We start from the raw sequence: 115,343 nt of genomic DNA on the forward strand, positions 1-115,343 counted from the left end.
TTTAAGAAGTTGCTGACGTTGTATCTGAGAGGCGTCTTGTCCGAGGACGCGGTGCTAGCGAAGTAGAGTCGGCCAGCGTCTACTGAGGAGTTCGCTACCGATCCAGGATGTCTGCTGGTACCAACAAGGCGAGTCGCTACTCAGGAGTTCACGTTGACCTGTCGGTGTAACCGGCCAACTTCCGGATAGCCGGTTTCACGTCCAGGTGGATCGGATTTGTAAACACTCGCCGACATCCCGGCACTAATCTGGGTCAGTGAGCGCATCGGTGATAATGTGTAAATCCAGGAACATTCCAGTCGATGCGAGGTTTCGCAATTTCGATTTCATAATCGTTGGGCCGCAACGAAAGCAGGTACCGTCGCGGAACTTTCGAAATGCTTCGCTGATACGCTGATACGCGTGCGCAATTCGATGATCGGGAAGTCGTCTATTCGGAAAATGGTGCATTCGCGACGACATCGGCAAAGTTGGGGGATGTGTACCCCTTGACATATCGAACGCCGAAATCCCGAACGATGTTGTCAAAGGTGGACTCCGGCTTCCGACGAGCGATGTTGCAAAGGCACTCTTTGAGTCCGTTCTTAAGTGCCAGGCGCGGAAATTCGGCTAGGATCGCGCCTTGTTTGTCCTGCGGAATTCGATCAAGGCCTGCCCCGCAGAACATCCGCCGTTATTCCCGAATGGGTCATAGCCACTTCGGGCTCTTTGTGAAGAGCGATAGATCGTGTGGTATGAAGCGCGATGGCATCCCAAACAACTTGCATTTGCTGCGTCGAGATGCCTCGCCCTTTCAGAAACGAGCGCGCAGCATTGGCGCCATCCACCTCGAAACGATCTTCCGCCGTATAGCGGTCAGTCAAGCCCAGATCGTGCAGAATCGTGGCAACTGCCAACAACTCGGCATCCGGAGCACGTTCAGCGTTTTCTGAAAGCAATACGCCGAATAGCCAGGAGCGCATCGCATGGTTGAAGAGAAATGGCTCTGACGCGCTCCGTGACAGAGCAATCGCATCGCGAACCAGAACTGTGTCGGGTACTTTGATTCCTGCTAAAACCATTCCCTGCCTCTCTCGCTTTCATATAGTCCGTGGCCGGCGATTGGCTTAATCCGCCGTTCAGTTCGTGCACAGATCAGTTATCGCGCCGACCGATGATGAAGACGTATGCTCCTTCCGCTACGAAGCGTTTCGCGGTAGCAAGACCAAACCGCTTGTCCCACCAGTGACGAGTGCGATCTTTCCTTCCAGCTTGCAGCCATTTTCTCGTCGGTCGTCATTCTTTGCCTCTTTCAACCATGTCGTCACCGCCAATCCGTTCGAGCTTTCTCTTCTTGCCGCTCCCTAGACAGGCCGAGTGCACCAAACCAAAGTGGGAAGCGTATCGATGACCTGCCTGAGATTATCCTCCGACTTTTGGGAATCGACCGAGAGCATACGTCCTGCCTCTCACCGAATTAGAATTTGCCGTTGCTATTCTTCCATTGATCGCGAGGTGGGATCGCTTCGAGTGTGTCCCAGTGTTCAGCGATCTTGCCGCTTTCAATGCGGAATAGATCGTAGATGGCGGTGGGCACGCCACCAAACGTAGCCTCAGCAACGACAAGGACGAAATTACCTTCGCCAAGCACCATATGCAGACGGTTGTAGACGACTGCCTGCCCCTTGGCGGCAAGAGACTGTAGACCGGCAATCAGTCCCGGGATGGTGTCGGCGACCCATGGGTTGTGCTGAATGTATGCGATTCCGTTGAAGTAGCTCGGAAAGGTCTCGCGACGGCCTGCGAGAAGGTCGTCCATGTAGCGTTGCATGAGCGCCTTATTCGCCTGTGTCCGGTCGAGATCGGACACCGCGGTGGGGCCATCGATCATCGTGTGGCCACTGGGGCTGAGTTCGGTCGCGGTCTCCTGCAAATTGTCCCAATGCTCGACGATCAGGCCATCTTCGAAGCGAAAGATGTCGAAGCCAATCTTCGGCCCGAAGAAGTTGTACTCGGTATGAGCGAAGACATAATCGCCGTCTTCAAAGACACGGATGGTGTTGACCGATGCATCGGGCGGCAGGTTCTGAATCAGGGCGGCTACACCTTCAGGGCCAGGTCCCACCTGCAGGTTGTGCTGGATGTACTTGTTCGGGTTGACATACGCGAACGGGACTGGATTTTTAGTCTCAAGCGACTTCAAGAGATCTACGACCTGCTGTTTACGGGTAGGGGGCATGGGTCCTCCAAGGACAAGTTCGCTCTCTGAAATAGTGGACCATTTGGTCCTTTATATGCAAGCCCTCAAGTGAACTGACCGATAATATTGCAATGGGACGACGAAAACTGTTCACCCGAGAAGATGTCCTCGACAAAGCGATCGCCATCTTCTGGAAGCACGGCTTCGCTGAGACGAGTGTTCAGGACCTTGAACGGGCCACCGGTGTGCGCAAATCGGGCTTGTATGCGGAATTCAAGGACAAAGAAGATCTGTTTGTGCAGAGTATGCGCAGGTATTTCGACGTTCTGATGGCACGCGGACACCTGACGAAACAGCCTCTGGGTTGGACCAACGTTGAGAGTTTTCTCAAGGTCTGCTATGGGAGTTGGGGACAGAAGGGCTGCTTCTCGGTGAACTCTATGCGCGAGTTCGCAGACCTTCCCCCAAAAGCCCGCCAGATCATGGTCGCGAGCGTAATGAAAGCCCATCAGCTGCTCATCGACAATCTAGCTGCAGCGCGTGGAGTTTGTGATGATAATGATTCTCTCGCTGGCTTGATCATCACGTTCTTTAGCGGAATTTGCCTAGAGCAGAATTTCGGTCCCGACCAGGCGAGAATTACGAACAAGATCGACGCCTTCATGCGGTTGATTCGCGGGATGTGATTGATCGTACCGAGTGGCGTTCCGCTCGTGCTTACTTCGGAAACGAGTCGCCGAACTGATCGCCAATCCGCGCCTTGCAACTACGGGCTGATGTCCGCCGCTACGTCACTCCGTCTCAAAATCGGTGGAGACACTGAGTTCCTTCCATATTCGTGCTTCCTCTAATCGCGCAAGATCGTTCTTCTCTACCACAGCGTACGCATCGCTGCCGAGCAACAGCCGCAACGGAGGGTTTCGCTCCCGCGTCAGCTGGATGATCGCCTGAGCCGCCTTTTTCGGATCACCAGGCTGCTTCCCGTTGTAATTGCGCTGAAATCTTGCGGTAGCTCCAACAGTCGAGTCGTATGCGGGATGACCTTCGCTCAGTTCGGAGGAACTCCCCGCGAAGTCCGTACGGAACCCACCGGGTTCAACAATTGTGACCTTGATGCCGAGTGGTGCTACTTCGCGCGACAGCACTTCAGAGAAGCCTTCGACACCCCATTTCGCCGCCGAATAAGGCCCACGTCCCGGAGGGCCGATCCTTCCGCCCACCGACGAAAACTGAATGAAGTGGCCTGTTTTCTTTTCGCGAAAATACGTAAGAGCTGCCTTGGTCACAATAATCGTTCCGAAGAGATTTGTTTCGATCTGTGCCCGGAATTCCGATAGAGGCGTGTCTTCGATGGACGAAAGATTGCCGTATCCCGCATTGTTGATGACCACATCCAGCGAGCCAAATAGATCGATCGCCGACATTACCGCGTTTGCTGCTGCTGCTTCGTCGGTAACATCCAACGCGAAGAGCTTGACCTGATCACCATATCGTTCCGACAGATCAGCCAGCGACTCAATGCCCCGAGCTGTCGCCAACACCTTATTGCCCGCAGCAAGTCCCGCTTCAACAATTGCGCGACCCAGACCGCGAGAGCTGCCGGTGACTAACCATACCTGCGCCATTCATCCTCCTTTATCGAAGCCAACCACCCGGATATTCTGGAGAAGCTTCTCAAACTCAGGATTGGATGCGCGATGGGTATACGAACGGACTTGTTAGTTACGGAGGAAATCGCCGAATCTTCAGATCTCAGGGCGACTCCCTTCGAGTTCGAGAGAGCCAAGAGGGTTGAGGCGGCGCTCTCCATTCTCGAAGGCAAATGGAAGATCGTGATTCTGAACCGGCTCTTCGCGCGCCCGGTCTGGCGATTCTCTGAGCTTGAACGCGCCGTCCCCGGCATTTCACAACGTATGCTGTCGCAACAGCTGCGTCTCCTTGAGAAGTGCGAGTTGGTGAAGCGAACCGTTCATCCTCAATTTCCACCAAAGGTGGAATATGAACTCACCGAGTTTGGGAAAACGCTCTGTCCGGCGATGAAGACGCTCGTCGATTGGGCGATGACCTTCCCCAAGACCCGCGAAACGTCCCGGTATTAACCGAGAAAGGCTCGAAAAGCCTTTTAGTGTTTTGAGCTCGTGATTAGGGGAAGGTGCAGGAGGAGGCACTTGACACCTGCCGAGCCACCGGCGAGCGAGAGATGAACTTTATTGAAGAGGACCTTTCTATCGCTCTCTCCCCTACCGTTCACTTTCGGTAAGCGGAAATAATCTAGGACAAACTGGAAACCCCGGTTTCTTTCCAATCGGTTCTCCGCTGCGACGGCGTGGTTCCCTCCCAGTTGCGAAAGGCACGATAGAAGGAGTTTGTATCTTCGTAACCCAACTGGAAAGCCACTTCATTGATTTGTACTCCAGGCTGGGCCAAGTATTTTCTCACGAGTTCCTGGCGTATCCCCAGTAGAAGATCCCGGAACGTTGTCCCTTCCTCGACAATGCGGCGCTGTAGGGTCCGAACGCTCAATCCGAGTTCGCGCGCAACATCCGTGATGTCAGGCCGGCCGCCGGCGAGCATTTGCCTCAACAGCCATTTCACCTGCTCGCTCGCGGATGTTTCCGCGCGACATCCTCTCGTCTTCTTCTCAAGGGCACTTTGTACCATCTCCAGGAGTTCGGCATTGTAGGTTACAAACGGGCGATCCAAATCCTGTCTGTCAAACACGATCGCATTGCGCGATGCACGGAAATTGATCGGGCAATTGAAGTACTCCTCGTGTGCACTTCCGCGCTCTCGCTGCTGTGTCAAATCGATCCGTTTGGGCCTTATAGAAAATTGGGCTCCCCTGCGTCCCAATTCGACAAGAAGAGCCAAGCCCGCATCGACCAACAGTCGTGGCTCTTCCTCAATGGCGTACGGCCATTTTTTCAAAATCACGCATTCGTCTCTTCGCTCCTGAATACGCATATCCGCCGGCGCGCAGAGTTGATGGAATCGTGCCTGCCGGGTAAGCGCGTCTCGATAATCGCGAGCATGGTACGACGCCAGGTTCGCCAGCGGGAGTGCCGCAAAATCAACCTGTGCGGCAAAATTTAAGCCAAAAGCAGGATCCGGACACATTTCACCGATGCTTCGCCAGAGAGCAAAGAACTGCGCCGTAGTAAGAAGGTATGTCTCGTCTTCGTAAGCGACGAGGGGAAGATGCGCGTGGCGCAACGCCGCCGCGGGTACAAGATCGTATTTCTGAAGCCATGTCCAGAACTGTCGGGGCACTTTGATGCGATCGGGTGTCGAACAGGCCATTTCAAACTCGCACAATGCAAAGCATTTATGGCGTAGCCCGAACTCAATTGAGAGCTCAGTCCGCAGACCTCATTGTTGCCCTCCAGGGTGCCTTTGTCACTAGCAAAGTGTGCCAAACTTCTTGCCAATTATGCCATCGGTCCCGCAACAAACACCACGTTAGTTTGGCAGCTTTGGCAAGAGTTTCGGCGTGGATCGCTAGTTACGAGTGCAGACGATTTCGGCACAATCAATCTCACCCGACGAATCCCTGACCGCGCAACAGTTAGGCGTCGTGAGGACCATCCACCGGTGAAAGCACCACGCTCTCACAGAATCGAAGGCTGGATTTCGAACTACTCAAAGCAAGTATTGAAAGGAGATTCAAATGCACAGTTCAAGCAACCTGCTTGTGTTGGGTGCAACGGGCCAAGTAGGAAAACTTGTCGCCAAAAACTTAAAACGCCGTGGAGCAAGCTTTTCGGTTGGGTCGCGAAAGAGAGGGAATCTGGAAGAGCTTGCAGATCAATTTGGGACCTCGCGGTTCATCGATCTCGATGATCCTCGAACTTTCGACGAGGCTTTGGAGAACATCACAGGCATTTTTCTAATAACTGGTTATACCGTCGACATGCTAGTGCAGAGCAAATCACTTATCGATGCGGCAAAACGCAACGGTGTAAAACATGTCGTGCACCTGGGCGCATTCACGCGAGACCATGACGCCTATGCTACGGTTTTCGCCTGGCATCAGATGATTGAAACCTATCTTCGCGAGAGCGGCGTTGCGTGGACGAATTTACATCCAAACATGTTCATGCAGAATTTGCTGACATATCACGCCGTCACAGGCGCTTTGTTCAACGCATACACCTCCAAAGCTCTTGGCTACACCGCGTTGGAAGATGTGGCAGAGTCTGCTGCCGTAATTCTCCTGGAAGGGCCGGAGAGACACAGCGAAAAGGATTATTGGTTTTCAGCGGACTCACTTACTCCGGAGCAAGTGGCTGAAACTCTAACTGTGGCGACCGGTCGTACATTCACGTCAGCAGTTCGTGGTGATGGAAGCTTCCAAAGGGATGCGGCACAGTCCGGTTCAGTATTCGAAAACGCGTATGCAAAGGGAGGGCTCGAATTCTTCCGCTACGTCGAGGACGGAAGAATGGCTTACGCTGGAAGCGTAAAAGACGATACAAAGCAAATTCTAGGTCGCGAGCCATTTTTGCTGAAGGAATGGGCAAAACTACACGCCAACGAGTTACTGGAGATTGCGGGTAGCTGACGCAGTGGGCTGTCTCGCTTTACTTGAAACGGACCGTGGAATCGCGTTAGGAGGCCTCCGGTCAAACAACGTCAGTACCCAGCACTATTCCTCCGATCTTGCTCACCGCGGGTCCAAGACTGTCGAAAGAGAGCCAAAGAACACAAGAAGGTTGGAATATGACTCAAAATGAACTTTACGGCGTCCGACCATCATCCCCACATCTCGCCCCCCCTTGCCTCGGGGGAGCGAGATGCCGAGTCACGCCTCCTCATCGCTAGCATTGGCCCCAGCGTCACTGACAACACCTTCGACACGCTGATACGTCATCCCGACCTCCTCCGCCAATGGATGCCCTTCACTGTCGCTCTGGCAGTCACCGGGGGTGATCTCGCCCCATCTTCGGGAGATTGCCATCCTCCGCACGGACTGGCTGTGCCGAGCCGAGTACGAGCGGAGATAGACGGCTAACCGGAACTTATCCACTTGGCCGAATAGTCGGCTTTCCGGACAAGTGATCCTCTCGTTCAACTGTTACTAACAGATCAATGCGTCCATCGAGGAACCATCGATTCGTGTTCGGGTTTGATGGTCAGCTAACGCACCTTACTCCCCTGAGTTCGAACCGGACATCGTCCTGAGCGAACCGCAAAAACCTGTGGGTTCTGCAATACAAATCATCGTTGAATCACTGTCAAACTTACGTCGTCGCAAAGCGAACTACCGTTCGCGAAGTCCTGTAGGGTGGCGAGGAGCATCATGAGTGTGGCCTGAGCGGATGACGAATCAGCGTGTCGTAATGCCGCAAGTATCCGATCCAACCCGAACTCTTCCTCTGAAGTGTTGCGGCATTCAAGAACACCATCGGAGTATGCGACAAGCGTGTCTCCGGGTTCGAGATTCAGTTCGCCCAACTCGAACTCCGCACCTTCGATAGCGCCCAGCAATGGGCCGCCTCTCTCGAGCAGATCTGCCCGACCATCCGCGCGGAGCAATATTGGCGGGCAATGTCCGGCATTACAGTAGCTAAGTTCTCCAAGATGGCAGTTAATCTGCGCGAGAAATACCGTGGCGAACGGCGCAACCGGCCGTAGACAGCAGAGGTGGCGGTTGATTTCCGAGGCGATCCTCGCCGGGTCAGAATAAGGACGGCCGTAACGTTGCAAGAGGCCTGCTAGATTGGTGAACCACATGCCAGCCGCAATACCCTTTCCGGCAATGTCACCGTGGGCCATAAGAACCTTGGAACCGTTTTTCAGGAACGTCGTGAAATCCCCGGAGAGAAAGCGCGCCGCGAAGACCTCGCTTGCGAACTGTAAACTGCCGTGGCGAAACTCACGCGGGCCGCTTAGTTTGCGCTGGATCTGTGCGGCCTCAAACAGTTCTGAATGGAAATCAAGTTTCTCTCGCAGAAGGGAGTCAACCTCGTCCCGCAATGGCACACTCGATGGCCGCGGCGGCATCGACGCCACGATCGAGGATCGGCCCGCGCCGTTAGTCCGGAATTTGCCTTCGGCTCTTGGTAGTACTCCCCTGTCGCTCATCATTCACCCTCTTAGATTCCCATCGTTGCTCTAGCCGACGAACCGATAACCTGTTCCATGCACTGTCAGGAAATACTGTGGTTGTTCGGGATCAGGCTCGAGTTTTTGGCGCAGACGTACCAGGTGTGTATCCACCGTCCGGGTAGTCGGAAAATGCTCGTATCCCCAAACCTCTTCCAGAAGGCGATCGCGACTAAGCGTTTCGCCGGAATGACAGATGAAATACTTCAACAGCTCGAATTCTTTGGACGAAACCTCGAGAGCTTTGCCTGATCTGAGCACTCGCTGACGGCGCAGATCGACTTCCACGTCACCGAAGGAATGTTGATCCAGGTGCTTGGGAACGACGGCTGTGCGTCGCAGCACGGCCTTCACTCGCGCTAGCAACTCGCGGATTGAGAACGGCTTGGTCACATAGTCGTCGGCGCCGAGTTCGAGGCCCACCACTTTGTCCAGTTCCTGGCCGCGGGCAGTCAGCATGATGATCGGGATGGAACCGCGTTGAGCGCGTAACTGCTTGCATACTTCCAGTCCGCTCATCCGAGGCATCATGACATCCAGGACCACAAGGTCGGGAGACTCCTCAAGAGCTCGTCTAAGACCTTCGATCCCATCGCCCGCTGTAATCACTTCGTAGCCGTCGAACTCGAAATTGTCTCGAAGTCCCGCCACCATATTGGGCTCGTCCTCCACGACAAGAATTTTCGCTGGCCTCGGTGCTTCAGTTATCTTCGCCTTCTCTCGCTGTCTCATGCCGATGTCCCTTTCGCCTGCTGAACCTTTGGAGTCTGCACCGGCAGAGTAATGATGAACTTGCTGCCGTGACCGGGCTCGCTTTCAACCGCAACTTCACCTCCATGCGCCTGCACGATGTGGCGCACGAGAGAGAGCCCCAGTCCGCTTCCCTTGGTGTTATGCACCAGCGGATCGCACACTCGATAGAACTTCTCGAAGACTTTGGGCTGTTCCTTTGCGGGAATGCCGATTCCATGATCGACCACCTCAAGGTTGACGCCGCCATTGTGCCGGTAGAGGTTTACCCCAAGGTATTTCTCAGTCGTCGAGTACTTCACCGCGTTGTTCACCAGATTCAGGAGCGAACGCGCAATCGCTTCGCGATCCACCCACACTTGTGGTAGATCGCTATCGATCTTCTGCTCGAACTGGAACCCGTTTTGCTCGATTTCGAAACGATAAGATTCCAGCGTGCCCCGCACCAGATCGGCTACATCGGTTTCGCGGAAGCTGTATTCTTTCTTGCCCGACTCGATACGCGAGAAGTCCAGAATATTGTTGATCAGCGAAGTCAACCGTTCACTCTCTTTGCGAATGATCTCGTAATATTCTTGACGCTTTCCTGGGTTGGATATGCGTCCCAGTTCAAGCGTCTCTGCGTAAAGGCGGATGAGCGCCAGAGGCGTTCTCAGCTCGTGCGAGACATTAGAGACAAAATCTGACTTCAGCTTCGCCAGTGCAAGCTCGCGGGCAATGTTTCGGTAGGCAAGTAGCATTCCCCCACCCATCAGCAGCGAAAGCGCTCCGAGAATAATGTAGGCGGTCCTCGCAAACTGGTTGCTGATGTTCGCAATCGTGGTCCCGCGCAGCTTAATTCCCAGAATCAGTCCCGGGAACACACTTTCAAAACTACGCTCTACTTCAGGCGAACCTCCATCCCAACAGATAGAAGCAGCCAAAGGTGTGTGATCCTTTGCAGTCCGTACCATGATCACTGGTTGAGAATGGGATGTATCATTTGCGTTCTGATTTGGCAGCACTTCGCTCAGCGCTTGCGGAAAGAACTTGCTGCCAAGATAGTCGGTATCGTAGACAAACCCTGCCAGAGCGGGATGCGCTGCGGTCGAACCGCGAGGCATGAATAGCACCAAAGACTGATAATGCCATTTGTCACCGCTTTCTACCCAATTGGAGGTGAAGTAGACGCGCCGCCCTTCTGTTGCCTTGATCTTCTTCAGCTTGGCAATCCAGTCGTCAGTGTCCAAATCAAACCAATGTCCGGCCATAGATGAGATATCCCTACCTTCTTCCACAAATTGAGGATCGCTCATCCGATCAGGCTGAGATTGAGTCTTTAGGCGGCCCTTCCCGGTCCAGAGGAACGCATGTGCAATGTCTGAGTGTGCCGCTAGGAAAGTCGAGAGTTCGTCACCTTGCTCCGCATCGGGAAATTGCGTGCTGGCTTCCTCGGCGATCTCATAAGCGCGCGCATCAATCCGCTTTTCGGCGATAGCTAAGACTTGTTGAAACTCCCGTTGAACGACGGCCTCGATCGCTCTGTCACGCTGTATAGTCCTGAGATGCCACACGCCGGCCACGATGAGCGCGGTCGCAGGCAGCATAACTCCAAGCATGAATACCAGCATGCGTGGACGCTCGGACCAACGTCGAACAAGAAACTTCAACATATGTACGCTTTCGGAGGGAAGCGCCACTTCCATCGGATTGAAGAATAAGCCAGGAAAGTCGGCAGCATGTCACAACAATGCAACAAATTGCAAAAAGTTGTGAACTTACAAGATCATCGGAAACGGATGCCCCCGGGTAGGATGTTCCACTCAAACCTCTTTGCAAGATTAGAGAGCCCGTATCGGAGAATTTAAAAGGAATAGTGAGCCGAGTGAGGCGCAAATCACTCACCTCAACACAACTTGAAAGGTGCCCACTCGTGCACAACCAAGCGGTAAAGAAAGAGTTGGGGTCAGCCGTCCAGAATTCGATTTCTGGCTTGGTGAGTGACTCGGCGATTTACCACTCGTCGAGGAAATCGTAGCGGGTCAAATGGCAAAGATCACTTGTCCGATATGCCGGTTATACATCCACCTGAACTAGAGTCAATCCGTAAATAGAAGCCGACATTCGGGGAGCAATCATAAGGAGAACCTGTAACGAGCAGAAAATACTAGCGTTATTCAGATTCTAGTTTTACTGCATGCATTGGCTGCACGATTCTGGCTGGAATCAATTCTGCCTCCCAGTAGGGTGAATTGCTCCTTCCAAGACTGTCGTTGCACCCAGCACGGCTACCGTACCGGAGACGTGTTGGGTAGTTCACAAGTGCTAACTGCCGAACAGCCAGCCATACGAACGGAACTCGAACATTTGGGCATGCTCTGCCTGCTGTCGCCAATGAGTGGCTTCGCGAGGATGCACCGCGTATCTTCAGACAGTGCGTCAATTGGCTATGGCGAAAAGTTCTGACTCGTCGCAGCCAACGCCTGGATACGCCTTTGGAGTGATTCCGTTGATTCCGAAGGCCCATTGATCGGAGGTCCCCACCCATCATTTAGCAGTGGGGTTGCAGCGAACTACCGTTGACGCTTTCCGGTTGTGCGTGGATGAGCGTTGACTTGGCCTTCATCTACGGAAGTAGCGCCGACGGTATCGAAGGTTGCACCAGCCGGAATCAGAACCGCGGTTACCATCTTTTCATCCTGAGAGCCGGTGTAGACGGCAATTCGCGATGAATCGATGCCCTTCTCGCCGACGAGGTAGGCCTTGGTGTTGACTGCGCGCTCGGCACTAAGCTTCTTGTCGCGACTCTCCCCGCTGGACACATTTCCGATGAGGGCAAGTTTCGCATCGGAGGTCCTTTGCAGATTGAGCGCGATATCGTCGAGGCACGCCTTCGCTTCGTTATCCACGCGAGATGGGCGACGGACGTCGCGCTCAAAATGAATGGAGCACAGCGAGCTGGTCACAGGCTGGGGGGCGATGGCCGGAGCCTGCACTGTTACCGAAGTTGGGGCGGAAGCAGTCTGACCCTTGTCATCTACGACATTGCAGGTCACGGTGACGATCCCCGGCGCTACGCCTGCCGCAGAAAACATGGCGGTCGAGCCGGTTCCGCTCACCGAACCGGAAGTCGAGCTATAGCTGTAAGTCAAAGGACGGTTCTGTGGGCTTACGCCGATGGCTGTGATCGTGGCGGAGCCGTCGGTGAGCATAGAAGGGGGGTTGGCAGAACAACTAACCGTCGGCGGTTCAAACGCCTTCACCGAATACGGAGTTGTGCAATCCCCGGTCTCGCCCGGCTTGTCTCCCTCTGAGACATGGCCCTTGAGCGTATAGGAGCCGGCAGCAAGATTTGCCGTGTCGATCTTGGCGGTGTTCGAAACTCCAGCTACCGTTCCGCCATCCACAGACCACGTATAGACCGGCGTCCTCGCGGGATTAAGATTCTGAGCCGTGCCGGACACCGCAATCGTCTCTCCAGGGAATACAGCAGATGGGTTGACCGAGCAAGAATAAGCCACCGGCAGCGTTGGAAGTGGAGGCGGGCCTCCGCCGAACCGAAAGACAATTCCCGAAGAGAGTCGGATGTCATTCTGTGTCGCCGTTGCTCCAATGGTGTGATTTTCGAACCTCGTCCCAAGGTATTCGGCTTGAATGATCCGGAGAGCAAAATGCCGGTGTATTTTGATGTCCAGTCCGCCACCAGCGGCCATCGAGAACGTATCTTCGGCAGGTAGCAGCGTGCAGGCAGCGCCGGAGCAACTGGAGAGCGTCACCTCGCTTGCGTGCACGCCTCCAAATAGAACCTGAACAAAGGGGGTAATTCTGTCGTACTTCCTGAAAGAGAACCGCGGACCAAAGAGATAAGTGAAGACAGTCCCGCTGGAGTCTGGCGTGGTGGACGGATTCGCGCCGAGAAGATTGAGTTCCGTGTCATTGAAACCGCCAAAGTCCCCAACGATTCCCAGGTACCGGTTCAGGTTGAAAGCGATGGATGTGCTGCCGCCATTGAGCCAAGCCAGCCGGTTCCCGGAACTCGGCGACGGCACCGCTCTTAGATACGAGTACCCCAGAAACAGTTCAATCTTGGGAGGACCATATTGCATACCTCCCGAAGGGGGCATCGGGGCTTCAAACAAAGCCGCAGTTACGGGAGCAGAGGTCACAGGCCCAGCCGGGTCGGCGCTGGACGCGACAGTCTTGTCCTCATTGGCAACTGCCGACGGTTGCGACGTCGCGCCCATTAAGAACGTGGGCATGAGAAGAAAAGTAAATGCCGCTGTAGCAATCATCCTTGCACTCGATCTCATTATTGCCTCCCGAACTGCTCGCCGCGATTGTGATTCACTCTCATCGCTGGATAAACTAACCGCGGATACAACCTATCGAACACCGCTTAGGCCGAAGCTTGCTGTGACCACCCGAGAGCGGCCGCAGCAAGGCCTTACGGTACGTTGATAACGGTGTTTACGATTGTGACCGACGCATCCAAGTCCAGCAGTCTGCCGTTGATCGTCGTTATCGCGGCAACACCAGCGGTTGAAACCGAGATCCCAGCCTTTGAGATGATGGTTCCCTGCATCGTCCCGCCGCCCAGAACCCCGTTGATCGCCGTAGCGCTTCCGACCTGCCAGAAGACATTTTTGGCCTGGGCTCCGTTGACCAGCAGGACACTGCGATGCGCCGACGGCGTGCCCACAGTGAGCGAGGTTCCCATCTGAAAGACCCAGGAAGCATTGGGATCTCCCTTAGCGTCGAGAGTAAGATCGCCAAGTGTTATTCCATAGCTGTCGGCTGCGGACTTATAAACGCCGGGAGCCAGGGTTCGATTGCCCAACTCTCCGGCGGTTCCCCCCCCGCATCCGGGGCAGACCGACACATCCAGCCCGTTCGGGATAGCAGCAAGGGTGTTGTAAGCTGTCAGAGCTTCCAATGCTGCTTCAGTTGCGATGGCGAATGTCACAGCGGTCCCTTCGTTGGGACACCCGACAGTAGGAGGTGGCGGAGCTGTATCGATCGTTCCATTTACCAACGCAATATTGAGCGGCGTCTCGGTGTACGTGCATTCCGCCACGCTGCCGACCATGACGCTGGTATCGTGGAATCCGGTGATAAGCGTAGAAACACCGGTTGTTCCGATATCTCCATTGATGACTGACTGGGTTCCCTGGTTGGTCAACCCGGCACCACCGCCAAAGCCGCCAAACAACGAAATCGTTGGTCCTAACACGACTGGCGGTACAACCACCGCAGTACCTGTTGTAAAGGTCCAAGGATTCGGAGCGCCCGTGGTCCCGAGCGCAACTCCTGCCAGGTTTGTTACTCCGTTGCTCACCGTTGCCGTATAGATTGTGCTCGCGATCAGCGGAGCCGTCGGCGTGAAAGTGGCAATGAAATTGATAGCGTCATAGGACACTGTTCCAGCGATAGCAGTTCCACCCGGTCCCGTAAGCGTGAATGTCCCTGTAGTGATAGTCAGCGGATTCATCGCCTCGCTGAAGATCGCGCTTACCGCCTGATTCAGCGGTACGTCGGCAGCGGTGTTCACTGGGACCGTCGAGACCAGTTGAGGTGGGGTCGTGTCCACGGTTGTGCCCGTTGTAAAGGTCCAGACGTAGTTGGTAGCCAGCGGATTTCCGGTGAGATTCGTCGCCCCGGTTGTAATCGTTGCTGTAAACAGGGTGCTCGGCGCCAGATTCGCAGTAGGCGTGAAAGTCAGCGTATTCCCAATCGCCGCGTAAGCAACCAGGCCGGCCACGGCAGTGGTGCCCGGTCCCATCAACGTAAAGGTTGTCGAGTTGATCGTGGCAGGGTTCATCGCCTCACTGAAGGTGGCGCTGACAATTTGATTGAGCGGCACCGACGTTGCTCCATCTGCGGGGACCGTCGAATTCACCGCTGGCGGCGTGCCAATGACTGCGGCAGCAGTGGTGAAGATCCAGACATAGTTATTCGCGAGCGCTGTACCTTGCAGGTCCGTAGCTCCAGTGGTGATCGTAGCTGTATATACCGTGCTTGATGCCAGGTTGGCAGCGGGTGTAAACGTCGCCACCGAACCGGCTGCGACATAAGTAACGGCACCTGTCACGCTGGCTCCGCCCGGTCCTCTCAAAGTAAAGGTTGCAGTGTCGATCGTGGACGGAGTCATTGCCACACTGAAGGTCGCACTGAGAGCCTGGTTGATCGGAACAGCAGTTGCCAGATTGACGGGTACGGTGGAGATAACGATTGGAGGAGTAGGAGCAGGAACCGTTCTGAAGGTCCATACAAAATTGGCGGCGAGGGGAGTGCCTGCCAGATCCTGGGCCCCGGTGGTAATCGTAGCGGTGTAAACGGTGTTCACTGCAAGGTTGGCTGTCGGCGTGAAAGTTGCGACAGCGCCCGAGCAGCTTACTGTGCCTGCCACCGTTGTCGCGCCAGGACCGGTGACTGTAAAGGCTGCCGCAGGAGACGCGAGCGTCGCGCAGCTCATTGCTTCATTGAAGGTCGCACTGAGCACCTGATTGATAGGTACGCCAGTCGCTCCATTCACTGGAACGGTGGCCGTCACCACTGGCGGCGGGGTAATCGTAGTAAAGGTCCATACATAACTGGCAAGCAAGGGAGTGCCGCCCACATCTTTGGCACCGGTAGTAATCGTTCCCGTATAGACCGTTCCGTTTGCGAGAACAGCCGCAGGCGTAAATGTCGCAGTGACTCCGCTGTAAGTCACAGCTCCAGCGACCGCTCCGCCTGGTCCCGTCACAGTAAAAGTTGTAGTAGTAAGCGAAGCTGCATTCATCGCCATGCTGAAGGTTGCGCTGATCGGGGTACTGACTGAGACATTTGTAGCGCCATTGGCGGGGATTGTAGATACTACGGCTGGAACTGTCACCACTTCCTGGCCGCATCCAGTTACAAAGACGACGAATAGAGCCGCCAGCCAATACGTGATTCCAAACCTGTATTTGCGCATTTTATCCCTCTTGTTTAACCGTGGTGGCATAGTGCCTGACAATCATCTGCCAGGTAGCTCAGTTTGAAATGACACTGAGTAACCGCCCAAAGGTAACAAGTCCGCGTTTTGCAGGTCTGAGCGAAATAGCTCGTTTTTCCAGAGGTCTAACAATGAGTTATTTTGAGCCCCGAAATGACATTGAGCATTTTTCAAGGATTAGGGGCGTAAATGCACCAGGTTCGGATGTTTGCAGTCCAGTTGAATAGCCGGCAAGTCGTCAGTTATATTTACGCTAATAACGCATGAACAAATAGATACATTGAAGAACAGGGGCACTCTTTCACGCGCCACGACGGCCATGGGGAGAGCGTTATCGCCCGATGGGCCAAAATCTAGCAATGTTCAGCCGGCTTCGCAGAATCGGTACCGGAAAACACCGTTGTCGTCATTAGCACGGCTCCTCACGTCATTCAGTTTTTGTAGAGGTTGCGTTCTCCTGCCATACTGGTGTTATGGCACGGATTGCAATTGTCGGAGTCGGCGCTATCGGAGCTGTCATCGCGGCGTTACTACAGTCCATCGAACAGCACGAACTTCTATTATGCACCCGACGTCCTTTGCCGCACCTCAATGTTGAGACTCCTGAAGGTAATGTCCACATCAACTACACGAACATTACCGCCCCTTCACAGGTGGAGTCAGTAGATTGGGTCATAGTTGCCACCAAGACGTACGATGCTCCTGGCGCCGGTGCATGGGTCGAACATCTCTGCAAACAAGGTGCTCCCGTCGCGGTAATTCAGAATGGGGTTGAGCATCGCGAACGCTTTGCCCCCTATGTGTCAGTAGAGCAGATCGTCCCTGTCATTATCGATTGCCCGGCTGAGCGACGAGCACCTGAGAGCGTACATCAGCGCGGGCCCGCTGAGCTTTTCATACAGTCAGACGTACTCGGCCGTTCTTTCGCTGCCCTGTTTCATAGTTCAGCCGTGCAGATCACCCTGACCGCTGACTTTCTCTCCGCAGCTTGGCGCAAACTTTGTATCAACTCCGCCGGTTCGATCTCTGCGCTTTTGGGCAAACCTGCTGGTGTCTTTCAGAATGAGGCGATCGGTCGGGCAACACTCGATGTCGTGCGTGAGTGTGCTGCCGTCGGCCGCGCTATGGGAGCAATCCTCGATGAGGATCTTCCGCAGAAAGTGCTCGCTCAATACCGCAATTACCCTGCCGACTCGGTGAACTCGCTTTTGGCCGACCGCCTTGCTGGTCGCCCGATGGAAACCGACGCTCGCATCGGCGCGATCGTTCGCTTTGGACAGCAGCACAACATAGCGACACCACTAAATGGCCTATTGCTCTCTCTTCTTGAAGCTATATAGAAGGAACCGAGAGTCCGCGAAGTTTCAGAACCTAAAGATTGCTCCTCATAAACGGCCTAGGTTCGAGATTGAGGCTTGGATCATGCTATTTGCCACGGCTGTTGGAGGCCGTTTCAATGGCAAAGAGCAAGATGAAGCGTAAGCGAGCACCAAAATCCATTCTTAAGCTTCCCGATCTTGAACACTCGAAGAGTGCCGTCCTGAACAGCCTGACTTCACCCAGTTCTCAGCGGACCTACGATCATGCAATCAGAGAATTCATCGAGTGGTACTGTTCGGAACCAAGGCTAGCCTTCAACAAGACCGTGGTTAGCCGGTACCGGATCTCACTCGAACAGCAGCATTATGCATCTACCACAATCAATCTGCGGCTCGCGGCAGTGCGAAGACTCGCGTACGAGGCAGCTGATTGCGGGCTTCTTAGCGCCGACCTGGCTGCTGGAATTCGACGCGTGAAGGGCGCCAAACGACTGGGTATGCCGGTTGGCAATTGGCTTTCCGCGGAGCAGGGAAAGCGTCTTCTGCGGACGGTAGACGTTGGCAGTCTCCGTGGCAAGCGAGACTACGCCACGCTCCCATTCTCTTGGGATGCGGTTTGCGGCGCGCCGAACTGACGGCGTTGAGAGTTGAAGATATCCAGCAAAGAGAGGAGCACTGGGTCATAGCCGATCTTATTGGCAAGGGCGGCCATATACGCACCATCCCGGTTCCGAACTGGGTTAAAGCGGGAATTGAGGCGTGGACGGCGGCCTCCGGAATCGCGGGTGGCATTCTGCTTCGGTCAATCAACAAAGCTGGCCGAGTCTGGGGTTGCGGCTTCAGTCCCAAGGTCATCTGGGGCGTGGTGAAGGAGAAAGCAAACGTCTGTGAGATTCCTGCTCTGGCGCCCCACGACCTCCGCCGGACCTGCGCCCGTCTCTGTCATCAGGCAGGCGGTGAGTTGGAGCAAATCCAGTTCCTATTGAGACATGTCTCTGTGCAAACAACCGAGCGATACCTCGGATGCAAACAACGCTTCCACAACGCGGTCAATGATCGGATCGGGATCGAACCGGACCCGCCGGGATAGTCATCGAATTCGCCTCACTCGCCGACATTGCTGTACCGACAGCCCATGAAGAAGACGCTCACTATGTGCCCCGAAGCTGCAGCGCGCGACGGACGCAGGCATTCTCTCTACACAGGTGCTATAGTTTCTTCCATAGCTCCACGATGGGGTCATGCATACGATGAATCGGAGGATGTTTCTCATGGGAGGGGCTGCTGCTTCGGCTCTTCTGTCCGGCACGCGATATCTATTCGCTAATCCGCTTGGTCTGCCGATCGGCTGTCAGACCTATCCTGTGCGCAAGTCGATCCGTACCGACTTCGCGGGTACCATGAAGGGATTACGTGCAGCCGGGTTCACTCAGATTGAGCTGTGCTCGCCATACGGTTACGATGAGTTTTCCAGCCTCCAGAAATACAAGCCACAGGAATTGCGGCGCATGCTGGAAGACTGGGGACTCGGCTGTATCTCCGCGCACTGGTCGGCAAATGAGCTCTTTCAAAGGGCGGATCAGAGCATCGCCTATGCGAAGGAGTTCGGTATGACGCAGATGGCGATTGCCGCGCTCGGGCCTTGGAGCCCGAGGACGACGGAGACAGTCAACGATGTGAAGCGCTACGTCGAGCCTTTCAACGCCTTCGCCGAAAAGGCTCACGCCGCAGACATCATCGCATTGCTGCACAATGAAGGCTTCGTCTCCGAACACATTGATGGCAAGCCGGTCTACGACATGATGATCACCGACCTCAATCCCGCCACCACCAAGTTGCAGTTTCAGGTCTCTACCTTGCAGCAGGGCTACGATCCAGTGACCTACTTCGAGAAGTACCCCGGCCGCTTTCTCTCCATGCATTGTCAGGACTGGGTGAAGGACCCCTCCACCAAGTCCGGCTTCCGCCAAGTTCCGTTGGGCAAGGGCGTCGTGGATTGGAAGGGAGTATTTGCGGCCGCAAAAACAGGTGGCGTAAAGAACTACTTCGTTGAACTTGAAGAGGATCCATCGCTGATGCCGCTGAGTGTGCCTTACCTGAAGTCTCTGAACGTGTGAGGCGAGCGGGATCTCTCGATCGGAAACCGAAGTTCACGAAAGGAAATGCGAGAATTCAACAATTTGAGCGACAATAAGCCGACTTTTCATTAGTAATCCGGCGTCGTTGAGCGCACAACATAGAGATGACGCGCGCCCGAATGACGTTCAACCTCTCGCTTTCAGAAACATTTCAGATCCCAGATGAGCGTCTTCGCGAACTGATTTGCGGAGATCGCCACGGCGCATGAAGCCGCAGCACCGCCCGGAATGCCCGCCGTAACGGTCCAAGTGCCTGGCGCCATATTTCCGAACAGGTGAGTGGCGATGCAGCCGGATGTCTGCTGTCCCGACACGGTTACCGGGCTCGCGAGTCCAGAAAACGAGAGTTGACTCTGCAACGCCGTCGTTCCGACATTGCCGGAGACATGTTGCGGCTGGACGGCGACCCCTACCGGTCCTCCCTGACATGTTTCGCCCTGTCCCGCAGTAAAGCCGAAGCTAACCGTCAAGGCTCCCACTTGCGGGGTAGGAGGAGGCGGCTGCGTTGTCAAAACGAATGGTGTTGTTTCGCCGCAGACGCTGTTCACTTGTGAAACGTTAAAAGTGCCACTCACCAACGCTGTCGCGGTAAGCAAGGTAGGGCTCACCGAAGTCCATTCTGCTGGAGACAGGATGGGGTCCGCGTCCGGCCCCCCTCCCCTGTCAGTTGAATACTGCCCCACACGGGTGACCCAGACGAGATTCGTTCCCGTGAGGGTAACCTTGGTATCCACTGGACCGGACGTCGGGGAGATCGAGGTGATGGTGCAATGAGGGATCGCGTCCAAACCCGCGAATCCTGGGTGCTGTTGGTCCGCATAGCCGTTCGCATAGATGGCGAGGATCTTCCACCAGTTAAAGACGTTGGGGTTGAGACCCGTCACATCAATCGACCATCCGAGTGTCCCTTGGTGCAACGCCGGGTCCATGGGGCTCGCAATCGACGAGTAGCCGTTCTGGGGGGTATAGGTTCCCACTGTAAAGGTTTCGCCCACGTTTGGAAGACCTGAGCCCCATACGACATAGGCGATCACTGCGGTCGCTGGAGCCCAGCTTACGGTTGCGCTCGTTGGGTCATTGCCGCGCGTTGCCTGGCCCGAAGGGTTCGCCAGGGTGAACGGGCCCAGCAGGTAGCTGGTCGTTCCATGACAGCCGATAGCTTTTCCGTTAGCGGGCGGTTGCATCGCAGTCACGCTGTACTTGTACGCCACACTCGGATCCGGCGGCACATCCCAGACACCCACCCCCGAAGCATCCAGCGTCAGTCGGACCGGCGTCTGGTTAGGGGCGGCTCGATCTATTATGTACGAGACGGCGCCTGGGACCGGATCCCACCAGAAGTGAACCTCATTCCCGTGCGATGAGAACGTGGTCGAGGGCCATGGCCCGGTATTGCAACTCGGCGTGGGTCGCCCCACAGGTTTTTTAATCGGAAGTGGCGTCTTGGGTACGGTGTGCGGCGGTCCAGTCTGTGCAACACCCGGGTTGCACAATGAGAATGCAATCGCCAGGAACAGTAAATGTTTGATTTGAGACATGGTTGTTACTCCTAAAGACCAGGGATCCGGCTATTTGCTGCACCCAAACATGCGCCTCTCTTGCCTACGGTTCAGCGCGTTGAATCGGTCCAAAACGAAGTGAGGTTCCCAGAAGCGATGCCACTTCAAAAAGTTCGTTTGCGGAGTAGCTTTCCCGACTGGAAATGAGACAAAGTCGCGCGTCCAGGAGCCGAGCAAATCGATGCATCGGACGATCCAGGGCTCTCATGTTCTTGTTTCCAAGCTGCTCACCTCGCCAGACAAAGAACTTAATTGGCCCGAAAGTTCGTCGACTTGGCCCTGAAGTTCGCCGAGCCCCGCATTCAATTGCGCGCTGACGCCAGTAATGTCTGCGCTAAGTGCACCAGAGTTCGCGGTAAGCGCTTGAATTTGAGCCTCGAGAGCGTCAATTCGCTGTTGCAACTGGTCAATGGTAGGGCTCTGAATCGTCCCGGCTGAAAGCAGGCCATCGGCCCGGACACTGAACCTGACCAGCCCATTTGGCGGTGCAGCTCCTATGTCGCTCGCGATGATGAAGTAACTTTGGCTCAGGTTAGCCGGCACTGCGAAGCTGGCGGCATTTACTGTCAGAACATTGAATGGCTGCGGAGAATTCGGGCCGGTAATCTTGATTATCCCCTCAGCCTCGATTGATTTGCTGCTGACGAGGCCATCGGACGCCCGCACGCTGAAAATGCCGATGGGAGGCGGCGGAGGTGTCTGGGGACCACCAACTACCGGCCGATGAAAAGCCGTTTCCCGAATGGCAATATAGTTACTTTGTTCGAGGGCTCCCGATGGAATGATTCCGGCCCTGACGTTGATCGTGAGCGCGTCAAATGCTGTCGGTGGGGTTGAAGTTTCGATGTCCAGTGTTCCTTGAATGACTTGATTAGGCATATCACCTCCGCTTGGTTGACGAAGTTATGACGGTGGCTCGTTCAGTGGCTTTGAACAGGTCCGCTGTCGACGTGCTGCTAGATCCGTAGGAAAAAGTCCGGAGCGGGCAGCTGATTGCGGTCGAAACCGAGGATGAGCTGTCCGAAGCGGCTAACCACTCCGTTCATTTCAGGCAAGGTAGCTGATGCGGGCATTCACGTCAATGAATCGGCCACGAGGCTCCATGAGGCTTCAATGAGGGTCTTATGAGGGAAGCTAAAGCGAGATATTGTGCGGGTTATTCGACTTCAGATATACTCGTGCCTCCCAGCCTCATGCGCGAGGTTCCCCCGTGGCGACCCAGTCAAATACTCCTCCAGACCGCCTCAGTTTCAAGGAGTTTGATTTCGACTGCAGCACCCGCGAGCTAAAGAAGGATGGCCAGAAGGTCCGGCTCGAGCCTCAGCCAGCAAAGGTGCTGACGGTGCTACTTCGCAACGCCGGAGAGATCGTCACACGCCAGGAATTGATCCGGGAGGTCTGGGGATTTGAAACTTTCGTCGATTTCGACCAAGGGCTGAACTACGCGATTCGACGCATTCGCGCCGCACTGGACGATGATGCTGACCTCCCTCGTTTTCTGGAGATGGTTCCAAAACGAGGGTATCGTTTTGTTGCAGCAGTCAGCAGGGTTCCCGGGCATAACCCACCAGAGATGCCCTTGCCCTACGAAAAGAAACCAGGGCGGCGTATCGCAGTCGCGATCAGCGCAATCATCGCGTTAGCGCTGATAGCGGCAGCTGTAGCCGTGATCTACAATCGGCGGGTGCCGGCGACCCAAAATAAGATCAACTCCCTAGCGGTCCTTCCTCTCCGCAACCTCTCTAAAGATTCCGACCAGGAATACTTCAGCGACGGAATGACTGAGGAGCTGATTACTGATCTGTCGAAAGTGACCGGGGTGCGTGTGATTTCCCATACCTCAGTGGAACGGTATAAGAATACAAAGCGTCCGCTGGCCGAGATTGCGCGGGAGTTGGGGGTCGATGCCATCGTCGAAGGCGCGGTTATGCGCTCGGGGGAGCACGTCCGAATCACAGCTCAGCTCATTGACGCACAACACGATCAGCACGTCTGGGCCGAAAGTTATGAAGGCGATCTTCGAAATGTCCTCGGGCTTCAGGATGAGGTGGCTAGGAAAATCGCGAATGAGATCGGAATCAAATTGAGCGATGCCGGCGCGATCGGAACCGGCGTGCCGAAGCCCACGGTTGATCCTGTCGCCTATGAATCGTACTTAAAAGGGCGCTCTTACTTCGACCACATGAGCTGCCATGATTTTGAAGACGCTCTCGCCTATTTTCAATTAGCAGTTCATAAAGATCCGAAGTTCGCGGCGGCATACTCCGGTATGGCTGACGCGTACTTTACGCTTGGCGACTGGCGTTGCGTTCATGAGGAACATTTTGACGAGGCAGAAATTGCAGCTACGAGGGCAATCGAGCTTGAGCCGGGCAACGCTCACGGTTATGCAGTACTCGCAGAGGTCGGCTTTTCTCGCGACTGGAACTGGATTGGACCGGTGAAGCAGTTTACAACCGCGATCGATCTGGATCCCAATGACCCCAACATCCACGCTTACTATGGGATGTTCCTGGTTGCTATGGGAAAGGCGGAGGAAGGTATAGCCGAGGAGCGGAAGGCTCAGGAGTTAGATCCATTCTCCGACCGGACAAATCTTATGTACACGTGGACCTTGTATTTGGCACATCGTTTCGACGACGCGATTGCGCAGGCAAATCATGCCCTGTCCATTTCCCAGTCCTATGGCGAATATTATTGGCTGGGACAGTGCTATGAGAATAAAGGTATGCCTGATCAAGCGATTGCGTTTTATCTGAAGACCATGTCCGGAGTGCCGGAAGAGAATTCGATTCGACTCGCCGCATACCGAAAAGGCGGCCTTGCAGAATACTGGAGAGAGGACGAGCTGATCCGGAACAGGAATAACCAAAAGGTCGATCCTATTCGCCAAGCCATGTACTACGCCCATACGGGAGAGAGAGGAAAGGCCATTGAACAACTCCAACTGGCCTACCGCCAACACACCAATGGGCTACAGTTTCTGAAAACCGAGCCCGTCTATGACGGCCTCCGCGACGATCCTCGGTTCAAAGAACTCCTCGTGAAGTTGGGGTTATAAGAATGCCGAGAACATGGCGGAGGATATTGCTATCGATTGTCTCGTTTCCTACTACAGTGATCGCGCTCATATCCTCGATGCGTTTGGCCGGCGTTTCGCACTCTCGGCGAAGAATTCGGAGCCCGCAATCTCCTGGAGGAAGTACCCGGGAGCCAATCGAAAACGGCGCATCGAGGTGTAGCTCCTTGAATTCCGAACCGCTGGGAACAAAGAACTTTGACAAATGAGCAATTCCACAAAAATGAGCAATTCCACATTTGGCATCACGAGATGTGTAGGCGTCAACTGGCCATGTGGTGTCGGCGATAATCCAAAAGTTCGGCCTTAAGGGGCGAAAGACAGCTTAACAGTTAACCTAAGATCAGTTGGGATTGCGTCCCGAGATAGGTAATGGAAAACGCGCTTCCCGTCACTTGGACGTGTAGTCGCTAATCGGACAAATGGCCTGACCTGTTTCGAGTTTGCCACCCCAAGTGGCGAATAATAAAGGACGTTATCATTAGGGAAATCGGCTTGCCGGGATCTTATAACCATTAGATCCGGAAAATCAGACCTTGCGGCGATAGAAGCTATTTTCCGGTCTGTGAGAGGCCAGCGTACCCAGGAATCAGGAACAGAGCAATGCCAATGACTCGCGGAATAGGGGAGATGCATTGAATGTATACTTTTGGTTCTGCTCTGTTGGCCAGTAACCACGATGCCGATACACGTACCAGAAGCCGGCACCGGCAGTCTCAGGCACAAGGCATGAGCTGAAGGCGGAAGATGGCGAGTAATGTTCAGCAATACATTGATGCGGTCGCGCAACTGGACGCCTGTGGCGAGAATTCGCTGGTCAGCGTGATTCTCTTCGGTAGCGCAGCGAGCGGCTTCTTCTCGGAGTCATCCGATGTGGATCTCATCCTTGTGCTGCCCAACGAAGCGGCTCTGGATGATCGACGTCGCCTTCGCGAGGCGGTATCGGACCTCGAAATCACGCACGGCCTTCGATTGCCTGCGAGCCGACGAAAAAACCTGCTCGAAATGTTCGCTGAACACGCCGGGGGAGAGGCACACTCCTGCTTTCTTTGCACCCGAGACGACCTGATGTCGGGAGACGCAGCGAGAGTCTTCGGCTTGCGAGCAGTCGAAAAACTGCTCGTCGACCGTATCGTTCTTGCCAGCGTGATCGTTTCGGCTAAGACTGCCTGGGGCGAGGAGTTACTGTCCCTCATACCCCTGCCTCCCCTTCGGCGCCTTGACGTTTTCAAAGCACTTTGGGGATTGGCTGGCCTGACCCTATTAAGCGTCGTCGCCTTTCCGGTGCTCTACGACGCGACGAGGTACGGGATGAGTGCACTCAAGCACTCGCTACACAGCTGCTATTTCTGCTATCACCTGAAGACGGCTCCCCTCAACGAAGAAGTTGAGTTCTTCAACTCTCGTCTGGGTCGAAGCAAGACACTGCAGGACTTGTTGAACCAGCGGCGAAAGTATCATCGATCATTCCGTTTCGTGCTGCGCTGTGTACCGGTTCTCTTCCGACTCCACCTGCAGACCGCGTTGGATAACCGGTTCCCACGCGAGGTGGCCAGGAGAGATATACCAGGTTATGGATCTCATCCCCCAGCTCTGACTTAGTCGGCAGTTGGATCTTTCTCTCACTGCTTCGAAATCTATGGAATCGTAGCTTGATCAGATACGGCAACGATTTCGCGACTCCCGGGGATAGGCTACGAATGCGAAGAGTTTCCGCGCGATCCAGCAGTGTCGAAGGCTTCGGAGTCCTAGACGCGCGAAGAGTGCGGTATGCCCAGAAGATAGGTAAGGTGCGCGGCCGTTCCCTGAATTCCAACGCGATCCGCTTTCCAGTCATAATCAACGAAACCTTGCGTCATGGCCAACATCTCCGTGACCGTATACGCGCGGCATGCGGATATGAGGCCGTCCCACCAGCAAGCGAGTGGGACCAAAGGAATTAGATAAGTCCACACCAGGCGTTGCAATCGAAATGGCCTTATGAAAGGCGTGGCCAATGCAACAAAAATAGGCGTGAAGAAGAACGGAACCATCATGAGCAAGCTGCGTTCCGGAATTTCAAATATGCCAATTGGTTGCCGCGCTTGAACTGCGCTTTCGAGCACCAGCCGGGCCAACCTCGGCGCAAAGTGATGGAACGCGTTGAACATGGTACGCAGCCCGATCAGGTCCTTTGGCACGTTTGTGGCATCGACCGGACCAGCAATGTATTGAATGTCTGACGGGTACAGTGAGGAAAGACGTTGAAACGCAGTAACATTTGGGAATTTGTCCGTCAATTTGAAATGAACATAGATTTCGTTCGCTGCTAGAGCTTCGTAAATGGCCAGCACGGGGCCGCCTCCGCCCGAGCATAGATCCACTACGCATGACGTTCTCGAATTCTCGAGCATCCCCCACAGAAGGGGAACTACTGGCTTGTGCAGAGCGAAGCGGGTCTCCATAAAGTGGAGATAATCTGTCGCAAGATCCCGGATCGTATGCGGAAACCACGTCAGATCTTCAAGCTCGAATAGTTGTAACCTCGGTAGGGGCATGCCTTTCTCTGGTCCTCGAAGCTTTGATACCGCATTGGCGCCGCATAACGAAAGTGTCACCTACTCGCTACCGTAATGACGTCCGCGCCGACGATCAAGCGCTTTCCCAAGGTCGGCGCGCCAGCCGATCTGCCGTGGCAGGTCCGGCCACAAGCCGCATCGTGCCGTGTCCGAGGATCCCAAGGAGGACATAGGCCGCGGCGATCGCCAGCATAGATGCAATTCCGGGTGCGTAGGAACCCCACTCCGGGAACCTCGCCATAAACCAGGAGTCCCGAAAGGGTCCACTGCACTGATGACCAGGAGAACGGCCAGACCCCGCCTCCCAAATCGGCGGGCAACTCTCCATGTGAGAAGAAAGACGAATGCGCAAAGGACTACGTTGACCCAAAGGAGCAGGAGAAAATACGGCTCCCGCGTGATCGCGATGTGCCACCATCCGGCTCGCTCCGCGAAGACAACGATGCCGAATGCAACCGGGCCGCAAACTGCCGCGCCTGCCAATGCGCCCACAATCCGTCGCGGAGTCGCTCGGGTGAGAACAGCGACAGCAGCCGTGAGGACTAGGTACAGGCAGGTAAAGCCGTAGAGTTGCTGCTCAGTCACGGGGTGTTTATATCACGTGCTTGCAGCACCCGGAAATCCTATAGAACCTGTTGAAATGGTAACGCTGGTTGCGTGCAACCAGAGAACGGGCAAAATGGGAGTTGGTAGGTCAAATGGTGACTTACGTCCAGGTGGACTGGATTTGTAATACACTGACCGACTTATGATTCCAAACATCAGTACCAAGTGCGGCGCTTTGGTTCAACGCGCCGCACTTCGCATCTGTGGTCTCTCATTCCGGCGATGCCCGGAAGGCATGCAGTTGCGAACAATCGGGTAACACGCACGCCTGGCCAACAATCTCTCCGGAATTGTTGATCGAGTCGGCGGTTAGAAGGTACAAGGGCGAGTCTGACGGGATGAGGGTGTTGAGGTCCTTGATCTGCCTGTGAATCCAGACGACGGCGTGCGAACCATTGCCATCGACAGCGAAGCCATCCACATCGCCACGGTCATTGATGTTCCGGCAGCAGCCAGCTATAGTCGCGAAAGCACCTTGCAGAGGCTCCAGATCTTGCATGCCAGTATCCCGTGTCCACAAGAAGGTGTGAATGGTGCCGTCGGTGAACTGAGAGGTGCCGACGACTTCTCCACGATTATTGATGCTGGACGCGACGTTGAAGGCGGTGTGAGTCGCATCGCCCAAGGTGCCAAGGTAGGTCGGCGAGCCATCCCTCTCCCACAACACTGCATGAAGCCCGGTCACGTTAGCGGGCGGAAGCCCTTGTGTTGCGCAGGTGCCCGAAGAGCCAACGGTCTGGCCGAGGTCATTCATCCCCATCGCAAAGGCAACGGTATCGCCCTTGGTTGTGAGCGGGGACAACTCCCTGACTTCGCCATTCGGTTCCCACATCACTGCTTCAAAGCGGAAAACCTGAAATGGAGTTGCGCTGGCGCAGGTAGAATCGCGAACACCGTTTTCAGCAAAGCCCACAAGTTGGCCGAGATCGTTAATGCCGAATGCATTGGCGTTGCGGCCTCCTCCGGGAAGATTGCGAAGCGCAATGAGTTTCCCATTGCGCGACACGGCGCCGCGGCATTGCAAATGGGTGCCATAGGCGCAGAAGTCTTCTCCATCGGGATCTGGCGTGGAGATTTCTGAACCAACGGCAGACTCACGGAAGAGGTTAGGCCCGTCGGCTCCACTGTTGCACTTCGGACATGCTGAGCCGCCCAGAGTCCCAAGATCCTTCAAGGGGCCGTGGCCATACCAGGCGAAGGCATGCTGCGGGCCATCAACGACAAGATTCGACGAACCGGCCACCCAACCTACATTGTTCATGTCAAAAGCAGAAGAATTGTTTCCGGCCGCGAGCGTGCCGAGGTCGGTGACGGTGTAGTGGGGAAAGCGAACGTGATGGTCAGACGTCTGCGCGATGACAGGCAGCGACATCGCCAGAAGAGGGAATGAGGCAGCTATCGAAATTGTGAACAGCGATTTGAGGTTCATATGTCTCCTTCGTTTTTTCGCAGCCGTGGAAGCCGCAGTCAGTTGGGTTTGGTCTTCTGCACCATAGCGACCAGTGAATTCAGACAGATCTGGGCTGAGCCACCGGTCGTCTCCAGCCGATGAAGCTCCTTCGAATTGAGCCATTCCTGGAGTGCTGGTTGGTCCAGGTTCGAGATCACCCCGGTACATTCCATAGCGATCCACTCCACCTCGGCCGCGCAAATCGAACACCATCCACGCAGGGAACTCCGTCCATGCAGGATCAACAACGAATCGGTTTCAATGGTGATCTTGGTCTGCTTGGCCAAAGCGCCCTCTTTTCCAAGTGGAGCGAAATATGGAACGAGCGCAGATTGCCGCTTTGGTGCCTGAAAAGTCCTTCCATCCGGCTTGAAATCTTCTGATAATTTCTCGCATCGATGTAAGCGGCTGAAGATAGGAGGCTTACGGGCATAGGGATCCAATGTCGAAATCTCAGCCTGCTTTGAATTGCTGGTAAGATTCGAGGACCGAGGAGGTGGGTGTTTCCAATGGCTGCCAGCCAAAATCAGAAGGAACTTTACGAGTTCGGACCTTTTCGAATTGATCCCGAAAAAGAGACCGTGATCCGGGCCGGCGAAATTGTTTCTATTACGCCGAAGAACTTCCAGATCCTTCTGGTGCTGATTCGCAGCAACAAACAGATCGTTACCAAGGACGATCTGATGAAGACTGTTTGGCCTGACACGTTTGTTGAAGAGGCCAATCTCAGCCGCAACATCTTTATGCTCCGCAAGGCGCTGGGGGAAACGGCGCAGGATCACCGCTACATCGTTACTGTGCCCGGGCAGGGTTACCGCCTAGCTGAAGATGTGCGACTGGTTCCCGAGCAGGAACTTACCGTCGTCGCGGCGAGCCGTTCCCGATTAGAAGTGGAAGTCAAGGAGACGAAACCGTGGTGGTGGATTGCGGTGGCGGCGGTTCTGCTCCTAGCACTCGCAGTTGGCGTTTCGCGATACATCTTCCGAGGCAAAGCCGTTCTCGGACCAACAGACACCGTCGTGCTGGCGGATTTTGTCAACTCCACCGGCGACCCCGTATTTGATGGAACGCTCCGTCGCGGGCTCGCGATACAACTGGAACAGTCACCTTTTCTTAGTCTCATCTCAGATCAGCGGATTCAGCACACACTTGGCCTCATGGGACACTCTGCGAATACGAAGCTCACTTCGGAGGTCGCTCGCGGAATTTGCGAACGGACCGGCAGCGCTGCCCTTCTGGAAGGATCGATTGCGCCGCTCGGAAACCAGTATGTGTTGGAACTGCAGGCGAAGAACTGCCGTAACGGCGAGGTCCTCGATCAGGAGCAAATACAGGCGGCCAAAAAAGAAGATGTACTGAATGCACTGGATCAGATGGCTATCCGGTTCAGAAAGCGCGTGGGTGAATCTCTGGCCACAATTCAGGAACGAAGCACTCCGCTGGCTGAGGCAACCACGCCCTCGCTTGAAGCGCTTGAAGCCTATAGCACTGGCTGGAAGCTCCACACCACAACAGGGTCCGTCGCTGCATTGCCATTCTTGAAGCGTGCTGTGGAGATCGATCCGAGATTCGCACTTGCTCACTCCACACTGGGCCGCGAATATGCCAACCTTGACGAGTTTGGTCTCTCTCTGGAGAGCACCACAAGGGCCTGGCGGTTACGGGAACGCGCTAGTGATCGTGAGAAGTTTTTCATTGACGCTAATTACCAGATTCTGGCGACGGGGAACCTTGAACAGGCGCGCCAAACCTGTGAGGCTTGGGCACGAGCGTATCCACGAGATGCTGTGGCCCGCACGATGTTGTCGGGTCTCCCAAACAAAGCCGCAGCGCGTTACGAGCAGGCAATCGTATCCGCGCGGCAAGCAATCGAGCTTGATCCCGACTTCGCGATCGCATACTACAACCTGGCCGTGAACAACGCCTATCTGGGGCGCTTTGATGAAGCCGAGAATGTTCTTCGACGTGCAGCCGGCCGAGGACTCGAAATTGACGAGTACCTGATGTTGTATTACGACCTGGCGTTCCTCAAAGGAGACATTGCGGACATGGCGCAGGCGGCAACCAGGGCGCGAGATAGATCCGGAGCCGAAACCTGGATTGCGGACAAAGAAGCATCGGCTCTCGCCTACTCTGGCCACCTGCGCCAAGCCAGAGTCTTGACTCAACGTGCAATCGATCAAGGAATGCAGGCACAACAGCCGGAGCGAACCTCGCTGTGGGAGGCAGGGGAATCGGTGCGAGAAGCTTTTTTCGGAAACGCCGTTGAAGCCCGAAAGAGAGCGAATGGCGCACTGAAGCTTTCTAACAACTCCGAAGTGGAGTATGGCGCTGCCCTGGCGTTGGCGGTCGTTGGAGATGCACGCGCTCAAGCGCTAGCCGATGACCTCGAAAAACGATTTCCGGAGAACACTATCGTGCAGTTCAGCTACCTGCCAGTGATTCGAGCGCGCATTGCTCTGAATAACAACGACGCTTCAAAAGCATTCGAGATTCTGCAAGTTGCTGCTCCCTACGAATTCGGCTCTCCTCACGAACTCATCGGAGCCCTGTATCCCGTTTATGTGCGGGGCGAGGCTCATTTGGCAGCGCCACAGGGTAGTGAGGCGGTCGTCGAATTTCAAAAGATTCTCGACCATCGCGGAATCGTCGTAAGTGATCCGGTCGGAGCATTGGTGCACTTGCAGCTTGGGAGAGCCTATGCGATGTCGGGAGATACTATGAAAGGCAAAGCTTCCTATGAGGACTTTTTCAGGCTTTGGAAGGATGCTGACCGCAACATTCCAATCCTGGTCCGAGCCAAATCTGAATACGCCAATCTGAATCACTAGCGGTCGGTTCTCATTGCTTCGTTTTGCAGCTCAGGCAATACGGAGCCGTGCATCTGTCGATAAACGGGCTCGTGTTCACTGACTGCCAGCGGGGACTGTCCACTTGAGCGAATAGTCGGCATCTCGTACAGTTGGGAGCCATGAACTACGTCACAAGCACTTTAAGGGATAGCCGGTTATACGGCCAGGTGCTGAAGACATTGAACAACTTGGATAGCTCAATGAGCGCCATGACCTATCGCCTGTCGGAACTGGCTCGGTAACTCAAGCCGACTAATGCGCCCCGAAAATGAATCGCGCGCCATACTGCATCTGGCGCGGGTTATTAGCTGTGTTCCGCTCCAGGAAGTCCGGCGAACTGATTGTGGCATTTGGCGCCTGAAAGCTCGGCGTATTGGTAATGTCGTACATTTCCCAAAACAACTCGAGGCGGTATCGCTCCCCCATGTTGAAGCCTTTGGTGAAGCGAACATCAATCTTCTTGATGCCATCATGCTGGTTGAGCTCTGCCATCGTCACAGGGGCAAAGCAGGCGCCGGAAGGTTCTGAACCGGGGTTTGCGCAGCCTGAGGGATTCAAAGCCGGAATCACCAACCCTGAAGGCAATGTCGCCGATTGGTAAGAAGTACGGGCCGCATTGATGATCGCCAGGTCGGAGGAATGCCCACGGCCTCCGATATCCTTGGCAAGACCAGCGGGTCGATCCTGGGTGTTTCCATCCCCGTCAAAATCCTTACCGTAGGTGATGTTCCACGGTGTGCCGGTCATTAGGGTCACGATGCTTGAAAGCTTGAAGTTCCATGGCAGACTCACAAGAGGCGAAACCGTCAGATTGCTCCGCCGGTCCTCCTCGTCAAAGCCGCGATCATTGTTCCCGTATTCGTGGAACGGGTCGGAGATGGCGGAGGTGTTGTCGTCCAGCCCGTCAGAGATGCTTTTCGACCAGGTGTAGGAGGCTAGCACCGATGCCTTCTTGAACCGCGACTTCAGCTGCACATCCAGAGCCGAATAGTAGGCGCTCGTCGTGCCGTTGAATGACGTGACAGAACCGAATCGCGGCAGCGGCCGGGGATGGATTGAGACTGGTCCGACCGCTGGCAGGTTTGCATCATGCCCTGTCTGCAGGTAGGTTTGAATCTGCCGGATGCCATCGACCGTCAGCACTGTGTCTTTTGCGAGGGCTTTTTCGACGCCAAGACTTGATTCATAGACATAGGGGATATTGAGATGGTCTCCGACGAGGTAGAGCGCACGGTTGCCGTTCTGCAGCGCATATTGCTCGACAGAGATGCCGCCCAATACCGCTGTCTGGCTGGGGTAGCCGGCAAGCAGTGTGGGATTGGTGACGATGACTTCGAAGTTTGTATCCTGAGCCTGCATCTGCGCATCGAAGAACGGACGATTACGAGCGACCATGCCGCCAAATCCAGCGCGCAGGATTGTGCGTCCCTTTCCAGTCAGGTCCCACGCCAGGCCAAGCCGTGGCTGAATGCCGTCTAAGTAGTTTCCGCGCGACTTCGACACGAAGTTGTCCACGCCGGAAAACTGGGGATTATCAATGAGTTCGTTGACAAATCGATCGTCGCGCAGGTTGGTCTCGGCGTCGTAGCGCACACCGGCATTGAGGGTTAAGCGCCCCGATAGTTCGATGTTGTCTTGCACGAAGTAGCTCAGCTCGGCATTCCTGTAAAGGACGGTGGACGGACCGGAACCAGCCTCGTACTGGATCGGATATGTTGCCGGGTCGCCGGCGACAAACGGGCTATTGGTGTTGAATGTCCAGACACCGGATCCGTAGAAGTTTGCCTCCTGGTAGAGGCGCTCATAGGCCATCCGAGCTCCCACTTTGATTGAGTTGCGTCCCTTGATTGAGTAAAGCGTGTCGTTGAACGCACCGCGGTGGCGCGGGTACCCTTGAGGCAGATTAGGCGCCGAGCCAGAGGTAAACGACGGACGGATAATTTCCGGGCCGCTTACTGTTTGATAGTGAGTCGTATTTTGATCCAGGTATTCAAGCTGGCCACTGTTGATCGTCGAGCGCGAGAAGACGTGCGCCCAGCTGAGAATGCCGTCATGAAACAAAACAGGATTGTAGTTCTCGTAAAGAGAATACGAAGAAATAATCGACTGATCTTCCAACAAATAACGGAGACTGAAGTTGTCTCTCGCACCTTTTTCCATATCCAGCTTGGCTTGAACCGACTTTTCATCGGTTAGCCCGGTGTAGACCCCGTTGTAAGTAGCTGCAAAAGGGTTGGAAGCCGGTAGCGATTCGATGACAGGACTGTTCTGCTTTAGATACTCGTCAGACGCAAAGAAATGCATCTTGTCTTTGATAATCGGTCCGCCAAAGGTTGCACTCGTGATGGTTTCAGTGAACGGAGATTGAGCTGTGTGCACGAAAAAATTACGGGCGTTGAGCGATTGGTCCTGACCGAAATAAGTGAACATGCCCGCATAGCTGTTCGTTCCGGAGCGGGTCACTGCATCTACCACCGCAGTCCCGGCGCGTCCGTACTGCGCGTCGTACTGGTTGTGATTTACGCGAAATTCCTGCACGGCATCCTGGTCGACGTCCACAATGGCAATGCCATAAATGGGATGGTCAACATCAGCGCCGTCGATCAGTACGGAATATCCGCTACGTACATTCGCTCCGCCAAACGCTGTCTGAATCCCGAAGCGCGCGTCCGCGGGCAGAGAGGGAGCGCCACCTGGCGACAACTGTGCCAACCCAATAAAGCCACGGTTGATCACCGGCAGTTGATCGAGTTGCTGGCGCTCCACGACGCTAGACACGTCCGCGCTCGTCGCTTCAATCTCCGGTCCCGCGTTCTGCAGGACTTCCACGGTCTGGGGCGCTGTAGCTGCCTTCATCGCGAATCGCACCGCAGCAACCTGCCCGACTGTCAGTGTGAGAGTCTGTTCCTGAGTCCCAAATCCATTGATCGAACCCGAAACCTTGTAACGCCCCGGCGGCAGAGCCGGGGCGACGGCTAGGCCCGCGCTATCGGATGTTAAAGACTTGACGTCCCCTGTGTCCACGTCGGTGACCACGACTGAAACGCCCACCAGGATAGCGCCGGAGCCGTCGGTAGTATCCACACTGATTTCTCCTGTCTGGGACCAGCCGTTCCCAGGCAGCGCCAGGAGTCCAAAAACAGGGAGGAGAAACCAGGCAGCCGGGGCTATTGATCTATTACCCATTGCTACGCCTCCCGTGGCTGCTAGAAGCTTGAGGTCAATTTTCGGTCCACACCGCTTCGAAAAGAGGATCTAAGCCTTAATCAACGGAAAACAGCGCGTTCTGATGCTGGGCGCTTCTGTGGGGCGGCCAGAGACGCTTTTCAACCGCTACGGAGGAATTCATCAATCACCGTCGTTTCGGTTATGCCAATGCTACCAAAGCAGACCGAGCGTTTCCGTCCGCCGATTTCGCGGGAAGAAACTGTCTATCGCGAGCGACCACGGGAGCAGCGCTCGATAGCTGCGCGCGACTTCCCGGCGTGCGAGCGGCGATGCTAACTTAAGGGTACCGGGCCTCGATGCCAGCAGGCGTCAGCCGGCCAGTGGCCTCCGCCCCGTCTGTGCGAATCGCCGTGCATTCCCGGCCGATGCCACGAATCGACGATGAGGTGCGCGAGTGGAACCGTCTTCTCGATTGAGCTTGGATGGATTGGGCGCTGCCGACTCTCAAATTTCCCTGGCCAATCTGCCACCGACACCTCGGCAGACACGGTCAGCGCGCGTCAGCGCCGCAGTTTTAATCATTGGATTAGTAGTTCTCGCTCCTTTCGCCGCCAGGCCGCTGCCCGGGATCATCGGTTTCATTCCAGTCCTGGATACGATTATTTTTGTCACTGACCTCATTACGGCTGGCCTTCTTTGGGCGCAGTTCTCGATCACTCGTTCGAGAGCGATCTGGGCGCTCGCATGCGGTTATCTCTATTCGGCGGCGATTGTCGTCGCACACGCACTTACTGTCCCGGGCGCTTTTTCGCCGAGGATAAATTTCGGCGTAAGTCACCACATCAATTTTAGAATTTATCTGCTTTGGCATCTTGGCCTTCCCGTGGCCATGCTTGCTTACGTATGGCTCAGAGACAAAGGCCCCGCGAAGGTGCGTGCGCATATCCGAAGGGAGATTGCGGCCACCATTGTCGGCGTGAGCGTTGTCGCTCTGGTCAGTTGCATCGCGTGGCTCGCCTTACTGCCGCCCGTGGATCCGGTAGCGGGCAGGTGGCTCACTGTTATCGCAATCTTGATATGCGCGGCTGCGCTTTCCGTGGTGTGGCTTTTCAAGCGCTCAGTACTCGATCAATGGCTCATCATTGTCGCACTTGCCACAATTATCGAACTGGCGATCACAGCGCTGATCGGTGGACTCGTGCATGCAGACCTCCTGGGCGCTATTGATCAGCCGCGCATGGCCACTCTCGGTTTTTATGCCGGCCGCCCGTTTTCGCTCGTCACCTCAACATTCGTTATGATCGCTCTGCTGGCAGAAACGTCCAAACTATACGCCGGGGTTGCCCGCGCGAATACGCTGGCAAGCGCTGCAAAAGCCGCTCAGTCTCTATCCGGCGAGATTAAGTTGCCCAAGTTGATCGAGCGGCTTATGGCGATCACGCTCGAGAGCGCGGGAGCTGATCGTGGTCTTTTGATTCTGCCGTCAGGGAGTGAATCCGTGGTTTGCGCCGAGGCGCGCGCGACGGATGATCTGGCCGAAGTTTCGATGTGCCGTGAGCCGGTTACGACCTATGATCTACCACAGTCTGTTATCCGGAATGCGATACGCAACCAGGAGCCTGTACTTCTGGATGATGCCTCGGCGGACAAAATGTATTCCAAAGACGAGTATGTCCGGAGAAAGCGCTCACGGTCTGTATTGTGCCTGCCAATCGTCAAGCAGGCGCATCTGGTTGCCGTGCTTCATTTGGAGAATAACCTGGCTCCGTTCGTCTTCACACCCGATCGGGTTGCGGCGCTGCAGTTGCTGGCTTCGCAAGCTGCAATTTCGCTGGAGAATGCGGCCCTCTATGCCGACCTGCAACTCCAGGTTGGGATATTGCAGAGTCTTCCGGTATCCGCCTGGACGCTCAAACCTGACGGGACGCCGGATTTCGTAAATCAAGTTTGGCTCGATTTCGCTGGCCATACCCTTGACTTTGTCCGGTCGGGTCCCGAGGCTTGGATGGGCGCGGTCCACCCTGAGGATCGCGATTTAGCAGCCAGGAACTTTTGGGAGGGCGTGCGTTCGGGGCACGATTTTGCGATGGAAACCCGAAATCTCCGCGCTCAGGACAAGGTATATCGCTGGCATCTCAATCAAGCTGTAGCCGTACGAGATTCCGAAGGAAAGGTCCTCAAGTTCGTCGGTACGACGACCGACATCGATGACCGGAAACGAACTGAAGAAGCGTTACGTCAGGCGCAGGGCGACCTCGCACGCATCAACCGAGCCACGACCATGGGCGAGTTAGCGGCGTCACTGGCTCATGAAATCAGTCAGCCGATCAGTGGCGCCATCATCACTGCCAACGTCGGTCTGCGAAAGCTCGGGAGCCATAATCCCAATCTCGATGACTTGCGCGTAGCTTTTTCCAGAATCTTAAGAGATGCACAACGTGCTACCGAGATTATCAGCAGGATCCGTTCTCAATTTGAGAAGGGTGCCCCGAATCAAGAGAGAGTCATCGTGAACGAGATTATTCCAGATACAATTGCCCTCCTGCGTGACCAAACCATTCGACACAACATATCGGTCCGAACCGAACTCGCACCCGACCTACCTCAGATCATCGGAGATCGCGTGCAATTGCAACAGGTCGCGATGAATCTGATTATCAACAGCATTGATGCGATGAAGGACGTTGATGGAATTCGGGAGATGATCATCCGGTCGCAGCGCGCCGAAGATAAGCAGATTCTTGTTTCAATTAGCGACACTGGTGTGGGGATCCCGCCGCAGATCTTGGAACAGATCTTCGATCCGTTCTTCACAACGAAAGCTCACGGCACCGGCATGGGGCTTCGCATCAGCCGGTCGATCGTAGAGTCGCATGGCGGGCGTTTGTGGGTCGAAAGCGTTCCTGGACGCGGCGCAACCTTTCACTTGTGCCTGCCCGCCGAGATTTGAAGCCATGGATAAGTCCAGTCTGCGTTTTTGGCAAGAATCGTAATTGTCTTTAGCATGAGTTAACAACGGCTTTCTGTTTTGCCCCGGCTCATTATTGAAGCCCGGACAAATTAGGTTAGCGCGTATGTCAATGAGCGCACAATCGCCATGCGGTTAGCAACGACAGCACGTGAGCCACTTGGACGTGTAGTCGGCTTCTCGGACAAGTGCCCTGCTACGTCGGAAGTGATGGGCTCAAGATACGCTTGATAGACTTCCGCCATGAGTATCAAACAGATAATCGCGGAACTCGATATTGAAATAGCACGTCTCGAACAGACCAAGAATGTTCTGGCGGGCGCAACGGTGAAATGCGGACCAGGTAGACCAAAGCTAAGTACCGATACCGGCATTAAGAAAAAGCGCAAAATGCCGGCTGAGGGTCGCGCAAGGATTGTCGCAGCAGTTAAAGCACGGTGGGCGAAGGCAGAGAAGACGTCAAAATAGTATCGCTTGATCGAACTGTATTAGACTGCCTGATTGTCGAAATGTGCAGAACTTAGTGAGACACGGATAGGGCAAAAAACCTGCTCAGTCCTAATGGAAATCATGCGAAGTCGTTGCAAGCTCGCTATCTGAAAGCAACATGAGATCGGAGGCCAGGATATGAATCACGCCGACCTCGTTTTGCATGCGATGCGATCGGTTAGATCGAGGTCTTATTCATGTCCTTAGTGAGCCCCAAAAGGGCGACGAAGTGTGCGACAACAGAATTCCGGATGCAAAACATCAGCGGGTCGACTTGCATATAGCGTCACTAAATGCAACTTGACTTGCGTTTAGTTCACGCGCCCCCAATCCTCAGTCCAAGGCGCCTATGGGCTTCATGGCGTACCCCAATAATCGAATCGGGGCCTGGTCAGCAGTTTGGAGAAATCGAATTTAGATGAAAGACCGCAAACTCTACATCGTTGGAAATGGATTCGAGGCTCATCTATTCGATCCCGAAATGTGCGGTGGGTGACTCTTCGCCCCGCAGGTCCTCGGCGGAAAGAATTTCGAGAGAGATACAATACGGACACATTTTGGATATCCGCTCGACCTCCTTCGCACATTTGGATTCTTCAAAGTCTTGATCGCATACTTTACCTGCTTCCAGTGACCTCTTTCATTGTGGCTATTCTCGCGACAGGTTGGATGGGGGAGCCGTTGCGGCATGTCCGCGTGAAAGACAAGTTCTTTATCTAGGCAGCTGTTCCAATCATTATCTAGGTTGGCTTTGGACTACATCATCAGAGTCCGATGCATCGTTTCCTCGGTTTTTGATTAGTACGGTGTAGAGCACACGGCGGAGCGCGAGGGCATCAGCAGCCAGCGTCGTCGTTAAAGCGTTAACCCCGAATGGTTATGGTGCCTTGGGCTACAGTTGTTCTTCATACGAACGCGCTGACAGTCCCACCAAGACGTGCCTCTCGCCGTCCAAGATCCTGGCTCGGCACTCCGAAAGAAGGTCGCCTGTCACGCTGCGTTCGTCATGTATGAAGGTTCAAGTACACTTCAGCGTACTCGGATGGCGAATTCCGGTTGCGAGGTGTGGGAATGTTTCTAGAAGGGGGCAGGTTCCGAGCGCGAGGCCATTTTGTGACCGGATTGTGCCAAGATCTGAAAATGATGCGAATCATGACAGATTTGAGCTTCGCAGAATCAATAGGTTGCTTAGATTGAGGTGGTGGTGTCGGGCCGCCTCCACCAATACCAAGTTACTTAAAATAAGATATTCACAGCGCCGAAGGCGCGAGTCGCAATCGGGCGAGATTGATCCTCCAACCGATCGACTCATCGAAGTACGATGGTTGGACTGAATTCATGGCATTCGCGACACTTGTGATAGCCTGTTTTCCGTGAGTTTTCGAGACTGAAGGGATCTTGATGTTCGATCCCTCGACCACCCGAACCGAGCGTAGCCACGTTCGCGGCTCTTCTTTTGTCACACACAGGAACCGTGGCGCTATTCGTGGATGGGAAGACGCGAATGTCCCCCGAAAAGACGACTGACACCGAGATCTCGCAAGTTATAACGCTCTCCGGCACAGCGGGGCAATCGCGGGAACGAGTCTTTCTTGGCACCTCTGGTTGGGCGTATACGAGTTGGAGGCCCGGATTCTATCCTGAAGCGCTTCCTCAAAAGAAGTTCCTGGAATATTACGCAACTCAATTGAACTCGGTTGAGGTGAACTACACCTTCCGCCAGTTGCCGACCGAGGGGACGCTGACGGGCTGGCTGGCGGCGACCGGCGACCACTTTCGCTTTTCGTTTAAAGCGCCGCAGCGAATCACTCACATCCTTCGACTCAGCGACTGTTCAGACGCAGTCGCCGCGTTGTCGCGTGCACTCGCCCCGGTCGCGGCTGCTGGACGCATGGGTGTGCTGCTCTTCCAGCTTCCGCCTAATTTCAAGGCCGACGTACTTCGTCTCGACTCCTTCCTTGTGGATGCGAATCCGTATGGTTTGCGGATGGCTTTCGAGTTTCGGCACAGCACTTGGTTTTGCGACGAAGTGTATGCTGTGCTGCGGCATCATCGGGCCGCGCTCTGTGTTGCCGAGAGCGAAGATCTGGTGACTCCGGATATTGTGACCGCTTCCTTCATGTGCTATCGATTGCGTAAGAGCGGATACTCCGCAGAGCAGCTCGACGCGCTTCAGAATACCCTGCGCAGGCGGCGTTCCGAGGGCGAGGTATTTGCCTATTTTAAGCACGAGGAGCAGCCGACCGGGGCTATCTGCGCGGTGAATACACTCCGAAGACTCCAGCTTCCATGAGCAGCCTTGGTAGCGGCTATACAAGCAAACGTAGCCACTGCGACGTGCTGAATGTATGGCAATCCAAAAGCAGCTAAGCCCATTGATAATGGTTAGACTCGGCACTGCAATGCAATCTACAAGCCGGGTAAGTCATCCGGTTTTGTAGGATAGACTCTGGATAAATGACGCAGATGATCTCCCCATCCAAATGCGAGATCAGCGGAGATGTCTCCGTCCTGCAGCGGAGCGCTGGGAGACGGTACGAAGCGGTGCTGTGCCTTAGCGAAATCCTCTCCCAGTGCCGCGAACCCGAGGATCTTACGAAGATCCTCTCTGATCAGCTGCGAGAATTTCTCGAGTTCCTGCAGTTCTACATCATTGTCTACAAAGAGAACTCGACGGAAGTCGAATGGATGGTGGTCGGCCAAGAAAAGAGCCTCGTAGCCGGCTATGCGGATGTACCCGTCGAACAGCGGCCGTCATGGCAGGCATACACTACCCAGGAGCCGTTTCATATTCGCGACTGGAACACGGATGAAAGAGTACCGGCACGCCTCAAGGATGGAATTTCCGCTCAAGGACTCGACGTCGGCCCGCTTGTTTTTGTTCCCCTCACTACGCCGCATCGTCGTCTGGGCGCGTTGGGCATGTCCGGCTCTCCTGGAACCGAATACAGCAGCGATGACATTGGCTTCTTGCGACTCATTGGCCGAGTCGTCGCATTCGCGATTGACGACAATTTCAATCTTCGCCAGGCGCAGGCGGCTCGCGCGGAATTAGAGCGTCAGAATGAAAAGCTCCAGCGCAGTGAACGCGAGCTGCGCGATGTTATCGAATCGATTCCATCCATGGCGTGGTCAGCCTCGGCAGACGGAGCGGCTGAATTCTTCAATCGACGCTGGTTAGATTACGCTGGGCTTACGGCGGAGCAGGCACAGGGTTGGGGCTGGACAACTGCGGTCCACCCTGACGATCTAAAAATTCTGGTGGAGTACTGGCAGGGGATGTTGGTTTCCGGCAAACCGGGTGAGATCGAAGGGCGTCTGCGCCGTTTCGACGGAGTATACCGGTGGTTCTATTTCCGCGCGACTCCGGCCTTCGACGAAAGCGGAAAGGTTGTCAAATGGTACGGAACGAATACCGATATTGAGCTACGAAAAAAAGCTGAGCAGAATCTCGCCGTCCAGAACACTCGACTTCAACTCCTTCTGAAGCTCACCAACCAGATCACTTCCGATTTGGAGCTTCGGAAAGTGCTGCGTGCAATCTCTGCCAGTATTCGGGAACTGATGCATTGTGATCTAGTACACATCTCGTTGCCTGATGCAGCATCGGGAAAATTCCGGGTGCACGCATTGGATTTTCCGGACGGCAGAGGCTTTGTTAAAGAAGAACTACTCATCACTCCGGCGGGCGTCGCCAAACGAGCTCTTGAAACCCTGGAGCCAGCGGTTAGACGCATAGGCAATCGCGAGGATTTTCCTCCCGATTATTACGAGTTACTGCTCGCTGAGGGAGTGAAGAGTCAATGTGTGATACCTCTCGTGAATCAGGGGCGAGTAGTCGGAGTCCTGGCAATTGCCCGGACCACAGACAACGGATTTACGCCTGAGGATATCGACTTCCTTAAAGACGCGTCCGGGCAAATAGCGATTGCCATTGAGAATTGCCTCGCGTTTCGCGAAGTTACCGAACTCAAAGAAAAACTTGCTCAGGAAAAGCTCTATCTTGAATCAGAGATCCGGGGCGACATGGAGTTCGGGCAGATTGTGGGGCACAGCCCGGCGCTGAAGCGCGTTCTGCAATTGGTCGAAACCGTCGCAGCCGTCGATTCAACCGTCCTGGTACTCGGTGAAACGGGCACGGGCAAAGAGTTGATTGCCCGTGCGATTCACGATAGCAGCCGCCGGAAGGATCGCACCTTTGTGAAGGTGAACTGTGCCGCCATTCCGACGGGCCTGCTAGAGAGCGAGTTGTTTGGTCATGAAAAGGGAGCCTTCACGGGCGCGATTATTCAAAAGATCGGCAGGCTGGAACTTGCCGATCAAGGCACCCTGTTCCTGGACGAAGTTGGCGATATTCCGCTTGAAATCCAACCCAAGCTATTGCGGGCGTTGCAGGAGCGGGAATTCGAACGGCTCGGAAGCACGCGCACCCGCAGGGTGAACATTCGACTCATCGCCGCCACCAACCGCGATCTCGAAAAAATGATGGCTGAGCATGAATTCCGCAGCGATCTGTACTACCGCCTGAACGTGTTTCCGATCCGAATACCGCCGCTGCGGGAGCGCAAGGAAGACATTCCTCTACTCGTGAGCTATTTCGTTGAGAAATTCTCCAAACAGATGCAGAAGAAAATCGACAGCATTCCTACGGCTGTAATGAAGAGCCTGAAGATATGGGAGTGGCCCGGAAACATCCGCGAACTTGAGAACCTCGTCGAACGCGCGGTAATCCTTACGCGCGGCAGATCGCTGGAGGCTCCGTTATCGGAGCTACGCAAAGTGGCGGTTGATAATGGTGAGCGCACCCCGGCAGATCAAGACAACATTGCCCGCATTGTGAAAGAGACCATCAAAGCACTACATGCGAACAGCGCCGTGGCGGATCAGGATACGAAGAAGCAGAGAGACGCGATCGTGCGCGCGCTCACTGAATCGAATGGGCGCGTGGGTGGCACCGATGGAGCCGCCGCGTACATGGGCCTCAACCGCACTACTCTCCTCGCCCGAATGAAAAAACTCGGCATCGATGCCCGGGACTATGCCTGATGCACTCAGCATAAGTGTCAAAGCTGCTTTGACAGTCTCAACTCTCGTCAGCCGAGCCCTATTCCGTACTGAAAACAAAAGTACTTACCGCTCCGAGCGTTTGGCAGCCGCCTTGCTTCCTGACGCCTTAGGGACAGGTGCGCATGTTGAAGATATCGCTTGTCGATGGCCAACGCGAACGCAAGCTCATTGTGGAGGGCACACTAGTACCCCCCTGGGTCAGTGAACTCGAAATCGCCTGCGAAAAAGCAGGAGATGATCTTGATGGCCGCAAACTCGTCGTTGACCTGAGAGGCCTGACGCGAATCGCTCCGGAGGGAGAGCGTGTGCTCTTGCAATTGATAAAAAACAAGATCAAGCTCCAATGCGGCGTCTTTGTGAAGGAGCTTCTGAGACAACTTGTTCGCAGCACTCATCAGAACGCATCGGCCGCGACAGATGTCCTAAATGATGTGGATTCGGAAGGATGAGTGTAAGGTCAGCCCGAGATGGGCCTGGAGCGACTGTCAACGCCCTCGATAACAGCCTTGACACCTTCCTCCTTGTCTCGATGCTTCGAATGCGTCACCACCCTGTTTTCAATCGCTTACCGGAAGCTGAGAGTTGGCACGCTGATTGCATTCCTGCCAGCGCAGGCCAACTGCCACAACCATGGGAGGTAGTAATGAGCACCACAACCGAGACGACTCTTCACATTCCTAATCCTGCAAGCCATGCTGCGCAGAAGCCTCGCGCAGCGCTGAATCACGTAGGCGCCAAGCGGCTCGCGGGCAAAATCGCGGTCATCACTGGCGGCTCGACTGGGATGGGTCTGGCCACAGCAAAGCGATTTGTACTGGAAGGGGCGGATCACGTCTTCATCACGGGCCGTCGCAAGGATGCGTTGGAATCTGCCATTGCTGAAATCGGCGAAAAGGTGACGGCCGTCCCAGGCGACGTCGCCAGCCTGAGCGACCTTGACCGAGTGTACGAGTTAGTCGATGGATATGGTCGAAAAATCGACGTGGTCTTCGCGAACGCTGGGATTTCACAAGTGGCACCGTTGGGAACTGTCGACGAGAAATTCTTCGACCTTCACTTTGATGCGAATGTGAAGGGACTGTTTTTCACGGTGCAGAAGGCGCTTCCTCTGCTAAAGGATGGCGCGTCGATCATCCTGAACGCATCGATTGCCACCATCAAGGGCTTTCCCGGCATCAGCGTGTATAGCGCCACAAAGGCCGCTGTCCGATCCTTCGCACGCACATGGACCAATGAACTCCGCGAACGCCATATCCGCGTGAACGCGATTAGCCCGGGCCATATCGATACGCCGATATTCGAAAGCTGGCAGACCGGCGAGGCGCTCACTCAGATGAAAGAAGAGCTCGCAAAGAACGTTCCATTAGGACGACTCGGAGATCCGGATGAAATTGCCAAGGCCGTCGCATTTCTCGCATCGGACGAAGCAAGTTACATCTCTGGCATCGAGCTCTTCGTCGATGGCGGCGTGGCGCAAATCTAATCAGCCGCATGCTTTCATTCCAGTCCGATCCTGAGTCTTCCGAGACTATAGGACAGAGGCGGAGGATTCAAGCTCAACAATCAAAAACCGAAGATGGAGAATCCTATGCAAACCGCTCAAGCGGATTACTTCACCGCATATCACAATCTGAAGCTGACTCGCGATGCCGATGGCGTGCTGGTTGTCGAGTTCCATAGCAACGGAGGGCCGTGCATTATGAACGCGCAGGGTCACACGGAGTTTGTCGATGCGTTTTACCGGATCGGACAAGACCGCGCCAACAAGATCGTTATCCTCACCGGCGCGGGAGGGGACTTCATTATCGATGTTGACTGGTCATCGTTCGGCGACGTTTCTGATCCCGGCGTCTGGAGCCAGGTTCACGACGAGGGCGTTCAGGTTCTGGAAAACATCGCTAACATACGTGTGCCGGTGATCGCGGCGATCGAGGGACGCGCCTACGTGCACTCCGATTATGTACTGCTCGCCAATGTCATTGTTGCGGGCGATGGTGCGACCTTTCAGGATGTTGCGCACTACGCCGTAGGGGTTGCGCCTGGGGACGGCATCTTTACGACGTGGAGTTATCGCGCCGGCGCAGGAAGAGCCGAAGCGTTCCTTCTAAATCCGCAACCATTGAAGGCGCGCACCGCACAGGAATGGGGAGTCGTGGCTGAGGTTGTGCCGAACGGTAAGACTCTCGCCAGGGCACGCGAATTGGCCGCGCTCTATTTGAAGGCCCCAGAGGTAACTCGGCGTAACACGCGGGTTCACTTTATCCAGCCCCTGAAAGAGCGCGTTGCGCGGGAAGTCGGGTATGGGCTATCGCTTGAAGGAGCGTCAGCGGCCGACCTAGTGAAGTCGATGCATTCAAACACGGAACCCGAAGCTGCGACGGCAGGTGTTGCATAAGTGCGTCTGAAACGACTACTCTGGCCCGGCGGCGCAGTGGATCGCGGCGCCGACTGGAGGATTCTGCGTTTATTGAATCATCACAAACAAACCTTTCTCCGGAGGAATTGCATGAACAACACCAAGAACGAAACCACGAGTGATACCAGGGTCACTTCATCCGGACAATTGCCGAAGGAGCCGCTCGTCGAAGAGCTTGATCTCCTCATTCTAGGCGGTGGCACCGGATCAACAATCGCCGCGTGGACGTTTGCCGCGGAAGGCAAGCGTGTCGCCGCCATCGACCGCAAATACATCGGTGGATCCTGTCCAAACATCGCGTGCCTTCCAAGCAAGAACATCATCCACAGTGCCAAAGTCGCGTCATATTTCCGCCACAGCAACGAGTTTGGAATCACTCATAACGGCTTCACAATCGATATGTCAGGAGTTCGTGAACGCAAGCGCAAGATGGTGCGCAGCTTGAACGAAATGTATTTGAGCAATTATGAGAAGACAGGCGCGGAGTTCATTCCAGGAACGGGGCGATTCATTGCTCCCAAAACGGTGGAGGTCGTCCTCGCCGACGGGACCATCCGTCGACTCCGCGGCATGAACGTAATCGTCAGCACCGGGACGCGCGCCAAGCTCGAAGCTATTCCTGGTCTCGCTGAAGCGCAACCGCTGACGCACATTGAGGCTCTGGAACTCGACCAGATTCCCGAACACCTGGTTGTCGTTGGCAGCGGCTATGTCGGAGTTGAGTTTGCGCAGGCGATGCGCCGTTTCGGCAGCCGTGTGACGGTAATCGGACGCAGGCCACGCTTGATGCCCCAGGAAGACGAAGACGTGAGTGAAGCTCTTCGCGGTCTACTGGAAGACGAGGGCATCGACGTTCTTCTGAATACGCGGATCAAGCGCGTATCAGGAATATCAGGAGACTCGGTGAGAGTTCTCATCGAGCAAAACGGAACGGAAAAGATTCTCGACGCGAGCCATCTGCTAGTAGCTGCGGGACGCACTCCGAATACCGAGGGGCTTGGACTCGAGTTGGCCGGTGTGGAACTGACGGATCGCGGATATATCAAGGTCAACGAACGGCTACAGACAACCGCGCCGGGCGTTTGGGCCATTGGCGAAGTTGCAGGCAGCCCGCAGTTCACACACATCAGCGTCGACGATTTCCGGGTCGTACATAACAACCTCAATGGAGTTCACCATGTGACCACCGGAAGACAGGTTCCTTATTGCCTGTTCACGGACCCTGAATTGGCCCGCATTGGATTGAATGAGAATGAGGCCAGAGCTCAAGGCACTGCGTATCGCTTGTTCAAAGTTCCAATGGAATCCAATCTGCGAGCGCGCACCCTCTCGGAAACGCGCGGGTTCGTGAAGGCGCTGGTCGAAGCTGATAGCGATCGCATCCTCGGCTTCACGGCATTCGGTGTCGGAGCTGCGGAGATTATGTCATCCGTCCAGATCGCGATGAATGCCGGAGTGCTCTATACGGCCTTGCGCGACGCCATCCTGACACACCCAACATTGGTCGAGGGGCTGATACCACTGTTCTCTTCCACGCCATCAATTCCAAGAATGGAATCGGAAGTGACGACCTCGCAGGCACTGACAGCAACACGCTAAAGACCAACCGCGCCCATCTGGGCCGCATCTTGCCTGGCCCCTTGCCTGAACCCACTCGCGTTCCCTTACATCCCGTCACGTTCACAGGTTTCAGGCAAGCAATCTCGTAACTCAGACAGCTGACACTGCGATCTTGCAGCGTCTTTGAAGGCTTGTCCGCGATGTAGAGGCTCCTCCAGAGCCCCGTACGCAACTAATCGCACAAAAAGCAAGTCTGGTGAGTGCGGTTTGCTTGAAGCATTCTTCCGATGGCTCCGGTTGTCGGAGAGCGAAAAATCGCAGATGCGGTCATCGGCGAAAGGCACTTCTGCGTGCAACGCGATCGCTTATTGCAACCTGACTTCGAGCGCTAGGAGCCGTTGTCACTATTGTTTCAACCGCAGCGATAGCTCGATGGACCACCAGATTCGTACCGCATGTTGGAGGTTTTTGGAGTACTCCCTCTTTTAGGCCACATGAATTTCCCATGACGATCTTGTAATCCGACAAAATCTGTCGTATATAGGTATAGGACTAATTTAGTCCGATATCAGAAGTTGCGACTCAGTCGCAACTGGAGACGCCCTTTGCTTCTACGTTGCCAGCTATTGAGTGAAGTGGAAGCCAGAGGGGTACGGCTGACTGCGCAGCGCCGCGCACTGATTGAAACCATCCAGGAGGCGACGACTCATCTGGACGCGGCAAGCCTGCTGGAGCTGGCGCACAAACGAGATCCGAACATCAACCGGGCTACGGTCTACAGAACCATCGAACTACTCAAGCAGTTGGGCTTAATCGACGAACTGGACCTCATGCATCTCAACGGCGAAAAGCATTATTACGAGGTCAAGACGGAGAAGGAGCATCTGCATCTGGCCTGCTTTAAGTGTGGAGAGATTGTAGAGTTTGCGACTCCCGCATTTGAGCGGTTGAAGCATGAGATTGCAGCGAAGAACCAGTTCGAGATTCAGGCAATACGGCTTGAAGTTGGAGGACTTTGCGGCCTGTGCGCTGCAAAGAAACAGAAGCAATTGCAATAGCAGATGGAACCAGGCCCTCGCGGGTATCTCTTGGCGGAGACCACGGGGACCTGAGAACCACAGCCAAATAGTCTGCGGGCTGCCCTCACTATAGGGTTCCTGCCGCAGAGATTCAACTCCATTTTGGGCCGGCAACTCATGCCGCTGACTCGAACGATGAATGGTGTTTCTTGTGAGGCAATGATGAAGGGTATAGCACTCTCTGTGTCTTGGCGAATTCGTGTCCTTCCCTTGGTTCTTCCAGTTCTTTTCCTATTTGTAGTTCCGTTCCAATTCCAGACCAGCGTCAATGTTCCGATCACCGTCCAGTAAGGGCTTCTGCCCCACAGAAAGAACAGGAGAGAAATCATGTCGAGCAGAGCCATTCAGTTCTTAAGCAGTATCGGGAGGGCGGTTTGCGTTGCCGGAGTTCTATCCGCCGCATTGGCGTGGGCCAGCGTGGGAGGAAGCATCTCGGGCACGGTGAAGGATCCGTCGGGAAGCGTTGTCGTGAATGCTCACGTGGCGGTGAAGGAAACCAGTACAGGGATTTTGCACGAGACGAAGACGGATAGCAAAGGGTACTACACCTTCCCGGTTTTGCCCGTCGGTCACTATGTGCTCGACGTGGAAGCTCCGGGGTTCGGTCAGTACGAGCGTAAGGATATTGCTCTCGATACCAGCGCGGCGCTTACGTTGGATGCGCCGCTTGAAGTTGGAAGCGTCTCTCAAAACGTGTCGGTAACGGACAACACGCTGCACGTTGAGACAGTGAGCACGCAGATGGGACAGGTGATTACCGGCCGGCAGATGGCCGCGGTTCCGCTTGACGGGCGCAGCTATACAGATCTTTTGTCTCTGCAACCGGGTGTCGCTCCCCAGACCGCGATTAGTGACACCACAGTGCAGGACGTGGGTGCAACGGTTCTCAATCCATCCGGCACACTGAACCCCGGCAACCTCTCCGTCAACGGACAGCGTGAGACGGCCAACTATTTCAGCGTGAACGGCAGTGACGTGGAAGAGGATGTCAACGCCGGCACAGCCGTCATTCCCAACCTGGACTCGATCGCGGAGTTTCGGATTATCACCAGCAACTTCGATGCAGAGTATGGCGAATACAGCGGCGGCCAGATCAGCGTAGTCACGAAATCGGGAAGCAATGCGTTTCATGGCAATGCCTTCGAGTTCTTGCGCAACACCGACCTCGATGCGCGCAACTACTTCTCGCCCACCCGTGGCGACTTCCGGCAGAACCAGTTCGGTGGCACCTTCGGCGGTCCGATCCGCCGCGATAAACTGTTCTTCTTCGTCGACTATCAAGGCACGCGGCAGACCCAGGGCGTCGATACCGGCAACATCGCTGTTCCATCCAGTGCGGACCGCACCGGCGACCTCTCGGACTATACGACCGGTCCCGGTGGAAACCAACTGACTGGAATCGTCGGCGGCCCCTATTTCGCGAACATCCTGACCCAGAAGTTGGGTTATGAGGTGACAGCGGGCGAGCCGTACTATCTGCCTGGATGTATCTCTTCCTCCACTTGTGTTTTTCCCAATGCTGTAATCCCGCAGACGGCCTGGTCGGTTCCCGCGCAGAAGATGCTGCAATATATTCCCGCACCGAATACTACGCAGGGCACCTTTGCTACATCTTCCTATGACCAGACGGTACGCGACGACAAAGCCGGCGCCAGAGTCGATGCGAATACGCGGTGGGGACTGATGTCGGCGTACTACTTCATCGACGACTTCAACCTTGTCAATCCTTATCCTGTCGCGCAAAGCGGCGCTAACGTACCGGGCTTTTCCGCGCTGACGACCGGCCGTGCGCAACTACTCACTCTTGGTGACACGAAGAGCTTCGGCGCAACAATGGTCAATGAGTTCCACCTGAGCGTGATGCGCGACAACACCAATCTCGGCCAGCCCATCGGAGGCCGCAGTGTAAGCCTGGCGTCGCAGGGATTTGTGAATGCGGATGGAACCGACAGCATCGTGGCCCTCGATCCTAAAGGACAGAGTGTTGAAAATCTCAACTTCAATGCTTATTCGACCGGAGCAGCGGCTAATCAGCTGATTCAGGTGAACAACACCTACCAGGTGGCCGACAGTTTTTCGAAGGTGCTGGGCAATCACACCATGAAATTCGGCGCGGAGTTCCATGCCGATGAGGTCAATGCTTCTCCCATAGCGCAGTTCAATGGCAGCTTCGTCTTTGCCGGACAGGAGACTGGCGTTGACTTTGCGGACTTTCTGGTTGGCGTGCCCAGCCAGTACAACCAGAGCCAGTTGAATCCGTTTTATGCGCGCGACAAATACTTTGGAGTATTTGCGCAGGATAGCTGGCATGTTCTACCGAACCTGACGCTGAACTACGGGCTGCGCTGGGACCGCATCGCGCCCTGGTCGGAGAAATACAACCAGATTTCGACCTTCGTTGCTGGCGCGCAGTCGGTTGTATTTCCCGGTGCGCCTCCGGGTATCCTGTATCCCGGCGATCCTGGCATTCCAAATACCCTGGCCCCAATCGATTCGCTCGATTTTTCACCGCGTGTCGGCTTGGCTTGGTCTCCCCAGGCCGAGAATGGCAGCCTCTTCAGAAAGCTTTTGGGCGCTCCGGGCAACACCAGCGTGCGCGCCAGCTTCGGCGAGTTTTATACCGCCATTGATGCGGTTGAGATCGGCGTTCTTGCCGCGAATGCTCCTTACGGCACAACGTATTCAAGTCCCGCGCCGCCGCTCTTTGCAACGCCGTTCATCAATGCGGCGGACGGAACCAACAACGGCCAGCCGTTCCCGTACAAATTCGCGCCGCTTAACTCCTCACGAAGCAACCCCGATCCGAATATCAATTGGGCCACATACGAGCCCATCAGCGGCATCCCGGGATACGACATCCACAACCATACGCCGTATACGGAAGAGTGGGTGCTCTCAATCGAACGCCAGGCTGGTCCGAAGACCGTCTTCAGTGCGAGCTACATCGGCTCTGCTTCCCACCGGCAGCGTGTGCTGGTCGAATCGAATGCGGGCAACCCTGCTCTCTGCCTGAGTCTGAGCCAGCCGAGCGATGTGATGTTTGGAACACTCACCTGCGGAGCCTTCGGCGAGGATACGACGTATTACCCCGCGGGCGGGGGAACCGTGAACGGAACGCGCGGGCCGCTGGGACCGAACTTCGGCAGCAATGCGCTCCAGTCCAATATCGGCCACGCCAATTACAACTCGTTGCAGCTCAGCGCCCGGCATACCGCGGGACGGCTTGAGTTCGATGCTTCCTATACCTACGGCAAGTCGATGGATGAGTCGTCGAATATTGGCGAAGAGGTCAATCCCTTCAATCCTGCGCTCAGCTACGCGCTATCGGCATTCGATGTGAAGCACAATTTTGTCGTCAGCTATGACTATCAGTTGCCGTTCGATCAATTCTTCCGTCCCAACCGGCTGACGAAAGGCTGGTCGCTTTCCGGCATCACCCGCTTTGCGAGCGGTTTTCCTGTGACTATGATCAACAACAATGACAACTCGCTGATCGGGACGAATCCAAACGGTGTGAACAACAGCAGCATCGACGAGCCGGACTACAACGGAGGCGCGTTGGGTTTGAATAAGAATCCGCGCAGAAACGGCAACAATTACTTCGACACAACGAATTTCAGCATGAATGCGCTGGGAAGCCCGGGCACCGCCAAAAGACGTTTCTTCTACGGCCCGGGGGCCGACAACTATGACATGGCGATCGCGAAGAATCTGGCGTTCACCGAATCGAAGAATCTGCTGTTTCGGATGGAGGCCTTCAATGTCTTCAACCATGCGCAGTTCAACGGTCCCCAGGCGGTTGATGGAAATATCGGCAGCTCTACTTTCGGAAACGTGATCAGCGCAGCGGCCCCACGCATTCTGCAAGGGGCGCTCAAGTTCTCATTCTGAGCAACGGAGTTGCCACGGTGTATTTACCGTGGCGGCGCGTTCTTTACGTATTTGTCGAACCAGCGAAGCATCTCGTAAACCAACTGCTCGTTCGATTCCATCGCCGAATACCAATGCGGCTCGTGCGGGAGGACGACTAATCGGGCAGTGCCGCCATTACCTCGAATCGCTTCGTAGAGCTTATCCGATTGCAACGGTGTGGTGCCGGGATTTGCGTCTTCCCCTCCATGCACGATGAGTAGCGGTGTCTTCAGTTTGTCAGCGAAGAAGAATGGCGAGACCTTCTGATAGACGTCGGGCGCTTCCCAAACCGATCGCCGCTCGTTCTGGAAACCGAACGGCGTGAGCGTCTTGTTATAAGAGCCGCTGGTTGCAACACCAGCCCGAAACAGGTTAGAGTGGGCCACCAGGTTTGCGGTCATTAAAGCGCCATGGCTGTGGCCGGTGACTCCTATGCGGTCGGGATCGGCTACGCCTAGCTGCACAGCCTCGTCGACTGCGGCTTTGGCGTCAGCGACGAGCTGATCCAGATATGTGTCGTAGGCTTTTTTCGGATCGCCGACGATGGGAAACGAAGCATTATCGATGATCGCGTAGCCCGCGAGAAGCAACAGCCTATATTGCCGCAGCCGGGTGAAGGTTTCCTGCGAGCCTACTACCTGGCCGGCTTTTGAAGCGTCGGCATAGTCCAGCGGATAGGCATAAAGAATAGTGGGGACGCGCGTGCCCTCCTGATAGCCGGGCGGCGTATAGAGGGTGAACGAAAGGTCAAGCCCATCGGCCCGCTTGTACTTGACCAACCGCTTCTTGATCGCTCGCACCTCCGGTGTTGGGTCGGGAATGTGGGTGACGGCTTGGCTTGTCGAAACAAAGACTGCTTCTCCGGCAGGAGCGTCGGCGGATTTTCCCAGCGTTCGCGCAAAGGCATTGGGCGGGTCGGACGGCGATTGATGCCAGGTGAGAAACTTTCGCGTGTCCGGCCCGGTGAAGGAAAGGAACTGCTCGTAGGATGTCTTATCGCTTCGAAACATACGTTCGTATCGCAAGGTCTTGAGATCGAGCCGATCGAGGAACGGCCGGTCTCCGTCGGACGATGCGCCGCGTCCTTCAAGGTAAATTGAGTCGCCGTCCTGGCGAATAACTCTTGATCCATTCGGAAGCTGGTGCCTCACTGGTTCGCCCGGATCGCCATAGCTTTCGTCCATGGAGAGATCCCAAAGCAGGCGAGGCTTTTTCTGTCGATCGTCGGCGTCGAGGATGAATGTCCGTGTCCAATGGCGGTTCTCATCGTATTCCGTGAGAAGAGCGACATCCTGGTGGTCACTCCAGAGGATCTCTGCATAACGCTGCTCGGTGCGCGTGATTTCGACGGCCGGTGAAGTGAACGGCGCCTTCTGAAGAAGTATTTTGTCGCGGGCTGGAGCACTCACATTCCAGTCGCCGCCATCCAACGCTTCCGCCCAGATCAGCGTCGCCGGCTCGGTGGCGCGCCAGGAAAAATCGCGGGGCCCAAGCGGCACGCCGTGGATTGGAACGCGATCCGCCAGCGGAAGCGACGCGATGGTATGAACACGAAGGTTTGAGGGTTCCGCAATGTCCCAGACTTCGACTTCTTTGGGAAAGCGATCATAAGTCGTGATATACGAGTAGGGTTTGTGGATCGCGGTGACGAGTATGTGCTGCCCATCCGGCGCGGGGTCGACGGATTGGTAGTTTCCAGGCGTACCCACAGGCCGGATCGCTCCGGTGGCCGCGTCGACTAGAGCGAGTTGTGAGGCCGCGAAGTAATTGAAAAGATCCTCATCGTGCGTGTTGCGGAGCGTGTCGCGGTTTTCATAGGTACTGCTCTGACCTTTTTCACCCTCTGTCTCCTGAATGCTCGGACCAATTGGCGCGGTTGGTTCAGGAGGCGGCGCACCCATCTCCGCGGGAACTAGCTTGACCAAGAGCCTTTTCTGGTCGGGCATCCATTTCATTTCGTCGTTGAACATTGGGTTGAGACGCGCACCGGACACCTGATGAATTTCGCCGGTCTTCGCGTCGCCGATCCAGAGCTCGACCGCGTCCGGCGCTAGATTCACGAACGCGAATCGTTTTCCGTCAGCGGCCCAGATTGGCTGGCCTGGGCACGCACCCTCGGGAAGCGCGACGGGGATTTGCGCGCCGTCGGCGATATGCACCAACGCGAAGCTCCTGGCGCAGGGCGTGATGCCGTAGCCGCCAGGGGTGTCGTGCTTGCTGTGATTCTTCGGCTCGACGCGCACGCCGGCAAGGCGCAGGAAAGGTGTCGCCACCCGAGAAATCGATGGGTAGTCTTGCCAGGACACCAAGAGAATCGTGTCCTCTGTCGGGCTTACCAATGGAACTGGCGGGGAAGGCGCGTGCATTACGTCCAGAATGTATTTTGGCGGCTGGTTATATCCGGATGGGTGATCAATCGAGGCCGCCGGTCCTGAGGTCGCGGTCGATGAGGACGGATTCGATGAGGACGAGTTCGACTGCGCGATAAGGGGCGCTGACGCCGCACAGGCTACCATAACTCCGGCCAAAAGACGGTTCAAGGCGTTTCTGACTGGCATGAATTCCCTCCCCCTTAATTCACCGGGAAAACGCGATAACCAAGACGATACATCGCAAATTGGATCAACATTCAAACCATAAACGCGGGCACTTCTTGAGGACTACCGCGTCCCATTGAGTCATCTTGATTTTCCGTTGAGCAGCCAGTATACTCGCGCAGTTTCCGCTGAGCGCATTTCTGTCAATCATTTCCTTCCAGAGGGCTCAGACTAGAGACATCCCTCTACAAGGGGAAAAGCGATGGTTCCGCGCTCTCGCCTGGGTCACGGAAGTTGCCGAGCCCTACGCCCGCCAGGCGGAATCGTTGCCCGGGATCAGTTCCTACTTTTTGCAGCAGAGACAGAGCAATCTGAGTCAGCTCTTCCTGTGAGGCTGGCGGCTCCGGGGCCGTCTGGCTTCGGGTCATCACGCGGAACTCAGCCGTCTTCAACTTCAAGACCACGGTGCGGGCGATTCGCGATTCCTTGCGGGAAGCGAGCCATGTTTTTTCGGCCAAACGCCGAATCATGGGTTCAGTTTCGGCAAGGAGTACATCCTGCTCAAACGTGTCCTCGGCTGAGATGGACTTTGTCGGCCGGTTAGGCACGACCGGATTCTCGTCGATTCCGCGAGCCAGTTCATACAGGCGTTGTCCGTAGCGGCCAAACATGCGTTGCAACTCGTTGAGCGGGAGGGTTCGTAACTCCCCGACCGTGCGCATTCCGAGCCTGACGAGCTTCTCTTCCGTGACTTTTCCAACTCCGGGGATGCGGCCCACAGGCAATGGAGTCAGGAAGCTCGCCACCTCCGCGGGCTGGATAACAAAAAGCCCATTCGGCTTACGCCAATCGGAGGCGATCTTCGACAGGAACTTGTTGGGAGCGACACCCGCAGAGGCAGTCAGGCTGAGCTCTTCGCGGATTTGCTGCCGGATTGTGCTGGCGACTTTCGTAGCCGTTGCGAGGCCGGTCTTATTCTCGGTGACATCCAGATATGCTTCATCGAGCGATAGCGGCTCGATGAGATCCGTGTGCCGGAGGAAGATCTCGCGCACGGCGCGTGAAACTGCCCGATAACGCGTGAAGTCGGGAGGGACAAAGACTGCCTCCGGGCACAGACGCTCGGCATGCGTCGCGACCATGGCTGAGCGCACGCCAAAGTGCCTGGCCTCATAGGAGGCCGCGCAGACTACGGAGCGCTTTCCCCGCCAGGCAACGACAACCGGCTTCCCGCGCAGCTCCGGACTATCGCGTTGCTCGACGGAGGCGTAGAACGCATCCATATCCACATGAACAATCTTCCGTCCGTTCATCCCATATTCATGGTAGGCCGTTTTCGAGAGGGCTCTTTAAGAATTCAGGGACGCTATTCGGGAATATTGCGTCTATTAGAGCGCAAGCGACAACGCAAGAGTGAGAAGCAACGCCGTGACCGAGATGATGGTTTCGCAGATCGACCAGGTCTCAATCGTCTGCGCTACGCTCATGTTGAAGTACTCCTTCACAAGCCAGAAGCCGCCGTCGTTGACATGAGAGAAAATGAGCGAGCCAGCTCCGGTGGCAATGGCCAGCAATTCCGGTCGAACGCCAGTGCTATGCAAGGCGATTGGCGCCACAATGCCGGCGGCTGTCGTCATAGCCACAGTCGCGGAACCGGTGGCCAGGCGCATCAATGCGGCGAGCAGCCAAGCAAGCAGCAGCAATGGAATGTGGCTCTGCAACGCAACTCCGATAATGGCCTGAGAGACGCCGCTATCCTGCAATATTCTTCCAAAGCCTCCGCCAGCGCCAACCAGCAGCGTGATTGTCGCCGTAGGTGCGAGGCATTCATTGCTGAAGCGCAGAATCGTCTCTCTCGTAAAGCCGCGTAACCGGCCAAGTGTGAAGAAGCTGACCAACACGCCGATCAAAAGAGCCATGTCATCGTTGCCGGCGAGATGAAGCGCCTCGTTCAACGCGCTCTTCGGCGTTGCGATTGCGTCGGCCCAACTGCCGATCAACATGAGAAGAACGGGGAGCAGGATGGAGAACACAGTAAGCCAAAAGCCAGGCAAGCTGCGCTCCGATCCGTGATCGACAAACTGCGCGGAGATGGAATTCTCCGTCGGAAGCTGGATGCGCGGAGCGATGAATTTCGCATAGATCGGCCCGGCGATAACGGCTGTGGGCAAACCGACAAGCAGGGCGTAGAAGATCGTACGGCCCACGTCTGCTTTATAGATGGTTACCGCAAGCAGAGCTGCGGGATGCGGAGGAACTAGCCCGTGGACTACGGAAAGCCCAGCGACCATGGGTAGACCGACCATGATCAAGGATGTTTTTGTTCGCCGCGCAACCGTATATGCGATGGGAATGAGGAGGACGAATCCAACCTCGAAGAAGGCCGGCAGGCCAACGACGAGGCCGATGATGACCATGGCCCAGTGCACACGTTTCTCGCCGAAGAGGCGAATGAGCGTGTAGGCGATCTGATCCGCGCCGCCCGACTCCGCCATCATCTTCCCCAGCATGGTGCCAAGAGCCACGACGACTGCAATGTGACCAAGAGTTGCGCCGACTCCAGCTTCAAAGGAGTGAATGATGGTGGAAGGCTGCATGCCGGTGACCATTGCCAGACCAAGCGAGGCGAGCAGCAGGGTGATGAACGGGTTCAGCTTGAAGACTGCGATCAGCAGAATCAAGCCGATCACGGCAGCAAGAGCCGAGACCAGCAGAAAGAGACTGTGAGGGTCGATCGTGAAGGTGGTCAAGAGCACAGGATGAGCGCTTCTCCGGCAGCGGAACGGCTAGAAATCAAGATTGAAAGCCTTGCACGATCAACGGTTGGGAGCCTTGTAAGCCACGCAATCAATTTCTACTTTGCAATCGACGACCATGCTCGATACAACGCATGCACGGGCAGGAGGATGCTCGCCAAAGTGCTCTTTGAAAACCGCATTAAATGACGAGAAGTCGCGCGGATCTTCAAGCCATACGCCACAACGTACAACATGCTCGGTACCGTAACCGGCTTCTTCGAGAATCGATAAGAGATTGCGAATGGCCTGCTGGGATTGAGCAACGATATTGCCTGCTACCACCTCGCCTTTTACCATCGGAACCTGACCCGATACATATAACCATCCATCGGCCTCGACTGCGCGCGCAAATGGAAGATGCTGACCGCCCGTGCCCTTGCCGCCTTCTACTCCGTACCGCTTTATGCTCATCCTGCGCTCCTTGTCTAAGTTGAGTTATCGTTCGAGTTTCTGAACCCGGTTTCCGAATAAGGGCTATTGAATCCACGCCGTTTTGCCGCGTGGGAGAAAGCGCCCGGAACGATTCTGGGTAGCTCCGTCAGAAGTATACGAAAGAACGCCATTGACCCATACGCCTGCGATTCCCTGTGCGGGGCGTATGGGATCGGCAAATGTCGCTGTATCGAGGATCGTTTCTGGATCGAAGAGCACGAGGTCCGCGCAATAACCCTCGCGTATCAAACCACGCTCTTCCAATCCGAATCTCCGCGCGGGCATGCCGGTCATCTTGTGAATTGCCTCAGGAAGCGAAAACAACTTTGCCTCGCGACTGTAACGGCCTAACACGCGGGGAAAGGTTCCCCACAAGCGAGGATGCGGCAAGGGATCGTTCGGCAAGCCATCCGAGCCGATCATGGTTGCAGGGTGGCTAAGAATACGGCGCATATCTTCTTCCGAGATACTGTGATAGATAGCTCCGGCAGGCCTGAGCCGTTGTGCCGCTTCGTATTGCGTCACGCCCCAAGCTGCTGCAATTTGCGCCAGTGACTGGCCAGCCATCTCCGGGTGCGGCGTGCTCCATGTAATCGTAATTCTTACCCGCTCATCTACTTGCCGCAGATCGAGCGTACTCGATCCGGCTGCGTAAGGGTAGCAGTCACAACCCACCTGTTGCAGGGCTCGCGCCGTATCCAAAGCGTCAAGCACCTCGCCGCTTCGTCCCCAGTTGGCGATGCCAGCGCATTTCAGATGAGAAACAATGACCGGTACCTGGCTCATGCGGCCGATTTCAAATGCTTCCTGCATGGCATCGAGAATCGCGTCGGATTCGGTGCGCATATGAGTGGTGTACACCGCGCTGTGAGAGGCAAGCAACTCCGCAAGCGCCAGCACTTCTTCGGTCGAAGCGGCATTTGCCGAAAGATAGGCGAGGCCGGAGCTCAGACCCAATGCGCCCCCGTCGAGAGCTTCCTTGAACTGTGCACGCATCGCGTCGACTTCAGCATCCGTCGCGGTGCGGTCCAACCGATCCATGTGGTTATTGCGCAAAGACGTATGGCCAATAAGGGCGGCAACATTCACTGCCGGGTGCACTTGGCCGATAGCCGTAACATAGGCGGCAAAGGTCGGATAGCGAAAATCTTCCACGCCGCCGAGCAGGTTCATGGGGTCAGGCGGTTCGCCGCGAAGCTCGACCGGAGAGGCGCTGATGCCACAGTTGCCCACGATGACCGTAGTTACACCCTGCGAAAGCTTGGGCAGCATCGCCGGCGTTCGGATTACACTGGTGTCGTCGTGGGTATGTACATCGATAAAACCCGGCGTCAGCGCGAGACCTTCTGCGTCCATAACAACGGATGCGCTGCACTCAAGAGATGGGCCAATTGCACAAATGCGATCGTCGTGGATAGCAACATCGAGGACCTCGGAGGCGGCGGCGCTGCCGTCCAAAACGCTTGCGTTTCGTATGATGGTGTCGCAATTCAACATGCTGGCTGACTCAGAATATAAACTATTGGTCGCACGGTTCTCGAACACTTCCTTGAATGCTGGAAATACATGGAGATCTCATACGTGAACAACGATCAGCAAATGCAGCTAGTGCCCCTTACCGCAATCACCTCGTTGAACAAAGGCTTGGGGTTTTTCGAAGGTGCGCTCGATCCTGATGGGATTGTCCAACTCAATTGGAATCTGCTTCGCGAAGACCTGAGCCTGCCTTCAGCCGTACTCTATGAAGAAAGATTACAGCACAACCTCGATTGGATGCAGCAATTCATCACTGCTTATGGACTTAAACTCGCGCCACATGGCAAAACTGCGATGGCTCCCAAACTATTTGCGCGGCAATTACAGGCAGGCGCATGGGGAATAACGCTTGCGACTGCCCACCAGACACAGATTGCGTATGCGCACGGCGTGCGCCGAGTATTGATGGCCAATCAACTGGTCGGCAAGGCGAATATGGCCACCATCGCACGCCTCATCAATGATCCGAGTTTCGAATATTACTGCCTGGTGGATTCAGCAGCGCAGGTCGAACAGCTTGGCGCATATTTTTCGCAGTACCGTCAGCGTCTGAACGTTCTGCTGGAATTGGGCGTTGCAGGAGGCCGCACCGGAGTGCGCGACAATGATCAATTGCAAGCGGTGCTGGCCTCGTTGTCGCGTTGGAGCGCATCCATAGCTCTGTGCGGCGTCGAGGTCTATGAAGGAGTCCTCGAAGAGGAACTGGCGATTCGTAAGTATTTGCAGAACGCAGTCGAAGTCACGCGTAGGCTTCTTGCCGAGGAGAGTTTCCGGCGTTCTCCTGCTCTCATCTCAGGTGCCGGTTCGGCTTGGTATGACGTCGTAGCCGAGGTTTTTTCCGCTGCCAATTTCGGCAATACGGTTGAAGCCGTACTGCGCCCTGGTTGCTATCTTACCCATGATATTGGCGCGTATCAGAAGGCACAGACAAGGATCTTGCAGCACAATCCAATCGCACGAAGTATGGCTTCTGGACTCTTGCCCGCATTGCAAGTCTGGGCCTATGTGCAATCGGTTCCAGAAGCAAATCGGGCGATTGTAGCTTTAGGCAAGCGCGACGCAGCCTTCGACGCCGGTTTTCCTGTTCCTGCGCTGCACTTCAGACCCGGATTTAGATTCGGAGACGCTGTTCCGAAAAAGGCCGGCGAGCACTGGACTGTGACGAAGATGATGGATCAGCATTCCTATTTGCAGATTAGTGCTGACGATGATCTTCGAGTGGGCGATATGATTGGCTTTGATATCTCGCACCCTTGCCTGACCTTCGACAAATGGCGCACGCTGCCGGTGCTGAATTCCCAATACCAGGTTATGGATATCGTTCAGACATTCTTTTGATTAATGAAAACATCAAGCCCAAGAGTTCTTGATTGGGCCGCATGTCCGATTGCCCTAACTGCTCTCTTCCTTAAGATCAGGCGTGCTTGCGTATTGTAGCTTCTGCACGAGACAATCCTGATGGAGACGCATGTGAGATTTAGACAGGAGCATTGGGCGACTATCTCGCTGGTAATGTTCGTGGCGAGTATGGTCTCGCCTGTTCTGTCGCAGAGCAATCCAAGCGGAGTTGCCATGTCTTTGGAACAACAGGGCAAGACGGCCGAGGCGGAAACAGCCTGGAGCGCCCTGGCCAAGGCATACCCTGCCAATCCTGAACCCCTGGCTCACCTTGGCCTGCTCGAAGCCCGGCAGGAACGCTACGCTGAGGCCATTCGTTTTTACCGTAAAGCCCTGGCGCTCAAACCCGCAATGCCCGGGCTCCGTTTGAACCTGGGCCTCGCGCTCTTCAAGAACGGCGACTACAAACAAGCTATAGAGATGTTTACGCCACTACTCAAAGCCACGCCGGAAGACCAGCGCCTGACAGTTCTGATAGGGATGTCTTATTACGGTCTCGGCGAATATGCGGCGGCGTCTCCCTATCTGAAGCATGCCGCGGAGCAGGATTCACAAAACCTTACGTTGTTGCTGACTCTGGCGCACAGTTGCTTACTGTCACATCAGTACCCGTGTGTCCTGGATGCATTTCATAGGATCGAGTCATTAAATGCCCAGTCCGCTGAGGCAGATATGTTGGTGGGCGAGGCGCTCAGTGAGATGAAAGATACATACGGCGCTATACGTGAGTTTCGCGCCGCAGTCGCAGCCAATCCCAAAGAACCGAATGTCCACTTCGGTTTGGGTTATCTATTGTGGACTGAGCGCCAATATCCAGAGGCGGCTTCGGAGTTTCAGACTGAGATCGACAATGACCCGCGGCACATCAAGGCGATGCTCTATCTGGCCAATTCTGAGATCGAGTTGAACCGGATGGAGGATGCCAGGGCGCTATTGGAGGCAGTAGTAAAGAGTGATGCGGGGAGTTCCATGGCGCACCTCGATCTTGGTATCGTTTACGCCGAGGATGGCCGCAAGCAGGATGCTCTGGCGGAGTTTCAAGTTGCTGAAAAACTGGCGCCGTCCGATGTGGGTGTTCACTACAGGATCGGACAGCTGTATCGGTCCATGGGAAGAACTTCAGAAGCCAAGGCAGAACTTGAGAAAGCCAGCAGCCTCAACAAAGCGGCAAATGAAGGACTGCTGAAGATGATGTCGGGACTGCCCGGCAAAGATCATGCCCACGATGGACAGACCGCCGCACCGGAGCATAAGTAATTCGGGCCACCGTGGATCTTTGAATTACTACGCGTTGAGTACATAGTGCATTTATAACGAAGATGGCCTGTGCTTCCGCACAGGCCATCTGTCTTGCGTGACGATCCTCAAGTTAGAAGTTAAGTTTCGCGCCGATCTGGATTCTGCGCGGTACGTGAGCGCTCGTCACCTGTCCGAAGTTGCTGTCGCTCACGACAGAGTCGACAGCGTTGAAGTTAGTGTGGTTGAACGCATTGAAGTACTCTCCGCGCAGTTGGAACTTGACGTGTTCCCCAAGATTTACATTCTTGATGCTCGCCAGATCCCAATCCTGCAGGCCGGGCCCAAGGAGCGAGCCCACACGCTCGGAGCCGAAGTGGCCCGCAGCCGTATTAAAGGATGAGGTCGAAAACCACTGCTGCTCGGTTTTGACCCGATGAATGGGCGCAACCTGGTCGGGACGGATCTGAATGTCGGCGTCCTGAATCATTCCCAGACCATTGGGGCCAATCGCAGCAAATGGATCCGTTGTCTGGGTCACCGTAAAGGAGGCGCCGGAGACAAACGAGGAAATACCGGAGACCTCCCATCCGCCGAGAACATGCCCAACAAATCCCAACTGCTGCTTATAGAAGGGCAGTTGATAGATATAGTTGACTTCAAGAACCTGCGGCGTATTCGTGGTTGACGGACCGTAATCGTGCTTGAAGTCGTAGCTGTTGCTCGCTGACGTTCCGCGGTCATTGGAGTTCGTAGTCAGATCCTTTGACCACGTATATGCCGCGCCGAGAGTCAGCCCCTTCGAGGATCGGTGTTGCACCGTGACCTGCAGCGAGTTGTAGTTGTTGGTGAATAGCGGCGCTCTGGAATGCATAAAGCCATATCCCAGATAGGGGCGAAGAGCATTGACGTCAGATGTTGGATTCGCATCTCTCGCCGCTTCGGTGGGCTGATTCATGTCGAACTCGCCGAGCAAGTGACGCGCCACATTGCCGACATACGCTATCTCTAGTGTTGTGGTTGGCAACAGTTGGCGTTGCACGGAGAGATTGTAGTTGGCGTAATTCGGAACCTTGAAGATAGGCGTTCCTGTGACCGTCAGACCATTGGGACCGTAAGAAATGGCATTTGCGCCGGAGGGGTCGTCAAAAGAAGTATTGTTCACGGTTGTGGTCTGCAATAGCGGTGGGTTAGAGAAGGCGTTCTGCTCCCAGATGCCATTGAGGAGGCGGTCGTAGAAGATCCCGAATCCTCCGCGAATGGCCGTGATTCCGCGGCCATCAGGGTTGTAGGCGAATCCCAGGCGCGGCCCGAAGTTTGCGTTGTTATTTGGGTTGATATAGCTGCCATAAGGCGAGCAGGTAACCTGCGAGGAAACGGCTTGCGCCGCGGTGCAGGCTGCGCCTTGGGGAAAGATGATTCCATTGGTGTACGTTGCTGGAATCAAAGCGGTCTGGGTGGGATCGAAATTGCCGGTTGTGGGATCGATGACGGGTGCGTTCGCAGAGTTATACAGCCGTGGATCAAAGTTATTCAGGGTATTCTTCACGTCCGTCGCAGATGGGAATCTGCTCCAGCGCACGCCGAGGTTGAGGGTGAGGCGCCTGTTGATCTTCCAGTCGTCCTGTACGTACGCTTCGCTGTTTATGTAGTGCAGGTCGGGAGTGATATCACGGCTCTGCTGTTGATAGACGAGAACGTTGCCCAGCAGGAAATCGCCCCAGGTGTTGAACTTAAAGTTTGGGCCGCCATCGACGGCATTTTCGGTCTTGATCATCTGCTGGAATTGAAAACCCGTACGAAGGGTATGTTTGCCGAGCGTGATCGCCAGATTATCGTAGTATGTGCGGTCTAGGTTGCGTTCTTTCCACGGCGCGGAACCTGGTGAATATCCCTGAAGCCCGCTGGCAATCGTGATCGCTGGGACGCGTCCGTATGGATCAGTGTAGGCCCAGTTATTCGTCATCGCACTGAAGGCTGCGGGTGACGTGGCAAATTGACCGCTCTGGATAGTGGAATTGTAAGTGCCTTGAGCCCAGACAAACTCCACTTCGTTGACGATTCTCGGCGAGATAGCCCAGGTCAGGTTGCCCACGACGTTTTTGCCGGGCGAGTCAACTGCCGTGTTCACCAGCGAGGGGTAATTGTTCCCCGCCCAGAGGCCCATGGGTTGGTTGTTCGGAAAATCATCGTTCATGCCGCGGGCGAAGAAATGCACCTTGTCATTGAAGTAGTGGTCGACGCGAACGATATCCTCGTGCTCGTTCTGCTTCGCAGAGTAGGAGAATTCGTAGTTACCACCGCTGTTGGCTGGATTCTTGGCGTAGACGTTGGTCAGATAGACCTGGGAGTTCTTGCTGAAACAACTGGGTGCGATCGTGGTCGAGTTGGTACTCGCATCGTAACTCAGACAGTTTGCCGGTCCATTTGTAAATTGGCCCGGGACTACGCCGCCAATCTCAGCGGAAGTCGCAGCCGCAAAGCTGGCATTTCCAGGCTGAGTATTCTTAAACCACTCTTCTGACACGAAGAAAAAGGTCTTATTCCTGGACGTGTTGTACGCCTTCGGTATGAAGACGGGACCACCGATGGTAAAGCCAAAGTTGTTGTAGTGGTAAACCGCAGGCGTGTTCGGCTCTCCAGCGGCAATTTGCTGTTGCTTATTGAAGTAATCGTTGGCATTCAGAGCGGTATTGCGATCGAACTCATAGGCGCCGCCGTGGAAAGCACTTGTGCCGCTCCTGGTCGCCACGAGGACCTGGCCTCCGCCGCTGCGCCCGTAGCCTGCGTCATAAGATCCTCGCTGCAGCGTGATCTCCTGGATAGCATCGACACTGGGAACATTGGTGATGGTTGCGTTCGATCCGCTGTCATTAATATCAGCGCCGTCCACAGTCCAGTTATTCGCGGTAGTACGGGCTCCGTTTACCGAAATACCGGTGCTGCCGCCTCCGACAACGTTATCGCCGAGCGCATTGACTACGCCGGGCTGTAGAACGACAAGCTGTTCGAAGTTGCGGTTGGCCAACTCGAGTTCCCTAACCTGGGTTCCGGAGATGGTTCCAGCTTGAGCACTACTCTCCGTATCTACCGAAACCGGATTGTCTTCCACCGTAACCGTGGTCGCGGCGGAGCCAGCTTTCAGTTGCACATTCACAGCATGCTTTTCCGCAACGTCGAGGACAATGTCCTTGCCCTTGTAGGTCTCGAAACCCGGCGCTGCTACGGTTACCGAATAAGTGCCGGCCGTGAGATTGGTTGCAACGTAATTACCACTGCCGTCCGATTCAACTTGGCGGGCGATTCCGTTATCGCCATTGAGCGTAATCGTGACCAGGGCATGAGGTATCACCGCCCCGGAAGAATCGGTAACTACACCGCTGAGCGTTGCAGTGAGCTCCTGAGCCCGTCCTATCAATGGACATAACAGAAGTGCAATCATCAACGTTGCGAGCAAAGATAAGCGGTTATTGATGCAGCTCCGCTCACGGGAACAACCTTGCGGCATACGGTTGAAACGCCGTGAAAGAAACCAACGATTGTAAGCAGGCCTCATGTGAATCATTGCCATCGCACCCTCTCTTTTTCTTTTGAAATCCTGTCCTATCAACACTTGGTTGCTGACGGACGGGTGAGCTTTGTCGGGAGTTATTGAGTCTGGGATATTCAGGAAAAACAGTTAACTGAAGCCGTCGATCTCCAACCAGCGAGATCAGAAACAAACAACGACACAATGCCGGGACACCACATTGGACTTCTTCTATCCGCGTATCTATCCCGAAGTCATGCATATGAGGTTGACCGTCTTGTCGGACAGTCAGTCCTCCTTCTTGTTCCTTGCGACAAGAGCGGCATTCTTGGTTGCCTTGACCGTTTTGTGGCACAACAGCTATGAGCGAAATGAATATAGGAACAATAGGGCCAAATTAGATAGATTGCAAGAGGAAAATGATCACAATCGGCCAAAACGGTCAAAAATGCTTTATCCAGACGTTCAGATACTCCGAAGCGTCATCGAACGCGGAGTTCATTTAGACAATAATCAGCGACTTTGCGACTGGCCGAATAGCCCGCCAAGTCCATGCTTCACACGCGGATAACTCGAATGCCGTGCCGCTCAAATGGGCTGAGAGCCGCTGCCGTCGCCCCGGCGTCGGTGATAAGTATGTGGATTTCGCTCGTCGGACAGATCAGAGCTGGCCCGACTTTGTCCAGTTTGCTGGAATCGGCTACCACAATCACTTGCTTCGACTGCTTAAGCATCTTGCGGTAGACCAACGCTTCATCCTGTTCAAGCGAAGTGGCGCCACGCTCCACATCAAGACCTGTCACACTCAAAAAGACCTTATCCAGGTAAACATCATCCAGAAATTCAAGCGCTGCATTGCCCGTAAGAGAGAACGACCACGCCCACGGAACTACACCTCCGGTCAAATACGTGCGAATTCCAGGCTGGTTGCACAGCTCCATACCTATATTGATAGCGTTGGTAATGATCTGAATCTTTTCCCTGTGGCGCAGGCTACGTCCGATGTATGTCGTCGTTGTTCCAGCAGACAGACCTACTGTTTCCCCGGCTTGTACAAGCTCCGCGGCTGCCAGCCCTATCTTGCGTTTTTCGGCAGCGAAGCGCTGCTCCCGTGCCAGAAAAGAACTGTCGTATCGGAACGGCTCATAGAGGAGCGGCTCGGCCAGCGTCGCGCCGCCGTGAGTGCGGCGAATCAGTCCCCGGTTCTCAAGTCTCGCGAGATCACGGCGAATGCTGGGCGCGGAGGAACCCGCCGCAGCGAGAATCTCTTCCATCGTTGCACTGCCGGCGCGCAGGAGGAGCTTGACGATTTGTTCGGAGCGAAAATTAAGCGTTTCCGACATGTCGCACTGATTCTACACGGCTGGCAGGAAAAGCTTCGAAATGACGCGCGTAATTCAACAAAATGCGCAAATCTGGCGCTAAGCGAGATGTTCTGATCGAAAAAAATTGGGCAGATTGATCTAATTATCGTTATATGATCATGTCCACGGTGCCAATTTCCGCCTGGACGCAGCTTGTGACCCCTTGGAATAGGAATGCTGTCTCCTATAAGCCGTCACGCGAGCCTTATCCGGGAACGGCCGTTGCAATATCTACGCTTTCGCTGTTTTTGTGTTTTATACCCTCTAAAGGAGTACTTTGTGACGTCACGCGCATGGATCGCCGATTGTACTTTTCGTTCCCGATATAACCTCCGACTAAGAAGCACCTTGCTTCCACTGCTGCTTGTAGTGTTTGGTATCTTTATCACCAATCCACTGCGGAGCGAAGAAACTGGCAAAGGCGTGCCTGCCCCGCTCAAACTGATGCCGCTGCCACGCTCCGTAACTCCAGGCACAGGGCATCTGACCCTCGATGAGCATTTCACTGCAGCTTTCGCCGGTACTCACGACGCGCGCCTGAATGCAGCATTGGATCGAATGGTCAGACGTCTTGACCGGCAATGCGGAGGTGTACTCCGCTCACAACACCTGTCCGCATCTGGCGCGTCGCCGGTACTCACGCTCAAAGTCGCAGGGTCGCTCGACAACGTGCAAAGCATCGATGAGGACGAGAGCTATCAATTAAATGTCTCAGCAAGTCAGGCAACCCTCACCGCCACGACTGACCTGGGAGCCATGCATGGCATGGAGACGTTCCTGCAACTGCTCTCAAGCGAGAACGGCTCGTGCCAGTTGCCTGTGATCGCGGTCGATGATGCACCGCGTTTCCGTTGGCGCGGACTCATGATTGATGTCAGTCGGCATTTTGAACCGGTAGAAGTGATTGAACGAACCTTGGATGGAATGGCCGTAGCCAAGCTGAATGTCTTTCACTGGCATCTGAGCGACGACCAGGGATTTCGTGCGGAGAGTAAGAAGTTTCCGCGGCTCACAGAGGTCGGATCGGGAGGCGAGTTCTATACGCAGGATCAGATGCGCGAGGTTGTCGCCTACGCTCATGCGCGCGGAATACGCGTAGTCCCTGAATTCGATATGCCAGGCCACAGCTCAAGCTGGATTCTTTCTTATCCCGAATATGGATCGGGCGAACACATCACAGAGTTGCCTACCGTCTTTGGTATCCCGCACGCGGAGCTCGATCCCAGCAACGAGAAGACCTACAAATTCATCGATGCCTTCGTCGGGGAGATGGCTGCGATCTTCCCGGATGCGTACTTTCACATCGGCGGCGATGAAACGAAAGGCACCGGGTGGCTGGAAAACCCTCGCATCGCAGACTTCATGCAGAAGAAAGGCTTCAAGACCCCGGCTGAACTGCAAGCGTACTTTAACCAGCGACTGCTGCCTATTCTGACTAAGCACGGGAAGAAGATGGTCGGCTGGGACGAGATACTGAACCCCGCACTGCCAAAAGACATCATGATCCAGAGTTGGAGAGGCGACGCCTCACTTTCTAGCGGAGCGACACAAGGTTATCAGGGCATTTTGTCAGCGCCGTATTATCTAGATGCGCAGAAGACCTCGGAAGTTATGTTCCTGGCAGACCCCCTGCCCGCAGATACCACGCTGACGGCCGCTCAACAGCAGTTGATCCTGGGCGGAGAAGTCTGTATGTGGGCCGAGCAGCTTGACCCCGAGACGGTTGACTCGCGGATATGGCCTCGAACGATTGCCATTGCCGAGCGATTCTGGTCTCCGCAATCTGATCGCGATGTTGCGGACATGTACCGCCGGCTGAACTTTGCATCCATGGAGCTGGAAGATGTTGGCTTGACACATATTTCCGGACCGGAAAAGCTACGACGCAACTTGTTGGGCTCTCGGAATCCTGAGCCGCTGGATATTTTGGCCTCGGTCACTGAGCCAGTCAGTTTTCACGAGCGCTATCAAGGTCAGCACACAGACAGACTTACATCGCTTGACCGTCTCGTTGATGCTGTGGTGGCAGATCCGCCGCTTCGACAGGAGATCGCAAATGAGGTCGATGCCATTATCTCTCCATCCCACACAGAAGACTCGGAGCGCGCCAGGATAGAACTACGCAGGCGTTTTGCCCAATGGGAACAGGCGGCTCCGATCCTCGAAGCGTGGGCTCGACGTTCCGGTCGCCTGTCGGATACAGAAATCCGCGCCCGGCAGCTTGGCGCCTTGGGACAGATCGGGTTGGAGTCGCTGGCCTACCTGGATACGCACACACCGGCACCCTCGGCATGGCTTGACAGCAAGATGGCAACGATTGCCGACACCGAGAAGCCCTCGGCGCTCGTGCGCTTTGTGTTTCTACCCTCATTGAGAAAACTGGCCCAGGCGGCATCCAATGTGCCGACGGCAGAACCGCAGACGCAAGCAGCCGGTGGGTTCACACAAACCGGAGTTGTCAGCGCCCACTGATCAGGATGGAAAATTCGAGCCGGATGCGGCAACTTTGCGTAGGACTGCAATCGCAAGCTGCATCCGTTTTCGAAAAGAGTGTGCGCAACAATAGGCACTGCGGCTGACTCGCAGAACATTCGTGGTGCAGATCAGTGGATTGAGCCAGTTCGGCTCAAAGGCATCGGTGAAGCCATTGGGCGACGCGGCTCGCCAGAGGCGAAGACCGCGTCGCATCAACGGATGGTTTTCCTAGAACGCGCTGGAAGTCTCCAGGAGTATCGGACTGGTAGAGATTTCGACCGATCCTGACGCCGGGGTCACGCTGCCATTCAACTCGTGATATTGAACAAAGCCCTGGGGTACGGAGAAGGCTTTCTGCCCGGCAGTATTCCAGACTGCCAGTGCGGAGTAGCCATTCGACCGCGTATAGCCGCAGGTAAACGTGGTTGGGTCGGCGGCGGTTGCTGCGCAGGGTTGCGTCATCGTTGCGCCTTGGATCCACTTCGCAACTTGCTGATCGGCCTCACCTACCGGATTTAATCCTCCGGACGAACTCCAAAGGATTCCCCAGTTTGGGTTGTCGTACTCATACCAGAATGAACCCTGCACTCCCATCGAATGCTCAAGCAGGAGGTGACGAGCGAGAAATGCTATCTGGTCGCTTTGATTCGGCAGAGCCGAATTCAAACCCCAACTCGATTCAGTGTCGAAGATGGGTAACGAGCTGACTCCATTCTGGTTCAACGCAATTTGGAACAAAGTAACTACGCCCTGTATCTGTTCCGGCGCTTCGCCCACCTCCGGATAGCCATGGAGTGCTACGCCATCGATATAATTCTTGCCGCCTGCAGCTAACCAGTTGTTCATCCAGTTGCTTCCGCAGCGGGGATCGTAGGTGGCGCACTCGAGTGGTGTGGCAAAGTTGATCGTGGTCGAAGGGCTGAGGATGATCGCCTTCGGATCGACGCTCTTGATTATCGCTTTGGCATCCGCAGCCATGGCGACCAAAGTATTCGGGCTTCCCCGCCATTGCTGAGTGAGATTCGCCTCGTTCCAGAGCTCCCAATATTGAATTACGCCCGGCCCCACGTGGTTGACAAGCTCCGTCACGAATTGATCCCAGCTGCTCAGGCTCATTGGAGCCTCGGAGCATCCAGCGGGCGCACCACCGCCGCCACAAACTGCGCTCAGGGAACCAGAGCTGGAAGTGCTGACTGAGCCGGTCTGAGCGTAGGTAAGTGAGTTGGTGGTGGGAGTACCGGTCAGCGCAAAGGTGCCATCGAAGCTGCTGTCGGAAACTCCAGAAATCGTGATGGTGCTTTGTTCGCTGGGTAGATAGGTGGGGTTGTAGTAGAGGTTGTGTGGCTGCTCGGTTGTGACCGTGACCACGCCGCCCGATCTGCTGATTGTGGAAATCTGCAGGCCCTTGGCGATTGCCCATGGCGGAGTTGCGACGAAGGTGTACAGAAGCTTTGCTCCGTTGGCACGCGCCAGGTTGACTTCCTGGTCAAGGCTGGTCCATTGATACGTTCCGGAGGCCGGATTTAGAGTGCTCCAATTCGTCTGAAGGCCCAGGATTCTGAAGGAACCGACGGGAACGATCGGCCAGGGAGTTCCATCCAGGATACTGTTGACGCTCATGCCAAGGAAAGAAGCACTCGAGTTCACGCCGTGGACCGGTGCGGAGGTCGAAAGGATGGTATACGAAGCGGAGGCCGCCGAACTGGAGGGTCCGCCAGGGTAAACGGCTACGGCTTTGAGAGTCGTGGTGCTGCTGAAGGTGGTTGTGTTGCTGAAGGTTAACGGGCCAGCGTAAACAGCCGATGTCGTTGTCGGCGCAGCTCCGTTGGTGGTGTAGTGAATGACCGCGCCGGGAGTCCCATCGCTGATCGTTACAGTTACGGACTTGTTGTACATCCCGGAGGCCAGGCTCAGGACCGGAGTGACGGCCGGAATCACTGAATATGTCGCCGACGCCACTGCGCTCGACGGTCCGCCGGGGTAAACGGCGATGGCCTTCAGCGTAGTCGTGGTGGAAATCGTGATGGGAGCGGTGTAGACAGTCGAGGAGGTAGTTGGCGTCGTTCCGTTGGTGGTGTAGTGGATCACCGCGCCGGATGTACCGTCCACGATCGCGACCGTCGGCGGGGTGTGATACGTGCCTGTGCCCGTGCTGAAAGATGGTGTCATTGTAGGAGCGATCGTGAAGGTCGCAGTAGCCACCGCGCTCGGCGGACCGCCGGGATAGATCGCGATGGCCTTCAACGTAGTCGTTGCGGCAATCGTCATCGGAGCAGTATAGACAGCCGAAGAGGTAGTTGGCGTCGCTCCGTTGTTGGTGTAGTGGATCACCGCGCCCGATGTACCGTCCACAATCTTAACCGTTGGGGGGACGTGATACGTGCCCGTACCTGTACTGAAGGACGGCGCCACAGCGGGAGCGATCGTGAAGGTAGCCAAAGCCACGGCACTTGCAGACCCACTGGAGGAGACGGCGATGGCTTCCAGCGTAGTCGTGGTCGAAATCGTGATGGGGGCGGTATACACAGCCGAAGAGGTGGTTGGCGTCGAACCATTGGTGGTGTAGTGGATCACCGCGCCCGATGTGGCGTCCACAATCTTAACCGTCGGGGGAGCGTGATACGTTCCCGTGCCAGTGCTGAAGGACGGGGTTGCAGTCGCGGCGATCGCGAAAAGGCTGGAGGACAGAAAAAGGGCTACGCACAGGATGGCAGCTATGCTCTTAAATTTCACGTCAAACCTCGCTGGATTAGAACAGTCAGTCAACCAAGGGCAGCGAATCAGTCTTTCGGTGCACGCGCGTTATGAAGAATTCGCGCGGTCGCGTAGGTCAGGTACGACTCCACTTCACACGGATGAACTTGAGGTCGACTGAATCGATCCACTAAACAGTTCATCGACTGGATGCAGTGGTTACTTTGATTACTAAAGTTACAGTTTTTGGGTTACTTAAGTCAATACTCTTTTTTACGGCGGGGCTTAAGCGTCAGGTGGGGTCCGGAACGCCATCGCCAGGCAGGGAACCCCTGCATGTGCATCGTGCAGGGTTTCGTACCGGATGAATCTCTGAAGCAACTGATCAGACAAGCGTCGATGCGAGGATCGGCGCAACCCTGCATTTCGGGCAGGGTAAGCAGAAGGAGATGTCCCGGGGGGATCCGGAAAGGGCTGACTCTAGAACGCACGCAGCTTTTCGTCCAGTATAGCTGCCCCTACTCGCCTTGAGAAGATGCCTGACTGGACGACAACGCGGGTTCCGGGAAGCGAGTTGGCGTTTTCACTGCGGCAGGCGGGTATTTTGAAATATGATGTGTTGTAAATTTCGCACCATATGCGAAGCGCGTTGTCGAGAGCGCCATCGAACACCGAGGCCGGAGCGCGGATTTCTCAGACGTTGCCAATGGGGACGCGGCTCCTTGGAAAGGCCATGGAATGCGATCTTCTGGCGTCTTGCGACTAGTTCGACTTGGGCTCCGCCTTCATGCAAAAGGCCAGCTCATCAACCGCAGACGCTCCGGCTCCGATGACGGCAATTTATTCCGTGGAATCCGCTTAAGTCGTTGTGATGCGAGCTGTGGGTTACACACTCTCGCGGTAGATCGACAAGATACGGTGTGCGGATGTGATGTCGGTCTCTTCGAGGGTCGGCGCTAGCCGCTTTTGAAATTCCACTACAAAGGTTTCAATAGGAACCGGCAAGCTGACGTCCTCGTAAGCGAGATTCATCTCCTGGTAATAATGGCGTAGGGTAAACAACGAATCCGGATCGTAGAGGCTGGATGCAAATCTATCTGACTTGAGCATCATGCTTTCGGTATTTGCATGCGTCAGCTTTATATGGGCGTGCCAAAGATACGGAAAGACAAATTCGTCCGCCTAAGATGCGCGGTGATGGAAACCCATAAGGTCGTGCCCCAATGATGATGGGATCGACGATCATAAATCGTCTCCGGTCTCTGGCAAGATTTGCTGTGTATATCAGCTGTCCCTGACTCCTGCTAGGAAACAAATAGCACGATTTAGCTATAGCCGCTGTGGGATACTCAATTGTATAAGGGTTCTGTTAGCTGAAAATCCTTCGCTACAAGAGAACTTTGACTACCCTGGAACGTCTGTAGCGAAAGACGGCGAGGCTTCTTGGACAAAGAGTCCCAACGACCGGTGTTGGTTTGTGCAACGTTGTGGTGGCCCTCGTCCGCACGATTGGCGATGGCGTTTCTCCGTCACGGCTGCGCCGTTTCGGCGCTATGTCCGCCTGGCCACCCTCTGCGCTACATCACAGGAGTCGGTGCCGTTTACACCTACGCGGGCTTTGCGTCGATGCTCTCCCTCAAGACAGCAATTCGCGCTGCCAATCCCAGCATCATTGTGCCTTGCGATGACGGAGTAGTATGGCAGTTGCACGCTCTACATGCAATCGAGTCCGACCTACGACCTTTGATTGAGCTCTCCCTTGGCGCCGCGGAGAATTACCCGGCAATTCAAAAGCGAGGCGAGGTATTGCGCATCGCTGGCGAATTGGGTATTCGCGTACCTCTCACTCAGACAGTGAATTCAGTGGACGATCTGAAGGGTTGGTGCCAGAATGCGCCGGCAGTGCTCAAGATAGACGGAACCTGGGGTGGGGAGGGCGTGGCAATTTTACGATCCGCGCAGGAGACCATACAGGGTTACCAGGCGGCTCGCGGAGCGACCAGAGCCAGCTTGGCGTGGAAACGGTTCTTGATTAACCGCCACCCGGTCGCTCTGTGGTCGTGGCGCAAAAGACGGTCGTCTAGCATTACGATCCAGGAGTTCATCCCCGGCCGGCCGGCAACCACCATGTTTGCCTGTTGGCGCGGAGAAGTGCTGGCACAGTCGACAGTTGAAGTGATCGCCACTCAAACCCTCACTGGAGCCGCCACGGTTGTTCGTCCCCTCGAACATAGAGATATCGAAGATGCCGCTCGCCTGTTGGCTCAAAAGCTCCAACTCAGCGGTTTTCACGGGTTGGACTTTATCCTTGAAAAGGGTTCAGGCGCAGCGTGCATGATAGAGCTCAACCCGCGTTCTACCCAGCTGGGCCATTTGAATCTATCCTCACATGGCGACCTCGCAGGGGTAATTGCATCGAGACTTAGAAATGAAACGTCGTACCCGGTGGCGCGTGAGGAGCGCATTCGCGACACCTCGATCGCCTTGTTTCCACACGCATTCAAATCGGACCCCAAAAGCGCGTACCTCCGGCAGGGTTATCACGACGTTCCGTGGGAAGAGCCTGCTTTGGTACGTGAATTGGTGCGCGATTCCTGGCCTGATCGCAAATGGTTGAGCCGCCTATATCACTACTTCAGGGCGCGCAAACAACTCGATTTGAGACCGGAAATATTCCAGCCCGCCAATTCGAATTCACACACGTAATCAGACCGACTTTGAACATCGGTCGCAGGGTGGGTTATAGGTTAACTATATTAGCTCCTAGCGCTCAATGATTTTTGCCGAGCAGTGTCATAGGCCTGAATCAAGACTCGGCAGTTCTCGTGCATTGTATATTTTGTCTCATATCTCTCGCGAGCAGCCACGCGCATCGCTGCTACTTGAACCGGATTGTCCAGGATCCAACTCAGCTTCTCTGCCAGATCTTCCGGATCTCCCGGATTGAAGAGCAAGCCGGTCCGCATTGCTTCACCAACCTCCGCCATCGCACCCAGACGCGAAGCTATCACGGGTGTGCCTGCTGCAAAGCTCTCAATGGCGACCCTGCCGAATGTCTCATACCATTCCGATGGGAAGACGAGCACTTTAGCAGCGCCCATGACTCGTCCTATGTCGGCTCTGGATAACGCTCCCAGCCACTCCACTTCGCCACGCTCGGCGCAGAATGCTTCTACAAGCGGAGACAACGGACCTTCGCCGACAATTTTCAGGGTCCAGTCTCTCTTCAGGAGCTTCCATGCTTGCAGGAGAGTCTCCAGACCCTTTTCCGGACTTAGCCGCCCAACAAATAAGGCGTATCCGCCCTCGCCATCGCCACATCCAGGGTCGGGAAAAACAATGTTGCTCTTCACGACGAGTTTGTCCGGCGGGAATCCGCCTTCGATAAACTTATCTCGCACAAAGTCTGTGAGGGCTATATACAGGTCCACGGCATTCAACCATGTTCCCTTGATGGTGTGGAACGCGGTCATGGCTGCAACGGCAGCAGATGCCATTCGGCTGCCCCGGTAACATCCGTGGAGGACGCCCGGATACTTGAAGACCTTGCCCATACAATCTTCACAAACGTGACCATCTCGAAAGAAATACACATTTGGACAAAGCAGACGGTAATTTCGCAATGTTTGAACGACGGCTACACCATGCTTTTTGGCTGCGTAGTATACCGAAGGCGAGAGCAGTGGAAAGAAATTCTGAACATGCAGTACGTCGAACTTTGTTTCCTGCAATTTACGATCCACGAGATCGTAGGAATTGCTCGACCATAAAGACTGGATCGCGACGTGGATCTTTCCTGCAGATTCAATCTGCGCATTGTTGATGTGAATCGTCTCTACCGTGTGGCCCTCGGCACGCAGCATCCGTACCTCCGATTCAAAGCTCTCATCCTCACCGCCGCGAAACTGGTAGCTGTTGTGAAGCATCAATACATTCAATCTGAACCACACCTTTCCGTAAGAAATCGATATCGGCAACTGCTGTTAAAGTCCGTTGCCTCCAAGCTGCATCTTTGAATTCATCCAGCGAAAGCCACCTCATCGCGCTTGGATTTCCAAGATGAGGCGACCCATCGGCCAAGCGCGATGAAGGGCTTCTCTACGGCATAGTAGCTCACGACACCGCAACACAACGCCATCAGCACGTTTACTGGAAATGCCTGCAGCGTTGGAAAAGGCATGGGCGCGCCAGGAAACAACATCCATAGCTGTTGCCAGATGTACAGGCTGTACGAGACTCTTCCAATCATCGTCAGAATACGCCAATCAAGCAGAGAGCGAAGGGAGCTTTCGGAATTGAGAATTGGCCAGACAACCAAGAGAGCGAGAATCATCGGCTCGTAAAATGAGTAGTTGTGCTGGCCGTTGCCAAGATTGGAAGCGATATCAATGAGGACCAACAACAGCATCAGCTTGCCGTTGAGCGCGCGCTTCAACCGCTCCTTCCATTCGGAGCGGCTCATTACGATGGCAAGAATGCAGCCCCATAACAACGCATCGATTCGAACATCTGTGCGTCCGGGCGCCCATGGGCCAGCCAACAGATGGAAGTGAAACGAAACTGCCCGCCATGCGCCATCAGCCACGGCGAGCGCAGTCAGGACTTTCACATTCACCCTCGTCATGAGGAATAACAAGGGCCATACAAGGTAGAAATGCTCCTCGACCATCAGGGACCATAAATGTGCTGTGTACCAGCCGGTACCCCAATCGCTTGGAATGTAATTCCTGAATAGAAGGAGCGACGAGAAGGCCTGAAGATTCGTAACTTGCAGAAAATTCCAGTAACGCAGGCAAAGCAGTGTTAGAAGAAAGGCGAGAACAGAAGGTACGATGCGAAATATGCGCCGGGTATAGAACTTCGCCAGATGAATGCGGCCCGTCTTGGACTGTTCCCGGAGAAGCAGGCTGGTTATCAGAAAACCACTGAGCGCGAAAAAGATTCCGACCCCGGTTGCGCCAACCCGCGTGATCTTATGAAACCAGGAAGACCAGGCTAGTTCGCCCGCATGATCCACGAGAACTAACAGGATAGCGACGCCCCGCCATCCATCAAGAGCGCCAATGCGATCTTCCACGGTCTTGGAGTCTTCTCGAATGCGCATACTGGGGAGTTCCTTTAAGCATTGAGATACGTGCGTCCTTTCGTGCTGTTGCCAGAAGCGACCTGTTCGTAAAAACGGACTGTCTCAGACCGAATGCTCTGCCAGTTGTACTTTTCCGGCATGGGACACTCCGCGGATCTGGAACTGGCGGCCCAGTCAAGACCGGCTTCCAGAGTCCTAGCATGAATATCTCCACTGAAAGTTTGCACCCACGCATCGCCAAAATCGTCCCTAAGATCACCCATAGCTCCCAGATCAGGTACCAGAACGGGCCGGTTGAATGAAAGTGCAAGGAGGGCGGAGCCAGAATTTAAGATAGCTCGATACGGCAATACAACAAGATCCGCTACTTCCATGTATTTCGCAACGTCTTCTGTCTTCACAAATTCAAATGCAATTCGAACCCGGCTATCCTGCGAGGCCTCCGTGAGAATTGCATCGGTCAGCGCCGTCGTATTGGGACGACCGACGATATAGAGCAAAGCGTCAGGAGTTGACACCTCGCGGAAAGCGCGCACGAGGGCATCCACATTCTTGTATGGTCTTACAGCCCCAAAGAAGAGAACCACGCGCGCTGTGGGCGGAATGCCTAACATTTCTCTGGCTTGGCCTGGACTCTTGGGATATTCATCGCGGTAGTGTCCGTGTGGAATTACTGCCATTGGCACCTTTTGCAGCGCGGGAAACTTTGTTCTTGCCATGGAGAGGCCCGTCTCGCTGAGACTGATGGCGCCATCCACTCGCGGGATGAATTGTCGCCAGAATCGCCTCTCCAGAGATGGATGCAAGGCTTCATGCGCTTTGAAATTGTGCATTGTCCAGACAATCTTGCCGCCACGCCAGCGAAGATTGTCCATCATCGCAAAGAAACCCGCAAGTTTGCATGCAGCTTTGACGGGGTTGGGAATATTGAGGAGAGACTCGGGCCAGTGAACGTGCCAAACGGCATAACTATTCAGCATCTTCCTGGCAGAGAATTCGTCTATCTGCACCCTCGGCCCCATATTGGTATACAACAACGGGGTGTACGGGTTCGTTGATTGATTGGGCCACGCAAGAATTCGCATCATGGAAGGAATAGTAGGGTAAGTTGCAATACCAAGTAGTTTTCTTCGCGGGTCGAGCGTCATTAGTGCTTCTGATAATACAAGGTTCCGTTGGAGTAAATATGTACGGTCTGGCTCACGCCGATCTGCAAGCTGAAGTTCCGTGTATCATCGACCACAACAGGGTGGGGACCGAAGTTCTTAATATCGACGAACCACTGGTTGCCCTGTCCATCCGGCTTAGGAGGCAGCTTAGGCAGGTGGAGATATTCCGGCGCATTTTGAAGCTCGAGTATTGAGCCGGCGAATCCAGATTCGATGAGATTGCTGTGCGGTTTGAGATGGATCACGGGCCTGTCCTGCATCGATGTCATCTGTCCCATCAATAACGTCAGAGAAATAAGAAACACTTTCATGGATCACCTCATCAATTCGGTCTTCTGCAATGCAAACCGCGTTTCACTCTGAATATACCGCGAAAACTAAGCGAAGGCCGAGACGCGCCGACTACTTTGCGATGAAACTGAACTTGGCCGCTTCCTCTATCACTTATTGAAGTAATTGTTTTGCCACGATTTGTTCCGCGATCCAAATCGACCCCGGCCCGGTGAGGTGTGTCGTATCCTTTTGCATCGGTACCCCCGACGAGACATACTCGCGACATTGCCCATTGGTGCACAGAGCATCAAAATACGAAAAGTAGCCAACATGCCATTGATTCCTGGTAAGAGCATTCATCGTGCGATCCAAATCGCGAACCGATAATAGCTTATGTCTCTGGGGAAGACCGAGATCGGAATTCCCTATAGAAATGGCCAGCAATCTGGGAAGTGGGGCATCATATTCAACCACCGGACCGACGACGATCGGAGTAATTCCGAGACCCCTGATGTATTGAATTGTCGAGGAAAGATGGTCGAGATCGTTGACCGTCCAGTGTCCTCCGAGGATTACCGCCTTGACATGAGATTTGGGCAAATACTCGCGCAGAGCAAACTCAATCAGTTTGACGCACTGAGGATTTTGTCTGACCTCTTGCGCGATCGTCGGTTTGCAACCAGACGCTGTTGCCTGCAAGAAGTTTGCGTTAGAGACTACGTGGGAGAGTCCGTACCACAGATGTGCAGCATGGCTATCGCCCAGGATCAGGTAATTGGGAAGTGTCTTACTCTCGGTGAGACATGCAGCTCGGTCAAAATTCTGATACGTGTAAGATTCGGTCAACAAGCACGATCCCGTCCGATTGCGCGCTTCCTCAGCAGGGTCCTCGAGATAGGAGGCGACCGCACTGGCGCCAACGGGAAACCGTGAGGGCATACCATTCATCAGAAGAAAGAGGCACGCGGCAGCCGCTGGGACGCTTGCGGCCAATGCTGCGAATTTGAATACTGTAGTGGGAGCGACAGCACCTCTGTTGCGGCGAAATGGAAGTTCGATAAATCGCCACGAGAACGCAGCCAGAAGAATCGAGAGTGCAAAGGTAAACGCCTTCTGCTCATTTGCTGTAACACCAGAAAGATTCAGCCCCATCGATTGAAATACGATCACTGGCCAATGCCATAGATAGAGTGAATAGGAGATCAGCCCGATGAAGACCAACGGTCGAAGCGAAAGCGCTCGTCCGACAATGGTCTTGCCAGCCGATCCCGAGCCAATGAGGAAGACGGCTCCCAGACATGGAGCCAACGCAGCCACACCGGGAAACGGTGTGGATTTGGTATAAGTCATTGCGGCGAAAATAATCAGACCAAGCCCAACCGCCGCTATCATATTTCGCAGCAACGGGTATTTCATTCCAGGTAGGCCGCCGAAGACCAGCAATGCCCCACTCAGAAGTTCCCATGCTCGCGATGTGGGCCAGTAAAAGGCCGCACCGGGATCGCTGAATGCCTGCCACGCACTGAGCGCAAAAGACGCTACCGCCAGGATGAGCAGGATAAAGAGCGCCGATCGCCTGGCATAGCGGTACAGCAGCGCTAGAAACGCGGGAAAGAGGATGTAGAACTGCTCCTCCACTGCCAGCGACCACGTATGGAGCAGTGGCATTGTTAGCGCTTCAGGCTTGAAGTATCCCGTCTGACTCCAAAAATAAAAATTGGATACAGATCCAAGAGCCGCCAGAAGAGAGCGGGAGTAGTCCCTAAGCTCACTCGGCAACAAGAGGACGAATGAGAAGACCGATGTTGCGACGGTAACACCAATCAAAGCTGGGGCGATCCGCCGGATACGCCGTACGTAGAAGCCTTGAATGCTAAAGCGAGAGCCATCCAACTCACGCATGAGAATCGATGTAATCAGAAATCCTGAGATGACAAAGAATACGTCGACCCCGATGAATCCGCCAGGAGTGAATCGTGTGCGTACGTGATAGGCAACAACCAGCAGTACTGCCACTGCCCTTAAACCATCGATGTCAGGCCGGTAGGCTTGGCTCGTGGATGCTTCCATCAATAAGTCTCCTCGCCTGGGAAGGTGATTCATGTTATGACTTGCCTTTGCGTGCTGCAATCTTCGATCGATTCAGCTTGAATACGCAGGCTCCGCCACTTCGTCAAAGACCAGGGCGCGTTTCTCTTCCTCAGCGCTACGCACAAGCCAGAATGAATTCGCAACGTACGCCATCCACAACAGAGAATTCGTACTGAGTAGAGAGCTCTCGGTAAGGTTGTATAGAACCGTAAAGATCAGCAAAACCAATGGCCATGATTGATCGATTTCGCGATGCGTTCTGGCCGTGTGCAGCGAGGAACGGAAGATTCGCCACATACCAATGAGCAATAGCACCAATCCTACGATTCCAATACCGAGCCACACCTCGAGAAAGCCGTTATGCGCGTGTGGCACGGATACTTCCCAATTAACGGTCTCGCTCACTCGTTCGCCTTCCCAGCTATTCCAAAAAGCCGCGAAGCCGTACCCTTGAATGGGTCTAGCCGATATCTCTCCAAACACTAGTTGCCATAAGGGGATGCGTCCCGTTAACGAGGAGTTTCGACCGACCGCGTGCAGGAGACGATCGGAATTCTCAACAAACCAAAATCCGACTGAGGCCCCGACGGCTCCGATCACAGCCGCCAATCCAATAAGTGGCCGAATACGCAGATAGAGCGCCCTGCGAAAGAACAGCGCGACAAACATCAGGAACGTTACGACCACCGCCGTTGCCGATTTGGAAAGCAGCATGAGGACGCAACAGAGCAACAGCATTCCGATCCGTATCAGGCGATGACGTCGTTCGCTCAATGCAAGTAAGGCGAAACAGATCGAGCCAAGTGCCATCATCCGCCCCAGAGCATTCTTCAGGAAGTAAATTCCCTGCCAGGAACCATCCGCCGTTAATCCGATCCCCGGAAACAATAGGCCCGCAGCAAGACTCGCAATTGCACCCAATCCGACTACGAGGGCAATCATTTTGAGTTGTTGTTTTAGGTCATATCGCATCCCGATGTACAGGCCGGCCATCGACGTACCCACGAGGGCGACGGCTCGGCGAAAGGTCTCGCTTGGATCTCCCGACCATATCGTCGAAGCAAGAACCCAGAGGCATACCACAATCGTCCACCTCTCCCTTTGAATGAGAGATATCGCGGTTTTTCTGAACTTCATCAGCAGGAAAAAGAAGAGAGCCAAATATAGCAGCCCAAAGATGACCTGCATAACAGGCTGGCCTTCGCTTGAAGTGGCCGTACCGGCTCCGGTGATGAGACTCTGTCCCGCACCCGTGGACAACATGAGCAGCAAAAATAGCATGACTTGCTCTAAATTTTTCACTGGAAACTCCTATTATCTAGTTCGGTTGCCCCACAAGCGAACTGCCGTACATTGAATCCACACTGGCCTGCCAGGTAAGCGTGGCCGCGTGAGCCCGCGCCGCCTCGGAAAGGCGGCGAAGTATACTTCGATCCGCCAGTACTTCGGTTAGAAATTGTGCAATTGCCTTTACTACCTGATCTTCGCTGAGCCCCGCGGTTGAAATCACTCGCCCGCAGCTATCGTTGACTGCGGTCGCCGGGCCGCCCAAATCGAGGCAAACCACGGGCAAACCGAAGGTCAGCGCTTCCAGTACAGCCGAGCCACCAGAATCATGGAGGCTGGGAAACGTGAATAGATCGAAGCTGGAGTAAACGCCGATCAATTCCTCGCGCGGCATCCATGGAATCCATGAGATAATCGCGTCCACGCTAAGTCGCCTGGCGAGCCGTTGCAACCGGGGTAGGTCACGGCCAGAACCGATGATGGACAGATGAAGGTTCGGATAACTTGCATCGAGCAGCGCCAGGGCCTTCAAGACCAGATGAAGCCCCTTCCATGGCAGTAAACGGCCGACGTACAGCAATTCCAATCTGGACGAGTCTTGTGCCACCCGATTATTCAATAGATTGGGGCGCAAACGCACGAGACCTTCGAAATCGATGCCTATCGCTTGCTGGCTTCTGCTCTTGTGACGATATTTCGCAGGGATCTTGCTTAGGGTTTCCTGCGTTGTCGCAACGATCTCAGAAGCAGCTTCATAGGTGGATCCCATCCAGAGAGCCATCAAAGCGCTGGATGCGCGCCTGAGAGCATCCCACAGCCTACCCCTCCATCCCAATCCACTCCGGAGGTTCTTCGGTGTATCTTCTCCGCCACCCACTGGACCAAAGATGAAAGGTATCCCAAGCTGGCCCATGAAGCTTGGAACACGAAAACTGGCCCAGGTGATGTGATGCACACGATCAAATTTCTCGGTGCGATGCAGCTTCAAAGCAAGACGAGCGGCTGTGTACTGCCACAGGAAATAATAGGAATAATTCCCAAGTGGCAGCTTATAAATTCGTTGCAGAAAGGGGGACAGATCGTGAAAGACGAATTGGAGCGACTCGGCAGGATGCCTCTCAATATACGTCTCGATCTCACGTTGGTTGACTGTCCGCGTTATCACAATGACACTGTGACCATTCGCTGCAATGCATTGCGCCCAGTTCCAACCCAGTCCCGGCTCTGAGCCGCCCCCTGGAAGGCATGAATAGGCAGACAGAAGAACTTTCATTCCATGAGCCTCAATCACTATCCGTAGATCACTGGACTAGTTCCGGTTGAACTCCAACCGTGATCGACCTTCCGATTATCCCGGTCCTGCCGCCGTTCAGTGCCATGACGGAAGTCGCGCGCCATGATTCAGGGATGGCAAGAGTAGTTCCGCCTCTCGTATTCCAGACGACATGAGAGGTGTCGCCTTTGTTCAGCAACTCGCAAGTCCACGTGCCATCCGAGGAACTGGCGCACCGGGTGAGAACGGAACCCGTCATCCAAAGCTGGGTGGTTGCGAATGCTTTCCCGGCTGGGGTCAACGCAGCATTGTCCGCACCGGTGAGTTCAATCTGAGTCCCGCGATGGTTCTCCCAGGCGTACCAGTAGAAACGTCGAACGCCTGCGCTCCAATTCAAGAAATAGGCGCGAGAGATATAAGCTGCCTGCATGTCTGGCGGGAGCTGATTCGGGCCGAGCCAGCCTGCTTCGGTATTCCAAAGCGGCTTACCCGCTACGCCATATTTCTGCATCAGGTTCCTGACTTTTTCAATCAGAGGCTCCATGGCCTCGGGAGGATCATCTTTGCCAACATAGAAGTGATATCCAATCACATCCACATACTGACCACCTCCCTTGCTAAGAAACTTGTCCAGAAACGGAAGACCGTACGCTCCCGTCGGCGCCGGAGATACGATCCGGCAACCTGGATCGATTTCTTTTAAAATTCGGGATGCTTCGCGCGTCAGGTCGACCATGTTATCTACGCTTCCGCTCCAACTCTGCGGCCGGTTGGGTTCATTCCAAATTTCCCATTCTCGAATGCGGCCCTTATACCGGGTTGCCACCGTTCGAACAAAGTTTTTCCAATCCTCCATATCGCTTGGCGGTCCAGATAACCCCGGAGGATTGCCGGCCTCTACATCCGTCGGTGCATCGGGTTTGCTCGAAGCCCACTGAGGCGTATAGGTCAATGGCATGAGTATCGGAGTCTTGTGGTCCATGCTCCACTGCACGTACTTGTCAAGCAAGTCAAAATACCACTTGTCCTTCGCGAGTTGAAGGTCTGCCCAGTTCACATGAGCTGTTCTCCACCCCCCCAATGGAACTGCTGGCCATGGTACGTGATTCAAAGGGTGAAACAGGATATTCATGGAAAAATAGGACGCAGGAATAGCTTCGCTGCTGGCAGAACCTTCGTAGAATCGAGTCGACCCGGAACTTACCCCAGCCGTGGCCAGCGCAGAGAAAATCAGAAATAACAACCCTGAGCGCATCGCACCGTAATGACTTGATCGAGCCCCATTCAACGGCCTGTCTTCTCGATAAAGAAGGTCAATTCCTCGAATTCGATGAAACGCGCGCAAGAATCGAATGCTCATGACGACTCCATGGAGGCCATCGATCTCTTGGGTTCCATGCGGCAAATGATGGTGGAAGCGGCAAAAACGATGATCGCAAGGAGCGCATCCGAAGCCAGGCTGGAGTACACTGCGCCGCGCCACGAGTAGGCAGGTATGACCCAGAGATTGATGACAATATTAAATACTGCCACAAACACCTGAAGCACCATTCGAACGCCCTGATATCCGGCCCCGGTAAGTGCGTCCGAATAGAACGAATGTACTGTTCTAATCAGTGGCAGCACAGCAAGCCAGCGCAGGGCCTCTTCAGAACGAGCATACTCCTGGCCGAGAATTCGTGGAACAAAGGGGGCGATCAATTGAAGTCCGACCAAAATCAGGACGCTATAGATAAGGCCTTTGGGTAACAGCCGCTTCATATAGGCGACGGAGCCCTCGATTCCCGACTGCCCTGCGCGAAAAAATCCGGGAGATGCTGCATAAAGAAGCGAACGCACGGGCGTGTAGGAGACATCGATGATCCGGTAGGCGGCCGCGTAAAGACCAGTTGCATCAAGCGTCGAATACCTCGCAAGCATCGCCTTATCGAGATCGTTGTATATCGTCTGCGCGCTTAGACCGGTCGAGAAATAGAAGCCTTCGGTCATTTCGCCGAAGATCTTTGCCAGATTGATCCGCGGCATTCCAAGGCGCCGGCTTACAAGAATGATCGAGGCTGCGGCCGGAATCAAGGATGACCCGCAGTAGAAGTATCCCCATTGCAGCGCAGTTGGATGCTTCCATACAAACGCAACGACGAGAGCCGCGATGAAGCGCACGACGCTCAGAAAAACAATAATGTTCGCCATCCAGCGCACCTGTTCGACACTCTGAAAGGCCTGGCCCGCAGCGTCGGTCAACCGGGCCGCGAAAAGATCGGAAATGGCTACTGCGAAGACCAACTGCGCTGGGATGGACGCTGGCAGTACAAATCTGGCCAGAGCCATCACGAGGGCAAGAAGTATCGAGCCTGAAACCGCCGTCATGAGAAGCGTATTTCCCCAGCTCTCGGCAAAGGCGGCCCGATCCCGCGATACATTCTTAACGAGCAGATTGCCGAACCCAAGCGTGGCGAACGGTGAGAGGATCGCGACCAACGCTACGGCACCGACAAAAGAACCGTAGTTATTGACCCCCAGCACCCGGGCGATCACCACGAAGTAAGCGCCCTGAATTACAAGGCGAGCCCCCTGCCCAAGGAATACCCAGAAGGTATTTCTTGCCATCGTGCTGCCAAAGAGACGCTGGAGCTGGCCTTTCATCATTGCAACCAGGGCTTGTGGTTCAGCCTGTAGGTTAATGCATTCGTACGCTGACCGATGACCTTTGCTGGAATCCCTCCCACAATGGTCAGCGCGGGAACATCCTTAGTCACCACGCTGCAGGCAGCAACTACTGCGCCCCGACCAATTCGGATGCCCGGAAGGATAGTTGAGCGTGAGGCTATCCACACATGATCCTCGATGATGACATCGCCGCCCACCGTAGCGTGGGAGTCGCTGTTAACGTCGTGTTCGAGCGTCCAGATGCTGGTATCTTGCGCAATATCGACGTCCTCTCCAATAACCAGTGCACCTCCTCTACCATCCAGCAACACTCTCTTGTTGATGACTGCACGATCTCCTACTGAAATATTCTTCCCCTGACGGATCTCGATTCCTCGCAGTAGACCAATCCCCTCACCGCAGCTTTGGACCAGAGCACGGAAAATCACGACGCGGATCCAGCGCACCGGAATATGCGTGATGACATCATTGAAAAAAATCTGCCCAAGATAAGCAATCCTGGCTCTTGTGCGGCTGAGCACTCCTGGAGCCTCCGTTCCCTTTTCTTATGAATCGTAATGCAGTCTCTCATTTCCTCACACTCCAGAAATTCGGTTCATCCGAATCCAAAGCAATTCGAGAGAAAAGCGGCGAACTATGTCCTTTGCGTCACCCAGACGCAGGCCACTACGATCTGGCCACATGGCTCACAAGCCTTAACATCGGGCAGGCAGCCAGGGGCCAGAGGCATCACACATTTCACCCCGTTCATCACCCGTATAGAGTCTCGGTCGCAGGCGCGACTCCGCTTGTCGTAAATCGAGACAAGTGCAGCATCTGCAACAGAACCAGAAAGACGTAGGCCGGGTTCAAGTAAATGTAACGCCGCCAAAGCCTCCTGGGCTCCGAGGTCAAGCGAAACAACCACTCCAGACCGCGATCCTGCATCCAGGCAGGCGCCTGGGGGATGAGCCCCGCAATGAACGGAAATGCTGCGCCGACCGCGAGAATGGGCATTGAAAGAACTTCGCGAAATTCATATGCGAAAGCCTCCTGCCTTGGGCAGCCCAAGCCGACCAAGGTGATAGAGGCGCCCGAGGAGATAATCCGGGCGGCCAGTTCAGATTTCTCCTCCGGTTTGAGTCGACGAAATTTGGAAGGCTCCGCGCCGGCGATCTTTATTCCCGGAAACTTCTCGTCGAGCGATTGCTTTAACGCGATAAGAATCTCAGGAGTGCTTCCGTAAAAATAGACGGACTTGCCCTCCGCAGCAGCTCTCTCGCAGACCTTAAGTGTAAGATTTGGCCCATAGACTCGGTCTGGTAATTGAGCGCGATACAGTAAATTCAGCACCCAGCGAACCGGCTGACCATCTGGCACAAGCAGATCAAAGTGGTTCAATCGAAATTTATGCTCAGAATCGAGAACCCCGGTCATCACGCCGTGGACGGCCAGAGCAGAGATCGTTGTCCCCTTTTTCTCCTGAGCGGCGCGAAAGATGAAGTCCAGAGCCGCCTCGTAGTCCACTGCATCGATCAAGATGCCAATAATGTTCTTCTTACCTAGATTACGCATGCCTCTCCCCAACGTTCTACATTCAATTCATAGATTTCCTGCAAAATCTGTGAGACATCGAAGGATATCTTCCAATCGGGATAGTGCTGCTGAAAACGAGACAAATCGCTTACCCACCAGATATGATCTCCCCGGCGGTTCTCATCCACGTACTTGAAATTGAACTGGTTTCCGGTAATCTTTTCACTCAAAGAGATGGCCTCAAGCATGGAGCAGTTGCTGTCGCGTCCGCCTCCAATGTTGTAAACCTCTCCGGAACGAGGACTCTTGAAGAACTCATGGAACGCGCGAATCAGGTCGGCGCTGTGGATATTGTCGCGCACCTGCTTTCCCTTATAGCCAAAGATGGTGTAAGGCATCCCAGTAACTACACACTTCATCAGGTAGGCCAGGAATCCGTGTAACTGTGTTCCGGAATGATTTGGGCCCGTCAGACACCCCCCGCGAAAACAGGCGGTCTTCATACCAAAATATCGACCGTACTCCTGCACCAGGATATCCGCGGCAACCTTTGACGCTCCGAAAAGGCTGTGAAGAGTGGAATCGATGGACAGGCTCTCAGGAATTCCATTTGCATATTCGTGGCTTGGATCAATCTCCCAGCGTGTTTCCAATTCAACAAGTGGCAAGTAATTTGGACGGTCTCCGTAGACCTTGTTGGTGGACATGAATATGAATACGGCGTTTGGAGCAAACCTCCGCGTCGCTTCCAACATCACCGAGGTCCCATTCGCATTGACGGTAAAATCCGTGATCGGGTCGCTGGCAGCCCAATCGTGAGATGGCTGCGCGGCAGCGTGGATAACCAGCGCTATCTGATCGCCGTAACGCTCGAATATCCGGGAGATACCCTCAGAATCACGAATGTCCACCTCGTAATGCCGGAAACAGGGAACTTCCCGCTCCAGTCTCTCTGTCATCCAGTGCGTAGAAGCCGACTTTCCAAAAAACTTGGCCCGCATGCCATTGTCGATTCCAACAACCTCCATCCCTAAAGATGCGAAGTAGCTTACGGCTTCTGAGCCCACCAATCCGGACGAACCGGTTATGATAGCAATACTCATCGAATGTCCTCCTGTTATGGTCGCCAGCCGGAATGCATGCCAAGAAGTGCAGCCCGAATCGCGACAGAATCTCAAGTAAGTGGCTTCAGGCGATTAAGCGGCTCCCGCACCCTTGAATACGGCAGGGACAGTCTTCACGAGGATCTTAAAATCCAGCCAGAGCGACCATTCATCCATGTATTGAAGATCGAGAAGCATCCACTGATCGAACGAGATGGAGCTTCGCCCATTCACTTGCCAAAGGCATGTAATCCCGGGCTTGACGCTAAAGCGCCGTCTTTGCCAATCTTCATTGAAACCTTCGTAGTCGCGTACAGGCAGCGGTCTCGGTCCTACCAGGCTCATGTCCCCAATTAAGACGTTCAAGAGTTGCGGTAGTTCGTCGATGCTGCTCCTACGCAAGAACTTCCCGATTGGCGTGATCCGCGGGTCATTCTTGATCTTGAATACGGGACCCGTCACCTCATTTTGCCGCTCCAAAGTCGACATGAGCTTTTCGGCATCAGGGACCATCGTTCGGAACTTGAATATCTTGAAACGCCGCTTGTTCAGTCCAATTCGTTCCTGGAGAAAGAAAATTGGCCCAGGAGAGGTAAGTTTAATCGCGATTGCCGCGACAATCAGGAGGGGCGAGAAGGCCATGAGAGCTAGAGCCGACAGAATGAGGTCAAACGCTCGCTTCGCGGTTCTGGGGACAAGCTCATCTGCGCCGGTGTAGGTGGTAATGTATTGATCGCCTTCAAATTCCTCCGCACGCCAACGCGAAGTCTTTAATCCAAAAATATCTGAATTGAAGCGCATGGTAATTCCGTGCTGCTGACACAGGCTCGCGACTTCAGAAGAGTGACGATAAAAGGATCCAAATGGCAGGTAAATCGCGACTTCATCCACTACATTCCGCCGGAGATATTCAGCGAGCCCCGCGTAATCGCTGACCACTTTGAAATTTGCCTCATCCAGTGCGCTGATTCCAGGCCAATCGTTATCCACAAACCCAAGCAAATGGTATCCGCGCGTTTTGTTCGCGCAGATACGTCTGGCGAAGTCGACCGCCCTGGGGTTGGTGCCCAAAATTAGCATATGACGTAGGTTTCTACCACGTACACGGAGGCGGGCAGCTATGAAGCGAAGAGTCAATCGCGCAATGCCAAGGACCAATGAACTGACTACCCAAAATACCGCGAGGAAATGGATAGTGATCATTCGAATTGAAAAGACGGAACTGAGAACCACGAAGCAAGCGACGGCGAGTGTCGTGGCCTTCAGAATGTCTACCATTTCCATGCGGCGCCTGGAAAACCGCCTCGATCTATACAAGCCGCAGAGACTGAAGACCACATGGCAGATGAGAAAGGCTAGGGCGATGATCCCAAAATTAACCACTCTCGTTCGCATCGAGAGGAATTGTTGAAGGGGAACGTTCGATTCCGTCTCGACAATAAAAATAGTGGTTAGAGCAAATGAGAACACCACGAGAATCAGGTCGCACAACTTAACTAAATCGATCGTCAAACGCTGCTTCTCAATCACAATAGCTCTCCGCAGTACCCTTCATTGAGGCTGTTCACACAAAACAGATTACGGGTCGGGGGAAAGACCTAGGATAGACTTGGCGGCGTACACGAGATGAGCAAAAAGGCACCGTTTCGGCGCTCAACGTTGTGCCATAACGAGACCGCAAAAACGTGGATCCTTGCCACTCTCGCTTACCGGAATGACGAAGTGCAATTGAAGACTTTTCTAAAGCCTGCTGTAGATTTTCTCCGGGATCGGGAATGTTCTCTTATTCAAGACCGCAGCCAGGATTGGAACCTTGACGGACCGCAGGTTCTCCGCTACCGCTGCGGCAGCTTCGCGACGGGTAGAGTCGGCCTCAATAATCAATACCAATCCATCAGAGAGCTGGCCGAGGACTACTGCATCCGAGTATCTGGTCAAGGGCGGGACATCAATAATCACAAAGTCAAATTCCTTGCGAAGCTGGTCCACGCGGAGTTTAAGGCGATCCGAGGTGAGAAGGTTTGGGGAGTCTATGGCGACTGTGCCGGAAGAAAGAAACCAAAGATTTTCGCGGCCGATGAGCTTCGTATACGTGCCGATGGGCGCGTTCTGCAACAGTGCTTCTGTGAAACCGTGATGATTTGGCACTCCCAACAATCCGGATAACGATGGAGAACGGAAATTGGCCTCAAGCAAGCACACTCTGCCTCCAGCGTTTTTGGCTAAAGTCTCCGCGACCGACGCGCAGATTCGGCTGCAGCCGTTACCGTGATCTATGCCGGCAAATACCACTACCCTGGGCGGCTCTTGCGTTTGCCGGAGAAAGATTTGCTGGACGAGTCGCAACGATTCATCGTCGGCCCACGTACTCAACCCATTTCCAACGTTGCTCACAACTGGGGCGATAGACGCTCCATTCGGTGATGCGCCAAGAGACTGTTCCTTCTCAAGCTGTTGCAGCAGTTCGAAATGCTTGCTCATTGTTGTTCTATCTCCTTTTGAACAATAACTCTGTCCACTTACTCGAAGCTTACTTGTTGTCAATCGAATTCGGAGAAAAGACCGGTACAGCGACCTTTTGGCCGGAGACGATATGATTCGGATCTGTGATAGATGGATTGATTTTGATGATTTCTCTAAGTACTTCGGGCCGGCATTCCCCAAATCTTTCCGCACAGATTGAGGAAAGCGATTGGCCCTCGCGCACGGGAACCAAGCGCACACCTGCGCTTGCGCGCGGGGACTCAATCGCGGTCTTGGAACGTATCTGAGACCTCACACCGATTGACTTCGAAGAAGGAGCGGCAGCCTCACCTTTGGAGGCATCTTGCCGAGTGCTCGAAGCAACCGTTGGTAAAGTCGGGGCTGCGTTGGCACTAGCCGCGACGGTATTATCCAAAAAAAGAACCCTGTAATCCTGGTGAATCAGCCATCCAAACAGCACAACAATCGCACATATTGCCAATGAAATAACTCCCAGACTGCCTCGCGAAAGCCTGGGGCGACTGATCGTCCGCGAGTGCACTCTTTGTGTTTTGCCGACCGATTCATCGTTCGGGGCAGACCCGCGCGTGCTCTTCGAATGGAGGCTAAGATCGCCAAGAACCTCTCGAATCATTTCTGCGTCGATTGTCTTGCGCTGAAGAGCACATGCCAGTGTTAGCGCATTGAAGCAAATATTGTTGATGTTCCGCGGTATTCCCTGACTTTCCCTGGCAATCAACGTCAATGCGACGTCACTGAATATGGATTCGCTGGAGGAATGACCGGCGACTCTCAGCCTATGTTGGATATATTCGGCAGTCTCTTTGGATGATAATGGCTCCAAATATGCAAAAATTGAAACCCTCTGGCGCAGTTGGAGTAGCTGTGGCTGAGCCAGCTTATCAGCCAGCTGCAACTGGCCCGAAAGGATGATGTGCATCAGCTTCTTGCTTGCCGTCTCAAAATTCGAAAGCATTCTTACTGCTTCCAATACGGAATCATCCAGGTTTTGCGCCTCGTCTATTACTACGATCAGCCGTTGTCCTGTGGCCGCCTGTTCTACCAAGACCTCGTTCAACAGCGTCTGTAACTCGACTAAGGTCCCGCTTGCCTCTTTAATACCGAGATCGATAAGCAGAGCGCGGACAAGATCGACAGGAGTAGTAATCGTCTGAAAAAGAAACACCGTTCTGGCGGTATCCTTCATCCGACGCAGGGCTTCAAACAACAGTGTCGTTTTCCCCATACCGGGGTTTGCAGTCAGAGTTATGAATCCGAGGCCCGATTCAATCCCATATAACAACGACGCAAGAGCCTCCCGGTGCGTGGAACTGGCGTACAGATACCGTGGGTCCGGCGTGACACCGAAAGGCTGCTCGCGTAAGTTGAAATGGCGCAATACCATGGAAACGCTATGCCGTTCTCTTGGAAATTGATACCACCACCGGGATTCCCAGTATGTCCACGATCTCTGCCGGTGTGTGGAAGGATGAATCGAAGTAGTCCACCGCATAGGCTGTAGTGATGCTGACGAATACCGCTCCAGCGAATGCAAGCAGAATTACCGCAAACGGACTGAGCACAGGCAGCACGGGTATCGAAGGCGGAGTCGCGATAGCTACGTTTTCGATCCTGGTCTTGTCAAGGGCATCGGAGGTTCGCTCCTGCTCCCGCTTCGATAGGTACAACAGGTAGTTTTCTTCGTTTGCCTTCTGTTCGCGAACCAAATCGGATTGATCCAGTCCCTTTTCAGCCAGTTGGACCATCTGGGATTGCATGTTTGCAACGCTTGCCTTATTGGCTGCTAAACTGGCTTGTTGGGCAGCAAGATCAGCCTGCGACTTGGCCAGATCTTCCCTGAGCAACTCATACGTCGGATCGACATTCGAATCTTCCGTGACATATTTGGTTTGCTCAGCCTTTTCAAACGCGGCCTTTGTCTCAGCCAACTCACGATCCGCCTCTTGAACGAGGGGATAGCTTGGGTCGTATTTCAATAGCAACTGGCTTCGCTTCGTCTCAGCGGCAAGAAGGCTGGCTCCGAGCTGTTGAAGAAGCAGATCGGCAGGACTAGACGCCAACTGTGTGGTCGAACGCTGTGGCGTCATCTTCATCTGTTCCTGATCACTCTGAATTCGCTTCTGATCCGCAGCGATTGCCTCCTCCGTCGCGTGAACCTTGCCGATAAAGTTGGCCAGTTGAAGATCCAGGTCGGTTCGCTGGAGGTCCGGTGCAACTGATCCGGGGGTCTGTACGAAGTCCCGAAGGCGCGCTTCGGATTCCGCCAGAGCCTTCTTGTATCTCTCCGTCTCGCCGGAAAAGAATTCGTACGATCCTGCCGGCCGATGAACCTCGGCATGCTTCTCCAGATACAAAGTGCTCAGCGAATTCAGGACTGCATAGGAGAGTTTCGGGTCATTTGAGCTATACGAGACATTAATGATGTCCGCCTTCGTAGACGGCTTTACTTTGATCTTTCGTGCAAGTGTCTTAACGGCTTGAGCGACGTCGTAGGCTTCATCTCGCTTGGGTTGAAATATGTCGAGAAGCGAGGCCTTGTGAGCCTGAAGATTGTTAGCAAGAACCACCTTCTCCAAGACGTCCTGGCTTAGGAGCAACTCTGCTTCCGAGTTGATTTCTTCTTCGGCAACTGCGAGCGGCTGCGTGATCGTCTGATTCGACGCCCCCGCAGTGACAAGAGAGTCGATCCGTTCGCGGTTGACAAAGATCGCCATCTGGGATCGGAACTTATAGAACAGAAGAAGTCCAATCGGGGTAATTCCAACAAAAACCACGAGGAGCGTTATAAGGAGTAGCCTCTTTCGACGAAACAATGGCGCTGCCAGTTCTCGAAGCGAGAAGTCCTCGGCCCCTTCGTTGATTGATTTTCCTGCATTCGTCTTAGGCATCTTTTAACCTCTTTTCAATCATGAGTTGAACTGGCAGTACATCGTCTGGCTAACAAGCGATGCTCTAAATCGCTACGGAGTGAGGTACGAACCACCGACGGCTGTCAGGGTGTAAGGAACATACTTTCGGAAGCTGGAAATAAACTTTTCCGGCACGTAAACCATGTCGCCAGGCTGGATCATTGCGTCTTCGTTGACGTGTTTACCGCGAAGAATATCGCTCAGATTGACCTTCTTCACTTCAACCCAGTTTGTGGAGGTTCGGTGGAAGAGGAACACCTGAGTCTTGGCGGTTTGCATCGTCATGCCACCCGCTACTGCGATGGCCTCCGCAACCGTGATATCGGAGCGTAACTCGTATTGTCCGGGCTTGCCCACCTGACCTGAAACGGTAAAGAAGGGCTTTTGAAAGTCCTGGATATCAACATCTACCACCGGCTCATGAAGGATACCCGTGTAGGCTTTCTTGACCGCAAGAGCGAGTTCGGGAGCAGTCAGACCTTGAGCGTAGACACTTCCGGCGTTCTGCAAATTGATATAGCCATCAGGTTGGACGGTTACTGTCTGATTGAGTTCCGGCGTCAATGGGAATGTGAGCAGAAGGACGTCCTCTCGCTGCAAAGCATAGCGCGGGTGTCGCTCTTCGAGTGTTGGGCCGGAGCCTTGTGGGGCTTGTCCCGCCGCCTGATGCCGCCCCGAGACAATGAGCATGCATGTTAGAAACGACGCATAGATCAACGTCCGACTGAGTGCCTTGGTCCTGACCATAAATTACTCCTTGCTTCGTCCAGACTTGTTGAGGCTCATGAGCCCAACGGATTTCTTTCTTAAGCGGCGCGCATGCTTACCGGCTCAACATCTTGCCTTGAAACACTTACGGCAAGCGACTTGTGAATCATTTCAATTGAGATCATCAATCGCGATACTGAATTGGTGCGGATCAGTCTACCTTCCACGCCAGTGAGCGCTCCTCTGACGACCCGTACGAGGTCTCCCTCCTCCAGATACGGAAGAACAGAGTATTCCACTCCCTGAGCGAGCACCATACGAATATCGTCGATCTGCTGGTCGGGAATCGGAAGCGGTCCGGTGTGATTTCCTACGAAGCCAACAATTCCAGGGGTTTTCAGAATTTGCAAACGGTTGTCGTGGAACTTGTTCATGCGCACAAACAAATAGCCGCTGAAAAGCGGGACGGAAACATTCCGCTTGCGGTCGCTCCATTGACGGAGCTCAGATTTGAGCGGCAGAAAATGAGGAACACCAAGTGAATCGAGCACCGATGCTGCGACCTTCTCTTGCCGCGAGCGCGTCCACACCGCGAACCATTTGGAGTCGGGCAGACAATTGTCGATATCGCAATGCATGACATCTCCTCCCGAGTAAGAAGAGTTTCTTGAAGCACTACCATCGAGTTTGAAGCCACTTAGCACAGCTTCGCCCTCTCGGTCCCAAAATAGGCATCCGATTTCAATGGGACCTATGCCCCAATCATTGATAGCTCAAGTAGCGAGAATCAATTCCCTAGTATTGCCCGAGTCTTTCATTAAGCCCAATGAATGTCGACTCGACTTCCGCATGATTCCATTTACAACCTTTGGGTCAAACCGCGACAACCAATGCTCAACGAAATTACAGCGGCCATCGCTTGCATGAAGCTTCCAATCACTTGAGAACATGGCCAGTAAGATGATCGTCGTCAAAGACGCCTTGTACTCCAAATCCCTTGGTTCCAGGTTGGTCCATTACACGTGTAACTATTCCGGTACATTCGATTCGAAGTTCATCACCGCTCATATCCGGTGAAGGAAGGAGAATCTCGATTCGCACCTCGGTTCCGACAGGCGGGTATTTAGTGCACAGAATCAATGCCCCATCCAGCGCCACGTCGCTCGTGAACCCTCCCTCCGTATGTTCCTTCCCGTCGCTCCAGTGGAAGATTACGGGCAGCTGCAGCTTGTACCGAATTGCAGCTCTGCGCTGAACGACGCGCTCGAGAATTGGACCGGGCCTCATAGTGTAGTTGATACTAGGGTGCAGCGAGCAGTATCTCAAGTCGCCGAAAGTTTGATAATTGCATGAGAGGATTTACCCTGAGGCTACGGGCATCTTTCTCTATTGATCTGCTGTGGTGATAAAAGGAAGCGGTCAACGAAGGAGATGGTTTCTCGTGCGATAATAGAGACGAAAGTACTCGTTTCCGAAAATTAATGGTTGCAAAATCTTAAAGTCACGGTAGAGTTGAAGTGTACTTCCTTCGCTTTGCGTCATGCATCCAAGCTGCCGAGTATAAGGCATTGGTGCTAATCATTGTCTGATTCAGCTACAGTGACGTCCCCCGCTTACTGGCAGAAGCTGAATTTTGCTCCCTTGAGAGTTGCGACTATCGTGGCAGGTCAGTTGCCTTGCTTGCTCAAAGTCACTGTGCTCGCTGGAGCAGAAGGAGAATTCTGACTTGCATAAGCCCTCTTCAAATTCGCAGGACCATACGATCTCAAATAAGGCGGGGAGTATCTGGCGCTCGTCGGACGCACGGAAAGAAGAAAAGCTAGTAGCTTTTGCGCGCGAAGCGGGAGCCGCGTGTCGGATAGTGATTGTTGATCGCGACTCGATGAGCAGCGACCTTTTGGCGAACGCCCTTGTCCGCGAGCGCGGTTACGAGGCTGTCGCAATCCAAGCCGACGAACTCTTGTATTCGCTATCGTCGTCTGAAGTCGACCTAGTGGTGATAGGTGCAGAGGTCAATTCGAAATCCGGGGACGCTTTCGAATTGGTAGAGACTCTATCTCAGGCCTATCCCAACGCCAATGCAGTGATCCTTCTCAACCAAACCTCCAATGAATCGGTCATTCAGGCGTTTCGTTCCGGGGCGCGCGGTGTGTTTTCCCGGCAACAGCCGATGGCTGAGTTCCTCGATTGTGTTGAGCATGTGAGGAAAGGCTTTATCTGGGCAGGAAGAGAGCAGACAAACTCGCTCCTCCAAGCTTTGAAGAGCATTCCTGCACCTAATCCGTTCACGGCAGGCACCTCACCATCGCTTACCGCGAGGGAATTAGAGGTGGTGCAATACGCAGCAAAGGGCAAGACAAATAAGATAATTGCCAGCGAGTTGGGACTAAGTGAACATACCGTAAAGAATTATCTCTTCAGGGCATTTGAGAAATTGGGCGTTTCCAGTCGAGTCGAATTGCTCTTCTATCTGACACTCAAAGGGCATACGTTCAGTGCTTCCCGAATTGAAAGCGTCGATGAGACTCTCGTTGTCGAGTAATCAGGATAACGAGATCCCATGACGAAGCCGGTGATATCGCCTACATCGCTCGCTCCCTATCGGTGATGTCCACCAAAGATGCCTCCGGAATGGCCTCCTTTTTCAGAATGACCGTGGCCTGATTTTCCTCCCCCGCTCGAATATTTTGGTTCATGTCCGCCGCCGAAGGCATGGAAACCGCTCGATTTCGGCTGCTTTCCGGAATATCCGTCAAATCCCCGGCCTCCAAACCCGCCCGATGATCGATCGCTAAACTTGCCCCGTTGAAAGTCAGACGCAGGCGCGCGATATGCCTGTTGCGGGGGATTGTAGACCGGGTTCGGCCTGGCTCCATAGCCGCCTCCAGGCGCGCTGCGAAAGCCCGATCCGTAGCCGAACCCAGGGTTCGGGCGGTCGTAATTCTGTATCCTGTTTGCTGGCGGTTCGACGCGGTTATAGGCCATCATGGGCGGATGAGCGTAGCCAGGTCCTTGCGATGGGTTGCCGTGGTAATTGCCCTGTGTCGGCAGCCTTTCCCCATACCTGTCTGCGGGTCGGGCGTAGCTTAATCCGTTGGGCCGGTTGTTGGAATTCCAGCCGCGGTATCCGTGAGGGGATTCACCGGGCCGGCCAGAGTTGACTGGATTCTGGGGCCGGTAGAGGTTGTTCGAAGATCTCGCAGACATCGCTCCTCGGTTGAATGCGGCGCGGGGCCCTCCATGCGGCAGCCCCCAATCGGCAACGGTGTTACTGTGCGAATAGTAGGCTGAATTATGAAAAAGCAGCGAGTGCGTTAGCCAGTCCAGTCCCCAACCAAGCCATCCAAAGCTGGTGTGGCTAAAGGCGGACATAGCAATGCCCAAACCGTAGCGAATCGCGCCTGAGCCGAACGATGAGCCGAAGAATGATCCGAGAGCACCCCCAAGGGAAAATCCCCGATAGGGTTGGATCGGCTGCCCGTAGACGGTCCACGGATCGTATGCCGGAACATAGACCACTTGCGGGTTGACCGGAGCTAACTGAATATAGCCCTGGTCGTAGTTCACCCCTTCCTGGGGAGTGCTCTGAAGGTTCCCAGCCGCCTCCGCGCGCTGACGCATCACCTGCACCACGTCCAATACGTCTTGCGGCTGGTTGTAATAGGCGTTGCCCAGAGCGATGGTCCAACGAAGGTTCTGATCCATCTCTGCCAGGACCTGTGGGAAGGCAGTCAGAGCTTTCAGGCTCGGGTCCCAGTTCTGCGAATCTGCTCCGGCAGCAATCTGATCGGGGGATGCGTAGCCCTGCGCCTGTCTCCAATGATCGGCGTCAACCACCTGCGCGGGATAGGTGGCCGCAGCCAACACTTGCGCGACGAGAGTATCCGGATAAAGGGCAATGGGTGCTACAAGTTGTTCCAATTGCTCGGTATTGAGTGCCTGCGCCGGCGGCTGCCCCCCTCCATAGGCTGGTTGCTGGTATTGGCCACCGATGTCTGGGTAGGATTGCGGAGGGTACGAAGGCGATTGTCCGTATTGCCGCGGAGGCGCGTAAACCGGCGGCTGCTGTCCGTAGGGTTGTTGCTGCGGGTACGGCGGCTGCCCATATCCTGGTTGCTGATCGGGAGAGTATTGTGCCCCGTACGGATCATCCTGCGGCCACCCCTGTCCTGGCGGCATGGGCTGTTGCGCGAGTAGTGTACCTTGTCCCGAGGAAAACAGAATGAGCAGCAACACAGGCGCGATGTAGCGTCGCGGTTGTTTCCTCACGCTTTCAGATCTGCTGCGTTTGCCAGAAGAATTACGAAGAAGTAGATCCGGCGGCTCGCTCCAAACGATCTGATCAGTCTGGTCAATCATCGGCTCAATTGGATACTTTGGCAGGCAAGAAGAGCTGGCAAAACGCGTTAAGCGCCGGTGTGCTTGGGATTCCATCTTCCCTCTCAGTGGCACGCGTTACCTCAAATCGAGGAAACCGGCGCGCCAACGACCGTCGCAACTTGCTTTTGCTAGCGACGGTCTAATACCAAAACGCTTCGTCGTGCTCCTTTCCGTCGGGCGTCAGAGCAAACGCGGTCGGAAAGCGAAGAGCGGTTGCCTAGCGTGAACCCGGATTTCCTCCATTAGTTCCGGGAAAACGGTTCGATTTTCTCGAAATTCTTGCGATCCAGAAGCGCCAAGCCCGGCGCCTTGGACGCCGTTCGTTCCCGGCAATCCGAGAAATCTACTCAACGTCCGCCCAGTTGTCTTCCGGGTTTCGGTCGACAAGCTTGCTGTAAGGATCGATCGCCGCTCGCGTCGGCTTTTCATTCACGATGAACTCATACCTAGTCCGCGGCTGGGTAATCCAGACCTTTTCTGTGTGCAACGGCTCTTCGGAGTCTTTTTTGCCCTTGAAGACACCCACTTCGATCAGGTCGTGAATCGGGATCTGCGTCTCAGCGCCCTCTCCGTTGGCTCGCAACTTCTTAGCGTCCACCACGAGCGTCACTTTGTACTTGTGATCCGGTGTCTCCTGCACTTTGGCTGAAACGGCCTTGTTGTCATAAAGCGTAATGGTCTCAAAGAGATCCGTGACCATGTACTGGAGCTCAGACGGCGTCTCCTTGCGCAGCGATTCGACCAATGCGCGCGTATCCGGATAGGGAGGGCCATTCATCTTCCACTGATCCAGAAATTCCTTCAGGGCCAGGTTGAGCTTATCCTCGCCAATGGCGTCTGACAGAGCGTAGAAGGCCATCGAGCCCTTCTGGTACCAGACATACGGCTCGTTTTGGACAAGAACCAACGGCGGCTCATGGCGAACCTCGCCCGCGCGGCCACGCAGGTACCCATCCAATTCATGCTTGAGAAAGCGGCGCATGTGCGCGTCGCCGTATCTGTGCTCCATGACGCGTAGCGCGGAATATTCGGCAAGGCTCTCGGACATCATGTTGGAGCCCTTTTCAAATCCGCCGACCAGTTGATGACCCCACCACTGATGCCCGAGTTCATGCGCTGTCACGAACCACGTAAAATCAATGTCCTCAGGCCGCTGCAGGCGGCCGATGAAGCCTATGCCCTCCGAAAATGGAACAGTATTTGGAAAGGACTGCGCAAAACCACGATAGCGTGGAAATTCAATGATCCGGTACTGTCCGAACTGATACGGCCCGTAGTTTCGCGTGTAGTAATCGAGGCCCGCCTTGGACGCACCGATCATCTTGTCCAGATCGTAGGTGTGCGACGGCAGGTAATAGACCTCGATCTTGACGTCGTTCCAGGTGTCGCGCTTCACGGCGTAATTCCCGGAGATGTAGCTGACGAAGTCCTGAATCCGCGTCGAGCCCATGCTGTATTCGAAATAGCGTCGGCCGTTCTGCTGCCACTCCCGCGCGAGATAGCCCGGAGAGATGGCGATCTGCGAGGGCGAAGTGCTGACCACCGTGTGGTAGGTGATGAAATCCGAATCCGGGCTGAAGAGATCGGTGTTCATGCCATAAGCGTCGCCTCGGTCGGGCAGCTCCTCCTGTGTACCCAGGCCCTCTTCGCGCCGGCGCACAGGGTTGTCTAGCTCTCGGTTTTGGTCGTAGCCAAGAGAGGGAAAATAGCCGGCGTCGAAGAAGGTTCCGTTGTAAACGAACTGTGCTTCTTCGCCGTTGTTGCGAAAGCCCGGGTTTTCGTACGCGCAGACGAAGCGGACCTGGATCTGGTCGCCGGGGGCTAGCGGCGTAGCCAGATGGTAGATCCAGAAGCCGCGTTTTGCATCAGACAAGGTGATCGTTGCAGGACGATCGAAAATAATCGACTTGAGCGATCGCTGACCGTTGGTAATGTAGATATCCGAGATTGGTTTGCCGCTCTTGTTCAGCGCGTTGTAAGTACCAGTGGCATGAAAACGCCGCTGCTCGGGAAAGATGTCAACCTGTGTATCGACGGCCGTCACCTTCGGGATGGGCACGCGTTCATATTTCTTGTAGAGTTTTTCGTAATCGGCTTGCAGCTTTCTCCCATCCTGGTCGGTCAGGAACGGATTGAGAATATGGGTATTGTAGTAGTACCAACCGCCGCTGCCGATGATCGCGAGGATGGGCACAATCAGCAGCACCGCGTAAGCCGGCAGCGACCGCTTCGCAGTTCGAAGACGTGAACCGAGGTCGGTCTCCGCGCCTCTCCGCGCAAGCAGGCTGGCGATGACTCCGAATAGAACAGCCCAAGCCATCCGATACACCGTAGACCAGAGAATGGGCTGGACAAAGTGACCATAGCCGTTCATATCCGAGTATTGATAAAAAACGATGTCATCGAAGAGGTAGAGCCTGTCCGGGAAGCCGATTCGTTCGAAGATCGGCGGAATCAGGAAGATGCCGATGACAATTCCGTGGGCGATGAACTTGTTACTGACAACTGTCTGAAGGAAAAAGGCAAGCAGCGCGAAGATCACCACCTGCGGAAAAGTGACTAGATATAGTTCTTTGAAGTACTGCAGGAACTCATAGTTGTAGTAACCGGCAATGGTCTGCGAGAGCACGCCGCAAAACATGACAACTGCGAGCAAAAACAACTCGGCCGCACCGAGCGCAGCGAGCTTGCCCAACGTATCGATCCAGCTTGGATACGGTAGCGCGTCATGGATTTGCTCGAAACGTGTGTCGCGTTCGCGCCAGACAAGCTCCCCGGCGTACATGGTGGCGATGATAAGGAAGAAGAGAATTCCACCGCCCTCAACCGCTTCCAGCATGTAGTAGGTGACCGGCCAGACATCCGCATCCGAGCGATTTCCTGCGAAGTGGCCATTGACCATGCAGATGACGATCATCACCAGCGTGATAGCCCAGAAGGGTATCTCGCGAAAGATATTGCGAAAATGTATTCGAGTAAGGGATGCGAATTGCCGAAGGCGCGTGCTGAAATCGAAGTTGGTTGATACCCTGGGCAGCAGATTGTGGAACCTCGGCGCAGGCGGAGCGGTGGACTCTTGCAGCTCCTTCTTTTGTTTGCGGCTCTTGCGTGCGGTCAAAGCCTCCGCAGACATGGGGAAGAGCTGAAACACGGCCGCCAGCGCGAGCAGACCTGCGGAGCCCCAGACCCCCCTATTCCATAGAAACATATCCTTGATGGGGATCCACAGAGTATTCCTCTCTACAACGGTCCAATAGCGGGTCACGCTGCCTGCCAATAGCAGGCCAATGGGGTCGAACACGGCAGGCCAGAACGGGTTCAGGCTTCGAGTCTGCTGAACCGCGATCAGGCCGATAAAGTAAATCGCGTAAAGAGCCGCTCCTTGCAGGTAAACCACGATCACACGCCGAGTCAGTGCAGCGACCAGGAAGAAAAGAGTCCCTAGAAAGAAAATTTCGGGGACCACGATCACAGCGTAGTGATATGCCAGCATGGCCAGGTCCACAGGCGCGATGCGGGTATGGTCCGCCCACGGCGCGAAGCCGCCCAGAATCTCTCCGAGCGGAAGACCCAGAAAAACAAAGGTGGTAGCCGCCATCGACCCGGCCCAACGTCCGCCCAGGTAGGCAAATTTGGAGATTGGCTTGGTAAAAATTATTTGATATGTATCTCGCTGGAAATCCCGCAGGATCGATGTGCCGAAGATGGCCGCAATGACAATGGCGCCGAAGAAGCAGAACTGGAAATCATAGAGCTGAGTCGCGTAAGGGCCATTGAGCAATATCTTGCCCGCGCCGAGTGGACTAAAGTCGGTGGCTGCAACGCAAAGAAAGGTGAGCAGAATCCACAGCGCCATATAGCAATAAGTGGAGATGCTCTTGAACCTCAGCTTGAGTTCAAATAGGAAAAACTCCAGAAACATAAGCCTGTTCTCCTGCCAATCGACTTATTGCACGCGCGGGGTGTTCAGGGTGAGGAAATACACGTCCTCAAGCTCAGGATCTACCTGGCGGAAGCCATCTCCTGGCGCGCTTTCCGAATAAATGCGCAATTCGTGCGCACCGCCAAGAAGCTTAGTCGAAACCACATTGAATTGGGCGGAAACGGCAGCAAACTCTTCCTCGGTCTTGACTACGATGCTCCAGATCGAGTTTTGCAGGCGTTCGAGCGCTTCTTCGGGAACCCCCTCCAGCACGACTTCGCCATTGCTGATAATTGCCATGCGTGGGCAGAGTTCGCGCACATCGTCGACGATGTGGGTGGAAAGAATCACGATCACGTCGCGCGCCAGCGAACTCAGTAGATTGAGGAAGCGATTACGCTCCGCCGGATCGAGCCCGGCAGTTGGTTCATCCACGATAATCAACTTGGGATTAGCCAGCAATGCCTGCGCAATGCCAAACCGCTGTTTCATCCCACCGGAATAGGTGCTCAGTGCCTTCTTGCGCACGTCCCATAGATTGGTCTGGCGAAGCAGCGCGTCAACAATTTCTTTCCGCTCGCTCGATTTGCTGATGCCTTTCATCACCGCTAGATGGTGCAACATATCCAGCGCCGAGATACGCGGATATACCCCAAATTCCTGAGGAAGATAGCCTAGCTGACGGCGGACAGCGTCCTTGTTGGCCACGACATCCATCCCATTGAGCAGAATCTGGCCGGAATCCGGATCCTGCAGCGTGGCGATGGTGCGCATCAACGTCGACTTCCCTGCCCCATTCGGGCCTAGCAATCCGAACATGTTGTTGCCAATGCTCAAGCTCAGGTTGTTGAGCGCCTGAACGCCGTTAGGATAGCGCTTGGATATTCCGCGAATTTCAAGAGACAAGGAGTTTCTCCTTATGCAGGGATTGTCTCGTTACGAGAGGGAAACTGCGCGTGATTGCAATACTAACGAAGGATCGACGTATTTTGTTCCGATTCGGAAGCGTTTTTTCGGAAAGTCCAAATCCGGCTGTCGGATTCCTTGGACACTCCTCCAACCTTAACTGGCACGGCTCGACGAAAGCATCAGGCCTCGCTCGCTAAAGAAAGGTTTGATTGATGATTTAATTTGGAACGACAGAGCCTGCGATTACGACTAGGTTGTCGACGAGACGCCGCTTACTTGCTGTCTGTGCAAGGATCGCAAACTTACCAGCTTCCGCTGGAGTGAAGTAGCCGGTCCATCGACTGCTCGTGATCGGACGCGTGTAAGGATTGGCGTTCTTATGCGCCGTCAACGCATCTGGAATTGCGTTCTCGAGAATCGTGAGACGTGACAGCCTGGCAATTATTCATCGAGCTTGAAAACTTTGATCTGAACCAACCGCGCAATTGTCAGATTCTTAAATCCGCGCGCCTTCATGCGCTCGACGAAGGGAGCGTCTATCTTGAATACGCTCATTTGAATCAGCTCTTCTTGAGTCGGTGAAAACCCCATGGCCCGCACGGCCCGAACCTTCTCTGGAGTTACACCGACAGCCTTCATGCCCGTGAGTTTCCCGGCAGCTAGCTCCGGATAACCCAAATCAGCCATCGCCCGCACATAGTCGGCGTCGACTTTCAAAGCGCGCAGACCCATCAGGTTTTCGGCGGTCATATCGGACACTCTCGCGTCCTTCATGCCTTTTACCCACTCGGTCGTCACATCCACCAGAGCATATCCCTGCAGCCGATCCGACGTCAGGTCATCAAAGCCCATCGCTTCCATCCGCTTCGTAAAATCAGCGTTCGGAGTGAAGGAGTAACTCCCTTGCAGTGCGCCATCATGCACCTTACCAACGCAACGCATCTCACCCGCCTCGGCTTTCATGCGCGCGTCCAATGTTGCACCCTCGCGCTGCAGATCCTCGGGAGCGATGCCGGTCCATTTATTCCATGGCATGTCGGAATTGCCTTCATGGCAATGGTCACGCCCGGCGCAATCACCACGATCCCAGCTGAACTCCAACTTTCCATCCCATCGTCCGTTCGTGATTGAGCAATTCTCCGGAGTCTCGGCCTGCGCCACTGCCGTCACGATCAGCAAACAGATTCCTAGAGCAACGCAACGCATAATAACCTCCGACGAATCACAGAAATTGCAGTTCAATTTCAATTGATGTGCTTACTCTTCATCCAGCAAACCGGACATCTTCAGACGCAACAGCTTGTCGAGATCTTTGCCGTCAAACCCGTGACTCTTTGCCTGTGCCAGAAATTTGTCGTCAAGGTGAAAGACTGCCGCGCGGCGCAACTCATCCATCGTAATTTTGGGAAACTGCTGCTTTAGCCAACCGACATACTCCGGAGTTACACCCTGCGCCTTCAGCGAGATGAGGTCTCGGAGATTCAGATCGCCAAAGTCGGTCTTCTTCATTGCAGCGGCGTATTCCGGAGTAATCCCGAGCGCCTTTTCTGTCGTAACCTCATGAAAGTCCTTTGCACCCAGACCGCTCTGTTTCAGTTCCGCGACATATTCCGGCGTCACGCCCAGCGCCTTGAGCGAGAGCAACTCATGCACCGATGGCTTGCCAAATCCAAGTGCGCCCATCGCCTTGGCATATTCCGGCGTCACACCCAGCGACTTCAGCGAAATCAGTGTGTTCAGATCGTTGTTCAGATCCAGCGGATACCCAGCGTCGCGCATCCCGTCAATATAGGAGATCCCTTTCGACTCGGACCGGGTCTCGGTCTTCGCTTCGGCCTGCATCATAGTCAACTCGGAAGAACGCCCCCCACCGGCCCTCAGCGACGAAACCTCAACGGCCTTCTGAACACCCGCCGGCTTTGATGCCTGTCCTCCAACCTGCATGACCGCCCGGCGCGTCTGGAATTTATCCGCGGAGGCGCCTTGTTGCATTGTTGGATCAAAATTTGGATCAACGATGATTGACGACGCGGCTGGCTTGATCGCCACAATCCGATCGGGCGTCGGCTGCGAAGCTGCGATAGCTTCCCTAATCTTCGGTCCAAACAGCAGTCCAAACATAACCACGGAAACTGCCGCCAATCGCACGCCACCAGTTATTCGATGCTCCATCGGTTCAACCCCTCCCAATACTTTCTCAATGCGTCCCAGCAGTACTCCTCCGCGGCCCTTAAACGCAACGGCGAGTTCCAGTCCCCTGGCTTTTTCCTCTTCCAATCGCAACAGAGTTTGAGCGTAGACAACCGGATCGGAACAGCTTTTCACCGCGATCTCATCACAACAAACCTCTCGCCGGTCGCGAACGATGCCGCTGATCCACCACACTGCCGGATGAAAGAAGAGCAAGGTTTCCAACGCGGTCTGCAACAGATTGCAAGCATAGTCCCAGCGGCGTATGTGGCCCAATTCATGAGCCAGCACAGCCTCGAGTTCTTCTCGGCTCAAGTGCAGAATGGCGCTGACAGGCAGGATGACTGTCGACTGCCAAACCCCCATGACCATTGGCGAGATCACTCGATCAGATACACGCAGAATAATCTCGCTGCCTACATTTACCCGCTTGCATACGTGCAAAAGGCTCGCTTTAACATCGTCAGGAACGACACCACAAGCGGTTCTTCGCAACTTCTCCAAGTGCCACCAGCCGCCAGCCGCCCGAACAGCAAGCAGCAGGATGCCAAGCATCCAGATCCCGTCGATCCACGGTATCCATGGGAGAAGCAACCGAGTATGGGATGCCAGCCAACCCTCCGGACTCTGCGCTCCGTCAACCAGCGTCACGGGAGATGAATGGTTAATCGACGGCTGCAAAGGAGGCATGAATGTTACCTGCATCGCCTGTCCGCCATTCTCAACGGCCCTTGATGGCGCCATATCTCGCATCTCGATGGCAAAGGTCGTCATTACAGTCGCGGGCATCAGTGCAAGAGCCCCGAGCGCCAGCGCGTACCGGATTCCAGAGGATGCGCGCAAGGTCATCCGATCAGCGCAGGCAAACATCAGCGCTACGATTGCCCCTTGCCAACAGAAGTGCAGCAGCGTCCATCCCAATGCCAATGATTCGTCGTAAGTCAGCCAGTTGACCGCTAATCCGCTCATTGTCGATCTCCCTGCATCCCTGATATTTAATTGTTGCGCGAGGCTTCCTTCTTCCGAATCAACTCACGGATCGCCTCTAACTCGGTATCGCTCGACTTTTCCATCTCAAGGGCTCGCAAAGCCAGTTGCGCTGCGCTGCCTGAGAAGAACCGCTCGCTCAACTCCCGCAGAAATCTGACCTCGGTGTCAGCCTGCGAAACCGCCGCGCGATAAACATGTGCACGCTCGCGCTCGTCGCGTTCCACCAGCCCTTTGTCGGCCATGATTTGCAAGAGTTTCAGCACCCCTGTGTAGACGACATCCCGCTTGAGATTCACTGCCTCATAAAGCTCCCGGACGGTGCCCGAGCCGCGCTCCCAGAGGAGCGCCAGCAACTCCAGTTCCCCTTCGGTCGGCCTCTGTATATCTCGCTTCTTCACCATGAGCCAGACAATATACGAGGAGATTCGTAGATGTCAACGAAATAATTCGTAGCTCGGAGAAAGCTCTCACGGCTCGCCTGTCGAACGAATCAAAACTCCTGGAACCGATGCCTTGAAATTCAGGCATCGGTGGCCAGCCAACGTCTATGGCTTCACTCCGTTACGGTCGGATCAAGCCACCCGCCATCGTTCGCTATCAGTTGATGCGCCTCTTCGGGGCCCCAAGTGCCCGGCGCGTAGGAATAGTACGGAGCGACGTTTCCGAGAACCGGTTCCACGATGCGCCATTGCGCCTCGACAAGATCCTGGCGCGAGAACAGTTCCGTGTTTCCCCGGCTGGCATCTCCCAGGAGCCGTTGATACGGGGGCATGTCATCTGCCGCCTGCCGGCGCAATTCCAGCTCGACATCCCGGCCCACCATGCGTTCCCCTGGGGTCTTGACGCGGACTCCTAGCCCGATCGACATGTCCGGACTGACGCGGATTCTCATGTGCGCCGACGTATTCGGCACATGCTCTCCAAAGGTCTCCTTGGGAGGCCGTTTGAATTCGACCAGGGCTTCCGTGCAGGTAACAGGAAGCATTTTGCCGGCACGAATGAAGATTGGAACTCCGGCCCAACGCCAACTGTCGATCTCTAGCCTGATCGCGACAAAGGTCTCGACGGTCGACCCGGGAGCGACGCCATGAACCTTGCGATAGCCCTCGTATTGACCTCGTACGACGTCCTCGGCTTTTAGCGGTCGAATGGCCCGCATCAATTCGCCCTTCCGATCCCGCGCCGCGTCGTTGTCTTCTCCGGTTGGAGGGTCCATTGTGAGGTTTGCGACCACCTGCAGCATGTGATTCTGAACAACATCCAGAAGCGCGCCTACCTCATCGTAGAAATGGCCTCTATCCTGAACTCCGAAGTTTTCAGCCATCGTGATCTGAATGCTGCGAACGTGATCGCGATTCCAGATTGGCTCGAACATCGGGTTGGCAAAACGCGTGTATAGGATGTTCTGCACTGGTTCTTTGCCCAGATAGTGATCGATACGAAAAATGTTCTCTTCGGGAAAATACTGCTGGAGCATCCGGCCAAGCTCTTTCGCGGATTTCACGTCTCGCCCAAAAGGCTTTTCGACGACGACTCGAGCATTCTCGGCACAGCCTGACTTGGCGAGATTCTCCGCTACAGCTCCGAAGAGGCTTGGGGGAATAGCGAGATAGTGCAACGGTCTCTGCGCCTGGCCCAACTCCGCACGAAGCTGCGCAAAGGTGTTGGGATCGTTGTAGTCGCCATCCACGTACTGCAGCAGATCCAGGATCTTGTCGCAGACCGCGGGATCGACACAGCCGTGATGCGCGAGGCTATCTTTGGCGCGAGCTTTGAGCTGATCCAGGTTCCAGCCAGCTTTAGCCACGCCGATGATCGGAAGATTGAAGCCTTCGTCGCGGATCAACCCGTGGAGCGCGGGAAAAATTTGTTTGTAGGCAAGGTCGCCGGTTGCGCCAAAGAATACGAAGGCGTCGGAATAAGCAGCGGTCATGATTGATCCTCCAGGTGCCAAGGTCGAGTAACCCTCATTGAGGATTTCGCCTCCACATCTGATAAAGTCCCCAGGCGGAAAGGGTGCAACAATCTTGGATTGTGCCGTCGAGCATCATCTTCTCAAACTCGGCGATAGAGACGGAATGGGCAACCAGATCGTGCTCTTCAGGATCCGGATCTTTCTCGGTGACGGTGAGCCCGGTGGCCAGAAAGACATGCTGCTTCTGATTCGAGTAACCGTAGGCGATCCACATTGCTCCCAGATAGACCATCTGGGCTGCGTGGAGCCCAAGTTCCTCTTTGAGTTCACCCCTGGCAAGCTCCTCAGGATCGACTCCGCCCATCTCCCAGCCGCCCTGCGGCAATTCCAGACATCGCTTCTGGATCGTGTAGCGGAATTGCTCGACGAGCCATACCCGCCCTTCCTCCTTTTCAAGATCCAGAGGAATGATAAGCGCGCAGTCGTCCTTGTCGACAACGCTGTAAATACCTTGCTTGCCGTTGGAACGCAGGATCTGATCTTCCCGCACGGACAGCCACGGATTGCGGTAGACTTCGCGAGTGGAAAGCGTGAGGATGCTCTTGTCTTGAGGCGGCTTTTCAGCGCTCATGGCTGGCGTATCTCGAGTTTTTCCGGGGTTGGCGCTTCCGGCAGCGACGGCACATCTTTGTATTCGATCAGAGCCTTATTGCGATTGGACAGGAATTGCAGTTGTCCAAGGAGAATTGGGATTTGCTGCAGATGTGAGTGAAAGCCATACAACAGCAGAGTGCTCCAGGGAGCTGACTTCCAACGGGACTGCCGCGCGGTCCGGGCTGCTACAGCGAACAGAAGTAGAAACCAAATCGCAATCGGCAAAAGCGACAGGAGGGCAACCGAGGCCGTTAGAGCCAGAACCGGACTCAGGAGCCAGAAGAGACCCCGCAGGCGGTTACGCCGCGCATCCTCTGACCACATTGGGTCAGAAGTATCGCGAAAACGGGCTGAAACCGCTGCAAAAGCATAACCGGCTCGCAGGGAACGACGCCAATATTGGGAAAAACGGGTAATGGCAAGGTCGTGCAAAGTCATCGGATGATCGATGTGCTGGATGTGCCAGCCAAGGGTGCGCATGCGACGACACATCTCCGGCTCTTCGCCGGCGATGAGTGTCTCATCGAAACCATCCACCGACTCCAAAGCTGCACGACGCATGAGCACATCACCGCCGCAGTAAGGGGTTTCACCGGGAGCAAAAACCCAATCGAGATCCAGCACGCGGACATAAATGGAGATGCACGGACAGATTTCGCGGCGATGGCCCCAAGCGGCTGCGTTGGTTGGATTCTTCCGCAGCTCGGCGAGCGCGGCGAGCGGGAAATCCGAGTTGAGTATCGTGTCGCCATCCAGAAAAAGGATCAGCTCCCCGGTTGCGTGGCGCCAACCGAGATTGCGCGCGCGAGCGGCGGTGAATGTTCCCGGAGATAATGGCAATACGGTAGCCCCAAGGCGTGCGGCGAGATCGAGGCTGCCGTCTGTGGATCCGGAATCCACGTACAGTATCTCGGTTGGTTGCCAACCCTGAATGGCCTGGGAACTCAGAATGCAGCGCTCCAGACGTTCCCCTTCATTGCGGCCGATAATGACGACCGAGAGATCAGGCAAAACAGGCAATGGCCGGAAGGAAGAGTTGGCCCCCGTCATGGCTGCATCTCCACGGTTTGAGAATCTCGCTGAATAGGGACGGCGGGCACGCCAGCCACCGTCGTTCCGGCGGCAACATCCTTGGTAACCACAGCATTAGCCCCGACGGTTGCGCCATCCCCGATCGTGACGCCGCCGAGGACGACCACTCCGCGGCCAATCCAGACTTCTTTGCCGATGACGATCGGCTTCGCCTGATGAGCCGAGTCACGGAGGGTTCGGCCCTCCTCGCGGGTGTGATTGGCATCGCGAATGCTCGTGTACTCGCCGATCATGCTTCCCTCTCCAATGAAAATCCCTGCGTAAGCCACCAGATGAACGCCGCTGGATAGAACCACCCTGTCGCCCAGGACTATCTCACCCTCTCCTTCAGTTTCAAGATATTGATGAGGATAGAGCAGTAGCCCTTCACCGCAACGGATGCGTCCTGTGCCATAGACACTTGGCCTCCCAAGAACGACTGTGCTTGCTGGCAGCGGAACCACTAGCTTGGCCTGCAACACAGCAAAAGCACTCACGCGCTCCCAGCCCTCGACAACATCGACTAAGAGCTTGCGGCCAAAAACCAATGGCGCTGCCAAAGCAGATTTCGTCACTTTCGGAGGCATACCAGCTTCTTTCGTAAATTTCGGCTTCCGCGCATGATATTTGCTCTTGCTGCCTCAAATCGTCTCACGGAAACTATCTTGCGCCAACTACAAGAGGCAAGTCTGAGCGAGCGGAACGAAAACGGCTCCTCCATCCACCATCGCAGAACTCCAAATGCGCCGGAAATCACTCCTAAGTGGAATTCCGGCGCCCAAATATTACCCCCAAGTGCCAGCCCGGAATTACGCTACAGTCCTCTAAGTGTGTATCGAAGCATATTACAAGAAAACAAAGTAGCAAAAAGACCCAGACAGAATCGTCCCGTATTGGTCAGATTAATTTTCGCGACCACATCTGGGCCAGAGAATCGAGGTTTCTTGCAAGATTATACTGGGACTCGACTGTCTCTCTGGCCTTTTGAGCAAGTTGATGTCGAAGAGCGGCGTCATTCGCGAGTATTTGCAAAGCACTGAACAGAGTTTCGGGGCTAGCCGGAGGAACCAGTAACCCGTTTCCCTTGTTTTCAATTAATTCGGGTATCGCCGCAATCGTTGTGCTAATGCATGGCAGTCCCAATGCCATCGCTTCCATCAAGGCCACCGGCAACCCCTCGGCGAAGCTGGCCAGTACGAAAACCTCGGCTTGTGAAACCTCGGAAAGCGTTGGTTGATGAGCCATCGCACCCAGAAATCGCACAGACTTGTCCAATCGCAGCCGAGTAGACAGAGCCTGCAGAGAGCCGCGCTCCGGCCCATCTCCAATTAACGTACAGGAATAGCGGACGCCTTCGGCAGAAAGGAGGGCCAAAGCTTCCAGCAGGATGCGATGACCTTTCGCTGCAACCAAACGCCCAGTGCAGACGATGCGCAAAGGACTCTGCCGGTTAGCCGCATCCGGGAGATCAAGCTCCTGCGGGCGAAGCGCAAGACAATCGACGCCCAACCGGATCACTTCCACGCGGCTCTTGTCCAGTCCGGGAGCTATGCGCAGGACCTGGCTGCGACAAAAGTCGCTGATGCAAATCACGAAGCTGGCCGACTCAATCTTCCGCCGCAGGTAGAAGGCCTCCTGATCGAAAAACTCGTCAGGACCGTGCAGAGTGAGCGACCATGGAATCTTCCATGCCAGGGCCGTGAGCATGCCCACGGTTGCCACCGGTCCGCCGAAATGGACATGCAGATGAGAAAGTGATCGAGTACGCATCCAGCGACCCACCAGCAACGCCTCGGCGAGATAGAACATTACGAAGGCGCGACTCTTAAGATCCCAATCGCCGAGACGGAGCGCGGCAAGCAGCCCTCGAAAGACAACGTCAGGACGGGAGAACGCTATCGCAAGGAGCTGAGACGCAACCGCTGCGAGACCTCCGGATTTGACGTAATAGGTGTGCTCTGCCTCCGCGGCCTCAACTGGAGGCAGATCTTTCTTGGGGCGATCTGGTAGGTTGATGGAAGCCACTTCGATAGTCATCCCACGCTCCCGTAAACCAAGCACCTCTTTCAAGAAAAAGGTGTGCGAAACCGCCGGATACCTGCTTAAGAGGTAACCGATGCGCAGCCCTTGCCTGCCTTCGACGGCAAGTTGAATTTGGGAAGATTTTGGCAACCTGGCTTCAGTATACGAGGTGAGATTAGATAACCGAATTCGGCAGTCGAGGTTCCAGACCGTGTTCATCAAAACCGTTGCGTGTAGCCCGAGGTACGTCTGCTACTCCTCGGCAGCAACACATTGCCTGCCTTGCGAGATGCCATACCGCCCATCGCGAGAAGATATGGAAGAATCATCGCTCCATTGAGCAAGTTGTCGAGCGCGACCATCAAGATGACCGCAACCAGGGCCCAGCGAAGATCTGAACCGTCCCGATAGTCGCCATCGACGGGCAACCAGACCGAGCGAATGACTGGCAGAAACAGGATCGAACCGAATGCAATCAATCCCACCAATCCATACATGCCAAAAACAAGTAACCAAAGACTCCAGGGTCGCGAGTCTCCGCCTTGCCACCAGTCCCATTGTCCTGAACCGAAAAGCGGGTGGCGTAGCGCCATTGCAATATGGCCCTCATCACGTGCTATCCGCCATGCGAAAGACTGCCGTCCAATCGATGCCAAGCCGTTCGCGATGGAATGAACCGTGCCATTTCGTTGCGCTAACGCGCGCAAAGATACCAGATTAGTCATCCGAAATGCGGCAAAAAGGACAATGCAAAGGAATAGGATGGCAACCGATACGCGAAGGACAGATCGCTGTCTGAACAACGTTAACGGAGTCAGGATCAGCAAAAGGAGAATGCTGCCGACCGATTGGCAAAGCAGAGTAGTAACGGCCAACCCGACTGCAATCCATCGCGGAGACAAGCCATAAATAATAGGACGCAAGCGCCTGCGCGCAAAAAGAGAAATGGCAATAAGGGTGGCTGCTGCCATCCAGATGCCCAATTGGTTACCGTCTTCCAGGAAACCGATGGGACGATAGCCGAGATAACGCTCTGCGCCTATCCAGCGATATGGCTGATATCCGTAGAGAAGGGCATACAACTGAGGTCCCACGCATATCTCCAGAAGACAGATCGGCACATAAGCTACTCCCGCGATCACGTAGGCTTTAGCGGCAAGTAGCAGCGAATCGTGATCGGAAAAGTAAGTGCGACCGAGTATCCATGGCACGCCCCAGGAGATGGCCTGGTAGACGGCGCCAAAAACTCCCTCGCCAAGAGTATTCCAATGCGTGATGGCCGAGATCAGCGGTACACAACACCATACAGCCATGGGGATGTCGCAAATATCAAATCGAATTCTCTTCAAATCCGCGGAGTAAAAAAGGAGCATTCCTCCAAAAGCCGCTAGTCCCGTAACCGTCGCCTTAGTCAGGAAATAGTCCGTCGGGAGACAAACACCAAGAATCCAGTACGGAAACTCGTCCGTCGTGGGCTTGTAATTTGCCCCTGGCAAAAGCGCCCACCCGCCGAGAAAATTCGCGAGTATCGCAATGCGAACCGGATAACGCCGAAACAGATAGATGCCAACGGGTATCCAACCTATAAGGACGGCTAGCGGGATTAGAGGCATAAGATTTCGACGGAAACTCCTCCGCCATCCTCCTCTCGTTCATAACGATTCCGACATGAGGGCCCTGTGAGGGGAGAATAAGGCCTAGGTTGACAGAGCTCACACAGATGATAGCAGTTATCTTTTAAGGCAAAGGCATCCAAGGCTCGAGCATCGCTTAGCTCCACGCATATCGAGATTTCCTGGCCATAAGGTGATCCTCGACATATACATGACTCAATTTGTACCGGACTATACGAGCAACAACAATGGATGGTGACCGTTGATTCATCTGGACAACTCTGATCATTCATCAGAGTTGAGGATCTCGCGGAATCCCTGGGGTTCGCAAAGGTGGATGCCAATGAATCCTCGGCAGAGACTGAGGTTCCCCCAAATAAACATTCGCTTAACGTTGGCCCTGTCAGGAAAAAGGCGAGGCCGCGAAGAGTCGCTTCGCGGGTCCGAGGAATCTCACAATTACGGCTCTTTGAGTTGTTGCATTTGCGAGGGCAATGTGATCTGATTAGAACAAATAGCACCTCAGTACAGAAGCGATCTCCTCCCCAGGAGTTGTTCTGGCGGTGAATTACTTTTTGCCTTCGGTTGCTTTGTGATCTGGGCTTTATGGCTACAGACACGGGATCGATTGGGTTGTAGTTGAATTTTGTCTGGATGGTTTAGTCCAGCATGTACATCTTGAAATACGCTATTTCCTGCCTTGTAACAATGCCGTTTCCACAATTTGCGTAATTCGAAGGCTATCTATTTGGTAGAGCACCGACGCCAAGGTTTGACTTTGGCGATGGCCTCTATCGAAGAGAGAGATCAGACAATTCTGCGTGCCCCCTAGCCGCGTGTATGTCGTCAGCGCTACGGGTCACTCATAATTGGCGGCGGTGGT

General features: G+C 54.7%; 83 protein-coding genes and 1 pseudogene (1 of these 84 only partly in view). 27 read left to right on the plus strand and 57 right to left on the minus strand.

The window, feature by feature from the left end; translation table 11 throughout:
• On the plus strand, nt 1–66 hold the final stretch of the coding sequence (locus tag OHL23_RS17160; RefSeq protein WP_263353133.1) for a TetR/AcrR family transcriptional regulator. The gene continues 564 nt to the left of window position 1, outside the view; only the last 66 of its 630 coding nucleotides appear in the window; its start codon lies beyond the left edge, outside the window; it ends in the stop codon at nt 64–66.
• Nucleotides 67–644: 578 nt separating this feature from the next.
• Here OHL23_RS17160 and OHL23_RS17165 read toward each other — a convergent pair.
• The 3 genes and pseudogenes from OHL23_RS17165 to OHL23_RS17175 form a co-directional block, all read right to left on the minus strand.
• The gene (locus OHL23_RS17165; RefSeq protein WP_263353134.1) at nt 645–1,061 is read right to left on the minus strand and encodes an HD domain-containing protein; all 417 of its coding nucleotides are present in this window, start codon (nt 1,059–1,061) and stop codon (nt 645–647) included.
• An 82-nt stretch (nt 1,062–1,143) separates the two neighbouring features.
• A pseudogene (locus tag OHL23_RS17170) lies at nt 1,144–1,295 on the minus strand (SDR family NAD(P)-dependent oxidoreductase); the annotation flags it as partial.
• A gap of 161 nt (nt 1,296–1,456) precedes the next feature.
• On the minus strand, nt 1,457–2,218 hold the full coding sequence (locus OHL23_RS17175) for a nuclear transport factor 2 family protein (RefSeq protein ID WP_263353135.1): 762 nt from the start codon (nt 2,216–2,218) through the stop codon (nt 1,457–1,459).
• A 92-nt stretch (nt 2,219–2,310) separates the two neighbouring features.
• Here OHL23_RS17175 and OHL23_RS17180 point away from each other — a divergent pair, with 92 nt between their 5' ends.
• Complete coding sequence (locus OHL23_RS17180; RefSeq protein WP_263353136.1) at nt 2,311–2,865, plus strand: TetR/AcrR family transcriptional regulator; 555 nt, start codon at nt 2,311–2,313, stop codon at nt 2,863–2,865.
• A 105-nt stretch (nt 2,866–2,970) separates the two neighbouring features.
• On the opposite strand, the gene OHL23_RS17185 is transcribed toward OHL23_RS17180, so the two are convergent.
• On the minus strand, nt 2,971–3,804 hold the full coding sequence (locus OHL23_RS17185) for an oxidoreductase (protein ID WP_263353137.1): 834 nt from the start codon (nt 3,802–3,804) through the stop codon (nt 2,971–2,973).
• A 72-nt stretch (nt 3,805–3,876) separates the two neighbouring features.
• On the opposite strand from OHL23_RS17185, the gene OHL23_RS17190 reads away from it, so the two are divergent.
• Nucleotides 3,877–4,278 carry a winged helix-turn-helix transcriptional regulator gene (locus tag OHL23_RS17190; protein ID WP_263353138.1) on the plus strand — a complete coding sequence of 134 codons (402 nt, stop codon included), beginning with the start codon at nt 3,877–3,879 and terminating at the stop codon, nt 4,276–4,278.
• Between the two features lie 172 nt (nt 4,279–4,450).
• On the opposite strand, the gene OHL23_RS17195 is transcribed toward OHL23_RS17190, so the two are convergent.
• On the minus strand, nt 4,451–5,479 hold the full coding sequence (locus tag OHL23_RS17195; RefSeq protein WP_263353139.1) for an AraC family transcriptional regulator: 1,029 nt from the start codon (nt 5,477–5,479) through the stop codon (nt 4,451–4,453).
• A 367-nt stretch (nt 5,480–5,846) separates the two neighbouring features.
• Between OHL23_RS17195 and OHL23_RS17200 the strand changes: the two genes are divergently transcribed.
• Nucleotides 5,847–6,740 carry an NmrA family NAD(P)-binding protein gene (locus tag OHL23_RS17200; RefSeq protein ID WP_263353140.1) on the plus strand — a complete coding sequence of 298 codons (894 nt, stop codon included), beginning with the start codon at nt 5,847–5,849 and terminating at the stop codon, nt 6,738–6,740.
• 168 nt (nt 6,741–6,908) lie between these two features.
• A complete protein-coding gene (locus OHL23_RS17205) occupies nt 6,909–7,190 on the plus strand; it encodes a hypothetical protein (protein ID WP_263353141.1) in 282 nt (93 codons plus the stop codon).
• Between the two features lie 206 nt (nt 7,191–7,396).
• Here the strand turns inward: OHL23_RS17205 and OHL23_RS17210 are convergent, their stop codons facing one another.
• The 5 genes from OHL23_RS17210 to OHL23_RS17230 form a co-directional block, all read right to left on the minus strand.
• Complete coding sequence (locus OHL23_RS17210) at nt 7,397–8,266, minus strand: PP2C family protein-serine/threonine phosphatase (protein ID WP_263353142.1); 870 nt, start codon at nt 8,264–8,266, stop codon at nt 7,397–7,399.
• A 27-nt stretch (nt 8,267–8,293) separates the two neighbouring features.
• Nucleotides 8,294–9,016, minus strand: coding sequence for a response regulator transcription factor (locus OHL23_RS17215; protein ID WP_263353143.1), 723 nt, complete (start codon nt 9,014–9,016; stop codon nt 8,294–8,296).
• Nucleotides 9,013–10,686, minus strand: a complete 1,674-nt coding sequence (locus OHL23_RS17220; RefSeq protein ID WP_263353144.1) for a sensor histidine kinase — start codon at nt 10,684–10,686, stop codon at nt 9,013–9,015. Before OHL23_RS17220 ends, OHL23_RS17215 begins: the two co-directional genes overlap by 4 nt.
• A 900-nt stretch (nt 10,687–11,586) precedes the next feature.
• Complete coding sequence (locus OHL23_RS17225) at nt 11,587–13,323, minus strand: OmpA family protein (protein WP_263353145.1); 1,737 nt, start codon at nt 13,321–13,323, stop codon at nt 11,587–11,589.
• Nucleotides 13,324–13,457: 134 nt separating this feature from the next.
• Entirely contained in the window at nt 13,458–15,968 is a 2,511-nt protein-coding gene (locus OHL23_RS17230) for an Ig-like domain-containing protein (protein WP_263353146.1), read from the minus strand.
• A 494-nt stretch (nt 15,969–16,462) separates the two neighbouring features.
• Here OHL23_RS17230 and OHL23_RS17235 point away from each other — a divergent pair, with 494 nt between their 5' ends.
• The 4 genes from OHL23_RS17235 (at nt 16,463) to OHL23_RS17250 (ending at nt 19,425) form a co-directional block, all read left to right on the plus strand.
• A complete protein-coding gene (locus tag OHL23_RS17235; protein ID WP_263353147.1) occupies nt 16,463–17,329 on the plus strand; it encodes a 2-dehydropantoate 2-reductase in 867 nt (288 codons plus the stop codon).
• 116 nt (nt 17,330–17,445) lie between these two features.
• The gene (locus OHL23_RS17240; protein ID WP_263353148.1) at nt 17,446–17,943 is read left to right on the plus strand and encodes a site-specific integrase; all 498 of its coding nucleotides are present in this window, start codon (nt 17,446–17,448) and stop codon (nt 17,941–17,943) included.
• Nucleotides 17,925–18,398: a tyrosine-type recombinase/integrase gene (locus OHL23_RS17245; RefSeq protein ID WP_263353149.1), complete on the plus strand. Its 474-nt coding sequence runs from the start codon at nt 17,925–17,927 to the stop codon at nt 18,396–18,398. Before OHL23_RS17240 ends, OHL23_RS17245 begins: the two co-directional genes overlap by 19 nt.
• Before the next feature lie 151 nt (nt 18,399–18,549).
• A complete protein-coding gene (locus tag OHL23_RS17250) occupies nt 18,550–19,425 on the plus strand; it encodes a sugar phosphate isomerase/epimerase family protein (protein WP_263353150.1) in 876 nt (291 codons plus the stop codon).
• A gap of 161 nt (nt 19,426–19,586) precedes the next feature.
• On the opposite strand, the gene OHL23_RS17255 is transcribed toward OHL23_RS17250, so the two are convergent.
• Together OHL23_RS17255 and OHL23_RS17260 are read right to left on the minus strand one after the other, a co-directional pair.
• Nucleotides 19,587–20,984, minus strand: a complete 1,398-nt coding sequence (locus OHL23_RS17255; RefSeq protein WP_263353151.1) for a hypothetical protein — start codon at nt 20,982–20,984, stop codon at nt 19,587–19,589.
• A 225-nt stretch (nt 20,985–21,209) separates the two neighbouring features.
• Complete coding sequence (locus OHL23_RS17260) at nt 21,210–21,884, minus strand: ABC transporter C-terminal domain-containing protein (protein ID WP_263353152.1); 675 nt, start codon at nt 21,882–21,884, stop codon at nt 21,210–21,212.
• 331 nt (nt 21,885–22,215) lie between these two features.
• Between OHL23_RS17260 and OHL23_RS17265 the strand changes: the two genes are divergently transcribed.
• Together OHL23_RS17265 and OHL23_RS17270 are read left to right on the plus strand one after the other, a co-directional pair.
• Nucleotides 22,216–24,066: a winged helix-turn-helix domain-containing tetratricopeptide repeat protein gene (locus tag OHL23_RS17265; RefSeq protein WP_263353153.1), complete on the plus strand. Its 1,851-nt coding sequence runs from the start codon at nt 22,216–22,218 to the stop codon at nt 24,064–24,066.
• A 765-nt stretch (nt 24,067–24,831) separates the two neighbouring features.
• Nucleotides 24,832–25,686 carry a nucleotidyltransferase domain-containing protein gene (locus OHL23_RS17270; protein ID WP_263353154.1) on the plus strand — a complete coding sequence of 285 codons (855 nt, stop codon included), beginning with the start codon at nt 24,832–24,834 and terminating at the stop codon, nt 25,684–25,686.
• A gap of 146 nt (nt 25,687–25,832) precedes the next feature.
• On the opposite strand, the gene OHL23_RS17275 is transcribed toward OHL23_RS17270, so the two are convergent.
• The 3 genes from OHL23_RS17275 to OHL23_RS17285 form a co-directional block, all read right to left on the minus strand.
• Nucleotides 25,833–26,621 carry a hypothetical protein gene (locus tag OHL23_RS17275; protein WP_263353155.1) on the minus strand — a complete coding sequence of 263 codons (789 nt, stop codon included), beginning with the start codon at nt 26,619–26,621 and terminating at the stop codon, nt 25,833–25,835.
• An 838-nt stretch (nt 26,622–27,459) separates the two neighbouring features.
• Nucleotides 27,460–28,677, minus strand: coding sequence for a hypothetical protein (locus OHL23_RS17280; protein ID WP_263353156.1), 1,218 nt, complete (start codon nt 28,675–28,677; stop codon nt 27,460–27,462).
• 38 nt (nt 28,678–28,715) lie between these two features.
• Nucleotides 28,716–28,985, minus strand: coding sequence for a hypothetical protein (locus OHL23_RS17285; protein ID WP_263353157.1), 270 nt, complete (start codon nt 28,983–28,985; stop codon nt 28,716–28,718).
• 222 nt (nt 28,986–29,207) lie between these two features.
• Here OHL23_RS17285 and OHL23_RS17290 point away from each other — a divergent pair, with 222 nt between their 5' ends.
• Nucleotides 29,208–31,529: a winged helix-turn-helix domain-containing protein gene (locus OHL23_RS17290; RefSeq protein WP_263353158.1), complete on the plus strand. Its 2,322-nt coding sequence runs from the start codon at nt 29,208–29,210 to the stop codon at nt 31,527–31,529.
• A 273-nt stretch (nt 31,530–31,802) separates the two neighbouring features.
• Here OHL23_RS17290 and OHL23_RS17295 read toward each other — a convergent pair whose 3' ends face one another.
• Complete coding sequence (locus tag OHL23_RS17295) at nt 31,803–34,736, minus strand: TonB-dependent receptor (protein ID WP_263353159.1); 2,934 nt, start codon at nt 34,734–34,736, stop codon at nt 31,803–31,805.
• Nucleotides 34,737–35,190: 454 nt separating this feature from the next.
• On the opposite strand from OHL23_RS17295, the gene OHL23_RS17300 reads away from it, so the two are divergent.
• The 10 genes from OHL23_RS17300 to OHL23_RS17345 all read left to right on the plus strand — a co-directional run bounded on the left by OHL23_RS17300 (nt 35,191) and on the right by OHL23_RS17345 (nt 52,188).
• On the plus strand, nt 35,191–37,668 hold the full coding sequence (locus tag OHL23_RS17300; protein WP_263353160.1) for an ATP-binding protein: 2,478 nt from the start codon (nt 35,191–35,193) through the stop codon (nt 37,666–37,668).
• 261 nt (nt 37,669–37,929) lie between these two features.
• The gene (locus OHL23_RS17305; protein ID WP_263353161.1) at nt 37,930–38,154 is read left to right on the plus strand and encodes a hypothetical protein; all 225 of its coding nucleotides are present in this window, start codon (nt 37,930–37,932) and stop codon (nt 38,152–38,154) included.
• 1,525 nt (nt 38,155–39,679) lie between these two features.
• Nucleotides 39,680–40,468, plus strand: coding sequence for a DUF72 domain-containing protein (locus OHL23_RS17310; protein ID WP_263353162.1), 789 nt, complete (start codon nt 39,680–39,682; stop codon nt 40,466–40,468).
• A gap of 164 nt (nt 40,469–40,632) precedes the next feature.
• Entirely contained in the window at nt 40,633–43,221 is a 2,589-nt protein-coding gene (locus OHL23_RS17315) for a sigma 54-interacting transcriptional regulator (protein ID WP_263353163.1), read from the plus strand.
• A 143-nt stretch (nt 43,222–43,364) separates the two neighbouring features.
• Entirely contained in the window at nt 43,365–43,691 is a 327-nt protein-coding gene (locus tag OHL23_RS17320; protein WP_263353164.1) for a hypothetical protein, read from the plus strand.
• Between the two features lie 335 nt (nt 43,692–44,026).
• A complete protein-coding gene (locus OHL23_RS17325) occupies nt 44,027–44,725 on the plus strand; it encodes an SDR family oxidoreductase (RefSeq protein WP_396127378.1) in 699 nt (232 codons plus the stop codon).
• Nucleotides 44,726–44,830: 105 nt separating this feature from the next.
• On the plus strand, nt 44,831–45,637 hold the full coding sequence (locus OHL23_RS17330) for an enoyl-CoA hydratase/isomerase family protein (RefSeq protein ID WP_263353166.1): 807 nt from the start codon (nt 44,831–44,833) through the stop codon (nt 45,635–45,637).
• A 111-nt stretch (nt 45,638–45,748) separates the two neighbouring features.
• The gene (locus tag OHL23_RS17335; protein WP_263353167.1) at nt 45,749–47,257 is read left to right on the plus strand and encodes a dihydrolipoyl dehydrogenase family protein; all 1,509 of its coding nucleotides are present in this window, start codon (nt 45,749–45,751) and stop codon (nt 47,255–47,257) included.
• A gap of 566 nt (nt 47,258–47,823) precedes the next feature.
• Nucleotides 47,824–48,276 (plus strand): Fur family transcriptional regulator, encoded by a 453-nt coding sequence (locus tag OHL23_RS17340; RefSeq protein WP_263353168.1) that lies wholly within the window; start codon nt 47,824–47,826, stop codon nt 48,274–48,276.
• Between the two features lie 348 nt (nt 48,277–48,624).
• Nucleotides 48,625–52,188: a TonB-dependent receptor gene (locus OHL23_RS17345; protein WP_263353169.1), complete on the plus strand. Its 3,564-nt coding sequence runs from the start codon at nt 48,625–48,627 to the stop codon at nt 52,186–52,188.
• Nucleotides 52,189–52,211: 23 nt separating this feature from the next.
• Here OHL23_RS17345 and OHL23_RS17350 read toward each other — a convergent pair whose 3' ends face one another.
• The 5 genes from OHL23_RS17350 to OHL23_RS17370 form a co-directional block, all read right to left on the minus strand.
• Entirely contained in the window at nt 52,212–54,767 is a 2,556-nt protein-coding gene (locus OHL23_RS17350; protein WP_263353170.1) for a S9 family peptidase, read from the minus strand.
• 224 nt (nt 54,768–54,991) lie between these two features.
• Nucleotides 54,992–56,059, minus strand: a complete 1,068-nt coding sequence (gene dinB, locus OHL23_RS17355) for a DNA polymerase IV (protein WP_263353171.1) — start codon at nt 56,057–56,059, stop codon at nt 54,992–54,994.
• Nucleotides 56,060–56,134: 75 nt separating this feature from the next.
• Complete coding sequence (locus OHL23_RS17360) at nt 56,135–57,502, minus strand: GntP family permease (RefSeq protein WP_263353172.1); 1,368 nt, start codon at nt 57,500–57,502, stop codon at nt 56,135–56,137.
• 60 nt (nt 57,503–57,562) lie between these two features.
• Nucleotides 57,563–57,955, minus strand: a complete 393-nt coding sequence (locus OHL23_RS17365; RefSeq protein ID WP_263353173.1) for a RidA family protein — start codon at nt 57,953–57,955, stop codon at nt 57,563–57,565.
• Between the two features lie 63 nt (nt 57,956–58,018).
• A complete protein-coding gene (locus OHL23_RS17370) occupies nt 58,019–59,473 on the minus strand; it encodes an N-acyl-D-amino-acid deacylase family protein (RefSeq protein ID WP_263353174.1) in 1,455 nt (484 codons plus the stop codon).
• Nucleotides 59,474–59,542: 69 nt separating this feature from the next.
• On the opposite strand from OHL23_RS17370, the gene OHL23_RS17375 reads away from it, so the two are divergent.
• Together OHL23_RS17375 and OHL23_RS17380 are read left to right on the plus strand one after the other, a co-directional pair.
• Nucleotides 59,543–60,850: an amino acid deaminase gene (locus OHL23_RS17375; protein ID WP_263353175.1), complete on the plus strand. Its 1,308-nt coding sequence runs from the start codon at nt 59,543–59,545 to the stop codon at nt 60,848–60,850.
• Nucleotides 60,851–60,982: 132 nt separating this feature from the next.
• Nucleotides 60,983–62,167 carry a tetratricopeptide repeat protein gene (locus OHL23_RS17380; RefSeq protein WP_263353176.1) on the plus strand — a complete coding sequence of 395 codons (1,185 nt, stop codon included), beginning with the start codon at nt 60,983–60,985 and terminating at the stop codon, nt 62,165–62,167.
• Nucleotides 62,168–62,279: 112 nt separating this feature from the next.
• Here OHL23_RS17380 and OHL23_RS17385 read toward each other — a convergent pair whose 3' ends face one another.
• Complete coding sequence (locus OHL23_RS17385) at nt 62,280–65,588, minus strand: TonB-dependent receptor (RefSeq protein WP_263353177.1); 3,309 nt, start codon at nt 65,586–65,588, stop codon at nt 62,280–62,282.
• 644 nt (nt 65,589–66,232) lie between these two features.
• Entirely contained in the window at nt 66,233–67,018 is a 786-nt protein-coding gene (locus OHL23_RS17390) for a DeoR/GlpR family DNA-binding transcription regulator (protein ID WP_263353178.1), read from the minus strand.
• Between the two features lie 369 nt (nt 67,019–67,387).
• On the opposite strand from OHL23_RS17390, the gene OHL23_RS17395 reads away from it, so the two are divergent.
• Nucleotides 67,388–69,511 (plus strand): beta-N-acetylhexosaminidase, encoded by a 2,124-nt coding sequence (locus OHL23_RS17395; protein ID WP_263353179.1) that lies wholly within the window; start codon nt 67,388–67,390, stop codon nt 69,509–69,511.
• Here OHL23_RS17395 and OHL23_RS17400 read toward each other — a convergent pair whose 3' ends face one another.
• The 3 genes from OHL23_RS17400 to OHL23_RS17410 all read right to left on the minus strand — a co-directional run bounded on the left by OHL23_RS17400 (nt 69,512) and on the right by OHL23_RS17410 (nt 73,321).
• Nucleotides 69,512–69,727, minus strand: coding sequence for a hypothetical protein (locus OHL23_RS17400; protein WP_263353180.1), 216 nt, complete (start codon nt 69,725–69,727; stop codon nt 69,512–69,514).
• 15 nt (nt 69,728–69,742) lie between these two features.
• Nucleotides 69,743–72,247, minus strand: coding sequence for a chitobiase/beta-hexosaminidase C-terminal domain-containing protein (locus OHL23_RS17405; RefSeq protein WP_263353181.1), 2,505 nt, complete (start codon nt 72,245–72,247; stop codon nt 69,743–69,745).
• An 846-nt stretch (nt 72,248–73,093) separates the two neighbouring features.
• Nucleotides 73,094–73,321 (minus strand): hypothetical protein, encoded by a 228-nt coding sequence (locus OHL23_RS17410; protein WP_263353182.1) that lies wholly within the window; start codon nt 73,319–73,321, stop codon nt 73,094–73,096.
• A 402-nt stretch (nt 73,322–73,723) separates the two neighbouring features.
• Here OHL23_RS17410 and OHL23_RS17415 point away from each other — a divergent pair, with 402 nt between their 5' ends.
• Nucleotides 73,724–74,914, plus strand: a complete 1,191-nt coding sequence (locus OHL23_RS17415) for an ATP-grasp domain-containing protein (RefSeq protein WP_263353183.1) — start codon at nt 73,724–73,726, stop codon at nt 74,912–74,914.
• A gap of 50 nt (nt 74,915–74,964) precedes the next feature.
• Here OHL23_RS17415 and OHL23_RS17420 read toward each other — a convergent pair whose 3' ends face one another.
• From OHL23_RS17420 to OHL23_RS17510, 19 genes are all read right to left on the minus strand, one after another.
• The gene (locus OHL23_RS17420; RefSeq protein WP_263353184.1) at nt 74,965–76,146 is read right to left on the minus strand and encodes a glycosyltransferase family 4 protein; all 1,182 of its coding nucleotides are present in this window, start codon (nt 76,144–76,146) and stop codon (nt 74,965–74,967) included.
• Nucleotides 76,147–76,226: 80 nt separating this feature from the next.
• A complete protein-coding gene (locus OHL23_RS17425; RefSeq protein WP_263353185.1) occupies nt 76,227–77,312 on the minus strand; it encodes an acyltransferase family protein in 1,086 nt (361 codons plus the stop codon).
• A 14-nt stretch (nt 77,313–77,326) separates the two neighbouring features.
• Nucleotides 77,327–78,382 (minus strand): glycosyltransferase family 4 protein, encoded by a 1,056-nt coding sequence (locus OHL23_RS17430; protein ID WP_263353186.1) that lies wholly within the window; start codon nt 78,380–78,382, stop codon nt 77,327–77,329.
• A gap of 59 nt (nt 78,383–78,441) precedes the next feature.
• Nucleotides 78,442–78,774 carry a hypothetical protein gene (locus tag OHL23_RS17435; protein WP_263353187.1) on the minus strand — a complete coding sequence of 111 codons (333 nt, stop codon included), beginning with the start codon at nt 78,772–78,774 and terminating at the stop codon, nt 78,442–78,444.
• Between the two features lie 133 nt (nt 78,775–78,907).
• The gene (locus tag OHL23_RS17440; protein ID WP_263353188.1) at nt 78,908–80,806 is read right to left on the minus strand and encodes an acyltransferase family protein; all 1,899 of its coding nucleotides are present in this window, start codon (nt 80,804–80,806) and stop codon (nt 78,908–78,910) included.
• 72 nt (nt 80,807–80,878) lie between these two features.
• The gene (locus OHL23_RS17445; protein ID WP_263353189.1) at nt 80,879–82,129 is read right to left on the minus strand and encodes an O-antigen ligase family protein; all 1,251 of its coding nucleotides are present in this window, start codon (nt 82,127–82,129) and stop codon (nt 80,879–80,881) included.
• Between the two features lie 16 nt (nt 82,130–82,145).
• A complete protein-coding gene (locus OHL23_RS17450; RefSeq protein WP_263353190.1) occupies nt 82,146–83,387 on the minus strand; it encodes a glycosyltransferase family 4 protein in 1,242 nt (413 codons plus the stop codon).
• Between the two features lie 28 nt (nt 83,388–83,415).
• The gene (locus OHL23_RS17455; protein ID WP_263353191.1) at nt 83,416–84,444 is read right to left on the minus strand and encodes a glycosyl hydrolase; all 1,029 of its coding nucleotides are present in this window, start codon (nt 84,442–84,444) and stop codon (nt 83,416–83,418) included.
• Between the two features lie 299 nt (nt 84,445–84,743).
• Nucleotides 84,744–85,994, minus strand: coding sequence for an oligosaccharide flippase family protein (locus OHL23_RS17460; RefSeq protein WP_263353192.1), 1,251 nt, complete (start codon nt 85,992–85,994; stop codon nt 84,744–84,746).
• A 35-nt stretch (nt 85,995–86,029) separates the two neighbouring features.
• A complete protein-coding gene (locus OHL23_RS17465) occupies nt 86,030–86,575 on the minus strand; it encodes an acyltransferase (RefSeq protein ID WP_263353193.1) in 546 nt (181 codons plus the stop codon).
• Nucleotides 86,576–86,804: 229 nt separating this feature from the next.
• Nucleotides 86,805–87,608: a WecB/TagA/CpsF family glycosyltransferase gene (locus OHL23_RS17470; RefSeq protein WP_263353194.1), complete on the minus strand. Its 804-nt coding sequence runs from the start codon at nt 87,606–87,608 to the stop codon at nt 86,805–86,807.
• Nucleotides 87,596–88,672 carry an NAD-dependent epimerase/dehydratase family protein gene (locus OHL23_RS17475; protein WP_263353195.1) on the minus strand — a complete coding sequence of 359 codons (1,077 nt, stop codon included), beginning with the start codon at nt 88,670–88,672 and terminating at the stop codon, nt 87,596–87,598. The genes OHL23_RS17470 and OHL23_RS17475 overlap by 13 nt, the downstream gene beginning before the upstream one ends.
• Before the next feature lie 93 nt (nt 88,673–88,765).
• Nucleotides 88,766–90,202 (minus strand): sugar transferase, encoded by a 1,437-nt coding sequence (locus tag OHL23_RS17480; RefSeq protein ID WP_263353196.1) that lies wholly within the window; start codon nt 90,200–90,202, stop codon nt 88,766–88,768.
• A gap of 210 nt (nt 90,203–90,412) precedes the next feature.
• Nucleotides 90,413–91,153, minus strand: a complete 741-nt coding sequence (locus OHL23_RS17485; protein WP_263353197.1) for a CpsD/CapB family tyrosine-protein kinase — start codon at nt 91,151–91,153, stop codon at nt 90,413–90,415.
• A gap of 49 nt (nt 91,154–91,202) precedes the next feature.
• Complete coding sequence (locus OHL23_RS17490; RefSeq protein ID WP_317891694.1) at nt 91,203–92,669, minus strand: AAA family ATPase; 1,467 nt, start codon at nt 92,667–92,669, stop codon at nt 91,203–91,205.
• Nucleotides 92,569–94,065 (minus strand): GumC family protein, encoded by a 1,497-nt coding sequence (locus OHL23_RS17495; protein ID WP_263353199.1) that lies wholly within the window; start codon nt 94,063–94,065, stop codon nt 92,569–92,571. The genes OHL23_RS17490 and OHL23_RS17495 overlap by 101 nt, the downstream gene beginning before the upstream one ends.
• A 72-nt stretch (nt 94,066–94,137) precedes the next feature.
• Nucleotides 94,138–94,833 carry a polysaccharide biosynthesis/export family protein gene (locus tag OHL23_RS17500; protein WP_263353200.1) on the minus strand — a complete coding sequence of 232 codons (696 nt, stop codon included), beginning with the start codon at nt 94,831–94,833 and terminating at the stop codon, nt 94,138–94,140.
• A 59-nt stretch (nt 94,834–94,892) separates the two neighbouring features.
• The gene (locus OHL23_RS17505) at nt 94,893–95,432 is read right to left on the minus strand and encodes a UpxY family transcription antiterminator (protein ID WP_263353201.1); all 540 of its coding nucleotides are present in this window, start codon (nt 95,430–95,432) and stop codon (nt 94,893–94,895) included.
• Nucleotides 95,433–95,730: 298 nt separating this feature from the next.
• Entirely contained in the window at nt 95,731–96,081 is a 351-nt protein-coding gene (locus OHL23_RS17510) for a PilZ domain-containing protein (protein ID WP_263353202.1), read from the minus strand.
• A 595-nt stretch (nt 96,082–96,676) separates the two neighbouring features.
• Here OHL23_RS17510 and OHL23_RS17515 point away from each other — a divergent pair.
• Nucleotides 96,677–97,336 carry a response regulator transcription factor gene (locus tag OHL23_RS17515; protein ID WP_263353203.1) on the plus strand — a complete coding sequence of 220 codons (660 nt, stop codon included), beginning with the start codon at nt 96,677–96,679 and terminating at the stop codon, nt 97,334–97,336.
• 56 nt (nt 97,337–97,392) lie between these two features.
• Here the strand turns inward: OHL23_RS17515 and OHL23_RS17520 are convergent, their stop codons facing one another.
• The 12 genes from OHL23_RS17520 to OHL23_RS17575 form a co-directional block, all read right to left on the minus strand.
• The gene (locus OHL23_RS17520) at nt 97,393–99,063 is read right to left on the minus strand and encodes a DUF3300 domain-containing protein (protein ID WP_263353204.1); all 1,671 of its coding nucleotides are present in this window, start codon (nt 99,061–99,063) and stop codon (nt 97,393–97,395) included.
• A 454-nt stretch (nt 99,064–99,517) separates the two neighbouring features.
• Complete coding sequence (locus tag OHL23_RS17525) at nt 99,518–103,096, minus strand: ABC transporter permease/M1 family aminopeptidase (protein WP_263353205.1); 3,579 nt, start codon at nt 103,094–103,096, stop codon at nt 99,518–99,520.
• A 24-nt stretch (nt 103,097–103,120) separates the two neighbouring features.
• Complete coding sequence (locus tag OHL23_RS17530) at nt 103,121–104,002, minus strand: ABC transporter ATP-binding protein (protein ID WP_263353206.1); 882 nt, start codon at nt 104,000–104,002, stop codon at nt 103,121–103,123.
• Nucleotides 104,003–104,446: 444 nt separating this feature from the next.
• Nucleotides 104,447–105,106: a hypothetical protein gene (locus OHL23_RS17535; protein ID WP_263353207.1), complete on the minus strand. Its 660-nt coding sequence runs from the start codon at nt 105,104–105,106 to the stop codon at nt 104,447–104,449.
• Nucleotides 105,107–105,262: 156 nt separating this feature from the next.
• The gene (locus tag OHL23_RS17540; protein ID WP_263353208.1) at nt 105,263–107,164 is read right to left on the minus strand and encodes a M56 family metallopeptidase; all 1,902 of its coding nucleotides are present in this window, start codon (nt 107,162–107,164) and stop codon (nt 105,263–105,265) included.
• Between the two features lie 26 nt (nt 107,165–107,190).
• Complete coding sequence (locus OHL23_RS17545; RefSeq protein ID WP_263353209.1) at nt 107,191–107,586, minus strand: BlaI/MecI/CopY family transcriptional regulator; 396 nt, start codon at nt 107,584–107,586, stop codon at nt 107,191–107,193.
• Nucleotides 107,587–107,738: 152 nt separating this feature from the next.
• Nucleotides 107,739–109,118 (minus strand): glucose-6-phosphate dehydrogenase, encoded by a 1,380-nt coding sequence (gene zwf, locus OHL23_RS17550; protein ID WP_263353210.1) that lies wholly within the window; start codon nt 109,116–109,118, stop codon nt 107,739–107,741.
• A gap of 34 nt (nt 109,119–109,152) precedes the next feature.
• Nucleotides 109,153–109,731, minus strand: a complete 579-nt coding sequence (locus OHL23_RS17555; RefSeq protein WP_263353211.1) for an NUDIX domain-containing protein — start codon at nt 109,729–109,731, stop codon at nt 109,153–109,155.
• Nucleotides 109,728–110,804, minus strand: coding sequence for a glycosyltransferase (locus OHL23_RS17560; protein WP_263353212.1), 1,077 nt, complete (start codon nt 110,802–110,804; stop codon nt 109,728–109,730). Before OHL23_RS17560 ends, OHL23_RS17555 begins: the two co-directional genes overlap by 4 nt.
• Entirely contained in the window at nt 110,801–111,412 is a 612-nt protein-coding gene (locus tag OHL23_RS17565; RefSeq protein WP_263353213.1) for an acyltransferase, read from the minus strand. The genes OHL23_RS17560 and OHL23_RS17565 overlap by 4 nt, the downstream gene beginning before the upstream one ends.
• A gap of 310 nt (nt 111,413–111,722) precedes the next feature.
• Nucleotides 111,723–112,862 (minus strand): glycosyltransferase family 4 protein, encoded by a 1,140-nt coding sequence (locus tag OHL23_RS17570; RefSeq protein ID WP_263353214.1) that lies wholly within the window; start codon nt 112,860–112,862, stop codon nt 111,723–111,725.
• A 203-nt stretch (nt 112,863–113,065) separates the two neighbouring features.
• Nucleotides 113,066–114,460, minus strand: coding sequence for a hypothetical protein (locus OHL23_RS17575; RefSeq protein WP_263353215.1), 1,395 nt, complete (start codon nt 114,458–114,460; stop codon nt 113,066–113,068).
• Between the last annotated feature and the right edge of the window lie 883 nt (nt 114,461–115,343).

It is taken from the genome of Acidicapsa acidisoli, from assembly GCF_025685625.1.
GTDB lineage: Bacteria > Acidobacteriota > Terriglobia > Terriglobales > Acidobacteriaceae > Acidicapsa > Acidicapsa acidisoli.

Excerpts from the sequence above, each read along its gene's own strand:
- OHL23_RS17165 (WP_263353134.1), bottom strand. The coding sequence starts at position 1,061 with ATGGTTTTAGCAGGAATCAAAGTACCCGACACAGTTCTGGTTCGCGAT.
- OHL23_RS17175 (WP_263353135.1), bottom strand. The coding sequence starts at position 2,218 with ATGCCCCCTACCCGTAAACAGCAGGTCGTAGATCTCTTGAAGTCGCTT.
- OHL23_RS17180 (WP_263353136.1), top strand. The coding sequence starts at position 2,311 with ATGGGACGACGAAAACTGTTCACCCGAGAAGATGTCCTCGACAAAGCG.
- OHL23_RS17185 (WP_263353137.1), bottom strand. The coding sequence starts at position 3,804 with ATGGCGCAGGTATGGTTAGTCACCGGCAGCTCTCGCGGTCTGGGTCGC.
- OHL23_RS17190 (WP_263353138.1), top strand. The coding sequence starts at position 3,877 with ATGGGTATACGAACGGACTTGTTAGTTACGGAGGAAATCGCCGAATCT.
- OHL23_RS17195 (WP_263353139.1), bottom strand. The coding sequence starts at position 5,479 with ATGGCCTGTTCGACACCCGATCGCATCAAAGTGCCCCGACAGTTCTGG.
- OHL23_RS17200 (WP_263353140.1), top strand. The coding sequence starts at position 5,847 with ATGCACAGTTCAAGCAACCTGCTTGTGTTGGGTGCAACGGGCCAAGTA.
- OHL23_RS17205 (WP_263353141.1), top strand. The coding sequence starts at position 6,909 with ATGAACTTTACGGCGTCCGACCATCATCCCCACATCTCGCCCCCCCTT.
- OHL23_RS17210 (WP_263353142.1), bottom strand. The coding sequence starts at position 8,266 with ATGATGAGCGACAGGGGAGTACTACCAAGAGCCGAAGGCAAATTCCGG.
- OHL23_RS17215 (WP_263353143.1), bottom strand. The coding sequence starts at position 9,016 with ATGAGACAGCGAGAGAAGGCGAAGATAACTGAAGCACCGAGGCCAGCG.
- OHL23_RS17220 (WP_263353144.1), bottom strand. The coding sequence starts at position 10,686 with ATGTTGAAGTTTCTTGTTCGACGTTGGTCCGAGCGTCCACGCATGCTG.
- OHL23_RS17225 (WP_263353145.1), bottom strand. The coding sequence starts at position 13,323 with ATGAGATCGAGTGCAAGGATGATTGCTACAGCGGCATTTACTTTTCTT.
- OHL23_RS17230 (WP_263353146.1), bottom strand. The coding sequence starts at position 15,968 with ATGCGCAAATACAGGTTTGGAATCACGTATTGGCTGGCGGCTCTATTC.
- OHL23_RS17235 (WP_263353147.1), top strand. The coding sequence starts at position 16,463 with ATGGCACGGATTGCAATTGTCGGAGTCGGCGCTATCGGAGCTGTCATC.
- OHL23_RS17240 (WP_263353148.1), top strand. The coding sequence starts at position 17,446 with ATGGCAAAGAGCAAGATGAAGCGTAAGCGAGCACCAAAATCCATTCTT.
- OHL23_RS17250 (WP_263353150.1), top strand. The coding sequence starts at position 18,550 with ATGCATACGATGAATCGGAGGATGTTTCTCATGGGAGGGGCTGCTGCT.
- OHL23_RS17255 (WP_263353151.1), bottom strand. The coding sequence starts at position 20,984 with ATGTCTCAAATCAAACATTTACTGTTCCTGGCGATTGCATTCTCATTG.
- OHL23_RS17260 (WP_263353152.1), bottom strand. The coding sequence starts at position 21,884 with ATGCCTAATCAAGTCATTCAAGGAACACTGGACATCGAAACTTCAACC.
- OHL23_RS17270 (WP_263353154.1), top strand. The coding sequence starts at position 24,832 with ATGGCGAGTAATGTTCAGCAATACATTGATGCGGTCGCGCAACTGGAC.
- OHL23_RS17275 (WP_263353155.1), bottom strand. The coding sequence starts at position 26,621 with ATGCCCCTACCGAGGTTACAACTATTCGAGCTTGAAGATCTGACGTGG.
- OHL23_RS17280 (WP_263353156.1), bottom strand. The coding sequence starts at position 28,677 with ATGAACCTCAAATCGCTGTTCACAATTTCGATAGCTGCCTCATTCCCT.
- OHL23_RS17290 (WP_263353158.1), top strand. The coding sequence starts at position 29,208 with ATGGCTGCCAGCCAAAATCAGAAGGAACTTTACGAGTTCGGACCTTTT.
- OHL23_RS17295 (WP_263353159.1), bottom strand. The coding sequence starts at position 34,736 with ATGGGTAATAGATCAATAGCCCCGGCTGCCTGGTTTCTCCTCCCTGTT.
- OHL23_RS17305 (WP_263353161.1), top strand. The coding sequence starts at position 37,930 with ATGAGTATCAAACAGATAATCGCGGAACTCGATATTGAAATAGCACGT.
- OHL23_RS17310 (WP_263353162.1), top strand. The coding sequence starts at position 39,680 with ATGTCCCCCGAAAAGACGACTGACACCGAGATCTCGCAAGTTATAACG.
- OHL23_RS17315 (WP_263353163.1), top strand. The coding sequence starts at position 40,633 with ATGACGCAGATGATCTCCCCATCCAAATGCGAGATCAGCGGAGATGTC.
- OHL23_RS17320 (WP_263353164.1), top strand. The coding sequence starts at position 43,365 with ATGTTGAAGATATCGCTTGTCGATGGCCAACGCGAACGCAAGCTCATT.
- OHL23_RS17325 (WP_396127378.1), top strand. The coding sequence starts at position 44,027 with ATGGGTCTGGCCACAGCAAAGCGATTTGTACTGGAAGGGGCGGATCAC.
- OHL23_RS17330 (WP_263353166.1), top strand. The coding sequence starts at position 44,831 with ATGCAAACCGCTCAAGCGGATTACTTCACCGCATATCACAATCTGAAG.
- OHL23_RS17335 (WP_263353167.1), top strand. The coding sequence starts at position 45,749 with ATGAACAACACCAAGAACGAAACCACGAGTGATACCAGGGTCACTTCA.
- OHL23_RS17345 (WP_263353169.1), top strand. The coding sequence starts at position 48,625 with ATGTCGAGCAGAGCCATTCAGTTCTTAAGCAGTATCGGGAGGGCGGTT.
- OHL23_RS17350 (WP_263353170.1), bottom strand. The coding sequence starts at position 54,767 with ATGCCAGTCAGAAACGCCTTGAACCGTCTTTTGGCCGGAGTTATGGTA.
- dinB (WP_263353171.1), bottom strand. The coding sequence starts at position 56,059 with ATGAACGGACGGAAGATTGTTCATGTGGATATGGATGCGTTCTACGCC.
- OHL23_RS17365 (WP_263353173.1), bottom strand. The coding sequence starts at position 57,955 with ATGAGCATAAAGCGGTACGGAGTAGAAGGCGGCAAGGGCACGGGCGGT.
- OHL23_RS17370 (WP_263353174.1), bottom strand. The coding sequence starts at position 59,473 with ATGTTGAATTGCGACACCATCATACGAAACGCAAGCGTTTTGGACGGC.
- OHL23_RS17375 (WP_263353175.1), top strand. The coding sequence starts at position 59,543 with ATGGAGATCTCATACGTGAACAACGATCAGCAAATGCAGCTAGTGCCC.
- OHL23_RS17385 (WP_263353177.1), bottom strand. The coding sequence starts at position 65,588 with ATGATTGCACTTCTGTTATGTCCATTGATAGGACGGGCTCAGGAGCTC.
- OHL23_RS17390 (WP_263353178.1), bottom strand. The coding sequence starts at position 67,018 with ATGTCGGAAACGCTTAATTTTCGCTCCGAACAAATCGTCAAGCTCCTC.
- OHL23_RS17400 (WP_263353180.1), bottom strand. The coding sequence starts at position 69,727 with ATGCGACGCGGTCTTCGCCTCTGGCGAGCCGCGTCGCCCAATGGCTTC.
- OHL23_RS17410 (WP_263353182.1), bottom strand. The coding sequence starts at position 73,321 with ATGATGCTCAAGTCAGATAGATTTGCATCCAGCCTCTACGATCCGGAT.
- OHL23_RS17415 (WP_263353183.1), top strand. The coding sequence starts at position 73,724 with ATGGCGTTTCTCCGTCACGGCTGCGCCGTTTCGGCGCTATGTCCGCCT.
- OHL23_RS17425 (WP_263353185.1), bottom strand. The coding sequence starts at position 77,312 with ATGCGCATTCGAGAAGACTCCAAGACCGTGGAAGATCGCATTGGCGCT.
- OHL23_RS17430 (WP_263353186.1), bottom strand. The coding sequence starts at position 78,382 with ATGATGCGAATTCTTGCGTGGCCCAATCAATCAACGAACCCGTACACC.
- OHL23_RS17435 (WP_263353187.1), bottom strand. The coding sequence starts at position 78,774 with ATGAAAGTGTTTCTTATTTCTCTGACGTTATTGATGGGACAGATGACA.
- OHL23_RS17440 (WP_263353188.1), bottom strand. The coding sequence starts at position 80,806 with ATGGAAGCATCCACGAGCCAAGCCTACCGGCCTGACATCGATGGTTTA.
- OHL23_RS17450 (WP_263353190.1), bottom strand. The coding sequence starts at position 83,387 with ATGAAAGTTCTTCTGTCTGCCTATTCATGCCTTCCAGGGGGCGGCTCA.
- OHL23_RS17460 (WP_263353192.1), bottom strand. The coding sequence starts at position 85,994 with ATGGCAAGAAATACCTTCTGGGTATTCCTTGGGCAGGGGGCTCGCCTT.
- OHL23_RS17470 (WP_263353194.1), bottom strand. The coding sequence starts at position 87,608 with ATGCGTAATCTAGGTAAGAAGAACATTATTGGCATCTTGATCGATGCA.
- OHL23_RS17475 (WP_263353195.1), bottom strand. The coding sequence starts at position 88,672 with ATGAGTATTGCTATCATAACCGGTTCGTCCGGATTGGTGGGCTCAGAA.
- OHL23_RS17485 (WP_263353197.1), bottom strand. The coding sequence starts at position 91,153 with ATGAGCAAGCATTTCGAACTGCTGCAACAGCTTGAGAAGGAACAGTCT.
- OHL23_RS17490 (WP_317891694.1), bottom strand. The coding sequence starts at position 92,669 with ATGCGGTGGACTACTTCGATTCATCCTTCCACACACCGGCAGAGATCG.
- OHL23_RS17495 (WP_263353199.1), bottom strand. The coding sequence starts at position 94,065 with ATGCCTAAGACGAATGCAGGAAAATCAATCAACGAAGGGGCCGAGGAC.
- OHL23_RS17500 (WP_263353200.1), bottom strand. The coding sequence starts at position 94,833 with ATGGTCAGGACCAAGGCACTCAGTCGGACGTTGATCTATGCGTCGTTT.
- OHL23_RS17505 (WP_263353201.1), bottom strand. The coding sequence starts at position 95,432 with ATGCATTGCGATATCGACAATTGTCTGCCCGACTCCAAATGGTTCGCG.
- OHL23_RS17510 (WP_263353202.1), bottom strand. The coding sequence starts at position 96,081 with ATGAGGCCCGGTCCAATTCTCGAGCGCGTCGTTCAGCGCAGAGCTGCA.
- OHL23_RS17515 (WP_263353203.1), top strand. The coding sequence starts at position 96,677 with ATGAGCAGCGACCTTTTGGCGAACGCCCTTGTCCGCGAGCGCGGTTAC.
- OHL23_RS17525 (WP_263353205.1), bottom strand. The coding sequence starts at position 103,096 with ATGTTTCTGGAGTTTTTCCTATTTGAACTCAAGCTGAGGTTCAAGAGC.
- OHL23_RS17540 (WP_263353208.1), bottom strand. The coding sequence starts at position 107,164 with ATGAGCGGATTAGCGGTCAACTGGCTGACTTACGACGAATCATTGGCA.
- OHL23_RS17545 (WP_263353209.1), bottom strand. The coding sequence starts at position 107,586 with ATGGTGAAGAAGCGAGATATACAGAGGCCGACCGAAGGGGAACTGGAG.
- zwf (WP_263353210.1), bottom strand. The coding sequence starts at position 109,118 with ATGACCGCTGCTTATTCCGACGCCTTCGTATTCTTTGGCGCAACCGGC.
- OHL23_RS17555 (WP_263353211.1), bottom strand. The coding sequence starts at position 109,731 with ATGAGCGCTGAAAAGCCGCCTCAAGACAAGAGCATCCTCACGCTTTCC.
- OHL23_RS17560 (WP_263353212.1), bottom strand. The coding sequence starts at position 110,804 with ATGACGGGGGCCAACTCTTCCTTCCGGCCATTGCCTGTTTTGCCTGAT.
- OHL23_RS17565 (WP_263353213.1), bottom strand. The coding sequence starts at position 111,412 with ATGCCTCCGAAAGTGACGAAATCTGCTTTGGCAGCGCCATTGGTTTTT.
- OHL23_RS17570 (WP_263353214.1), bottom strand. The coding sequence starts at position 112,862 with ATGACTATCGAAGTGGCTTCCATCAACCTACCAGATCGCCCCAAGAAA.
- OHL23_RS17575 (WP_263353215.1), bottom strand. The coding sequence starts at position 114,460 with ATGCCTCTAATCCCGCTAGCCGTCCTTATAGGTTGGATACCCGTTGGC.